The sequence below is a fragment of the Rhizobium sp. Leaf262 genome, from assembly GCF_001422245.1.
In the GTDB taxonomy this organism is placed as follows: Bacteria; Pseudomonadota; Alphaproteobacteria; order Rhizobiales; family Rhizobiaceae; genus Agrobacterium.
Genome location: NZ_LMMM01000017.1, coordinates 1 through 112,341, shown reverse-complemented (window position 1 = coordinate 112,341; position 112,341 = coordinate 1). Strand labels below are relative to the sequence as shown.

Sequence of the window (112,341 nt, the reverse complement as noted above, 5' to 3'; positions counted from 1 at the left end):
TATGCCGTCATCGATGCTTCTGGAACGTGGAACAAGATTGTCGAGGACGCCGCTATTGCACGTATGGTGCAAGTCGGCATCAAGCCAATCACCTGGGTCGCAGTAGGCGCAGAACTTCTCGGCGACTGGCGTTCGGAGCTCGGCCAGGAGCACGCGCAACTGATGGGCGATCATCTCCCATTCTCTGCCAACAACATCTCCGGCTACCTTGCAGCCAAAGGGCAGTGAGGGCGACGGCAGAGGGCGCTGTCTGGGGGCCATTTCATTGCCCGCAGACAGCGCCCTCTGCCGCATCACCATCCACGCATCCAGATATGAGCCCATGATTTTCAGTCTACTGCTTGGTCAGCAGTTGTTGAGCTAGGTTTACGGATTACAGAGGTCTTTGAAATGGAAGTTGGGATTTTCAGCATCGGTGAAGTCACTGCCGATCCTTCGACTGGAAAGGCGCAGACGGAGCACGAAAAACTCCAGGCTATGGTGAAGATCGCGGTCCATGCCGACAAGGCTGGGCTAGACGTCTTTGCGATCGGTGAACACCATAATCCACCCTTCGTCCCGAGTTCCCCTACCACCATCCTGGGCTATATTGCCGGTCAGACAAAGCAGATCACATTGTCAACGTCGACCACGCTGATTACGACCAATGATCCTGTAAAAATAGCAGAGGATTTTGCAACGCTTCAGCAGCTTTCGGCGGGCCGCGTCGATTTGATGCTCGGCCGCGGCAACACGACCGCCGTCTATTCTTGGTTCGGAAAAAACGTTGAAGACGCGGTAGCTCTGACCGTCGAGAATTACGGTCTCCTGCACAGGCTCTGGCGAGAGGATCGTGTTGATTGGGAAGGTAAGTTCCGTACCCCTTTGCGCGGATTCATGTCCACACCTCGGCCGTTTGGAGCGAAGCCGCCCCTTGTGTGGCATGGATCTGTATCCAATCCCGACGTTGCCGAAATCGCGGCGTATTACGGCGATGCATTTTTTACCAACAATCTCTTCGGCCCGGTCGAACATTTTGGTCAACTTGTGCAGCTGTATCGCGAGCGCTTCGCCCACTACGGGCACGGCACGGCTGAGGAGGCAATCGTCGGCGCTGGCGGACAGATCTTCATGCACCCAAACTCTCAGGACGCGTTGGCGCAATACCGGCCCTTTTTCGCCAACTCCAGGATTTATCGCGGTGCTGGGCTCGAGCAGGTCATGGAGAACACCTCCCTGGCTGTCGGAAGTCCCCAGCAAGTAATCGACAAAATCCTGACTTTTAGAGAACATTTCGGCCATTACCGCCGCCAGCTGTTCACGCTCGAAATGGGTGGGGTTCCGCTCAAGACCGTGCTTGAACAAATTGATCTGTTGGCCGAACGAGTTGCGCCAGTCCTTCGCCGCGAGATGTCCACGGCACAGCCTATTTGAGGCTATATCTAATTCAGGGCAATTACCAACATTCTCACAACTATCGTCATCAAAGATCAGTTCTCAACTTTGGCAGGCTCCAACGCCTCACCATGCCGATCCTGTAAACGGGCTGATTCCAAGGCTGGGCCAGAAGCTATTGCGCGGTCTCGGCTCTACGAGACCATCGCCCCCTACGGCGCTACACGCTGGCGTCCAAAATGCGGCGGTAGCTTACAATACCCTGAACCCCTCCACGTTTAATTATTGGCTGGCGAAGGCACGATGCTTGTAGGTCTCGGCAAACCGTGGCTCTACGATACCAGAGCGCCGAAGCACTTAGTCCGCGGCTTACTTTCGGCTGTGTGTTGTTGTCACACAGCTTTCGAATTCTGAAAAATGCGGCGCCGCAAGCGTCGCGCGAAATATCATGAACTGCAAGAACAGGCGTTTCTTGGCTGAGGTCGCCAAGAACGATCATCCAATGGCTGAAGCCAATGTGTCGCCGGATCTTGTGAGTACGCACCTTATAGCGAAGCCCGAACCCGCTGGACTGTTGCAGCGGGCGGAAGAAAGCATTTGCGATTTGCGAGCTTAATTAACGCTCCAGATACACTATTCTTATGGGTGACGCTCGGCGAAGAACTCGCTGTCACCCGTAAGAATTCAGCTTGACACTGGGTCTCAACGACGAGCGGAGAACATCACCATGAAGAACTAAAATCGGAGACCTCCAGTGACGAAGAATCCATTAACACCGATTATGCGTATACATATCCGACTGGCGACTGAAGCCAGGGGGGCATCTATCGATGAAAGTCTGCTCGCGGAGGCGAGCGAGCTTGGATTAACTGGCGCCGAAATTGACGCCGCGATGCGCGGAGCAAGTTTCAATGCTGTGACAGATGTCGCGGTCAAATATGCCCTTGCTGTCCGCGAGGGTAACGACGCCGCGGCCGACGCTGCAAAGAAGAAGCTGATTGCTTTCACCACAATGGATGTCAGCCGGCAGATCAACGAAATGCTGTCCGCACCGATGTAGCAGCCGGCATTACAGCTATATCAACACCATGTTTCGTGCCGATCCCGCGATGCTATTGCAAACCGAGGATGCAACGAAGTAGCGAAGTTATTCAAGGAGGGGAACGCATGGATCGCTGGCAAGCCATGAAAGTATTCGTAAAGGTCGCGGAAGCAGAGAGCTTTGCGGACGCTGGACGCCAACTCCACATGAGCCCTCCTGCCGTTACCCGCGTTGTTTCCTCGCTAGAGGATATCATTGGAACGCGTCTTCTGACGCGCACCACCCGATCCGTGAAATTGACCGAGTCCGGTAACAGGTATTTCACCGACTGCCAGAGGTTATTAGCGGATCTTGCAGACGCCGAAGCGGCAGCTGCGGGCGCATTCGCGAAACCCACCGGTACACTCTCTATCACGGCCTCTTCCATGTTCGGCACAATGTTTGTGCTACCCGTGGTCACGGAATACTTGGATGAATATCCAGACGTGATTGGACGGTGCTTATTTTTGGATCGCGTTGTAAACATTGTCGATGAGGGCATCGATGTGTCGATACGTATTGGCCACTTGCCGGACTCGGGTTTTTCTGCCATTCGAGTTGGCTCCGTGAAGCGGGTGATCTGCGGATCTCCTGACTATTTCGATCGGAATGGCGTTCCTCTCACCCCCTCGGATCTGTCTCGTCACCGAATTGTCGCTTCAACGAGCGCTTGGTCATCATTGGAGTGGCGTTTTGGTTCGGAGCAAAAGACGGTCGTGCATGTGAGCCCGCGTCTTTTCACAAGCACGAACGAAGCAGCGATTTCCACGGCGGTCAAGGGATGGGGCCTTACTCGGGTGCTTTCCTACCAGATCGCCCCGGAGCTCGAGCGCGGTCAACTTCAGACAGTTCTGGCTGATTATGAGGAAGAGCCGCTGCCTATACACGTCGTTCACCCCGATGGACGTCACGCCTCTGCAAAGGTGAGAAGTTTTGTGGATTTCGCCGTGGCAAAGCTCAGAGCGAACCGGCATTTTAGCTGATGCGTTTTCGACCGCGCGTTGTCGCGCGGTCACCGTGTTCCAGCAGCACGAGCACCCTCCGGATCTACTTTGCGGCTTCTTCGATGACCTTAACGACTTCGTCCGGGTGAGAAACCATAACGACATGGGACGCCCCGCTCACAACAACGGTTTCTTTAGAGGATGCTCGCTCGGCCATCCATCCCAATGCCCTCGCTGGAATGTTCTTATCCTTCTCACCATAGATGAAGTAGGAGGGAATTTCCTTCCATGCGGCACCTGGAGCGGCCTCAGTGAGGGCTGACAGCGTTACAGGGCGCTGTGTATCTGCCATGAGAGCGGCGACGGCTGCCGGGACATCGGCGGCAAATTGCCCATGGAATTTTTCTTTAGCAATATACATATCTTTGCCTCCGTCTGCTAAGATGACTGGTTCGTCGAGCGTCGGCTCCAGCGTGCTACCGGGATACTTGGCGCTAAGATCCGCAGCTGACTCGCCGATGTCAGGTGCGAACGCTCCGACAAAAACTAACGCCTTGACGTTCTTCGCGCCGACGGCGGACGCACTGATGACAGCTCCCCCATAGGAGTGGCCCACGAGAACCACCGGCATTTTGATGCTTGAAACGATCCTTGCAACGTAATCGCCGTCAGTTTTCACGCCTCGAAGGGGATTTGCAACGGCAACGACTTCGAAGCCGTCCGCGTGCAGTCGCGAAATCACCCCATTCCAACTCGAAGCGTCAGCGAATGCACCGTGAACTAACACGACGGTCGGCTTGGGCGATTGTGCGCCGGCCGGCGCTGTAATAGCGGCCGCGATAATTGCCGCGGACAGTACCTTCTTGATTGTCAGCATTTCGATCTCCTTCTTAAAGAGCTGGTATTTTCATTTCTGGTCGCTAGCCTTTCCCACTGACTAAACCGCAGTGCTCTATAGGTGGCAGCGGTCAGAGTGCGAGTTCTAGCGGGCCGTCATCTACAAGATCGGTCTGAGCGGGATATGCACTGCAAATGAGGACCTCCTCATCTCCCACGGCAGCCTGAGGCAGCGTTTTATAGGCTACCTTTCCCTTCACTATCCGAGTGGCGCAGGTCCCGCAGGTTCCACCTCGGCAGCTGTAATCCGGGGATAATCCTTCAGCCTCGGCAAGCTCCAACAAGGTGCCACTTTCTGGACGCCATAGTGCTTGCTTTCCAGATTCCGTGAAGACAACGGGGACGTCGTTTGCCGAGGGAAGAGCACCTTCAGCCGCCAATGAGCCGATATCTGGACGACGCAAGATCGAAGCCGGGCCGAAGCTTTCGGCGAAAATGCGCTTGTCTGCTACGCTTAGCGATCGCAGCCCGTCATAAGTATCTTGCATGAAAGCGGCTGGACCGCACAAATAGAAGTCGAAGTCCCCGAATGGCAGGACCTTTTTCAGAAGAGCGATATTTATGCGGCCGATTTCGTCGTAATCAATCTCTTTGACGGCCTCTTGTTGAGAAGACAGTACCCGGATCAATGATACGGCCCCATCACTTTGAGAGACCAGGTCTGCAAGTTCTTCAGAAAAGCCCTGTTCCGCCTTACTTCGCGCGGAGTATATCATCCACGTCTTACGCATCTTCTGCTTCCGCCGACCCTCATAGACAATGTGTCGTAGCATCGCCAACATGGGAGTAATCCCCACTCCGGCTGCTAGTAAAACGGCGGGACGCTCTTCTAGGGGGTCGATTGTGAATCCACCGGCTGGCGCGCGCACCTCAATGAGTGAACCGACATCCAATTGGTGCAAGTGCTGCGAGACGCGCCCCTCTTTTTTTACGCTAATCCGGTAACCAGCGTCTGACGGCGCAGTCGAGAGCGTGTAGGTTTTGATAACGGGATCCTCATCATCCGTAAGTAAGACACGGATTGGAAGATGTTGTCCTGCCTTATGAGGGATCAGGCCCGCTCCGTCGCTTGCCGAGAGGTAAATTGATCTGATGACTGAACTTTCATCGACAACCCGATCAACCTTGAATGGCCGCCATGCCTTAGCGAGTTCCGCGGCTTTCAAACGTTCACCGACTTGGCTCCAGTCTCCTGTCATCGTTGAAAACGGGCTCTCCCCTCCATCTCTCGTATTCCAGCGAATCGGTAGCGCTCCGCGGCGTCGTACGATACGCTCTGGGCGAAAGGTCCAGAGCCTCTCTGCGCCCTGGAACGCGGCAATTTCAGGTGATTCGAGGAGAACCTTTGCCCGTCCGGACAGCTGAAGAACATCACCTGAATAGGCGTCGAGAAACGTCAATCCAGCGCGGCCGTTCAGGGCAAAATTTCCAAGGGTGTTAAAGAAAAAATTGCCGTTGAAGTCAGGGATCGTGAAGACCCCGTCAGCGCCTACCCGGACAAAACCCGGCTTTCCTCCGCGATGAGACACGTCGACTTGGCGGTCTCTACCAACCTCCGCATAAGAGGCAACAAAAAATGTATCCGCCAAGCCTATGAGAGCTCGAGCCTCATCATCGAGACCATCTAGAGTCTCCACAACCGGTTCGAAAGCGACTGTTGGATCACGCTCAAAGTGGTGGTCACGATACTGGATGTACCTTGGGCAATTTCCATAGCTATGGATTACTTGCAGATCGAAGCCGGTTTCAGTGTGTCGACGGATATTTCCGTTGAGCCTGTTTCGTCTGCGCGTGTGAAGCTCGATGCCAAGAACGCCAATTGGCGCACCTTCGTGGGCACCTTCAAATGCGGGATCGGACTGATCAAATTTTGTCGAAATGCCAAGCGTATGCTCATCGCTCGCCTTGAGGAAGCCTGGATACCCGGTCAGAAAGGTTGCCCACGGATTGTCCTGACGGTCAACGGCACCAACGACCAGGAAGGGAAGTTGAGGATAAAACTTTTGATGCTGCTCTAATAGACGACTTCTGATGTAGCGGCGCCCTACATCGTACATCTTTTCCACGACCCCGACGGACGATTGGATCTCAATCTCGCCCCTGTGCCATGGCGCTTCCGGCAGTTCGTAAACAATCTTTGCATCAGCCGCCATGACAGTCTCCAAGGGTGCGTTACGCTGCTAGGCCAACCGGCGTCTTTCCGAATTCGACGAAGCCCGGAAGAGACTCGACACGTTCGAGCCAGGCGCGAACATTGGGATAGGCGGAAAGGTCTACGTTGCCCTCAGGAGCACGTGCCGTGTAGCTATAGATCGCGACATCAGCAATTGTGGGACGGTCAGATACAAGCCACTGACGGGTAGCAAGTTCCCGATCCAAAACAGAATAGAGCGCGTGAGCACGTGCAATGACTTCGTCTGCATTATACTTCGCACCGAAGACGGTGATCAAACGGGCGGCGGCGGGACCAAATGCAATCTGTCCTGCGGCAACTGAAAGCCAACGTTGAATGTGAGCAGCCCCGGTCGGATCCTCAGGCAACCAGTCGGACTTTCCAAGTTTCTTTGCGACGTAAGTGAGGATCGCGTTAGAGTCCGATATGGCAGTTTCACCGTCTATGAGCACCGGAACTTGGCCGAAAGGGTTGAGCTTAAGGAACTCCGGCTTTTTGTGGTCTCCTTTGGTTAGATCGACCTCGATCAACTCAAATGGCTGAGCAACAAGAGAAAGAAAGAGGCGGGCTCGGTGTGCGTGGCCGGACAAGGGATGAAAATACAACTTCATGACAATCTCTCCATTTCGAGTAACCCGTGTGAGCCACTCCTGAGAGCTAATTTGCGCAGGTCGGCTCAATCAATGAAGACGGTTTTCACGGAAGTCAGTATTCCACATATGACAGGCAATTGGCGTGATCGTCCCTGTCTCGCGCCGGCGCACACCAGTCTGCCGTAGAACGTGCGGGAAGCGGACGACGCCTTTGCGCTCGCACATCCATCAAAGCAACCGGATGCAGAAGTCTGAGCGATTGTTAAAACATAACTCTACTCTCGGCAGCCGTGCATGCTCGTCGGCCTTCGGTCAAATGGGCATTGGCGGTTTGCCACATGCTCCACAGCATGGATAGAAGGCCAATTCCTTCGATTTGCGGAATGCTGCCTTTCTTGTTTTCGGTCTTCAAGTGGAGCCCTTGCAGGCTCATTTTCAATTCGACGAAAGGAAGGTCTTTCGCAGTTTGAAAAGGAGAAAACAATGTCCCGCATTCCCACACCGGCTACAATCGCCGATGCACCAGAGGAATCCCAGCCGATCCTCGAGACTATTAAGAAGCAGATCGGCTCGGTGCCGAACATCTTTCGGCTGGTCTCAAATAGCCCTGCCGCGCTCACCGGACTGACGTCTCTTCAAGGTGCATTGGCAAAAGGGAAACTCGCTCCAGCCACGCGCGAACGTATCGCGCTGGCCATGGCTGAAGCGAACGGCTGCGACTACTGCCTTTCCGCTCATACGTTTACTGGCACCAAATTCGCCAAGCTCGACGCCGATGAAATCTTTGCGAATCGTCGGGGCACATCGAATGATCCGAAGGCCGCTGCTGCTGTAGAATTTGCGCGTGCGCTAACGACCACGAGAGGCGCTATCGGTCCAGAAGAAATCGCGAAGGTCCGATCAGCCGGCTACGCTGATGCCGAGATCGTAGAGATCATCGCTCACGTCGCTCTCAACACCTTCACAAATTACGTCAACGAGGCGTTAGAAACTGAGATCGACTTCCCGCGCATCGATAAGGCTGCGGCTTAATATAAAAGGGAACGACCCAAGTCGTTACCCTCCCGCTTTGTCCCAGACTGAGGAGCTACCAATGTCACGACCACCGCTTCCACCGTTCACCAAAGACACTGCTATCGAAAAAGTACGCCTCGCAGAGGACGGCTGGAATAGTCGCGACGCTGCAAAGGTGGCCTTGGCCTATACCTTGGATACGCGCTGGCGAAATCGCGCCGAATTCGCCAAGAATCGGGCTGAAGCCGAAGCATTCTTGACCCGTAAGTGGAATAAAGAGCTCGATTATCGACTCATAAAAGAGCTTTGGGCCTTTACTGATAATCGGATTGCCGTCCGTTACGCCTACGAATACCACGACGACAATGGCCAGTGGTTCCGCGCTTACGGAAACGAGAACTGGGAATTTGCTGAAGATGGGCTCATGCGAGAACGACATGCGAGCATCAACGAGCATCCCATCAGCGACGCTGACAGAAAGTTTCGTTGGCCCTTAGGTCGTAGACCTGATGATCACCCCGGCTTGAGTGACTTCGGTTTCTGAACCGGTTCTAACTCCGCACTGCCTTGAACGCGCCGATCCCGTAGATTGGAGCGTTCTGAGCGTTGTCGGAGCTGCAAAACGAGCATCAGCGCTCGCTATAATCCCGGTGCTTAAGGATCTCTTCGGTATTTTTCACTCGCATGTCTCAAGCTTCTCGCAAGGCCGGCATCTTTCGATTGCACCAACGACACTCTGTCAACGGCATAAACTGTTCCGATATGAGGAATTAACAGAGTGGCAAGGGGAGTATATGTTAAATTCAGCCGTCGACAAATTGCTGTCCCAGGCTAGTTCGTTTGCTTGTTGTGTGGCGAGAATTAGGCGTTCTCTGTTCGAGCCCAATGCAACTGACGAGTGATTTCGCCGTTCTACGTCGAAGGTGAAAGTCAACCGCCAATCAAGGGGCTACCATTGTCACTCGCAGTCAACAGAACAGAACCTGAGGCTCGCTACACGGGCCTCTTCACGTGGGATCTGAAGGCAGACGCCGTCTATGCCGACGAAGTCATGGCGGTTCTCTTCGGTATGGAGCCTGAAAAAGCAAAACAGGGACAGCCGATCATCGAATATCTTCACAAAATTGTTCCAGCGGAAAAATCGGGTCTCAAAGACGCGATTGACGACGCCATATTATCGGGCGATCGCTACTCACATAAGTATAAGGTCCTGACCCAAGAAGGAGATCAGGTTGAAGTGACAACGATTGGCCAGTGTTTCCGTGATGCCTCGGGCACGCCGTCGGTCTACGCTGGGGTCATGTATCTTGGTTGGCATGACGATCTTTCGGCAGGACCGGCATTCTGGCATTGCCTGCGGGCATTGAGCCTCGCCCAGGCTAACAGGCGCCTCGATATCGTAAAGAATATTGAAAAAGCTTTGAAGCTGCTTCGTAAGAAGCTGACGGGCACCCTCGATTTGACATCACGCAATCTGGTGTTAACCGGCAACCGGTGAAGTTCTCCGATACGAGCGCCTCGTCTGCACTGCCATACAGCTTCGTTCATTTAACGATCGCGCTCCACTGGCGCTTCGATTACCCTGTCACTCCACTATTCGGGGTCACGGATGCGATAGAAGCGGCCGGTAAAAAGCTTCCCCGGACCAGAAGCAAGATCGATCCAACGCAAATGGCGATAAGGCCCCCATTTGTTATAGCAAATAATGCGACGGATAAGCCTTCTAAGATGATGTCTGTGCTCGAGCTTGCGACCCTGATCGCGGCCGTCGAAATGGATGTCAGACCAAACGTAAAAGCCCAGTAAGACGCCGAGAACGGTTGCCTCAGGATCCACGGCAAGAGGCGCAGTATGATCGCGAGTTGCAGTATCGCGTAGCCCAAGAGTGCGTGAACGAAGACATCCGGTACGCTGCCGATGACGCTCAAATAGGCGACGCTGCCCACTGCTGGTGGTGCGAGTTGAATGCCGAGGGTTGGTCGCAATGCCGCGGCCATTTCGGGTAGAGTATAGAAACGATGCAAAAGAACGGATTCGATAGCGAGCCAGGAGAAAAAGCCCGCCCCAAAGGCCAGTTGCCCTGTTTCACGGGAACCCAGCGCGCCTAAAAGGATCGCAGTTACAAATGAGCCTGCGACGGTCGGCAAATACAAGACAGCGGTAGATGCGGAGGGGTCTCTGGCACCCTGCCATAGTCGACCGGTTCGCCACAACGCGAAGGAAAAGGTGAACACGAAACCGGCGGCAAACAGCGCCTTTGTGAAGAGCAGAGAATACGGAAGCAGGGCCAGGCCAGCGAGCATGGTCGCAACGCCTGCCAACCCCACATAGCAACATTGAACGGCATGATCCGCCTCGGCGAGCGCCGCCGCTGGTGCTAGAACCCATTTGAGACCATACAGCACAGTGATGACCAGCCACACCGCGGCGCCAGAAAGACTGAGGATCTCCCCTGGCAAAGAGGGCAAAGCCCATGCTTCCGCGGCTGTCCGCCATGAACTTCCGAACCCGATCAGGCCAAGCACGATGCCAAAAAATGACGCTGGCACCCTAGCAAGCCAGTTAGAAGCGGAATCGCGTCTATTGCTCTCAAACATATCCTGGCTCCAGAATTGCATACGACTGGGATTTGCATCAAATCCCTCGCCTGATTTTTGGGGGCCGAAGCTTCGACGAGGGACGGGCGAATTCAGCGGCGCGGTTATAGACCGCACCGCTGTACTTACTTCATTTTTTAGCGGACAATTTACGGTCCAGAAAGCTATGGATGAGCGGTGCCATCTCATCCAGCTTGTCCTCAAGGGCAAAGTGGCCAGTATCGAGAATGTGGATTTCAGCATTGGGTAAATCACGAAGATACGGGTGCGCACCCTCTTCCGGGAAAATTTTATCGTTTTTGCCCCATACGATCAGGGTCGGCGGTTTACGATCGCGAAAGAACTGCTGGAACTTCGGATAAAGGGGCACATTCGTTCCATAATCATGAAACAGATCTAGCTGGATGTCTTTATTTCCTGGGCGGTCAAGGAGAGCCTGGTCGTGGACCCAGTTGTCCGGGCTGATCCGAGTCAAGTCTTTTACACCATCCGTATACTGGAATTTGGTGGTTTCAAGCGTGACCAATCCAGAGAGTGCCTCGCGGCTTTCACTAGAACCATCGCCCCAGTACTTTTTAATCGGGTCCCAGAATTCTCGAAGACCTTCCTCGTAGGCGTTGCCATTTTGTACGATGAGGCCAGTGACGCGCTCGGGGTGCTTAAGTGCAAGCCGATATCCGACGGGTGCACCGTAATCCATGACATACATCGCATATTGCTTGGCATCGACCTTAGCCAGAAGCCCATCTACAAGGTTTGCGTAATGCTCAAACGTGTAGGCGAACTTTGTATGATCTGGAGCGTCGCTCTGGCCAAAGCCAGGGTAATCTGGAGCAATTACGCGATAGCGATCTGCGAGCTGCGGGATCAAATTGCGAAACATATGCGACGACGTGGGGAAGCCATGAAGGAGAAGGACTACCGGCCCGTCTTTAGGGCCTGCCTCACGGTAGAAGATATTTACTCCATCCACTTCCACCGTCCGGTAGTGGACCGTGACAGGAGCATGTTGCATAGCTGTGACAGCTTTTGCTGTTTGAGGTGACGCGGCATGAGAAAACGAGGCAAAGCTCACGCTTGCCAACATCATGACTGCCAATATGTGCTTCATTTCAGTTCTCCTCAGGTTGGATGGCAGCGATGTGCTGACCTGGAGAAGAACATAACGGGTGATGCCGCGGCGATAATCGGCAGAATGTGAAAGTATTTATTCCAAATTGCGAAACGGTGACGCCCTTTTGAGCTCAAGCCGGGCGGTCGCGACACTGTGTCAAGCAGAGCCGCGTTACTTGATAGTTTTCGCGATGTGTCGAAAAATTCACGCTCGCGCAAAGCTTTTCCCGAAAGCTAGCCGCTGCGCTTTCGGGATGGCTAACGGATACCGTCTCTCCAAGCCGCTGGAGACACTCCGAACTTCGCTTTGAACACACGTGAAAAATGGCCCTGATCCGCGAAGCTGCACTCCAGCGCTATCTGAGCGAGCGGAATTCCTCGACGCAACATGTCCTGAGCTTGCCGGACGCGATAATCGAGGAGCCATTGATAGGGTGTCAGCCCCGTAGAGCGTTTGAAAGCTCTAATAAAGTATCCGACCGAAAGGCCGCAAAGCGATGCGATTTCGTCTATCTCGACCACCTTGTCTACGCAGCTGACGAAATATTGCGTTGCAAGATCCAGATGTTTGGCAGACAATCCGCCCTTGCGTTCAGTGAGAGCAATGCCTCCGTAGCGATACGCGACGTGAGCTTTCACTGCTTCGGCAAGATGGTCTATCAACAGCTTCCTGTGTGGCGAATTATTGGTCACCAGCGGAACGAAGGTCTCCGTTAACCCTTTGAGGATAGGATCGACAGGCCCGTCTTCTATTCGCAACAGCGCAAATGGAACCCGACCTTGTTCAAGCGCAAAGTCCCTCAGCCCGGCGCTCGAGATGTTGAACCTGACATTGTCGAAAGCCGACTCCGGTCTACACGACCAGTTTTCCTCGAGGTCCATTATCGCCATGCTTCCCGACGCGTGACCTCCACTGAAGACCAGCCGACCCGAACGCCAAACACTATGCCTGATATAATCGGCTCTCTGGACGATCACGGTAAACCCATCGAAGTTCGGGACCGCTTTCGTTTCGTGGCTAGCGGCTTCCTGGTTGGAAACGACATGAACGATTTCAATGCCATCGGCTTTAAGTACGTTCCGCTTCATTGATCAGGATACCCTCAAGACGCTGTTTCGCACCACCAACTTGGTGAAGAAAATTGTAGGGACCTTGCGGCTGACAACGCAGTGACGAAGCCTCCACATCATGTACCGCCGCGAGGCCCAATCGATACCGTTTGCCTGCTCGACGATTGTCCACGTGTAACCTTAACAGCCGGTGACATACCCCCAGAAGAGGCTGTTTAAAAAAGTTCGTGGATACAACGCGTTCATTGAAAATTGAACGCGGCGGCATGTACAATAATCTTCAAAATCGGTCGTTTATCTTCAAGACGAAATTTCCCTCGCGTTTAAGGTCATGTTGCAAATTGTCCGAATGGCGGCAAAATCGGGGAAACCATGGATCAGCAAGATAACCCCGAAGAGGTACGCGAGCTCCTTGCTTCATCTAAATCGCCAATCGGCCAAGTAATCGGAAACGTCTTCGGCCTCGCAGCTCCACCGACCCGCCACACTCTCACGATCAAGTCGTCTGCCATTACGCTCACGCATCTTGAAGTGATCCACGCTCTCCGCGAACTGACGACACCGCTGCCCAGCGAGAAAGCGCTTCTTCTTTCGTTGTGGCTGACACCGATGACTGGGCACGAACAATGGAAATGGGGTCAGTTTGTCAACTCTGATGACTATCCTGCGGGTTCAATGAACTTGGTTCACCTTGAAGAGGAGACACAAGGGCTCTTCAGCAACCCATTTGCCTCCATCCAAGTTCACTTGCCAGAGATGGCGCTTCGTGAACTCTCGAACGACGACCGTGTCCCCGATTTCACAGTTCTTCTCCAAACAAACTCGCAGGCTGATCCATTCGTCGCACTTTTAGGCCAGGCTCTTTTGTCCGCTCTTGCCAATAATGATGGTGTTGAAAGCCTGTTGTTCGACCATCTGATTCTAGCCCTGCATAGTCACCTCATAGAGCGTTATTCCACTGCGCCACGACTTGACTTGAAATTCCGTCGCCTGAGCATGCGACAGGAGCGGCTCGCCAAAGATTTACTTACAGCAGATCTAACTGTTGAGCCTTCTTTGGTAGATATTGCGGCGAGTTTGGACATGCCAGTTTCTGTGTTTGGCAACGCGTTTAAAACGACAACCGGAAACCCGCCCTTCAGGTGGCTACGAGCCTACCGAGTCGAGGCGGCCAAGCGACTTTTGAAAGAAACTGCGCTTTCGCTTGCCGAAATAGCTTACTCATGCGGATTTGCAGATCAAAGCCATTTCACGCGCGTCTTTACTAAGTCAACAGGTTTCACCCCTGGCCATTGGCGTAAGAGCTCCTAAAAAGGGTCGCGTAATTGCGGCGACCAGTCTTCCTTTACCACCAATGAACATTGATGCGGACGCGTGGCGGCCCGAGGATAACACTGTTACGTAAAAGCGGAATAAAGCCTTGCACGCTTTGCTCATTATCGAATGGGCTCCCGAAGGTATGGTCTTAGGCATTGTCGCATCCAAAGGGGACCTCGCCGCCATGAACTCGATCGCCAATCATCCATCTGTTAATCGCCGCTCCTTACTCACGGGAGCTCTTGCGGCTTTTGCCGCCGCGCCGTTTCTGGCACGCCGTGCCTTCGCAAAACCTGACACCATCGTGGATTCGCTCAGGGAAGCGGCAGCCCATGCCGACATCACCACACATCCGACCCGTGGAAATATTTCAGTGCTGGAAGGCTCCGGCGGCAATATTGCCGTCTTGACCGGCAAGCAAGGTAAGGTTCTCGTAGACGCGGGTATCACCGCAACGCGTGCTCGGATCGAGCAGGCCCTTTCGAAGCTAGGCAATCAGCCTGTCACCCATCTCATCAACACGCATTGGCACTTCGACCATACCGACGGAAACGAGTGGCTGCACTCTGTAGGCGCCGCCATCACTGCTCATGAGAACACACGCCGGCACCTGCTTGAGGCGCAGCGGGTCGATGATTGGAACTTCGACTTTCCGCCTTCCCCCTCCGGTGCGATCCCTGCGACCCTGATAACAGGCGACAAGGCTCTGGAACTTGAAGGAGCAAAGATCGCGATCACAACCTATCAACCAGCCCACACGGACAGCGACATCTCCGTTTTCTTCGAGGAAGCCAACGTGATCCATGTCGGGGACATCTTCTGGAACGGACTTTACCCGTTCATCGACTATTCGACCGGCGGAAGCATAGACGGAACAATCGCAGCTTCAGCGAAAGTCATCGCTGCGGTGGATTCCGATACCGTCATCATTCCTGGTCATGGCAAGCCGCTCAGCACGCTCGACGATCTGAAGCATTATCACGAGATGCTGGCGACCATCAGGGACAATGTGGCGAGGCTGAAATCGGCGGGTCGCTCCGTCGAGGAGACGGTCGCAGCCAACCCGACTGATGCATTTGACGAGCAATGGGGCAAAGCGATCATCAGCCCAGCCTTCTTCACTCGTCTTGTCTACAAGGGCGTCTAAGCAAGCGCGACGGTATTCACGGCGCTATCCGATGAACCAAACCACAAGCGCAACCCCAGACAACGAGCGTCTACAATGACCGAAAGCCAACCATTCAACGTCTCGCGTCGAGACGTCCTGCTCGCAGGCTCAGCGCTGCTGCTGGCCTCCGGAGTTCCGGCATTTGCCACGACAACCAACGCATCAACCATTCAACAAGGAGAAACGACAATGACAGAGGCATTCATTACCTCCAAGGACGGCGTCAACCTTTTTTATAAGGATTGGGGGCCGAAGGACGCGCAGCCGATCGTATTCCATCACGGCTGGCCCCTGTCTTCCGACGACTGGGACAATCAGATGCTGTTTTTCCTGTCGAAGGGTTATCGCGTGATCGCTCATGACAGACGTGGGCACGGTCGCTCGCAACAGGTGAGCGACGGTCATGATATGGACCATTATGCCGCCGATGCTTCGGCAGTCTATGAGCACCTCGATATCAGAAATGCCGTTCACATCGGCCACTCGACAGGCGGCGGTGAGACCGCTCGTTATGTCGCCAACTTCGGCGAACCGCAGGGCCGTGTCGCTAAGGCTATCCTTGTCAGTGCGATCCCGCCCTTGATGCTGAAAACACCATCGAACCCTGACGGCACGCCGATCGAAGTGTTCGATGGCCTGCGCAAGGCATTGGCCGACAATCGCGCACAATTCTATCTCGACCTGCCTACAGGCCCCTTCTTCGGCTTTAATCGGCCAGGTGCAAAAATCTCGCAGGGTCTCATCCAGAATTGGTGGCGCCAAGGTATGATTGGGAGCGCCAAGGCACATTATGAGGGGATCAAGGTATTCTCGGAAACTGATCAGACCGAAGACCTGAAGAAAATTTCGGTGCCAACGCTCGTCCTCCATGGCGACGATGACCAGATCGTGCCCGTCAAGGCGTCTGCAGAACTTGCCGTTAAGCTCCTGAAGGACGGGACTTTGAAGGTCTACCCCGGTTACCCCCACGGTATGCTCGCTACCAATCCAGATGTCCTGAATGCGGACATGCTGGCATTCATCCAAGGATAAATCAGACACCAAGGAGTGGGGATTGCACAGGCGATCCTCACGTCCGCAAGCCTCGTCAAGACTTGATTGGATACCGCTTCCGAGCTCGGCGTACTTTTGCTCTGTGGCAAGCTTTAGACCTGCCGGCTTTGCCGAAGTTCGTGAATCAAGTCGACAAGCCGGCGGAGCTTTGCCGGAATGTTACGTCGTCCCGGATAGTACAGACATAGGCCGGGATAGGGTGGGGTCCAATCGGACAAAACCTGCTCCAGTCTTCCAGCAGCAAGATCGTCTCTGACCTGCCATTCGTTCAGATAGGCGAGACCTCCTCCGTCGCGGACAGCCCGCAGCATCAGATCGCTATCGTCGAGCACAAGTTTGCCTGGAACATCGAGCGTAAAGCTTTCACCTCGTCGCTCAAACTCCCATCGATAGATCGTTCCGCTCGCCATTCGAGCGCGAATGCAACAATGCTTCTGGAGGTCTGCTGGGACCTGCGGCCGCTCATAGCGACGGAAGTAATCTGGCGACGCGACGATAGCCGGGCGAATATTATCGCTGATCGGAACAACCACCATGTCCGCAGGAACGGCCTCCCTGATCCTAATACCGGCATCGAAGCCTTTAGCGTTAACGTCTACCAGCGCTCCCTCTGTCACGATCTCCACCGCCATCTGTGCATTCCTGCGCATGTACTCGAGAATTAGCGGTGTCAGGATCATCCGCGTAGCGCCGACAGATGTATTGATGCGTAACGTACCCGTAGCGTCTGCCCGATGCTCGTCGACATGCTCAACGGCGCCGCGGATCGCCTCCAGCGCCGGACCGACGCTGGCGACAAACTGCTCGCCAGCTGCCGAGAGAACGACACTGCGGGTCGAGCGGTTGAACAGTCTAACACCCATGCGGGCCTCCAACGTAGCGACCTGCTGGCTGAGGGACGATGACGATATCCCAAGCTCGCGAGCCGCCGCCCGAAACCCACCCTGAGACGAAACGGCAAGGACAGCCTCCAGTTCAGCAAGTGAGCCGCGCATCATTGTCCGTATTCTCCTATCAGCCTGACCGTTTTTGGCCACCTTATCAGGACAGGCCCGGAATGCCAGATATGGCTGGAAAGCAAAAGGAGTCTCAGATGCGAAACATCGACAAAATCTATATCGAGGGACAGTTCGTCACGCCGAAGGGCACCGAGATGGCGGATCTCCACAATCCATCTACGGAAGAGAAGATCGGCACGGTCCGGCTTGCCAGCGTCGAGGACGCACGGGACGCCGTCGCCGCTGCGAAGCGCGCCTTCCCCACATTCTCACGCACTTCAAAGGCCGAACGCATCGACATGCTGAAGCAGTTGAACGCGGCTGTTCTTGCGCGCGTGCCAGACTTGACGGAAGCAATGGCACTTGAGTATGGAGCGCCACAGATTTTCACACGATTTTCTGTCCCGCATGCTGCATCAAGCTTTGCTACCATGGCAACCGTTCTGGAAGCCTACGATTTCGAGCGCCAGATTGGCCGCGCGCGCGTCGTCATGCAACCCTCCGGCGTTGCAGCCGCCATCACGCCCTGGAACAGCAATATCGGTTTCATCACGTCGAAGCTTGCAACCGCCATCGCCGCTGGCTCGACCATCGTCATCAAGCCTAGCGAGATGAGCGCGATACAGACGCAGATCCTCACCGAGTGTCTTCATGAAGCAGGCTTGCCGACGGGCGTGTTCAACATAGTCAACGGCTATGGCAATATCGTCGGCGCGGAGCTCAGCCGGCATCCTGATGTGGCTAAAGTGACGTTCACCGGCTCTACTGCGGTCGGCAGGGAAATCCTGCGAAATGCAGCCGACACGTTCAAGCGCGTCACCCTGGAGCTTGGCGGCAAAGGACCGAACATCATCCTCGACGACGCCGATCTTGACGTGGTCATCCCAACCGTCCTGCGAATGGGCTTCATCAACAGCGGCCAGGCTTGCATCGCCGGCACGCGTATCTTGGTTCCAAAGCATCTGCTCGACGGCGTCCTTGCCAGGCTGAAGCAGGAGATCGAGACGTTCAAGGTTGGCGCCCCGAGCGACCCGGATGCCGTGGTTGGCCCGATGGTCAGCCAGAAGCAGTATGATCGGGTTCAGACCTATATCGAACTCGGACTGGAAGAAGGCGCGAGCGTCCTGACAGGCGGTCCCGGACGGCCCGCCGGATTGGACCGTGGTTGGTTCACGAAGCCAACCATATTCACTGGCGTCACTAACCAGATGCGCATCGCGCGCGAGGAAATTTTCGGACCAGTCCTGTCGGTGATCGCCTATCACGACGACGACGAGGCTGTGTCTATCGCCAACGACACTCCCTACGGACTGCAGGCCTATCTTCACGGCACTGACGCGTCGCGCATGCAGACGCTTGCGGGTAGGCTGGACAGCGGACGCGTCGTCATCAACGGGGCGCCCCATGAACCGCTTGCTCCTTTCGGAGGATTCAAGCAGTCGGGCATTGGCCGCGAATATGGCGTATTTGGCCTGGAAGCATTTCTGGAGCCAAAGGCAGTCATTGCGTGATACCAGCCAAGACGCGCGGAGCTTTAGCCCCGTGTGTCAACCAGTTCATAATCGTCACAATTATGCCGAGGGTCTCCCATTTAGCTTAAGTTCAATGCTTAGTTTAGCGAAGCGAATTTGTATGGCTGAAATCTCTATCCGCTCCTCCGCAGTTTCCGTTGTCATGCTCCGCAAGGTTCCCGCTGGGCATGAGGTCTTGCTTATGCGTCGGAACGGGACCCTCGTAGGAGAGTGGTGTCAAATCTCAGGAGGCATCAAAAAAGGTGAAAAAGCCTGGGAAGCCGCAATACGTGAGGTCCGCGAGGAGGCAGGTTTAACATGCCGCACGCTCTACACTGCAGACATATGTGAGCAGTTCTACGAGGCCGATCGCGACACTATAAGCATCTTCCCCGTCTTTGTCGGCTTCGTAGACGCTGACATGGAGGTCGTGATCAACGATGAACACAGCGAGTTCAAGTGGGTCCAGATAAGCGAAGCCCTCAGTATGGTTCCGTTTCCAGGGCAGCGACATGTTTTAAAGCATGTGGAAACGGAGTTTATAGCGCGGGAGCCAACTCGCCACCTGTTGATCCACGACGCCCATGCAGGCACGACAACGAAATAGCGGTCGAGCGGAATTCAACGCGCCATCGCTTCCAGAAACATTGGCCGTGACCGTCACAAAAACTCTAAACTAGCGGCTTCGATCCGCTAGTCGAACAAGAATCTTGCCAACAGCTTTCCCGCTTTCCTGCAATTCGTGTGCTTCTGTCACGGCTTCAAGAGAATAAGTCTTCGCAATTTTCGGCGTGTATGCCCCGGAGGCGGCGCAGGCCGAAACCTCATTGGCTGCCTGCCGCATAGCGGCTTCCGGCATGGTGTAGACATAGACGAAACGAAACGAGAAGCCGCCGAGCAACGCCGGAAAGAACGGGATGGCCAGCTTGGCCTGAGGCGATTCCGTCGAGTAGGCTGAGACGACGCCATCGCGAGCGAGGCAGGAGATTGCCGCGTCGATGTTGGCTGAGATATCGACGTCCACTATGCGGTCGACTCCGTGGCCGCTCGTTGCCAATCTGACGGCTTGAGCGACATCCTCAACGTGCCGGTTGAGGATGATATCTGCTCCAGCCTGCTGCGCGATCTCCGATTGTTCTTCTCTGCTTACTGTTGCCGCGACCCAAGCGCCCGCCCATTTGGCAAGCAGGATTGCCGCGTTGCCGACAGCGCCTGCTCCGCCCTGAATGAGCACCCGTTTGCCACGCAGGTCGCCGTCCGCGAACAGGCAGCGATGCGCGGTCATCGCAGGCACGCCGAGCGACGCCCCGATCTCAAAGGAGACGTTGTCGGCCAGACCAACGGCCTGCACTGATGGCACGACGACGAACTCTGCTGCGGTTCCGAATGCCCTGCCCCACTGCGCCATGTAGATCCAGACCCGCTCGCCAACACGCGTCTCAGGCACGCCTGGCCCGACGGCGTCGATGATCCCCGCACCGTCCTGATGCGGCACGATTAGGGGAAAGGGCATGGCCTTCCCGCCAAATCCGGTTCTCGTCTTGATATCAGAAGGATTGATGCCGGAGAACATCATCCTTACCCGGACCTCTCCGGTGCCGGGCTCCGGATCAGGGAGTTCACCCACAGTGAGGACCTCTTGAGCAGATCCCTGTCGCTCGTAATAAGCAGCTCGCATCACACACCTCTCGTATATTTGTTGTCAAATAGGTCCAAGATGGGCGTACTTGCAAGTAGGCAACAGTTCTGCCTATAGGGATACAAAGTACACTATCGGAGCGCATGATGACTGCTGGCGAGAAGTGCCCTGTCGAAACAACAGTCGACGTTACGGGTGGAAAATGGAAGCCGATGATCATTTACCGGCTGCTAGCCGGTCCGCGACGGTTCGGTGAACTGCGTCGCCTGGTCGGCGACCCTAGCCAGCGCTCGCTCACAATGCAGCTCCGCGAACTGGAAGTTGACGGCATTGTCGCGCGCGAAGTCTTTGTGGAAGTCCCGCCTCGTGTCGAATACTCGCTCACACCGTTCGGACAGACGCTCGCGCCAGTGCTGATAGCGATGCGCAACTGGGGCGTTACGTTTCAGGAGCGACGTTCGACGAAGTCGTCCTAGAGTTTCTTTGTACTAGCTGCCACCATTCGCAGAGAACCTCTCGACAAAGAAGTCGATGAGAACTCGGACCTTTCGAGACACGTGCGATCCCGGCGGCCGCACGATGTAAATTCCAACTTCAGGTAGGCTATATTGCTGCATGATCGGTACAAGCGTGCCCGCCTCCAGATAGCTTTGCGCGATCACGACAGGTAGGGCCGCGACGCCTAACCCGGCTGCGGTTCCCTCTGCGATACCTGCGGCGCTGTCGGCCTTGAATCGTCCTTGACTATTCACCACAACTGTTCGATTGCCCTCCGACACCTTCCAGCTCTCGGTACCCTGAAGAATCGCCTGATGCTCGAGTAGGTCCGAGGGTTTCTGCGGAACACCGTGAACTCGCAGATACTCGGGATTGGCGAATAGGCCGACTGGAAACACTCCTATTTTGCGCGCGGTCAAACTCGAGTCCTGGAGATAGCCGACGCGGATTCCGCAATCGAAGCCGTCTGCGACGAGGTCGACGTATCTGTCGCTGTAATGCGCGTGCAGCTGTAGCAGCGGATGCCGACGGGCGAGCTCAGCGAGCGCGGGCGCGAAGTGTCCAGGACCGAAAGATGACGGTACAGCTACACGTAAGCGGCCCCGCAGCTCTCCAGTTGGTAGCATCTCCTCGCGCGCCACGTCCATCTCCAGGCACATGCGGGCTGCGTGTTCACGGAAGGAGACGCCAGCTTCGGTCAAAGACGCACCTCTGGTCGTGCGCGCCAGAAGCTGGACGCCGAGCTCGCTTTCGAGGCGGACGAGCCGCCGGCTGACGATCGACTTCGGCAGACCCAGACGCTTAGCCGCGACTGTGATGCCACCGCCGTCCGCCACCTCCACGAAGGTCTGCATGTCCTCGAAGCTGATCATCTTAGCGTTCCATTTTTCGTTCTACAGAGTGGTCGATCATAGAGCTACCGCACCGAGGATTGCAACGCTAAATTCAAGTCATCGAGCGGATCGAAAAGAACTTCATCAACTGCCGCCGAGACAAAAAGGAACACTACAATGCATAAGGACGTATTCACCCCCGAGAATTCCGCTATGCTCCTGATCGACCATCAGATCGGCACTATGGCCTGGACGCACTCGCACGACATCAACCTCGTCAAGCAGAACGCGCTGAAACTCGCCCGCATCGCCAAGGCCGCCAATATTCCGACGATCCTGACCTCCAGCATGGAAGACCAGATCCAGGGCCCGCTGTTGCCGGAACTCGAAGCCATTCTGCCCGTAGCCTTCGAATCACGCGTCAAGCGTCCTGGTATCGTTAATGCCATGCACCACGACGGCTTCAACAAGGCTGTCAAGGCAACCGGCCGGAAGAAGCTGTTCGTTGCAGGCGTGACGACGGAAATCTGCGTCACCTTCCCGGTCCTGCAGATGCTCGACGAAGGCTACGAGGTCCAGGTCTCGGCTGATGCTTCCGCCTCCTACACCAAATTCGGCGACGATCTCGCTCTGCGCCGCATGGAAAAGGCCGGAGCAATCATCACCACCGTCGACCAGATCATCTCCGAACTGGCCGTCGACTGGACGAGCCCACTCGGTCAGAAGCTAGTTGGCATCCTGAATTATCACTGAACGCGCGATAGTCGCCTTCGGCGCGGGCCGTGAAGCCCGCGCCCGGATAAAAGGGACCTCTTCCATGACTATTACCAAGATTCCCGCAGGCCGGATGCGCGGCGACTTCGCCCAAGGCTTCGGCGTTGAGATCCTGTATCCGGGCCTGAGTGTCACTTCGGACGATAGCGGCATAGGCCCAATTGGCAGGATCGACCGCGCACAGGTTCAGCCCGGTCACCTCATCGGTATGCACCCGCACAAAGATGACGAAATTCTCACTTATATCCGCGACGGCGAGGTGCTTCATCGCGATACCGTTGGAAACGAAAAGAAGCTCGACAAGACCCACTTCATGATGATGAACGCCGGTCATACGTTCCAGCACGAGGAACTGATGCTTGGCGACCGCTCGGTGAAGGCGCTGCAGATATTCCTGCGGCCAAACATTTCCGATCTGGAGCCCAGGGTCCAGTTCCATGAGTTCCTAGAGCATGAGAGCGTCGATAGCTGGCGGCTCATCGCCGGACCAAGAACTGCGCCACTTATTGTAAGGTCCGATATTCAAGTGTTCGACGCGAGGGTCAGTGGGAACATCAAGCTACATTTGCCCGTCACCGAAAAGGAAAGGCACATGCTGCTCTATGTCTATAGCGGAAGTGTCGCCTATGCGGATCATATTGTGACAGAAGGTGAGAGCATTCTCATAACAGCTGTCGATCACCAAGTTGTTCCGTTGGCGGAGGCCGAAGTCGTCCTATTTTCCTTTGATCCCAAGGCAGAAGTTTACCGCGGCGGGATGTTTAGCGGAAATCAAAGGCGGGCCACTTAGTCATCCATGCCTCGGACGCCGACGTTGATGCTCATACATCCGCGGCCGCGGGATCATGCCCGCTTGGCTAGGAAAGCGACTTTCCAGATCAGCCGATCGTTCCGCTTCCTGCAACACTCAATGCCGCATTGTCAGGCTACTTGACCCGCCGTCTTGCGCGTAATTTCGAACAATCGAAACCGCGCAAGACCAGCAGCCCCGCGAAAGGTGAAAACAATGTCCCGCAGCACACCGACCGGTCCGGTCCTGGTCAATGAAAATCCTACACCGCTCGCCGACGTCAAGCCTGCGCGTGATTATACCAAGATTTTGGTGCCTGTTGCCGTCGTAGCCGCAGTGACGGCGATGGTGGCGCTAAGCTCCCAACAGTGGGATCACTGGGCGGCAGGTGCGGCCACTCAGGCGACCGATAATGCCTATGTGCGCGCAGAAATGAGCAGGTTAAGTGCGCGGGTAAGCGGCAATGTACGGTCGGTAAACGTGTCTGACTTCGCTTCCGTCAAAGCCGGTGATTTGATCCTCCAGATCGATCCCTCCGATTACGAGGCAAAGCGCAATCAGGCCAAAGCGGCCCTTGAGGCAGCGTCTGCGCAGCTGAAGAACCTTGCAAATCAGGAACAGCTTCAGCGTGCTGCGATCACGCAAGCAAACGCACAGTTAGCGGTGACACAAGCAAATGCCGATCTTGCTCAGACCGAGGCCAATCGACAGGTCGCACTCGCACAAAGTGGCGCTGGTGTTCAACAGAGAAAAGAACAGGCGCTGGCACAGGTACAGGTTTCGTCAGCTTCGGTGTCCGCGGCGACAGCTGCGGTCGCATCTGCACAGGCCCAGCTTTCGTTCATCGAGGGTCAAAAGGGGCAACTTACTGCAAATATCGATGCAGCCAAAGCGGCTCTACAATCTGCTGAACTTTTGCTGTCCTACACGAAGATCACTGCGCCCTTTGACGGCGTTGTCGGCGAGCGGCAGGTCCATGTCGGCGATTACGTAACCACAGGGTCGAACACCATATCTATCGTACCGCTACCATCGGTCTATCTGATCGCCAATTTCAAGGAAACACAGCTCGGATTGATGAAGGAAGGTCAGGTCGCGACGGTGAGTGTTGACACGCTGCCTGGCGAAACTTTTGCGGCAAAGGTCAGCCGCCTTTCGCCCGCGTCTGGCTCTCAGTTCGCGCTTCTTCCCGCAGACAATGCCACGGGCAACTTCACCAAGGTTGTCCAGCGCATTCCGGTCCGCATCGATTTCGAGCCATCGCCGGCACTCGCTAAACTGAGATCGGGCATGTCTGCGGTCGTCTCGGTAGCGGTCAAGCCTGAGTAGAGGTGGACAACCATGGCCAACATCGTATCAATGCCGGCTCATCCGACTTCCGTCGCCATGCATCGTCCGTTGCTGGCAGTGTTCGCGGTGCTGCTTGGGCCATTCATGGTTGGCTTTCACAGCCGCATGTTCGGGATAGGTCTCGTCGATCTGAAAGGCGCATTCAGTCTGGGTTACGACGAAGGCGCATGGCTGAGCACATTGGCCACAGCGCCTCAGATTATCCTGGCGCCTGCGGTCGCGTGGTTTGCCGCTGCATATGGAATACGCCGCGTCATTGTCGGACCTGCACTTGTCTACGCTCTGATATCGGCGATTATACCATTCACCCGGGACTATCATGTCCTTATCGGACTTCACATAGTACACGGTGCGTTGCTTGGCCTGTTTATCCCGGCAACGCTGATGATCATCTTTCAGACCCTGCCTTCAAAGTGGTGGATGTCAGCGATCGGTTTTTATGCGTTCCGCGCCGCGTTCACGACGAATGCGGGCACCGGCCTTCTTGATTTTTATGTCCAGCATCTCGGGTGGCAACTGCTGTACTGGCAAGATGTCGTGCTCGCCCCTCTCATGGCACTGCTCATCCTTAGGGGAACAGCACGCCAGGAGCCCAACCGTGAACTCATTCAGAAGGCGGACTGGGGAGGCATGATCCTGTTTGGCAGTGGATTGGCCATGCTGTTCGTTGCGATTGATCAGGGTAACCGGTTGGACTGGTTTGAGAACGGTATCATCGTTTCGACACTTCTCGGCGGCTCCGGTTTGATCGCGGCGTTCTTCGTGAACGAGATGCTGATTGCACACCCATGGGCAAGCATCAGTGCGATCAGCGCGCGCAATGTTGTCCTGATTTTGGTTGTATCGCTGTTCTACCTCATGAGCGCCAGTTCCAACACAGCGTTGGTCCCGAACTTCCTCATTAATGTCATGCAGCTTCGGCCTGAGCAGGTGGGCTCAACGCTGGTGATTTGGGCTTGTGTACCATTGATCGTGATGACCCCGGTGACTGTCTGGGCCATGCATCGCGTCGACGGCCGTTTGGTCCTGTTTGCCGGCTTGTGCTGCTTTGCGGGTGCAGCTTTGATCGGCACGGGTCTTACTTCCGACTGGAGCGGAGAAAACTTCAGAGCCATGTTGGTGCTACAGGGGGCAGGCCATATTCTCACATTTCTGCCCGTCATCGCTGTTGCCATCGCCAATGGCGATCCCAAACGTGCAGTTGCAGTGGCTGCCTATATCCAGGTCATCCGTGTGCTGGGAACACAAACTGCGCAGGCCCTGATGACGACGTTCATTCGCAAGGGCGAGCAGATCCATTCCTATGCCGTCGGCCTGAACTTGCAACGCGGATCGGAAATCTCGGCGGATGCGATCTCGGCCATCGGACGGGCTGTGGCAAGCTCGGGGCAAAGCCTCGCCGCGAGCCGGGCCACCGCAGTGGTTGCCCAACATGTTCAAAAGCAAGCGAACACTCTCGCCTATATCGATGCGTTCTGGCTGACATTCTACTGTGCGATGGCGGGGCTCATCCTTCTCGCATTCGTCACGAAAGCACCGAAAGGTCCCTTATCGGCATGACTAGAGAGCCTAATCCGTAGTCCGCGGTGATGAGTGCAGCTGGGAATGCAGATCCTTTAAAATGGGTAGAAAGCCGGCGCCCAGTCAGGGCCCGCGTCGCAGTCAGCAACTGCACTGAGATCAATGAAAGCAAAATGTGAACGTCAGCTCATTTTCACGAGCTGACAAAGACAGACAAAAGGAGAAATTGCAATGAAACCGATTAAAATCGAGTCCTCTGTAAAGCACGGCGACTGGAAACACGGGTTTGGTGTCGAGATCTTTTATCCTGGCACAGCGCTTGACGAAGGCGACAGCGGTATTGGAGCGATCGGCCGCATTGATCGCGCGCTGATCCAGCCGGGTCACGTTATCGCCATGCATCCCCATAAGGATGACGAGATATTCACCTACAAACGCGGCGGGCGAATGTTGCATCTGGATACTGTCGGGAATCGTGAGGAGGTGAACGCTCACCGCCTCATGATGATGAATGCGGGCCACACCTTCCAGCACGAAGAGCGGGTCATTGGTGACGAGCCGACCAAAGCCTTACAGATTTTCTTGCGTCCTCGCGAAGGCGACCTTGAGCCGAAGGTACAGTTTGAAAGTCTCGACAGCGCTTACAGTGAGAACGAGTGGCGACTGCTTGTAGCACCAGGTGGTGCAATCTTCGAAGTTCGTGCTCAAGCCTGGGTTCGAGATGCTCGTCTTCATGCCGGACGGCGCCTGCAAATCCCTAACCTGCCAACGCCGTCTTCCGTAGACCTGCTCTTCGTCTTTGAAGGTGAGGTACGTCTCGGCGAAATCACAATCAGTGCCGGCGAATTTTACTATGTGGGTACGAAGTCACAAGCCATCGAGGCGTTGACCGATTCAGACATCGTCCTCTTCACCACCGATCCCAAGGCGCCGGCGTTTAAAGGCGGCATGTTCAGCGGCAACGTCAGGTAACAGGTCGTTCACGGCAACTCTCAACCCGGTCGCGGAGCGGTCGCTCGCGAAACGTCCGTGCGGCAGGAAAAATTGATTGGTGCGCGTCGGCTCGCGGCGGCAGCCAAACATCGCGCAAAACGTGACGCCGGCTTCAGCGGCCGCTTCCCGGCAAATCCAAGAGGTAGACAGATATGATCAAACTCAAAACTCCACCAATGATCGACGAGATACTCGATTGGCAGGGCACGTGGCTCGCTGCCCGCCTCGCGTTAGTCTTGGTCTACCTCGTTTCAGGGTTCGGACACCTTTCCGACTTCCGTGCTGCAGTTGCGGAACAGGGAAGTTATGGGATGCCCGCTCCGGAATTTATGGCAGCCCTCACCGTGGCTGTTGAGATTGCAGGGTCACTTCTCATTCTCACTGGGCGGTTGGTTTGGCTTGGTGCCGGAATGCTGGGCGTATTTACAACGCTTGGTGCTGTGTTCGCTCACCCGTTCTGGGCGATACAAGGGCCTGCTCGCTTTGATGCTCTCGCTTCCTTCTTGGAGCACGTTGGACTGGTTGGCGGTCTGATACTCGTCGCTCTCGTTGCTCGCCGTCTCGAATATGAGGAGCAAAAGAATGTCTGATCAGACCTTGATGCGCTTGCAGCGCCTGGAAGATCATCTGGCCATTCAGCAACTCGCTGCACGCTTCTCCGACGCAGTGAACGAGCGAGACGTTGACGCCTTTATTTCGACCTGGGCGGAAGATGGAGCCGTTTGGGAGATTGGTCAACCGCTTCCTTTGCGCGGTGAAGGACGGGACGGCATACGAAAGATGCTGAATCAGTTGTTCACAATAGAGCACTACTTCATGCAGATGACCCATTCCGGTGTGCTCAGTCTCAACGGCGACCACGCAACCGCGCGCTTTGTGATACGCGAGCACGGTCGCGGAGCAAACACATTCTACGACAACCTCGCCATTTATAACGACGAAGTCATCAGGCAGGCCGACGGTTGGCGGTTCCTGCGCCGCACCTACACCTACAGATTCCTGGCTCAAGAGCCGTTTGGGGGCACCGCTTATCCAGTGTCGGTGCCATGACAATACTATCACCTTCCACGCGGCCGACATCTGGAAAAGCTCAGACGGCCTAACGCCCCGGCATGTCAGGTCAAAAATACTGCCTACAGATCGGGGCCGCACCACGCGGCCACATCACTTGCATCAACGTTAGAAAGGATCAAGAAATGTCTGAGATCGAACATTTTGAATACGTTTTCCTCGGTGGCGGAAAGGGTGGGAAGACTCTTGCGATGGAGCTTGCGACAGCAGGCAAGAGTGTCGCGCTCATCGAAAAAGGAATGATTGGCGGATCCTGCATTAATGTCGCCTGTATTCCTAGCAAGACTTTGATCCAGAGTGCGCGCACTGCCCACGCTGCGAAGTCGGCCGCACCGACTTCATTCAAACCTGATATGCGCGCGGCGCACGATCGCGTTCGCACCGTTGTGTCCGAAATGGTCAATATCAACATGAAGGGTTTTGTCGCCTCCGGTTTCCACCTCATTCTTGGGACAGGCCACTTTGTCGCTCCGAGAACAATCACAGTGGAGCTGAATGACGGCGGGACGCGGACTGTCGAGGGCACGCATGTCTTCATCAATACAGGGACCAAAGCGTCCATTCCGGATATTCCAGGGCTTCGCGCCATTGAACCCTTGACCCATGTCGAGGCCCTCGAGACGACAGAAGCGCCCGAAGAACTGATCGTGATCGGAGGTGGCTACATAGGCCTTGAGATGGCTCAGGCGTTTCACCGTCTCGGCAGCAGAGTGACCGTTCTTCAGGAGACGGCCCACGTTGCCAATCGTGAAGACGTAGATGTCTCCGAAGCAATCGAAACAGCCTTTCGAGAGGATGGCATCACGATCAAGACGGGCGTCAAGGCGATTGAAGTTCAGGGGCGTTCGGGTGATCGCGTGACCGTGTCGCTCAGCGACGGTGCCCACGTCACCGGGACCCACATTCTCGTCGCGGCAGGGAGGACACCTGTCACCTCGGACCTCAGACTGGATCTGGCGGGCGTAAATGTCGACGGACGCGGTATCATCGAAGTCGATGAGCGGCTAGCAACCTCGGCTCCCAATACCTGGGCGATTGGCGAAGTGGCGGGGACACCGATGTTTACACATGCGTCTTACGATGACTACCGGGTTTTGAAGTCTCAGTTATCAGGCGGCAACCGAACGACGCGTGATCGCGTCATTCCTTATGCCATGTTCATCGAACCGGAATTAGGACGCATTGGCCTGAATGAAAAAGAGGCAAGCGAGCGCGGCATAGCAGTCCGCGTGGCGAAGCTCCCAATGGCCGCAGTGCCACGCGCACGAACGAATGGCGCTATGCGCGGTTTTATGAAGGCTCTGATCGACGTTCATTCTGACCAGATCCTCGGGTTTACGATGGTCGGTACAAACGCGGGAGAAGTGGTAACGGCAGTGCAAATGGCGATGATTGCAGAGCTTCCTTACACTGCAATTCGCGATTCGATCATTGCGCACCCGTTGATCTCCGAAGGATTGAACCTGCTTCTTCTGAAAGTGCCGGGGAAGGCCGCGTAAATGAATAGGGCTCGCTCCAGTTCGTGCAGCGAAAAACGCGGAATGGAGCATTATCACTGAGAAAAATCTTTTGCTAGGAGATGGCACGGTTTGATAACGACGCCGCTCTTTGCGTCGCGGATTGCGAGCGGGAGTAGCAATGGAAGGCATGTTTATGAGCATGTGATCAGCCCATCCAACCAGCGTCAGAAAGTGATTGGGCCATGAAATGCAGCCCGGCTTGCAACTGTTCACGCTGAATTACGCCGCCAAGGCATACCCTAACATGCTCATCGGGCTTCCCCAGAACGGTGAAGGCATCTGAAGGCATCAAGCCAATATGGCGCCCTGCCATGCGCCCCATCAGTTCCGCCCTGCTCGCCCCCTTTGGCAGCTTCAGCCAAATGTTGAAGGCCTCCGGCTCACCTTCGATGTCCAGCCCCAAAAGAGTATCGATGGCGATCTTGTGACGAACAGCGCTTTCCGCACGGACAAACCGCCGGATCGCGTCGGCTGTCCCATCCTCGATCCACCGTGTCGCCAGCGCCATGCAAATTGGTGACGGCATGACGGCGCTGGCTCGTAATGCCTGGGCGAGAGAATAGGCAGCTCTGGCGTTGGGGGAAACTGTATAAGCGAGGCGCAGACCTGCGCCGAGGCATTTCGCGAGGCCGCCGATATGCCAGGTGAGGTCGGGAGCAAGCGTAGCAAAAGGTACGGGCGCCGCAGCGGGAATGAAGCCGTATGCATCATCCTCTATCAAGGGCAGTCTATGCCGAAGGATAACCTCGGCGATCTCCATGCGCCGTTCGAGCGGGATGGTCAGCGTCGTTGGATTATGGACCGTAGGATTGAGATACAACGCTTTCGGTTGATGTAAATGGATAGCCGCGTCAAGCGCATCGGGCAGAACGCCGGAAGCGTCCATCGCAATTCCGACGAGTTGCAATCCCATGCGGGCTGCGATCGCCCGCAAACCGGGATACGTCACCGCCTCGCACAGGATGACATCGCCCGGTCTGGTCATCGTCGAAAGAAGCGCTGTCATCGTCGCGTGCGCTCCCGGGGTGATCGCGATCCGCTCGAGACTTGGCACCATCCCCCTCTTCGACAGCCATGACGATGCGGCGGCCTTATCCTGCTCTCCGCCGGTCGTCGACTGGTAGCGGAGAAGGGAAATAAGGTTTGCTGAAACAGTCTGCAGCCCTTCCTGCATTCTCGCCACGAGATCCGGGTCCTGCGGCTCGGGAGGCATGTTCATCGAAAGATCTTCGTCCCCGGCGCGGCGTGGATCGATACGATGCTCCTCTTTCGGGCGTCCGAGTGCAAAGGTACCTCTTCCGACGTGGCTCTCGACGAGACGTCTGGAATGCGCCTCGGTGTAGGCGCGGCTGACGGTCGTAAAGTCAATCTTGAGACGCTCGGCGAGCCTGCGTTGTGGCGGCAATCGATCACCAGCGGCGATATCGCCTCGTTTTATCGCCAGTTCGATCGCGTCAGCGATCTGAAGATAACGAGGCTTTCCGTCAGCACGAAGTTCAGGGAGCCACTTCAACATTTTATCATACCTCAAACATTGATTGTTTCATATTGTATGGATAATACAAAGCAAATTCAAGTGTTGATCTGACGAGGAATCCTTGATCATATTTTGAGCAAAAACGCTGATTTTCTAGCTGTTATTTGAGCACATCGTATGTTCAGTATGCAGAATTGCGTTTCATCGAGAAATTATTGTATGCATAATGAACTGCCTATTGATTCATACAATTTCGTTCGTATCGTTTCTGCATCAACCCGCCCCATAAGGAGATGTAGACATGCCTGAAGTAACGCAGCCGCCGCACAAGGATGGTGACTTCTTTGTCGACTACGAGTCCAAGGTTTTCGAGGATGTTAAGGCCGATCCCGGTGAGAAGGCGCTCGTAACCTTCCACACGGTGGCGTTCGAAGGCTCCATCGGGCTTGTGAACATTCTCAATGCCATTCGCCTGCAGCGGAAAGGCTATGAGACTTCGATCCTTCTTTACGGTCCGGGCGTGACACTGGGGCTCCAACGCGGCTTCCCCAAGCTCGGAGATGAAGCCTTTCCCGGTCACCTGAACTTCAACAAGAACCTCGAGCGTTTCATGAAGGAAGGCGGAAAGGTCTACGCATGTCGCTTCGCATTGCAGGCCCTCTATGGGCACGGCGAACCGGCTCTGATCCCCGGCATCATCCCGATCCTGCCCCAAGACGTCCTGGATTGCGTGCTTCTGCACAAAAAGGCCAACGCCCTGATTATCGACACCTGGACCGTCTGATCGTCCGCGGCGCCCCTCGGACCCGAAGGGGCGCCTCCTTTACCTGGTACTACCAAGGAGGCAGTCATGTCCAAAATCGTCCGTGCGGCCGCCGTCCAGATCGCTCCCGACCTAACCTCACGCGCCGGCACTGTCGAGCGCGTCCTGAATGCTATCGCCGAAGCCGCAGACAAAGGCGCTGAGCTGATCGTATTCCCTGAGACATTCGTACCCTGGTATCCCTATTTCAGCTTCGTTCTGCCGCCCGTTCAGCAGGGCCCCGAGCACCTACGGCTCTATGAGGAAGCCGTCACGGTACCATCCGCGGAAACACGAGCTGTCGCTGACGCCGCGCGCAAGCGCAATGCAGTCATCGTCCTTGGTGTGAATGAACGCGACCACGGATCCCTCTACAACACCCAACTGATCTTCGACGCGGATGGCAGCCTGAAACTCAAGCGCCGCAAGATCACGCCGACCTATCACGAACGGATGATCTGGGGCCAAGGCGATGGCGCCGGTCTGAAGGTTGTCGACACTGCCGTCGGTCGCGTGGGCGCTCTGGCGTGCTGGGAGCACTACAATCCTCTGGCCCGCTATACGTTGATGGCGCAGCATGAGGAAATTCACGCCTCTCATTTTCCAGGCTCGCTGGTCGGCCCTATATTTGGCGAGCAAATCGAAGTCACGATGCGCCACCACGCGCTGGAATCCGGCTGTTTCGTGGTCAACGCCACCGGCTGGCTGAGCGAGGAGCAGATCGCCTCCATTCACCCGGATCCCGCCTTGCAAAAGGGGCTGCGCGATGGCTGCATGACCTGCATCATTACGCCTGAAGGCCGCCATGTCGTGCCGCCCCTGACATCGGGCGAAGGTATCCTCATCGGCGATCTGGACACGAGGCTCATTACCAAGCGCAAGCGGATGATGGATTCGGTCGGACACTATGCACGGCCCGAGTTGCTGCATCTTGTCCATGACACAAGGCCCGCACGCGCACTCGAGCGGATGGGCCTTTTAGGCGATTTTTCCGACGCAGAGCAAGACAAGCCATTTGAGGAGGCTCAGGATGCGTGACCTACCATCGATAAATCCGGAACTCATCAACGACCTCCAGACACGAGGAATGCGTCTCGTCGATCCGCGTGCCGGCCACGAGAGCAGGCGCGGTGGCGCAGGCCCGTCGGACCATAAGGCAGTCAATTTCGGCGACACGACCGTGATGGTGCCGGTCCATACCGCACCTGCATTCGACAGCCCCTATCTGGTGGAAGCGCCCGATGCCGACGGGCGTGCGCGCATCACCAAGGAAGGATCCGAGGTCGCGCGAATTCGATTCCCCAATCGTCCGCGATTCTACGATCTGACCACGGCAGATGGCATCCCCTATAACAAGATCGCGGTTCTTCACTCCCGTGACGTGCTCGCCACGACCATCCTGCAGACCTGCATTCGTTACGAAAGCCGCAAGAAGACCTGTCAGTTCTGTTCGATCGGCCAAAGCCTTGCCGCCGGCCGGACTGTCGCGCACAAAACTCCCGCGCAACTGGCAGAAGTCGCAAAGGCTGCCGTCGAACTCGACGGCGTCAAGCATATGGTCATGACCACCGGCACACCTGCGGGCAAGGACCGCGGTGCTGCCGTTTTGGCAGAGAGTGCGCGCGCGGTTAAGGCCGTCGTCGACCTGCCGATTCAGGTGCAATGCGAGCCTCCGGAAGACGATATCTGGCATGAGCGAATGAAGAACGCCGGTGCAGACGCATTGGGGATGCACCTTGAAGCGGTGACACCTGAAGTCCGCGACCGGATCATGCCGGGCAAGGCAAGCGTTCCGCTTGAAAAATACCTTTCCAGCTTTGAGGCCGCAGTCAAAGTGTTTGGGCGGGGTCAGGTCTCGACCTACATCCTGGCGGGTCTTGGCGATACGCGTGAAGCCATCCTGGATATGTCCACGCGATTGGTCGCAATGGGCGTCTACCCATTTGTCGTCCCGTTCGTGCCTATCTCAGGCACACCGCTAGAAAGTCACCCCGCACCGAAATCCGATTTCATGGCCTCCATCCTGGCTCCCCTGTCGCAGATCATCATCGACGGCGGACTTAAGGCCTCGGATATCAAGGCCGGTTGCGGAAAATGCGGTGCGTGCTCGGCGCTCTCAACTTACGAGAAACTGAGGATCCCGGCATGAGCCTCATGGATCACTCCACCTTCATCTGCCCTGAATTCATCATCCGGGCAGCAACTGAAACCTGGGAACTTCAAGGGGTATCTCGTCTCCGACACCAGGTGTTTGTAGAGGAACAGCGCATCTTCGTCGGCAGTGACCACGACGAAATCGACGCTCGTGCCATCCCCCTTGCGGCAATCGCCACGTTGGCGGCCGAGCCTGCGGAGGTCGTGGGAACGGTCCGCATCCACAAACCCGCGCCCGGCATCTGGTGGGGATCGCGGCTCGCGGTCGCCCCTGCATACCGTAGAGTTGGTCGGCTGGGTGCGGAGCTGATCAGGCTTGCGGTGAGCACCGCCAACGGCGTCGGATGCCTAGAATTTCACGCCCATGTCCAGCTTCAGAACGTACCTCTTTTTCGCCGGCTGCATTGGGAGCCGCAAGGAGAGATCGACCTGCATGGCGTGCGGCACATGCACATGCTGGCTTCACTCGACCATTATCCCCCGACATGCGACCCGGCCACCGGCTGGTCGACTAGAGCACGGAGGTCGTGATGGATGTCCATGCATTGGCGGCAGCACTCGCAGCTCACCCGTCTATTCGCAGCAAACTTGACATAGCAGGCACGACGCGGGCGCTCTCATTGTCTGCTGGAGCACCAGGAATGCCCGGCGACGATGCCGCAGCAATCCGAGCCATGGACGGCACCTGGGATCTGCTGGCGGGCGAAGGTTTTATGCCGCAGTTCGTGCAGGACGATCCGTGGTTTGCCGGCTGGTGCGGTGTAATGGTGAACCTTTCGGACATCGCAGCGATGGGAGGACGCCCGACCGCACTGCTCGACACCGTGTGGGCTCCGGATACAGTATCCGCCGAGCCCCTGCTTGCCGGCCTTCGCGACGCAGCGACGGCCTACGGCGTGCCGATCGTCGGCGGGCATACCAACCTCCGCAGCAAAGATCTCAATCTTGCCGTTTCCGTCACGGGACGTGCGAAGAGGCTGATTTCCAGCTTTGCGGCCGCCCCTGGAGATGTGCTTATCGCAGCCGTCGATCATCGCGGGCATTACCGGCCGAGCTTCGACAACTGGTGCGCGGCCCTTGATGCACCTCATGAACGACTGCGTGGCGACTACGAGATCCTGCCGGAGCTCGCCGAGGCTGGTCTGGTGGATGCCGGAAAAGACATCAGCCAGGGCGGCATTGTCGGCACCGCGCTTATGTTAGCTGAATCCTCCCGCTGCGGGTTTGACATCGAGCTTGCTGACATTTCGCTTCCGCGGGGTGTTGCAGTCGACCGCTGGCTGCGCACATTTCCGAGTTTTGGCTTCCTCCTTTCAGTTCGGCGGGAACGTGCAAACGAGGTCTGCTCAGTATTTGGTGCTCGGGACATCAGCGCAGCTGCCATCGGTCACGCAACGGACAGCTCCCGGATCGATCTGACGAGCGGTGGCGCCAGGGCAACGTTCTGGGACTACGCAGCAGCCCCCTATATCGCGCTTGCAAAGGAGATAGCCCATGCCTGAAGTACGATTTACAATCCGATGGCCTGATGGGACGGAGGAGAGCTGCTACTCGCCCTCTACCGCCATAACGCACCATCTCGAAGCCGGATGCACCTATCCGCTAACTGAATTTGTCGAACGTGCCCGCACCGGGCTGAACGAGGCATCAGACCGCGTCGCGGCGAAATTCGGCTTCGCCTGCTCATCCGCACTCGACCAACTGGCAAAGATCGAAACGACAGCTGCCGCTCAGCCGGCTGACGCCAAGGTCACCTGCCTCTCGATGTCATGAAAGGGTTCGTTATGACCGACAGCACTGTACCACACGTTCCAGTTCTCATCATCGGAGGCGGCCAGGCCGGCCTTTCGGTCAGTTGGTATCTCATGCAGGAAGGGGTCGAGCATGTCGTTCTTGAGCGCCGTCAACGGTTCGAGAGTTGGCGCAACAATCGCTGGGACAGCTTCTGTCTGGTCACGCCAAACTGGCAGTGCCGGTTGCCTGGCTGGCCCTACAAAGGCACGGATCCGGACGGCTTCATGCTGAAACACGAAATCGTCGATTACCTGGACGGTTTTGCCGAAAGCTTCAATCCGCCGCTGCGCGAGGGTGTGGACGTAACAAAGGTCTCACCTGGTGACGGTGGCGGGTATCTGATCGCGACCACCTCCGGCGACATGACCGCTGATCAGGTGGTCATCGCAACGGGCGGTTATGACAACCCCATCCTGCCCCCCTACGCTGGCGATCTGGATCCCTCCATTCTGCAGATACATTCGCGCGACTACCGGCGCCCCGCGCAATTGCCGGACGGCGGAACACTGATCGTCGGGACCGGACAGTCGGGCGTGCAGATCATGGATGATTTCCATCTGGAAGGTCGGCCCGTTCACCTCGCTGTCGGTCCGGCCCCGCGCAGTCCCCGCAAATACCGCGGTCGGGACGCAACCGACTGGCTTTACGATGCCGGCACCTACGCGGTCACGATCGATCGACATCCAGATCCGGTCAAGGCTCTTACCCAGACCAACCATTACATGTCGGGACGTGACGGTGGCAAGGAAATCGACCTGCGCAAATATGCGCTGGAGGGGGTTCACCTCTACGGTTCGCTCGCTGGAGCCGACGGCACGACCATGGCCTTTCTTCCCGACCTGGAGAAAAACCTTGACGATGCGGACCGCAGCTATCTGGGTATCCGCAAGCAGATCGACGCATGGATTTCGACCCAGAACATAGATGCACTGAAAGAGCCACCTTTCGAGAAAGTCTGGCGACCGGAACGGGAGATAACCAGCGTGGATCTTCGCGAGGCAGGTATCACCTCGATTATTTGGGCGATCGGATTCCGGCCCGATTATTCCTGGCTGAAGGTCGATTGTCTCGACGACCGCGGCAAACCGCTTTTCAATCGCGGCGTCACCGAAGTGCCCGGCCTGTACTTCATCGGTCTTGGGTGGCTGAACACCTGGGGATCTGGACGATTTCTCGGCATCGACGAGGACAGTCGCTATCTGTCCGAACAGATCATAGCTCGTCAAAAGGGCAAGCTGGCGGCATGACCACCCTTCCTATTGCGCGCTCTCAGGCGTCCGGTCTTGAAGAAAGACATGTCCTCGGAATGGCGGAAATGGGCTACCGTGGCTTGTCTGAGCAATGGCTGAAGCGACGGGCCGGCGATATGCACTGGCAGCTCATCGCACGAGCCATGGGGCAACGGGACGCAGTTTTTACCTGCTCAGATGGCGAGCCACTTTATGCAGCTTTCTGCGCAACCAGCGTCAAACTGGCAAGGCCCGAATTACCTCGTCTGGGCGGGCAGTTGACCCTGTCTGCAGACCTCTACCGCGTCGGTCATGGACGCTTATCGTCCCGTCTCACAATCACCGCAGATGGCGTCGAGGTGGGGCGGATGGTTTTAGTCTCGACGTTCGTAGGGCGCACCGAACCGGGCGTCAATCGTTCGGTCGTCCGCCGGAGCCCACGAGCGTTGGCGATGCCGCCAGAGGCCCCTCTCGCAATTCGCCGGGTCGCGGAGCATTTGTCAGTCGTCTCGCGCGACATCCGTAATCAGGTCTTCATGCGTGCCAGCATGCCGGAAAGGCAGCGTGTTCTCCCGTGCCCGGGGACGGATTTCAATGCTGCCGGCCTTCTCTATTTCCCAAGCTACAGCGCTTTGGCAGATCGAGCGTTGTTTCAAGCAGGCGAGACGCACATCGGAATGGTTTCATCCCGACATGTGATCTATCTTGGCAATGTGGAGCCGGGAGAGTGGACGGATATTAGCTTCCGAAGGCTGAAGTGGGGTCATGATGTCGCTCTATTCGGCGCGGACGAAAGGCCACTGGCTTTGATGCGGGTCCGTTTTCGTTACGACAGATAGATCGACCTTCCCCTCGAAGGCTGGATAGCAAGCGGGTATCTCGCCTTGAAAGGTTTCGAACAGACGGCCAGTCAATTTCATTCATCTATTCATAAAAACGAGGATCCGGCGGGCAGTTTCAGGCATTCATCTGTAAAAGCCTCGAGAAGGCCAAACTCTCCTGAAGTGAGGCTTAGGCTGTGGCTAGCATTTCCCTCATGGTCGCAATGACGCGGCCGTGATCGTACGGTTTGCTGAAAAATTTTCCCTCAGCCGGTAAAAGCTTGTCGCTCAATTGACGGTGGCCAGAAGCCACGATGATCTTGACCGGGGGCCACCTGTCGCGAACAGCAGCAGCCAGCTTCAGGCCGTCCATGCTGCCCGGCATGTCGATATCGGTGAACATCAATCGAATCTCGGAATGGGCGTTGAGAATGTCGATGGCGTCGTCGGCATTTGAGGCCTCGAGCACGATGAACCCTTCGTTCTCGAGCGACATGACGATATCCAGCCGGACGAGGGTCTCGTCCTCGACAACAATGACCGTGGTCCCCTTTTGCGTCATCCTTCACACTCTCCGAAATTGACGCTCGCGCATGTGTCTTTTTTTAATAAGCGAACCTGATGAACGCGCAGAAAGACAGATCGATCCAAAGAGAACTGTTTTATCTCTCAAGGTGTTACGTAAGGGCGATTTCAATCCATGATTGACGGATCTCGCAAACTGTTGTCGTGCTATAACGGAAGTCAGCGACCCGCTCGCCGACAAACGAAAGCCACCTGGCGCGAAGATAATTTCCGGAACCGTGCCGAATAGTGATCCCAGGGCGGAGCGCACATATCGCGTACCATAACCCTGCCGCGTCGGTTCTTGGACAGACGGTCCCCCGACTTCCGTCCAGCTCAGAGAGAACTCGGAATTGCAGTTTGTAGCAAAAGACCACAGAAGTGCAGCGTGCCCATCCGGGTGCGAAAGCGCGCCATACTATATGGCGTTCGTGATCAGCTCGTGCAGGTAAAGCGCGATCGTTGTGCCGGCGTCCCGGCTAGGCTGCCGTCGACAGTATCTACACCGGGCTGATGTTGCGGGGAACCGACGAGTGGGCCGAGGTTTTCGTCAAAGAGAAGGCGAGCAATTTCGTCACAAGCCTCATGACATCGTTCACATACGATCGGGTCTAAAGCGCTGTAGCGCCCGCGAATAACCTCCGCGGCCTGTTTTCTGTCTGACGAGAATATTGCGCGTGCCTGCGCCATTGTTTTCGGACCAGGAGTGTTGAGGGATGTGGTCCGCGAGCCGAGTGTCTCCATCCAACCCATGGCCTGAGCGTAATCCAATCCCCGATCCGTCACCCGGACGGTCTGTTGAGCTAACACCATGTAGCAAATGGGATTTACGCTCGAAACTGCCAAAAAAATTTGTCGTGAAATGCGTTGACTTGCTGATCGGAAGCTTTCAAATAAATAGCGGGCGAGAGGGCTTTCAATGCACAATCACGGTCCGGCCACCCCCAATCACGGCTCGATGGCTGACATTATTCGCAACCACGACTGGGCAAGCACCAGTCTCGGACCCATGTCGTCGTGGCCGCCCCAATTGAAGTGTGCGGTTGACATTGCCATTCCGTCGGGTGCCCAGATCGTTATGTTTTGCGGTCATGATTTCACTGCCATCTATAATGATGCCTACGCCCCGACCATCGGCGCCAAACACCCGAACGCGCTAGGGAGACCGGCGAAAGAAAACTGGGCCGAGCTTTGGGACGACTTGGAACCGCTTTTGCTGAAAGTTCGGGAAGGTGGCGAGACGATCGTTGCCAAGGATAGGCCCTTCTACATCGAACGACACGGCGTGCCGGAAACAGTTTACTTCGACATTTCCTATTCGCCCGTTTCCGACGAACACGGTCAGGTGCTCGCCGTGCTCTGCATCGTCAATGAAACCACGGAACGGGTTAGCTACGAGGCAAAACTCAAGCGCCTGGCGTCAATCATTGCCTCGTCGGAAGATGCGATCCTCGGTATTGACCTCGCCATGACGGTTACCGATTGGAACAGTGGCGCCGAAAAGCTCTATGGATTTTGCGCCGAGGAAATCGTGGGCAAGTCGGTGACGCTCCTCGTTCCAGATGACCGGATCGACGAGGAAGGCCACATCATCGCCCGCATTACAACAGGAGAGCGGGTGGAAACCCATGAGACTGTTAGGCGTCATCGCAGCGGACGGCTCCTGGACGTGTCTTTGACTGTCTCACCCATCTATGACGCAGACGGCAGGATCGTCGGGGCTTCAAAGATTGCCCGCGATATCACAGCCCGAAAAGAAGCTGAGCGCGTGCAGGATCTACTGATCGGAGAGCTGAACCATCGCGTCAAGAACGTCCTTGCGACGGTCGCCGCGATCGCTCGTCAAGCGTTTGCCGGCGTGCCGGACATCGAACCCGCGAGGGCAGCATTTGACGCCCGCTTGCAAAGCCTGGCCAGAGCGCACGACCTGCTGACGAGAGGAAGTTGGGAAGCCGCCAGCCTTCGCGCGGCGGTTACCGGGGCGCTGGCTCCCTATCCGCCCGAACAGTTCGAGATCAGCGGCCCGGATGTCGACGTATCGCCCAAGGCCGTGGTCGCCCTTACGCTGATATTGCACGAGCTTGCCACGAATGCCGCAAAATACGGTGCCTTGGGCGTGGATTCCGGAAAAGTGACAGTGTCATGGGACGTCTCGGCAACCGAGGAGCAACTTGCTCTGTCGTGGAAAGAAACCGGGGGGCCACAGGTCCAGCCTCCGAGCCGCAAAGGCGTTGGGTCCCGGTTGATCGAAGCCCTGTCAACTGGTCATCTTCGGGGTCACGCCGATCTCAACTACGATGTTTTAGGAGTACACTGCATGATCGCCGCACCGCTCGACACGGAATGGAGCGACCAAGACCATATTCATTAGCAGATTTGACGCTATGGCACTTGCCCCGTCAGGATCGTCGCAATCGCTTGATGCGCTCGACAAGCTGTTGGGGTGATAGGGATGATCCAGCGGACCGTCTTCGCAAAGGTCGCCCGCGATCTTGGCCGTTCTCTCGGCCGAGCGTGTCACCACCACCTTGAGATCTGGTCGAATTTCTCTGGCTTTGGCGGAAAGCTGAAACCCGGACTCATCCCGCAAGTCTATGTCTGTGACCAAAATCTCGATATCTTGATGGGACAGAGCAGTGATTGCCTCTGCGGCATGATGTCGGAAACTTTGTTCATTGCTTTTGAAGGAACCTGAAGCGGCGACCCTCCGTTCGAGGCGATTTCAAGGAGAATTCCACGCTCTCATCTTCGGCGCATCTTTTGTGCCAGAGCCATCGCGCGGGTAGAGACTCGGCTTCGGCGATTTTCGTACTCCGTCTTGGAAAAACGTATCGCCACGGCCCGCCGTCAAGCTGATCCCACATCGCGGTTAGTCAGCCTTGACCGGTCTGCCGTGAGGTCAAGCAGACGCCTCGGCCTTGCCCATCAATACATCCTCACCAACGGCATCGACCAGGAAATCCAGAACAGCACGGACACGCATCGGAAGATTGCGGCGTGAGGCGTAGACAATGGTGATCGGCAACCGCACGGGCGGAAAGGCCGGCATCACCTTGACCAAGCGTCCCGCAGCGATGTCATCGCCGCCAAGAATGTGAGACAGCACCGCCAGTCCACCGCCGGCGAGAACGGCGCGATGCACCGCTCCGGTATTGTTGAAGATCATCCTCGGGGCGACCTTGACCCTTTCGATGTTAGTGCCATTCAAAAAACTCCAGGACCGCTCCTCGCCGCCACGATTGTAGCAGATGCAATCATGGTCGGGGATCTCAAGCAGATGGCTGGGCATACCCCGCCTCTGGATGTAGCTGGACGCGGCAACAAGGAAGGCTGTCGTCCAGCCGATCCGGCGACAGATCAGACTGCTATCGGACACCTCGCCGAGGCGCACTTCGAGATCGATCCCCTCGCCGACCAGGTCCGAAGACTGTTCGCAAAAGACGATATCGACGGACAGACCGGGACGGCTCGCCAAGAAGGCGGGAAGCCGATCGCTGATGTAGAGACCGAGCGCCGCCGGCAGGCTAATCCTGACTTTTCCGAAAGCCATGCCATCAACCGACGCGGCTTCGCCCAGCGCATCCACCGCGTCGATAACTTTCTGCGCCATCGAAATCATCTGCTCGCCCTCGACGGTGAGGGAAAGGGCGTTGGTCGAGCGATGGAACAGCCGTGTGCTATAGTGTTCCTCAAGCGACGAGACCTGCCGCGACACCGCCGGCTGGGTCAGGCCGCGATCCAGCGCCGCCGCAGAGAATGACCCTGTCTCGGCCACGCGCAAGAATGTCCTCAGCGCTGAAACGACGTCCATCTTGCTCCCCCTCTCTGCCCATACCATTTGGAATAAGCGTTATGCCGAAAGCTTAGGCCGGTTTTGGTTGCCTGTCCAGTTATTAAGGATATTAGATGTCCATAAGGACATGTTGAGTCCTTAATAACGGAGAAAGCCATGACACAGCGCCTCAACTACGCAGCCCAGTCCCCCGAATTTTTCAAGAAGATATCTGAGCTCAGCATGTCGCTGAAAGACAGTGTCATCGAGCAGCCGATCCGCGATCTCGTCCATATCCGTGCCTCGCAGATCAATGGATGCGCCTTCTGCCTCGACATGCATGTGAAGGAAGCCAAGATCCACGGCGAGAGCGAACTTCGCCTCTATCATGTTTCGATCTGGCGAGAATCCAACCTGTTCGTTCCCCGTGAACGCGCAGCCCTTGCCTGGACGGAAGCCGTTACCGAACTGCCCGAAGGCGGCATTCCGGACGAGCTTTACGAGCGTGTCCGCGGCCAGCTCTCGGAGAAGGAAGTCTCCGACCTCACCTTCTCGATCATGACCATCAATGCCTGGAACCGTGTCAGCATCGCCTTCAAGTCCGTGCCCGGCTCGGCAGACAAACTCTACGGTCTCGACAAGGCCGGCCTCAACTAAGGTCCGAAAGACACCCGCATTTCACCGACAACCACACGATGTCAGCACGGCTGACGGAGGAACGAGCATGAAAATCGTCATCATCGGCGGAACCGGCCTGATCGGTTCGAAGACCACCGAACGCCTTCGGTCAAAAGGCATTGAAGTGATCGCCGCCTCTCCCAATACCGGCGTCAACACGATCACCGGCGAGGGGCTGGCCGAAGCGCTGGCGGGAACGGAAGTGGTTCTCGATCTCGCCAATTCCCCATCCTTTGAGGACAAGGCCGTTATGGAGTTCTTCGAGACCTCCGGTCGCAATCTGCTCGCCTCGGAAAAGGCGGCTGGCGTGAAGCACCACATCGCGCTCTCCGTCGTCGGAACGGACAAGCTCCAGGAAAGCGGATATTTCCGCGCCAAGCTGGCGCAGGAAAAGCTGATCCGCGAGGCCGGTATTCCCTACACGATCGTCCACTCAACTCAGTTCATGGAGTTCCTCGGCGGCATCGCGCAGTCCGCCCTGGTTGAGGACAAGGTTCATTTGTCGTCGGCCTTCGTGCAGCCCATCGCTTCCGACGATGTCGCGGATGCGATGGCCGACGTGGCGCTTGGCCCCCCGGTCAACGGTTTGATCGAGATCGCTGGACCAGAGCGTTTCCGGCTCAATGAACTGGTCGCCCGCTATCTGGAAGCAACGGGTGACAACCGACAGGTCGTTGCCGATCCCGAGGCCGAATACTTCGGCGCCCGACTGGAAGACCGCACGCTGGTTTCCGACAACAATCCGCGGCTCGGCAAGATCGGTTTCGAACAGTGGTTCGCCACCGCTCCTCGCAAGTAATTTACCTCTCCGCGGATATGAAAGACAACATCATGATCAGACACACAATTGCAGGAATGGTAATCGCAATCTTTGCCTCGGGAACCGCGACTGCGCATGACGCACCGGGTGGCGGTTCAGCATCGAAGGTCACCCTCGTCTATGAACACGAGCTGCCGAATGTGCCGGGCAAAAGCATCAAGGGCGTCCTGGTAGAATACGGCCCAGGTGGGTACTCCGACGCGCATACGCATCCTGACAGCGCCTTCATCTACGCCACCGTGCTGGAAGGATCGATCCTCAGCCAGGTCAATGACGATCCGGTCAAGGAATACAAGGCTGGAGAACACTTCTCCGAACTGCCGGGCGACCGCCACGGTGTCAGCAAGAATGGCAGCGACACGATACCCGCCAAGCTTCTCGCCGTCTTCGTGGTCGACACCGATCAAAAGGAACTGACCTACCCTATGAAGAAGTAGAGTTTCAGCCATGGACCGGATGCAGTCTGCGCATCCGGTCCCTTTGAGTTCTAAGTCTGGAGTGACCTGCCATGGCCCTTGACCTGTCCGCGTTGGCGTTCGCAATCGTCGATATTGTGGGGGTGCTCGGCATCCTTGTCTGGCATGTTCAGGGCAAGCATCGACCGACGGCGCGCCTTATCGTCCAGATCCTGTTCTTTGCGACAATGACCGCGACGTTTTTGTCGCAGGGGATCCTTCCGTTTCGCGTGACAACAGCTGAGATTGAAGGGCTAACCGCCTATCTCGGCAAATCCGCGCGCGTTCTCTGGTGGGTCCACCTCGCCTGGGCAACGATCGGCTTTGTACGCCTCTACATTGCGCTCGACCGCCGGCCGCAGGAGGCACGATTGATACAGGATCTGATTGTCGCCGGTGTTTATCTGGGCGTGGCGCTTTCCATTATCGGCTTCGTGTTCGGCGCACCGATCGGAACGCTCGTCGCCACCTCCGGCGTGGTTGCCATCATCCTCGGGCTTGCTCTCCAGAACACCTTGGGCGACCTGTTCTCCGGCGTGGCCCTCACATTGGGTCGCCCGTTTACGATCGGCGACTGGATCCAGCTAGGCGACGGCACAGAGGGACGCGTCATCCAGAACAACTGGCGCTCGACACAGATCCTGACGCCGGCACATAATGTTGTTGTTCTCCCCAACAGCGCACTCGCCAAACTCAGTCTCACCAACCTGACGCGACCGGATGAATCGCACCTCGTCGTATTGGCCATCCGCATTGCAGCCGACCGACAGCCATCCGCCATTGAAGCAATTTTGGTGTCTGCACTGGAGGATTGCCGGTTCATTGTTAAGGAGCCCAAGCCCGTCGTGGCGTTCAAGGGCATTGATGCGATCGCAATCGATGTCGAATTGCTGTTCCGCGTGACCAGCCCTGCCAACCGAGTGCCGGCGCGCAACGAGATCATCGACGTCGTCAGCCAACAATGCGCGACCCAGGGTCTTGGCTTTGCAATGCCGGCACAAGCCTATCTCGTCGTGCCCAGCCTTGGCGACAAGATGGAGAAATCTGGATCGGTCGGCGGCCTACCCTGAGCGCTTTAGCACCCAGTCGAAGGTTCCGGCCCAGATGCCCGGGTCGATCTCCTGCTCCAGCGTTTTCCCAAGGTCGGCAAACGTAGCCTTCCGGAGCGCCGTCCGCCACGCTTCGTCAGCTTCCCACATGATCCGTGCAATCGCACACGAACCGCTGTCACAGAAGCCCTTGGGTCGGCACGGGTTGTTGGCGCGGATGTTCTGACAGACGAAGGTCCGACCGCTCCCTTCCACTGCTTCGACGACATCAAGAAATGTCAGCTCTGCCGGTGCCCTTGCCAGGCGATAGCCGCCCGAAGGGCCAAGCGTCGTATGAACAAGGCCTGCCTGTGACAGGCTCTGAAGTGCCTTTGAAAGATATTCCTTCGGAAGCCCATGCAGCTCTGCCAGCGCCTTGGTCGACAGATATCGCCCGTCAGGCAGGCCCGCGAGAATCGCGCAACAGTGGAGTGCCCATTCGACTTGGCTTTTGAGTATCATGCGATGGGGACCTCGGATTGCAATTAAGGATACATGGTATCCCTATTTTGAATGCCTGTAAATGCGGCCCCGGTGCTGTATGGACGGCTATCCCGAGAGGAATCGCCGTCCATTGCCTGCGTGCTTTATAGGCTCAGTCCAAACGATCACCCAGTGACAGGCCGGTCAATTGCTCCGAAAGCAGCCAGAGCCGTTCAGCTGCCTGTGGGTCCATGGCCCAAGGCGCCACGCCTTTGCTGCCATCCGTTTCCGCCTGCGGCAGGGCGACCTCGCAATCTTCGCAATAGACACCACCGATACCGTTGAGTTCGGGCCGCGTCGCTGCCCAGACGCTCGTTGCTGCCCCTTGTTCCGGCGTCTTGAGGTCGCGCGAGGGATCGACCCGGCGATTGCCATTCTCGTCATAGACATCGAAAGAATTGATCTCGTCTTCGCTGAGATGGCGGGCGAGATCGGTCAGGATAACGCCCGGATGCAATGAAAATGCCCGCACACCAAGCCCTGCTCCACGTCGATCAAGCGCAAGCGCAAACAGCGCATTTGCCGTCTTCGCCTGGCCATAGGCCTGCCACTTGTCATAGGGGCGCGTCTTGAAATCGATATCGTCGAAATCAACCGGGCCGATTTGATGCCCGCGCGACGACACCGAAATCAACCGCGCGCCGTCTGCCTTGACCAGCACCGGCCACAGGCCTGCAACCAACCGGAAATGGCCCAGATGATTGGTGGCAAACTGGCTCTCGTGCCCAGCCTGGTCCCGGGCAAGCGGCGTCGCCATGATGCCAGCGCTGTTGACCAGGATTGAGATCGGCATGCCCTCCGCAACGATCCTGCCCGCAAAAGCGGCAACCGATGCGGGATCCGCAAGATCCATCGCTTCGATAACAACATTGTCGATACCGGCAAGCATGCGTTCGGCCTTTTCGCGATTGCGGGCCGGTACGATGACATGAGCGCCGGCGACAGCGAGCGCCCGCGTCGTCTCGACGCCGAGACCGGAATAGCCGCCGGTGACAATCGCCGTCTTGCCGGAGAGATCGATACCCTCGGTGACCTCGCGCGCCGTGCTGGATGCGTTGAACCGAGATCCAATAGGTTTCTGGTCGGACATGTCTTTACTCCTTCATTTATGGCTCTGGTGTCCGCTCCCTATATCGGATAGGCTCGCGGAGCCCCCAGCCTGCAGGATCCGGATTTCTGTCGTGATCGTCCAAAACATCCAGGATCCCCTGTCCGACGTGCTCAGTGCCATCGATGCGCGGGCGCTGTTCTCCGTGCGTTTTGCCGCCGGAGGCGCGTGGTCTGTTGCTTTTCCACCACCGGGCTACCTGAAATTCAATGCGATCCGCGAAGGCGGTGCCTGGCTGATCTCGGAGGGAGAGGCGCCGTTGCGCATTGAAGCGGGCGATTGTCTTGTGGTCAGCGGCAAGGCGTTTACGCTTTGCAGCAATCCCAACGTGAAGCCGATAGCGGCGGCAGAGGTATTCGCCGGGGGCAATCTGGATGTCTCAGTGGGCGATGGTCGGGATTTTGTGCTCCTCGGCGGGAGCGTCAACATCGACACCGTGGACGGATCACTCCTCACCGACGCGCTGCCGCCTGTGGTCGTGATCGACCGCGAAGAGGCCGGACCGATTGGCTGGTTGCTCGAACAGTTGGATCTGGAGTGGAACAGCACCGCGCCGGGTGCTCGCATCGCCTGCAACGACCTGCTGCGGCTGGTGTTTATCCATGTCCTGCGTGCCTATATGGCGGGCCAGACATCACAGCATCCAGGCTGGCTCGCCGGCCTTGCGGATGCCCGCCTGGCGCCGGCACTACGGGCCATCCACTTCGATCCGTCGCGCCGCTGGACGGTTGAGGCACTGGCGTCTCTTGCCGGCCAGTCCCGCTCGGGATTTGCCGAGAAATTTCGCGCCACCGTCGGAGCATCCCCGATAGACTATCTCGTGGGCTGGCGGATGCGGATTGCAGCCGCCCGGCTGCGGCGTGGCAACGAGCCGCTGCCCCGGATTGCGCGGTCGCTCGGCTATGCGTCTGACAGCGCTTTTGCTGCCAGTTTTGGCGATACTTCTCAGGCTCAGAAGAATCGGTCTAACGGTTCCCATCGAACACAGAAAAGCCCGTTTATTGAAGCTCGAGGCTTTTTGTTCACAGTTGGAGGATGGAGGAGGAAGATATGCCAGGACAGGCCCTCGCGGGATGCAAATACTTGGTTGTTGAAGACGAATACCTTGTTGCATCGGACCTGTTAATGGCTCTTGAGGATGAGGGTGCTCGGGTCTATGGGCCTGTATCTGATGTTGCGCGCGCCATTGAAGTTCTTTCAGACCCCAGCTTTCAGCTGGATGCCGCAATTCTAGACATAAACCTTGGAGGGGAAATGGTTTTCCCGGCGGCAGAGCTTTTGATCAAACAAAAGACTCCATTTGTTTTCGTATCCGGTTTTGACCGGATTGCGCTGCCAGAGACCTTTTGTGATGTGCCCTGGCTCTCTAAGCCCTACGAAAGTACCGATCTGATTACACTGCTTCAGTCTGTGAGATCTTCAAGCTGACGTTTATTCCCGTTATAAAGTGAACCATATTGAGCTGTCGGACATGCAATTGCCAGCGTTGCAGGACTTTATGCCCCTGTCCCCTGATTGGACGGATATCGGTTCACGTGTCGCACTTACGCTCGTGGCAGGGATCTGCATAGGCGTGAACCGAGAACGAGGCGGGCATTCCGCTGGGCTTCGCACTACTGTCCTCGTGGGCTTGGCAGCCTGCATTTCGATGATCCAGGCGAATATCCTGCTCTCTACGAGTCAAATTGCTGGTGGATCCATGGACGTGCTGCGACTGCCTCTCGGAATACTGACTGGAGTGGGCTTCATTGGTGGCGGTGCCATCCTACGGCGAGGCGATGTGACGACTGGCGTTACCACCGCTGCCACCCTGTGGCTCATGACAGCGATTGGTTTGTGTTTCGGCGGTGGACAGACCGCCGTCGGCTCGATTGCAGCGCTGGTAGCATTCGTTACACTTTCCCCGCTTAAAATTATCGGGACTTGGCTCGAAGTTGAGCAAAAGGCGTCTATCGGCATCAGGTCTGGTAGCGGAACCGACATTCCTGACATCTCAAAGTCGCTTCCGCTCGGGTGTGAGGCACAGTTCATTGCGTTGCGCGCGCTTGATCAAGGCGAACATGAGTGTGTTTTTGAGTTACGTTGGAAAACCGAACACCACAAGTTGGGTGCCGTAGACCTAGTAGAAGGCGTTCGCGCCAAGCATCACGTGACGAGTTTTGAGCACCGCACAACGCTGACCTAAGGCCAGGCACTCAATATACTGCCGACCTTATCGCGTCTTCATGTCATCTGTCAGAACATCGTAAAACCCTAATACAATCTTGAGCTGCACTTTAGTCCGTGATTAAATTATGCATCGTCAGCATTCGAAAAGTAGGCGCTGATGCCTGAGAAATGAACGCACTCCCGCCTACAAAACGGAGGGGGTGGCTATGCTCAGGACCCCAGAGCAAAGGACGCTTCGAGCGAAAACCCATCAATAAAGCAACTCTTGCTTCGTTACGCGTTACGCTACTATATTTCCGCTCCAAAACGCGAGGCGCTCGCAGAGCAGACCCTCGCTGCGCTCGCGCACGATCCCGACCTCGTTTTAGAAATTCCGATAGAGAAAGCCGTGGCGTCGACCATGCACCAGATATTTCTGTCGAGCACGGCGCATGATGCGATGCAAAGCACATCTCTTATGTCGGATATTAAGTTAGTTGACGTCAAACAGAAGCGGCCATCGCATCGATTTGGCAACTGAGGGCACCTCCCTCTCCACAACAAAGATCTAGCCACCTTGAGCAGTTCAATAGTCGATGCGACTGATAATAAATGCCGCCGAGACACTGCGGTTTCGGAAATCGGGAGGTGCAGTGTCACCCAACCCCTCACGGCCTCATAGATCGGCGGGGTTCCAATGGGCAGTTTTTCCGACATGATTTTCCGATGCAACAATAGCAACCGCCTTGCGCCAACCCAAGACCGCATTTGAAGAATATGCATTGCTAGATTGTACATTATCGATGGAACAATCCCTGGGTTTTGAAGTTTTTCGTGTTCAGGAGGAGAAAACCTATGATTACCAAAGCGACTCTCGTAGGGGCAGCCGCCTCTCTTTCCATATTTTTTTCTAATTCCGCACTGGCACAGACCGACTTGACGATGTGGTATCACGGCGCTGGCAACATTGAAGAACTCAAGATTTTGACTGGCATCATTGACGATTTCAACTCGTCGCAGTCGAACTGGCGGGTTGCCCTTCAGGAGTTTCCCCAGAGTGCCTATAACGAATCCGTCACAGCCGCTGCACTTTCCAATAAACTGCCGGACATCCTTGACGTCGACGGCCCCAATATGCCGAATTGGGCATGGTCGGGTTATTTACAACCCCTCCGAATAGATGAAGCGAAGCTTTCTAATTTCCTGCCCGGCGCGGTGGGGAAATGGGGAGAAAAGCTTTATTCGGTTGGCCTATGGGACGCAGCCGTAGCAGTATTCGCGCGTAAATCCATTCTCGATGAAAACGGCATTCGCATTCCAACGCTTGATAAGCCATGGACCGGTGAAGAGTTCAATGCCGCTCTCGAAAAACTCGCTGCCAGCGGAAAGTTCGAGTATGCCATTGACCTTGGGATGGCCGATAAGACTGAGTGGTACAGCTATGCTTTCAGCCCATTTTTGGAAAGCTTTGGCGGCAGCCTGATCGACAAGCAAACGTACCAAACGTCTGAGAACTTTCTCAACGGAGATGATGCCGTCAAGTTTGGCAATTGGTGGCAGTCTTTGTTCGAGAAAAAGTTGGTGCCGGGAACATCGCAATCGCCAGCCGACCATGAGACCGGCTTTTTGGAAGGGCGCCATGCCCTGCAATGGATGGGCAACTGGGTAGCAGTGAAGGCGTTAGAAAAATATGGAGAGGATCTGCTGTTCCTACCTGCTCCCGATTTCGGGCACGGTCCCAAGATCGGTGCAGGATCCTGGCAATTTGGCGTATCAGCCACCAGCAAGAATCCGGAAGGCGCATCCGCCTTCATCGAATTTGCAATACAAGACAAGTATCTCGCGCAGTTCTCGGATGCCATTGGCCTGATTCCGGCAACATCGTCCGCTGCCCAGATGACGAAAAATTACAAACAAGGTGGTCCGCTGGAAGTGTTCTTCGAACTGTCCCAGCGCCAGGGAACGTTGCGTCCTGTAACTCCGGCTTACGCCTTCATGTCGCCGGTCTTTTCCAAGGCGGTTTCCGATATTGCCAATGGAGCGGACGTTGCCGATACGCTCGACAACGCGACCGACGAAATAAATGACAATATAGAGCGTAATTCCGGCTACCAAGCCAAATAGGGGCCTGATCGATGGCGCGCCTGTCTTCACCCGGAAAACTAACCCGCGACAGCATCACGGGTTGGTTTATGGCTGCCCCGGCGATGGTGTTGATCGGGCTGTTCCTTATCGCACCCTTCCTTTTAGGCCTTGGGTTTTCCTTCACGAACCAGCGTTTGACATCTCCCAATCCCACCCAATTTGTCGGCATGGAAAACTACAGCAGGCTCCTGGGTGTAGGAGTTTTAACGCTTGAGCCAGAGAGGGAAACAGATGGGAGCATCAAGCAAGATACAAATGGTGCTATTTCCTACCCAAGAATTCGCAGTTTCACGCGCAACAATCCAGATTATCCGCATCTGGACGGAATGCGGGAATATACGAGTGTTACCTGGGGCGAGAACCAAATTGTCGTCTTAGCCAGCGACGTCGTTTTTTTGACAGCGGTCGTCAACACACTTTCGTTTGTGATCGTCGTTGCACCGGTTCAAGCCGCGCTCGCGCTGTTTCTCGCCTTGCTTGTGAACCAGAGAATTCCTGGCGTCACAATGTTCAGGGCTATCTACTTCATGCCGGTCGTGCTGTCAGTGGTGGTAGTGGCGCTTCTGTGGCGGTTTATTTATACAGCGGATAATGGGCTCCTCAACAACCTGCTGGGTTACATGAGCTTTGGTCTTTTCCAGCCCGTAGACTGGTTGGGCAGAACCGATACCGCCTTATGGGCCATCCTGGTCATGTCGGTTTGGCAAGGCGTCGGATTTCATATGGTCATCTGGCTTTCCGGTCTGCAAACCATCTCTCCAGATCTTTACGAAACAGCCGATGTCGAAGGCGCAAGTCGCTGGCAGAAGTTCAGCATGATTACTTGGCCGCTGCTGCGCAACACCACGGTACTCATCATCATTGTCATTACCATGCAGGCTTTCGCGCTTTTTGCACAGATCGACGTGATGACCAAAGGGGGACCTCGCGATTCTACCCAAAGTATCGTCTATCAAGCGGTTGAGCGGGGATATCGGCAGCAGGACATTGCGGCAGGGTCCGCGATTTCGGTTGTCCTGTTTCTATTTGTTCTCGGCATTTCGCTGACACAGCGATATCTGACAAGGGAGAAACGATGATGCAGGCAGGACAACGCAAAGGCCTCACCTTCCTCATCTGCAACTATGTGCTGATGATCGCCTTCGCGGCTGTCTTTATACTCCCCCTGTTGTTCATGGGGTTTTCCTCGCTGAAACCAAACGACCAGTTGCTGAGAGATGCCGCGTCGATAAGGGCATTTCTTCCGGTGGGCGATCTTTCGCTCCAAAATTACGCAGCGGCTTTCGCCAGGGCTCCGATAGCAACATTCATTTTCAATTCGGTTCTGGTAACGAGCGTCACTGTATTTCTCGCTTTGCTCCTGGGTTCGCTTGCCGCCTTCGCCTTTACCTTTTTGAACTGGCGGGGAAAAGATGTTCTCTTCTCGATTATCCTCGCCACGCTCATCATTCCCTTTGAGACGATTGCCGTGCCACTCCTTCTGGAAGTCAACAATCTTCCATGGATCAGTGTTGATGGTCTAACCTGGGGATGGCTCAACTCGTGGCATGTGCAGATCATTCCTTGGATCGCAGACGGACTGACGATTTTTCTCTTCGTGCAATATTTCAAGGACTTGCCGAAGGAGTTGCTCGAAGCGGCGCGCATCGATGGTGCCAGTTGGTTTCGGATTTATGCGCAGGTCGTGATGCCACTCAGCGGCCCCGTTATCGCAACCGCAGCGATCCTGAAATTTCTCGTCATGTACAGCCAGCAATATCTTTGGCCACTTCTTGTCACACAGTCCGAAGCGTACAGGCCGGTGATGGTGGGGCTGCAATACTTTTTCCAGCTCAACACACCGTGGGGCGAAGTCATGGCGTATCTAACCATCATCACGCTGCCCGTGCTGATCTTTTATCTGTGCCTGCAAAGGCTGTTTATCTCAAGCATCGCGGCAAGCGGGATAAAAGGGTAGGTCGTTAGGAGTATTGCAAAACGTCTTAAATGGGTGTCACCAAAAGCAATCTGGCACCGCCCGCCCGCCGATGTTCCCAGAATGACATGAGTTACGCGCGATGGATCGTGTCAGCGCCAGTATCTTCATCGCTACGTCCCGCAAACCAATTCGCCAACAACGCACCAGAGATGTTGTGCCAGACACTGAAGATGGCACTCGGGACAGCTGCAAGAGGGGAAAAGTACGCCGTCGCGAGAGCTGCACCAAGACCAGAGTTCTGCATTCCGACCTCGATGGCAATCGCCTTGCGCTTGGCAAGTGAGAGGCCTGTTGCCTTTGCAGCAAAATATCCCAGCAGGTAGCCAAGACCGTTGTGCAGGACCACGACCGCGAAAATCATCAGGCCAGACTGAACAATGGCACCCTTCGAAGCACCGACCACGGCCGAAACAATCAGCACGATACCGATTACGCTGACCAGAGGCAGTGCCGGAACCGCGGCCTTAACGACACCTGGAAGTAGCTTCTGCAAAGCGGCACCCAAAGCCAACGGCACAAGCACAACCTTGACGATGCTGAGAAACATGGCCCAGCCATCGACTGGAAGAAACTGGCTGGCAAACATCCAGACGAGAAATGGTGTTACAAGCGGCGCCGCAAGCGTTGTCACCGAGGTGCAAGCAACAGATAGAGCAACATCACCCTTGGACAGATAGGTCATGACATTGGAGGAAGTGCCACCGGGGCAGCAGCCTACAAGGATCACACCTGCCGCAACTTCCGGCGGCATGGGGATAAGCCAGGTCAGCAGCACCGCCAGCAACGGCATGATGAGAAACTGGCCAAGCACGCCGATGGCAACATCGAACGGACGCCTTACAACTTCGCGAAAATCATCCACTGACAAAGTCAGGCCCATGCCGAACATGATGATGGACAGGAGGGTTACGATCCAGGGTGCGATTTGTTTGAACGTATCTGGGAAGAAGAAACCGAGGACGGCGAAGAGAATGACCCATCCGGCAAAGGTTTTGCCCACGAAAGTCGAGATGGTTGCCAATGATTTCATGTTATCACTCCCCAAACCTAGAAATTGCCCAAACCTTAGAAATTGATTGTGACGTCTAATCGCGAGGACTGAGGTGTCAAGGCGTGTAACGCCTCACGTCGTCTCGCTCCACGGACTTAAGCGTTAAAAGACGCAGTATCCAATTCTGGATGGGCAAACTCCTGCCTAAAATGGCGATTTTTGTAGAAGTGTCATGCCAAATTGCATATTCTAACAGCGTTGGTGCGTGCTGCGTGCGCCACGGGTTCCTTCCCGAAATCAACGGAGACTTCGATCAACCTCTCACAAGGGAGCGAGAACCCATGTCTTCAGCAACAAGACCCGGTCGCATTCAATCTACTCTACGCCACTTCCTCGACAATGAGGCGTCTGGCGGCATCGTTCTCATGGTTGTCGCCGTTCTGGCGATCATCACCGCCAATTCACCGGCGGCAAAAACATATTTCGACCTCCTGCATGTCTATATCGGGCCGCTCAGCCTCCAACACTGGATCAACGACGCATTGATGGCCGTGTTCTTCCTGCTGGTCGGCCTGGAGATCAAACGTGAAATGCTGGATGGTCAGCTTTCGACCTGGAGCCGTCGTATTCTTCCAGGGGCGGCCGCGGCCGGCGGCATGCTGTTTCCCGCTCTGTTTTACGTGTATTTCAACTGGAACGATCCGGTAGCGTTGCGCGGGTGGGCAATACCGACCGCGACCGACATTGCTTTTGCGCTGGGTGTGCTCTCCCTCCTTGGAAGCCGGGTCCCCGCCTCGCTGAAGATATTTCTGGCTGCGCTAGCCATCATTGACGATCTCGGCGCGGTCATCGTGATCGCGATCTTCTACACGGCCGATCTCAATATGATGGCACTTGCTGGCGCTGGTGTCGTAGTTGGCAACCTGATCATTTTCAACCGCATGGGTGTGAGGACACTTTGGCCTTACCTCGTGCTTGGAGCGGTGCTTTGGGTATTGGTCTTTGCGTCCGGTGTTCATGCAACGTTGGCTGGTGTCATTCTTGCACTCACGATCCCCCTCAAGCAAACACCAGGCACGCCCGAGGCAGCGCACCACGAATCTCCGCTTCATAAGCTCGAGCACCTGATCCACAAACCGGTCGCATTTGTCATTGTCCCTATCTTCGGATTTGCCAATGCGGGCGTCTCCTTTGCCGGTATTTCCACGTCCGTTTTCTCTGAACATCTGACGATGGGTATCGCCGCTGGCCTATTGCTCGGCAAACTAGTTGGAGTACTTGGCACCGTGGCCCTATTGGTGAAACTCGGCGTCGCAGATCTTCCTGCCCAGGCAAGCTGGAGTCAGGTCGCAGGCACTGCCCTGCTCTGCGGAATAGGGTTTACGATGAGCCTGTTCATCGGTCTTCTTGCGTTTGACGATCCAGGTGTTCAGGACCGAGTAAAAATCGGTATTCTCGCGGGCTCGGTGATCTCGGGGGCGCTGGGTGCCCTCGTGTTGTCCGTGGCTGGTCGACGGCGCGCTGCCATGACATCCGAGCAACGCTGATCGTTCTCTTCAATTCCGGCGAGGCAAGTCAGATTGCCTCGCCAAAAACGGTTTGAGCAGCTTCTCTCACCCGTTGTTTGTCGCTTTCCAGGCTCAAGGCGAGCTCAGCCCGGGCTAGTGCCTCTGTCGAATGTCGGGCAGCATTGTCTCGAAAGCCAAGCGCATTGAACCGCGCCAAAATACCAAACGCCTTCTGGAGACGCAGACCGACTTCAACAATGGCTGCACCATCGCGGGCGATCGGTGTGAACAGGTCGTCGAAAATATCATTGAGCCGGATTGCCGGGACATAGACATTTGAAAGTGGGACGGCATCGTGGCGAGAGATCTCCACAGGTTCGTCCCAGACTGCCAGTATGCGGAGCGCGCGTGCGATGACATCGATCGCAGTACCGGGATCATTGATCGCAGGTGAAAGAGCACGGGATGCAATCTCGGCAAGGACTGAAGCACCAAACCTCGGATCCTGATCGAAAGATCGGGTGTCCTCGACGGAAAAACATGTTCTGATCGAGGCCAGAACGTCTCCTATATTGTTCTCTCCCACGCAATCGATGGATGCCACCGGACTTTTAGGATCGATCAACTGTCCTGGGATTAAGCGCACAAAAATGCGCGCCTTTACATCATTGGCAATTTTGGACAGTGCGCCGGTATCGATATGCTGAATGTAACCAATCCTGTCGATGAACACATCCATAGCAGAGACTGGAATATCCTTCTCGTCGACCAACCTGTTGCCACCAAGGTAGGGGCTCTGATGTCGTGCGCGCATCGCCTCGATGGTCACTGTCTCCACCCGCTCCGTCGTCTCTGTCACGCGGCCTAGTCGAGAAAGATGGTCGATCCAGCGCAGCAGTGTGACGACGATCAGCACGATAACTGCGATGGTCACGACAAATAGAACAACCCGCCCGCGATCACCGTAAGCGCCGGTGCTCAGCGCAATGATACCGACGAGGCTAAATAGAAAGGAGCCGACGAATGTTGCGAGAACATTTTGCGTCGTGCTGTCTTCCATGACCAGTTTAGTCGCGCGCGGCGTCACATTGCTGGTTGCGGCGGAATAAGCAGACACCATGGTGCTGAGGGAGAATGTCGTTACCGTCAGCATGCTGGAAGCAATGATGCCGAGGATGTTGTCAACGGCGTCAGCGCCGATTTTCGTCGGCAGATCGCTTGGAATATATGGGCTGATCACGATCGCGATGAGAGCTGTGGCAACGGCCAGTATCGAGAACAGTGTCGCCCGAAACCAGATGCGGCGCGCAACCTTTGCAAAAAACCAGGCCCATCGTGATGTCATTCGAATTCCATATTCCATAAGTAATGCGCCCGAACTGGCCTTTCCAACGTGGCGTTCGCTTCACTGACGAGAGCGCCAAACCCGCAATCGCTGCGCACCAGCCAACGAAAAACAAACGCAATGCTACGATCAATCGTTTTCGTTTGGAATGTTTAGCAAATGACCGCAAGCCTTGCAGTGAACCGCGTCAACTTCGTGCCTCTGAAGACCGCACGTCTCACAGGGGTAAAGAACTTTGTAGGGCCGAACGATCGATTGGGCGAGCCTGACGAAAAGCGAGATGCCAACGATCATCGTGACGACGGACGTTAATTTTCCCAAGGGACCAGGCAAGGTGATGTCGCCGAACCCCGTCGTGGTCATCGTCGCGACTGTAAAATAAAGCGCGTCTACAAAACCGACGAGACCGCTCTGGTGATAGAAAAAAGTGGTGTAGACGAACCCTGTTACCATGAACAGGAAAACGAAAAAGTTCAGCGATGCGCGCGCGACGTCTCTGTACTGATGGCAACCTAGCCGCTTGAGAACGAAAGCGAAGAGCGGGCTCTCGCCGACTGCCCACAATCGCATTGCCCGCAGAAATGCGAAGTTGAAAAGCGCACTGGGAAACAAAAGCGTCGCCAATATGACAAGGTCGATCCATGTCAACGGTCGCTTCAGGAATGCCATGATTGAGCCGGTTGCGAAGGCTCGGGCAAGCAGTTCAGTGAGAATCCAGACCGCGATGAGGTAATCGATAATCATATATGATGGCCCACTGCGCAGGACAGGGCCGAAAATAAAGAACGCAATGATGCTGACATCGATCACGGCGAGTACCGCCTGCCAGCGCAAAGCCCATGTGTCGCGTCCGCTTTCAATACGGCGCAGTTTGCTCTGCAGCAGCTCGATCCGGCCTGATAAGCGGCTTTTGGCTTCTACGTCTGGTATCATTCTTAACGGATAAAGGTCCGCCACCACCAGGTCAACTTTAAGCGCTGCTCTCTAATCGGCCTGATCTGAGTGATAGACGACCACCAATCTGACGCATGCCGGAGATCAGTGGTCGTCATTTATTTCAACCCCGTTTCAAGCTAGGGTGAAGATCAGTCCCGACAGACCAAAGCCGAGGAGACCCACCAGCGTCTGCATGACGGTCCAGGTCTTGAACGTGGTTTTGATGTCCATGCCGAAGAAACGGCCAACAAGCCAGAAACCGGAATCGTTGACATGGGATAGCATAACCGAGCCCGATGCGACTGCTATCACGATAGCCGCCAGCTCTACGCCTTGATAACCAGCCGCCTGGACAGCAGGCTGGATAAGTCCCGCAGCGGCGATGAGGGCAACGGTGGCAGACCCCTGCGCGACGCGTAGCGCCGTAGCGATCAGAAAGCCCGCGACGAAGACGGGCATACCAATGTCGGACAGAGCGCTAGACAGCGCGTTGCCAATCCCCGAGGCGCGAAGGACACCACCAAACATACCACCGGCCCCGGTGATCAAAATGACCGAGCAGACTGGACCCAGGGCGGAGTCAACAATGCGTTCGACCTTGAGGGGATCTCGACCGCGCATTGGGCCAAGCACGACGGCAGCGACCAAAACCGATATCAACAGTGCGATCGGCGTCGAACCTATGGCGCGAAGCAGCTGAAACCAGGAAGCGTCTTTGTTCACCCATTCTTGGGCGCGGGCAAAATCCAACCCCGTATTCATGAAGATCAACAGCAAAGGCAGAAGCAAAAGTGCGACCACCAAGCCAGAGCTGGGTAAGGACACGTCGTCATCCACGGATTTTTCCTCAGAGACATTTTCTGGGATAGGTAGAAAGATACGCTTCCCGATCCATTGACCGAAAAAATGGCCCGCAAAGATCCATGTTGGGATGGCAACGATCAAGCCGACGATGATCAGCAAGCCGACATCAGCACCCAGCAACTCTGATGCTGCAACTGGACCTGGATGCGGCGGCACAAAAACGTGCATGCAGGAAAACGCAGTTGCGACCGGTATGCCGTAGAGCAGCAGGCTGCCACCGAGACGGCGACCCACCGTGAACATCACTGGAAGCATGACGACGAGGCCTGCGTCAAAAAAGATCGGAAATCCAAAGAACAGGGATGCGATTCCTAGAGCCATAGGCGCACGCTGCTCGCCAAAACGCTCAATCAAGTCGTCTGCCAGTGCCTGTGCACCCCCAGATACCTCCAACAAACGGCCCAGCATCGCACCAAGCCCGACAAGAAGTGCAACGCCGCCAAGGGTAGAGCCGAATGCGGTGGTGAGCGTGTTCATGATGTTTGCAGCGGGAATGCCCGTCACGAGCGCCGTCAGAAAACTGACGAGTATGAGCGCCACAAAGGCGTGAACACGAAATTTGATGATAAGCAGCAACAGAAGTGCCACTGCGCCCACTGCTATGGAAATCAGGGTACCTGCGGATAATGTCTGTTCGAATTCGGGCAAATGATCACTCCTTCAATACGGGATCTGACTTTCGCCACCTGTTCCAAACGGCCGTTCGTGGCTTAACTGTTTGGGCTCGCCGAAAGTCAAATCGAGCCTCTTATGAAGAAGTCATCGCTCGGCTTCAACGCGAGACTATCATTTAGCAGTAACATTACCGAGCGTGCGCTGCTTTTAGCGTATCTCGCCTTGAAAGGATCAGAACCGCCGACGCGTTATCCAAGCGGGCGCGGAAAGGTGTCCACTCAACACGAAAAGAATGCGGCTGGATCTCGCTTAATCACGTCACACCGCCCGATGGCTTGGACACCAGCAAGCTAACGAACCCCGTTGCAGCAATCATTGCCACAAACATCGCAAACCCTACGCCGGCGAGAGCCAGACCATAAGCACTTGCGGCGACGCCTACGCCCATAACAGGTATGGACTGTGCTATATACAGGACGAGGAAGAAGGTAGAGGTGATCTCGCCACGAAGGTGCGAAGGGCTCTGTTCGGCCAGTGTACTGAGGGAAGCGCGAAAGCTCATGCCCTGGCCCACTCCGGCGAACGCTGCGCCCGTCAACAGTATTGGCAGGGACGATACAGCAATACTCATGCCAATGAGCAATATACCCGCCGTGAGTGCAGCGGTGCCAATCAGCATTGCCTTTCGGTCCGCCATTCTGGTGCTGCCAACCTGCCCCAGCGCCGAAAATCCGAGTTGCGCAAAGACAACAAGCCCGCATACCAGGTGATTGGCTATGCCAAGGACGTGCAGCAACAAGGCTGGAGCGACAGAAGCAAACAGACCTAATACGGAGAACCCTGCAAAGCCGGCCGTGGCGGCACGGATAAATGTTCCGCGAACCTCGGGTGGGAGTCTCAGCCGCTGGAACTCCCATTTAAAGGATCTGCCTTGACGGTCGAGCGGCTCGGCGATCATGCTGACCCCTGCGAACGTCAAGATGACCAGCACAATGTGAACGACGTATGGAAGCGTAAGAGGAAAAGCGGTGAATTCAGCAAGCGCACCCGCGAGGACAGGCCCAAGGCCCAGGCCAAGCATGTTCACTAACGCCGCCGTCAGGCTGTAGAATCGCTTCCTCCCTGCCGGAGCCAGGTCGGTTAAGGCTGCGGTGGCAGTCCCGGTGATTATGCCCACTGAAAGACCTGAAAGAAGACGGCCGAAGAACAGGGTCGCCACAGTGTCGGAGAAGTAGAAAACAGAACTGCTCAACGCCGCCAACACGAGGCCGGGCAACAGCAGTGCTCGACGTCCTATCTGGTCGGAAAGGCGTCCAAAGAGAAGCAAGGCGGCGGCGATCCCCACCACGTAGGTCGTAAAAATTGAGGCGACCATAAGTCCCCCGAAACCAAATTTATCCTGATATATTGGATAGAGCGGCGTCGGCAGGGTCGGACCAAGCATCGTCACGAAGAAGGCCGTCGCGATCACGACGGCAGCCTGACGGCCGCGCAGTTTGCGCGGCCACCGGCCCTGGTTTAGGGTCGAGTTACTATGCGTCGACATTTCAGTGACCAGCATTCAAGAAGAAGGGAACAGTCGCGTCTTTGCGTCCCGGCTTGGCGAGCCCTGCACGCTGATAGATCCGGTCTCGCGATGCCCCAGCCAATTCAGCAATAGAATGGGTCTGATGGAGGACACCGTTGGATTTCATCACCTTCCCAGCGACCATGACGTAGGTCACATTGCCGGAATGGGCTGCGGTGACAATAGTGGCGGCCACATCAGTAGCGGGCAGAAGGTTGGTATCGGTCAGCCGGATCATGATAAGATCGGCCTCCTTGCCAACTGTGATACTGCCGGTTCGATCATCGATCCCACATGCGCGCGCGCCGTTGATGGTTGAGAAAGCAAGCAGGTCGCGGGAGTCGAATGTCGGCAGGGTCTGAAGATCCCGCTCCATCATTCCTCCTGCTCCCGCACGTGTCAGCTGCTGATAGACGAGCGCTGCGCGCATTGCGCCGAACAGATCACCAGCGGCAGACGTTTCGACGTCAAGGCTGAGGCTCGGTCGCAAGCCTGCGGCAATCATGCGGTTGGTGGCAGGCTGGCCGAGCCCCGGCATGAAGGCTTCGATCGATGATGCCACAGAAACCTGGGCATCGTGATCCGCCAACATCCGCAATTCATCGTCAGTGGACGTGCAGGCGTGAATGAAGAGCATATCCGAACCCAGCAATTTGCTGTCGTTCAGGTTACGGATTGCGGCCTGTTGGACGCCCCATTCACCCAGGCCGACATGCATGCTCATCTGCAGGCCAAGATCGCGGGCAAGACTGATATCATTTGCGGCGATGTCTATTGTCGATAGTTCGGGTCCACGGATCATTGCGGCGAGGGTGACGCGTGCGGTGTCGTCCGACAGAACAGTTTCCCGCACGCGGCGGATGTCTGCAGGGTGAGCCCTTTCGCTACCGAACTGCCAGGATTCCGCTTCCGTGGACGGCCAGCCATAGGCGAAGACCGCCCTGATTCCAGATTCCCAATGCGCCGCAATTGCAGCGTCCGCATGATCTGGACTGTTCATAATATGCGCCTCGTCGCGAACGGTGGTCACGCCAGCGTCGAGAGACATAATGCCAGCCGCAAGGTTCCCGATCCTGACGTCTTCAGGTTCGAGGTGCGGGCCGAGGCCAATTTGTACGTGGTTGCGGTACTGGGCATAGGTCCATGATGGATCCAGACCGCGCAAAGCACCCTGCCATGCGTGCCTGTGGGTATCGATGAAGCCCGGTAAAAGCGCATGACCTGCGCCATCAACGATTTCGGCTGTATCATCCGCAAGATCGGGACCGACATCAACGATTTTGCCGTCGACGACCAGGACGTCACCAACGAATTCGCCGTGTTCATCGTCCTGTGAAAGAATATACGCGCCTTTGATCAAAACACGTGTGTTGGAAGAACCATTCATTTTAATTTCCACTCATAAAGTTATCGTGTGAAGTTCGTTGTCTCTGCGAGATGCTCGATGATCGAAAGCTGTGCTGGCCTCCATCCGAGTTGTTCAGCACCCGTGCTGACAATCTTCTGGTCCAGAAGCAGAGCCTCCCCAAGCGCACCCAGACGCTTGACAGTTGCGGCCACGCCCTCTGGCTCGACGCGTCCGTGCAACCCAATCGCCGTGCTGGCAGCACTCGCGATTTCTAGCGCTGTCGGAGCATGTGGGTTTGCTCCGATCAGGTAGGTCCCGGCAGGGGCCTTCTCGAGAGCGAGTACGTATAGTTTGGCGAGGTCATCGAGGTGCACGTTGCCCCAGTGTTGTTGTCCACCGCCGACAACCAACAGAGATTGTTCTTCTTCACCAACTCGGGGAGCATTGGCGACGAGTTGCAACAAGCTGTCTCCCCGTCCATAAACGAGAGCAGGCGAGATCACACTGCTGCGAACACCATCGGCCCCCAGGACGCGCCGGGTTAGTGCCGGTCGCCACGCGGTGATCTGCGGCGCGCGAAATCCCGTGGTTTCGCTGATGGCATCACCACTACCGTGATCCCATAGACCAGCTGTCGACACGAAGGGCTTATTGGCTTTGCCAAGACCCTCGAGGATAGCGGCTACGACAATTTCTTCAGTTCGAGCGCTAGTTTCGTCGCCGGGCGACGCGAGATGGATCGCTCCGTCGACGGTCGCGGCACTCGCCGTCAAAAATGCATTGTCCCTTACGTCGCCGACCCTTGCGACTGCCCCTCGCTGCCGGATACTTTCCGCTTTCGCTTCAGAGCGTGTAATGCCGACCACATCGTGGCCAGCTGCGACGAGTGCTTCTAGCGTCGCAGCGCCAACATAGCCGCTAGCCCCTGTCAGTAAGACCTTCATGGTATGCCTCATCTGGTTGTTGATGATGAGGTTATAATGATGCGTGGAAATGATCGCGTCTAACGATAAAATACGATATAGTGATCGAAGAATTCACTAACTGGGTTCCCAAATGGATCAACGAAGACTCGAAGCGTTCGTACAACTGGCGCAGGAATTAAATTTCACACGCGCAGCACATCATCTTCACATGACGCAGTCGACGCTCTCCGCGACAATACGATCGCTGGAATTGGAGCTCGATGCCACGCTCTTTGATCGCTCGACCAGATCGGTAGCGCTGACAGAGAGTGGAAGGATTTTCCTCCCCCATGCCAGAAATGCAATCAGCGCCATGGACGCTGCAAAAACTGCCGTGCATCCATCAGGTGGTTTGAAGGGGACCCTCACCATAGGAATGCTAAGCGGCCTCAAGCTGATAGATGTGCCCGCCCTTTTTGGAGACTTTCACCGCCGATATCCTGACGTTCAGATGCGGCTCCAGACGTCGCGGCGGGGAACGGACGAGCTTATAGAACGATTGAAGGAAGGTAGCATCAACGTTGCGTTTGTCGGCACAAACCTCAACGATCGAACACTCCGGACAATACCAATTCGATCCTATCGGTTGCAACTCGCTACCTCCGTTCATCACCCTTTGTCCAAGCACAGCGACATTACGCTTGCTCAAATCGAAAGAGAGCCTTTCGTTGATATGCCGCCAGGCTTCGGACAACGTGCTGTCATTGATGAGGCCTTTGCTCAGCGGGCGTTGTCGCGCTCGGTGCTAATTGAAGTGGCCGAGTTGACGACAATACCGGATTTCGTTGCGCAAGGTCTTGGCATCGCCCTGCTGCCGCCAGAACTTGTCGGCAATCGGTCAGACGTTGTGATCGTGCCAATCCGCGACGCCCAGGTTTCATGGACACTCAGCGTTGTCGTCAAAGCTGTCGAGGTGACCAGCCAGACGGTCAGTGCATTTCTTGACCTCATTCCGCGGCATACATTGAGTGAGCATCCATTTTGATCGCGGTGATAGAACACATGGGCGAATAGAGTAGAGCATTGAACGCCATGTCGGATATTACCGCTTTTGATTTTGCCAAGCGAAGGTCGGTTGACACCGTTAACACGGCGGTCGGAATGGGTGCTTCAACGACCCGGTCAATTGCTTGAGCTTTCCCATGCAAAAAACTGAACTCCTTCGTGCGTGTACAACGGCAGGCAGTTCGGCCACGTCTCCACAGCACCTTCTCGGTGCATCACTCTTCGATCCTTTCCATGCAGGCCTGAACCGGCATAACTAGTTTGGCAATCGCCCCGTTGATTGCCACCGAACACTAACCGGGCGGGATGCCGACTTGCTGTCTACACCCATTTTCACAGTTCTTTTATACAACTGACGGCCTAACTCACTTCAGCGCCCATTCATGAGCCAAGTCACGTTCAGTGACGCGAGATCCTCCACCGCATGTTCCAGCTGAATATGTCCGGCCGCTATTTCGTTCGATACTGCCTCCATGGCCCCGATCAGGCCAACGCATCGCCGCCGCACGGTTGCCGGATCGAGTTCGGACAGCGGCTGGATGGCTTCGGCGTAGAAGGTCGCATGTTCTTCTCTCATCTCGCGATGGTAGGCATCCATCATTGCGTCACCGCGCAGGGCAGCTCCGATCGCATGCCATTCAGGTCCGATCGTCGTCGCGCACTCCAAATAGGCCATCGCCAGTACCCGCGCGATCCTTTCGGGTTCGCGAGGTGTGCCTTGAAGTGCTACCGCCAAAGCCTCGACCTGCCGGTTCATCGCCTCTCTATAGAGCGCCATCATCAGACCAGACCGGGTTTCGAAATGGTCATAAGCAATGGGCTTGCTCACGCCCGCCCGCTCGGCAAGCCATCCGAGCGTTAAGGCATCGGTTCCCTGCTCACGTACAATGTCGGACGCGATCTCCAAAAGCTGGGCACGGCGATCGGCTCTAGGCAGTTTCTTGGACATTCACCACAATCCTAGCTTGACACAAACATAAACTACCATTAGTAACTTACATATAGTAACAAAATGCGAAGCGTTGCGAAAGCTCTTGCAGCACGAATTTCACGGAAATCCCGCATGCCTTTCTCTCGTCGAACCCTGCTGGCTGGCCTCACGGCTTTGGCCCTTGGATTTACCACCCCAGTATGGGCGGAGGCACCGCCGATGCCGCCCTCGTCCATTGTGTTCACCAACGGAATAAAGCTGAACGTATACGAGGCGGGATCGGGGCCGGCCGTCGTCCTCCTGCACGGCTTTCCGGGCCTAGCCTACACGTGGCGGCACCAAATCTCTGCGCTGGTGGCAGCAGGCTACCGAGTCATCGTCCCCGACCTCCGCGGCTACGGGGCAAGCGACGCTCCAGCCGATGTCGATGCCTACGATATAACAAGCCTGACGGGTGACCTCGTCGGTTTGCTTGACCATCTCAAAGTGCGTGAGGCCGTGTTTATGGGACATGACTGGGGTGGTCTGCTCGCCTGGCAAATGGCGCTCCTCCATCGCGAGCGGGTGGCGGGCGTTGTCTCGCTGAACACGCCGCATGTTCCTCATTGGGGGCTTTGGCTCCATCCCGACATCGTTCGCCCCGCCCTGGCCAAGGGCAAAACCTTTGTTGCGGACCCGAAGGTCGATCCAATCGACCAGATGCGCAAGGTTTACAGTCGGGACATGTACGTCCTGATGTTCCAGGATGGAGACAGGGCCGATGAGGCCATGAACGCAGCCCCTCGCGCGACCATAAGATCTGCGTACCGCAAAGACCTGATGCGGTCCTCTGCGTGGGGCAAACTGCCTGAATTCGTCGTCAACATGGAGTACTACGGCAAGCCGATCCCCGCTGAGCTGCCGGGCAAGGACGTACTCAGTGCCGACGAGCTCGACGTCTACGAGCATAACTTTAGCCGGACAGGGTTCACTCCCGCTATTAATTGGTACCGAAACATTTCCAGGGCTTGGAAAGCGGGCCTTGGGGTCGATCAGAACGTCCGCGTCCCTGCCTTGATGATTACTGCGGAGCATGACGTCGTGTTGCGTCCCAGCATGACCGAGGGTATGCGCGACCATGTTCCCGACCTTGAGACACACGTCATTCCAGAGGCGTGGCATTGGACGCCTGAAGAGAAGCCTGATGAAGTCAATCGGTTGGCGATCGACTGGCTGCAACGCCGCTATCCGGCGCGCTAAATTCCGAAATTGAAGGCCACTATTCCGTCGATGCAAGTCGCTGCGCTGCATGCGCGGCTCCCTGCGGGACACATAAACGAAATAAGGAGATTGTTATGGAAGCTCCCATTCTGTTTGCCGGGGGAACCGGCGTCATCGGCCGCGAGGGGGTCAAGGCATTTCGCAAGCGCCATCCCAGGGTGCCGATCCTTATCGGTGCGCGCGACATGACACGCGCGCACTCTCTAGCCGAAGAGGTCGGTAAGGCTGCTGCCGTCCAGATTGATATCAACAGGCCCCGTCTTGGATTGGAGAAAGACGATCAGCTGGGCGGGGTCGTGATGATGGCTCCGGACGATGGGCTGACCGGCCTCTCGCATGCCCAGGACCTTCGCGTCCCCTATCTCAGCATGGGCAACTGGCTGGTCGAGGTCGGCGCCGAGATGGCGCACGTCATCCGTCGCCCGGATGCCAGCCCCGTTGTGCTCGCCAGCCATTGGCACGGTGGACCGGCTGTGTTCTTGACGCAGGCTGCGACGAGAAGCATGGACGCCGTGCACTCTGTATCTGTTGGAGCGATCGTTGACGAGCAGGACCCTACAGGTCCCGCCGCGATCGCCGATATGGAGCGCGGTTCCGAAGGCGGATCCGGCGTCTGGGCCTTCGACGACGGGCGCCGCGTCTGGCTGAACGGGACAGCAGCATCCCGCGAGATCCGGGCCCTCGACGGCCGACGTTTGAACGGAAGTGCCCTCACGCCGTACGACATCGTCAGCTTGCATTCGATGACGCAGGCCCGGTCGGTAAGGTTCGATCTGGCGATGGCTGAGTCGTCCAGCCGGCGCAGGGGAGAGGGCATTGCAACCGAACTGGTAGTCGAAATCGAGGGCGAATTGCGCGACAGCCCATGCCATCGACGCCTCACGCTGGAGTTCGGCAAAGGTCAGGCAGCGCTAACGGGACTGAGCGGTGCGCTGGCTCTCTCAATGGTTCTGGGCCTAGAGGGAAAGCCCGCGTTCCCGTCAGGCCTCTACTTCCCGGAGCTACTCATGGACGCCGACTGGTACCTTAACGAGTTGCGGGCCGAGGGCGCCGTCATAGAGCTTTGAGAGCATCGACCTCGACCACCCCAACCAGAGTAGGGCAAATATGCACATCCTGATCGTCACGGCCCATCCGGACCCTGCTGCGTCCTATACGCATGCCGCAGTCGCTCGGCTGGTCGATGGGCTCGAGAGCCTTCCCGGCACCACGCACGAGGTCCTGAACCTGGCGTCGAGCGGGTTCGACCCGCGGTTCGCAGGCCCCGACAATGATCTCTTCCATGGCCGCGGGCAAATGCCGGTCGACATCCGGGAAGAGCAGCGACGCATCGATCGGGCCGACGCCCTGGTGCTCGTGTTTCCGGTCTACTGGTGGTCCATGCCGGCCGTCATGAAGGGCTGGATCGACCGGGTGTTTATCCAGGGTTGGGCCTTCATTGATGATGGCGAAAAAGAAATGAAGCGGCTGCTCGTGCACCTGAAAGGACAGGTCGTCGCGATCGGCGGTGCTGATTACGACACCTATCAGCGTCGCGGCTACTTCGATGCTCTGAACGCGCAGATTGTCCAAGGCATCTTCGGCTACTGTGGCATGCCGGTCATCGGTCTGGACCTGCTGCTGCCCGTTGACCGAACAGGTGTGGAAGAGGGCCTTCAACGTGCCTTTGACATCGGCCGACGCGTAGCGGGCGCATGAACAGCTGCCTGCTATCTTAGTGCTCTAGGAAGAAACAGCGACGTTTCCGCAACCGCCGCCTTCGATGTGAGCGTAACATCTGACAGAAGTTGTCGCGTTAAGCCAATTCAGTTACGATTAGCCGATAGCGCTTGGAGTGTCATTTTTCCCCAGATCCCACCCACAGAGCGAGACAGAACAGCTGGGAAGCGTCGATTCACGTGCTATACGGCATCATGATGATCAAGGTCCATGCCAAAGCGATCCGTTATTGGGACGGGAACGACGATGGGCAGATTACAGTATAAGCCCTTGGTCCGCGGTCGTGGAACTCGACCGCGGATTTACTGTGCAGCGGAGCACGCACATTTGACGCGACAATACCTGATTGGTCGGGATGGGATGCGAGCCAACGCACGCACGTATGCGGGGATATTTCGCCCATTCTTTTCCACCTACGCCTTGAGGGGTTACGAACCGACGACCCTGCAACTACGAATGCGGTCAGTATGAAAGAACGCGGTAGCTAACGCCGCTGTTTCTCGTACCGGATGTCGTTTTGTGAATCGCTGCCTAACACGTGCGCGCAAATTGCCCGGTCAACTGCCTGGACGACATATATCCGTTGTCGGTATATTGCCCTTATGAATCCTCAGTCCCTTCCCGTTCCGAAGACGCCAAACATATCGAACGCCACCGGACGCCGTCGATCAAGTGCCAAACCGTCCTGTATTTCTGTGATGTGTTCGCGCATCAACGAAACCGCTTTCTCGACATTGCCGGAGGCACAATGCTGAACGAGGTCGTCGTGATGGTCATGCCATCCTGCCAGCCCCACCTGATTGTCGAAGAGATGCACGATGAGGCTTGTGCGAGCAACCAGCAGGCGAACCTGATCGGCCAGAATGCGATTGCCTGATAGTTCGGCCATGAGCACATGGAAACCACCGGAGAGGTGGATTGCCTCGCGTATATAGCCCTGCTGTCTCAGTTTGTGCTCCTGGTCGATATTGTCGCGCAGTTTTGCGATGGCGGCCGGGTCAGCGGCCCGTGCCACGGCTTCGGTAGTCCCAGCCTCGATCGCCACACGGGCGGCGAATACCTCGACGGCCTCAACTGCATCCGGCGCAGCCACGAACGCTCCGCGCTTGGGAAAGAATATGACAAGCTTCTCCCAGGTCAGCCGCTGCAGAGCCGTTCCAATCGTCCGCCTTCCAACCCCAAACGCTTCCATCAACGCGAGTTCGGTGAGCTTTGTCCCGGGGGGAAGCCTTTGATCGACAATGGCGGCGAACAGGTGCGCATACGCCTCGTCAGCGTCATCGACCTGCGGTCTGTTTCGGTCATTCATCACGCCAACCAACCGTTTGTTCTGCTTCATTGTTGTTCTCTTTGGCGATGTTTGTTGCGGCGGATTGTGCGCAATTTTGTGCGCTTCGTTGTTTTCGTTAACGTTCGCAGACTGGCACGTGCCTTGCAATACCATCAGTAGGCAATATCAAACAGGGGAATGACATGCACAATTTTACCACCACGCGTCGGACCATCCTTCAACTCGGCCTCGCGGCACCATTTGTCCTTAAAGCTGGGAGGGGTTTCGCAGCAACGCCGGTCAAATTCTCGTTCTCTGCTCCTTTCGATGGCTCAAACTCTCCATTCCTTCTGGCTGAGAAAAATGGCTGGTATAAAGAAGCCGGGCTGGAATGCCAGTTTGATGCCGGTGGCGGGTCTGGTGAAGCTGCTTCTCGCACGGGATCGGGTGTGTATGACGGGGGAACCGTCGATATCAACAACGTCGCAGAGTTCAACTCCAAGAATCCGGCTGCAGAGATCAGGGCTGTCTACATGCTCTATTTCAAGAGCCCTCTTTGCGTCGCTACGCTATCCAAATCTGGCATCACCAAGCCTTCTGAACTCGTCGGCAAGACGGTTGGTGCGGCTGCGCCGGATGGTGCTTACCGCCTCTTTTCAACCTACGCGAAAACGACGTCGATCGATCCTTCGGCCATCAAGTGGAACATGGTGGGCCTCCAGTTGCGTGAGGCGGTGCTTGCCGGTGGCAGCGCGGACGCTATCCTGGGATTTGATTCCACCATGTATTTCGGGCTGGTCAAAGCTGGGATTTCACCCGCCGACATCAAGTTCCTCTACTACGCCGATGCGGGCCTTGACCTCTATGGCAACGCAATTGTCCTGTCGAAGAAGTTTCGCACCACCAATCCTGAAGCTGCGAAGGCTTTCGTCGCAGCCAGTGCGCGCGGTTATCAGGCCGCTGCGGCTGATCCGAAAGCCGCTATCGCCGCTCTCAAGGATCACTCGCCTCTGATCAATGCAGCGTTGGAGGAAGAAAAGCTGCGCTGGCTGGTGAAAAACCAGTTCACGACCGAGGAAACCAAGACGAATGGTCTCGGTGGCATTGACGCCTCGCGCCTTTCAAAGTCGATGATTGCGGTTGCTGAAGGTTTCGGACTGCCCTCAGTGCCCAAGGCGGAAGACCTGTTCGACGCCTCGCTCCTACCCTCCGCCGACATCCGGAAGCTGCCGGCATGAGCTTTGACCTGGTGATCCGCGGCGGGACGATCGTCACAGCGTCCGACGTGACGAAAGCCGATCTCGGCATCCGGGATGGCCGCGTCGTAACAATTGCGGATCATATTTCCGGCGGCGAATGCGTCATTGATGCCAGCGGGCTGCTGGTCATGCCTGGCGGTATTGATGCCCATTGCCATCTCGACCAGCCTCAGGCACCAGGACTGGCATCCAAGGGCGCGACGATGGCAGACGGTTTCCGATCCGGAAGCATCAGTGCCGCCTTTGGCGGCACGACAACCATCGTGCCCTTTTGCGTGCAGCACCGTGGTGAGTCACTAACCGCAGCCGTCGCCGACTATCACAACCGGGCCAAGGGCCAGTCAGTGATCGACTACGCGTTCCATCTGATCGTTAGCGATCCGACGCCTGCCGTTCTTGGACAGGAACTGCCGGCTCTTATCCGCCGAGGCCATACCAGTATCAAGGTCTACATGACCTACGATGCGATGGTACTGAGCGATCGTCAAATCCTCGATGTTTTCGAAACCGCGCGCCGGGAAAAAGCCGTGATGCTGATTCACGCCGAAAACCATGAGATTATCGGTTGGCTGGCCGAGCGGCTGGAACAAAATGGCCATACAAGGCCGCTTGGTCATGCACAATCCAGGCCACTCCCCGTCGAGCGTGAGGCGACGCATCGCGCAATGACACTTGCGGAGATTGCAGGCGTGCCGCTGGTCATTGTCCATGTGTCCGGTGGCGATCCGCTCGACGAAATCCGCCGCGCCCGCGCCCGCGGCTATGTGGTGATCGCCGAGACCTGCCCGCAATATCTCCTGTTGACGGAAGACGACCTCGACATGCCCGATATGCTGGGTGCCAAGGCGATGTGCAGCCCGCCTCCCCGCGATACACAAGCACAAGCCGCTTTATGGCGGGGGATTGAAGATGGCACCGTCGATATCTTCAACTCCGATCATGCGCCGTACCGTTTCGACTCGGACGGGAAGTTGAAGGCTGGCCCTACCCCTACGTTTCGTGCCGTAGCAAACGGTATTCCCGGCCTTGAGACGAGGCTGCCCATTCTGTTTAGCGAAGGCGTCGTCAAAGGTCGGATCGACTTGCAACGCTTTGTCGCGCTCACATCGACGAACAATGCCAAGCTCTACGGCCTGCATCCACGCAAGGGGACTATTGCTGTCGGTGCCGACGCCGACCTTGCGCTTTGGAACCCTGAACGGCGCGTAACCATCACCAACAGCATGCTGCATCACAATGTCGATTACACCCCGTTCGAAGGGCTGGAGGTGCAGGGTTGGCCGGAAACAGTGATCAGTCGCGGTGAAATCATCATTGAGAAAAACGACCTCAAGGCAGAGCCCGGGCGTGGCCGGTTCCTGATGCAGGAAACATCATCCGCCTGGAAGACGAGGGAGATCAAATCGTGGATCTAAAGATTGCAGGAAAACGCGCGCTGGTTCTGGGCGGCAATCGCGGGATGGGGCTTGCGATCGCCAAATCGCTTGCCGCCGAGGGAGTTGCCCTAACGATTGCAGCTCGCGACGAAAAGGCACTTGCCCATGCGGCAAAAGAGATAGGCACAGCCGATACGATCACGGTCGACCTTTCCGATACGGCGGCCCTCGGAGCGTTTGCGGGAAGGGTCGGCGACATCGACATCCTCGTCAACAATACCGGCGGTCCGCCTTATGGCAGCGCGCTTGGCCGTGATCTCATGGATTGGGAGGAAAGCTTCCAGAGTATGTCCCTTTCGGTCATAGGGCTGACAGATCTGTTCGTTCCCGCGATGCGCGCTAAAGGCTGGGGCCGCGTCGTGACCGTCGTCAGCACCGGCGCGATACAGCCGATCCCCGTGCTCGGCATATCCAATACGTTACGGGCGGGTCTGATTGCATGGTCGAAATCGCTTGCGCCGGAAGTGGCGAAGGATGGCGTGACCGTCAATATCCTGATGCCGGGCCGGGTCGCAACCGAGCGCGTCGCGTTGACCGACGACGCCACGGCCAAGCGGGAAAACATCGCCGTGGAGACAGTGCGCCAGCGATCCTTCGAACAGATTCCAGTGGGTCGATACGCCGAACCAGAGGAAATTGGGGCGGCGGCCGCATTCCTGTGTAGTGGTGTCGCGTCCTACATCACAGGATCCGTTATCAGGGTCGACGGAGGTTATGTCCGTCATGTCTAACAAGAGCGCGGTCGAGACCGGATCAGACGTACGTTTGTCGGCCCGCTCCGGCTATACGGGTTTTACTGTCGGATGTGCTCCCGGTTACGTGCAGGCCAATGTCTACATCGTGCCCGACCCCTTTGCCGCAGACTTTCTGGCGTTCTGTCACGCCAACCCCGTGGCGTGCCCAATGCTCGGCAGAGGCGAGACAGGCTCGTACTCTTTGCCTGCTCTCGGCAGAGACATCGATATTCGAACGGATTTGCCGTCCTTTCTCATACATGAGCAAGGCCTTGAGAGATCGGCAGGAGACATTGTCGATCTGTGGCAGGACGATTTCGTCGTTTTTGCCGTGGGATGTTGGCTAGGCGCAGAGGGTGCGCTCGCAAAAGCTGGCATCCGCATGCGCCACCGCGAACTTGGACTTCAGGGCGGGCTTTACCGCACGCGCCTCGCCGCCACCGCTGCGGGACCATTTCACGGACCGCTGATCGTTTCAATGCGTCCCTTTCACAAAGACGACATCGATCGCGTGATCGCCACGACGGCAAGAACACCGCTCAGCCATGGAGCTCCTCTCCACATTGGTGATCCAGCCGAACTTGGGATCGAGGCTCTCGATCAAGCCACTTGGGGAGATGTCGTTCTTCCCAACGAGGATGAGACTGCAGTTTTCTGGCCCTGCGGTCTGACTGCTCTGCAGGCGCTCAAGAACGCGGAGATGCCGATTTTTATCAGCCATGCGCCGGGCGCCATGCTCGTGACCGATCTCAAGGAGGTTTTTGCATGACCCTTGTTCGCCCAACACTCAAACTGACGCATCGTGGTGCCATGCTCGTCCTCAATGCAGGTATCGAGGCTGCGCAGGCAATGGGGGTCCCGCAATGCATCGCGATTGTTGATGAGGGCTGCAACCTTTTGTCGTTCATCCGGATGGATGGCTCGCGCGTCCTGTCCATCGAGAGCGCGACCCGCAAGGCGATGACCGCTGCCACAACAGGGCAGCCCACCGGTGGCATTGCCGCCGACAAAGCGCTTCTTCTTGCAGAAGCGACGTCTGGCCGGATGACCAACCTGCTTGGAGGCCTGCCACTGATTGCCAATGGTCATATTGTCGGCGGAATCGGAGTGGGTTCCGGCACGGGTGAACAGGACCTCCAGATCGCCGAGGTCGCAGTCGATGCCTTCAACCGTCATACGAACGGAGGCACGCCGGCATGACCGCCACGAAAGATCTCGCGACACACCAGACAAAAAGAATTGCACAGCTTGAAAACGTGCAGGTCCGGTTCGGCCAGGGAGACGATGCTTTCCTCGCACTGGATCGCACCAATCTTGTTGTTCATCCCGGCGACTTCGTAGCGATGGTCGGTCCGTCTGGCTGCGGCAAGTCGACTATCCTGAAGCTCGTCGCCGGCCTGCTCCGTCCGACCGAAGGGGTGGTGTTCGTGGCAGGACGAGAGGTGGGCGCCGAGCAGGTTGGCATCGGCATGGCGTTCCAGAACCCGACAATGCTGCCCTGGCTGACGATCCGGCAGAATATCATGCTGCCACTCAAGATCGTTAAGCCCTACGCCGCTACTTTCCGGCGCGACAAGCACACAGCTTTCCGCGATCGTGCCGACGCACTTCTCGCCAAGGTCGGCCTCACCGGCTTTGGCGATCGCCGCCCCTGGGAACTATCTGGAGGAATGCTGCAGCGTGCCAATCTTTGTCGGGCGCTCATTCACTCTCCTCAGCTATTGATGCTGGATGAACCATTCGGTGCACTCGACCAGTTTACGCGTGAGGAACTTTGGTCCGTGCTGCAGGATCTCTGGATCGAGACCAAACCCACCGTCTTCCTCGTAACCCATGACCTGAGAGAGGCGGCCTTTCTTGCGAGCCGGATTCTGGTCATGAGCGCCCGCCCCGGCCGCGTGACCGAAGACCGACAGGTGACATTCCCCCGGCCACGCACACTCGAAACGACTTTCGAAGCTGAATTCACCGACCTGACGAATGATCTGCGGCGCATGATCTTTGCAGCCCGTCAGAGCAAGGAGATAACGGCATGAGGATCTCGAGGAAATCAAAGGAAAATCTGAAAGCGGCCGGTTTCATCGTCACACTGTTTGCGATCTGGGAGGTTGCCTGTGTTGTCTTTGAGATTAGTCCGATCGTGTTGCCTCGACCGAGCGCAATCTTTTCGACGCTTTTCGTACAGATGCCTGCCCTGTGGCCCCACATCGTCCAGACGCTCGTCACAACGATGATAGGTTTCCTGCTGGGTACCGTCATTGGTCTGGCGCTCGGTGCCTTCGTCGGGATTTCGCGAACAGCCTACAACGTTGCCTATCCGTTGCTGGTCGGATTTTCGTCGATCCCCAAGGTGGCTGTGGTCCCTATCTTTGTCCTCTGGTTTGGATCAGGGACGGTTCCAGCCGTTCTGACGGCACTGACGACCTGCATTTTCCCGATCGTCGTCAATGTGGCAACCGGCCTTGCCACCACTGAGCCAGAGATGGAGGACGTCTTGAAAGCACTCGGCGCAAGCCGCCTCCAGGTGCTGTGGAATGTCGGCCTTCCCCGAGCGATGCCTTACTTCTTCGCGTCTCTGAAGGTTGCCATCACGCTTGCCTTTGTCGGGACGGTTCTGTCTGAAACAGTTGCCGCGAACCGGGGCATAGGGACCGTGATGATGATGGCAACATCCAGCTTCGATGTTCCACTTGCCTTTGCAGGGCTGTTCGCGCTCGCGATCCTTGGGATCGCGCTTTACGCCGTGTTCGCCGTCATCGAACAGCGGGTCTGTGGCTGGGCCAATCGAAAACAAGAATTCGCTCTGAACTGAGTTTCAGACCGGATCACATCTTTGCTCACGCGGGCGCGACAGTTTCCGTGAACCAAAGGGTGTGCCTTCAACTCTGACATATGAGGTATGAAATGGCATTGGATCCATCACAGGGCTACCCGGAGACATCCAGGAAGTACGCCAGTTTCGCGGGCAATCTGGAGCAGCAGTCGTTTCAGTTCATCAAGGATTTGGACGCCGCCATGCGTTCCAGCTACGCGACGAACATCGTCAATATCGGCCAGAGCATCTATCCGCTTCTTTATGTCGAATCCACTTTCGATGGCGGTCGATACACCTTGCTCACCGACAAGAACACCCGGTACGTCCATCAAAACGTAGGGCAGATATATGACGTGATGAAGGCAATTTCTCACATTCCGCTTGGCATATTTTCAATCATATCGGGTTACGAGAAAGACCCAAAACAAGGCCCGTGGGTTCCTGCACTGCAGACATACCGGGCGTACATCGTCAGCGTTCAGAATACCAAAAGCAATATCTCTGGTTTAGGGCGAGAGGAAAACATCCTCACGGATCGAATGTTAGCTTCGTCTCTGGATTTCATTGACGCCGTTACCACATCGGTGAATTTTACCTATGACGAGTTCGCCGCTTATGCCCGCGGGATCGGTAACGAAATATTCTACTGCCAGAAAAAAGCGGCTAAAAATCAGGTCGATGTCATGAAGGGCGTCCTTGAGGGTTGGAAGGAAATGATGGGCGAGGATGAATGGGGAAAGTTATATGTAATTGTCGGCGCCGTATGGACTCTAACGCAAGAGAACGCACACGAACTGATCATTAAGTCGCTCATGAATGAAGACGTGCGGGAAACGCATGTGGTGGTCAGCGAGGCTGTGCCTGATCTCGAAACCGCTCAGGCCTTAATGGGGCGCATCGTCGGGGACAGAGTGATGGCCGAACTCGTATTTGATTGGAAAGCAAACCCGGCATTTGCTCAAGACATCTATTCTCTCTCGACGCGACGAGATCTTCTATCTCAGGCTGTAGAGGCAGTTCTCAAAGGGAGAACGCCAGAACAACCTTCTGGCGGTTCGGCCATAGGATGTCCACATCTCCGGAGTTGACGCCCGCCAACTCTACTGCCTGTGTCTCCCGCACGATCGCGGGAGACATACCGTTTGCACATTATCGCCTCTTAGCGTCCAAATATTCTTCTATTGTACAATGTGTTGATTATCGCTCCAACTTCACCAATGGATGAAACCCATATGAAAAGAACAGATCGGAACGTTCAATTACCCCTGCGGGCCTGGGATGGAGTGACGCCAAACGCTTTTTTGAAACTTTGTGTAAAGGCACTATGCGATGCAAATCCCCATTTCTCAGCAATTGCCTTCGCGGAGAGATTGCTACTTTGATCGAGGTCGTCGCGAGCTTTTTGCAGGCGCAAAGCGCGCTGATACTCGCTGATCGTCTGTCCTACCGAAAGCAAGAAAGAATACTGCAGAGAGCGGACGCTAACAGCGCTCAGGCTAGCTAAGAATTCGGGAGAGCTTCTGTCCGCTGGATGCGCGTGGATATAATCGATCGCCCGCCGCACCTGTCTTGGTGCAACTAAGGGCACAGGCGCCGTCAGCGTCTGAGTATAGTTGTTCGGATAGTTTAAAAGGAAACTATCAATGACCAAATTTCCAACAGCCGACGAACGTGCATTGAGCGATCCCGCGAGTCGCTGGACCGATGAATTGTACAAAAACTCGACAAGAGCTGGAAGTCCTTTGAGATTTCGCTGATCCAAGGCACCCTTGCTAAATTCAACCGTGTGAACCACCGGCTTATCAAGCAATATGGACATCCGCTTGCAGAGAAGGTCATCAGAAATGACAACTGTTGAATGTTCACTTCCGTCCAGAACATCAACGTTGTCTGCGTGCCGGTAACCAATCACCTGACCGGCGGCGATCGTTAATTTATTGTCCTTGAAATGGTAATCCGTTGTCCCTTCGCTGACGAAATTGAAGAGAACAGAATCGAACATTTCGATGGGAGTAACGCGATAACTTCCAATTGTTTTCGACCATTCGAAGAAAACGTCATCGAGCACGGCGAGATGTCCGTTGACCCCGTACTTGTGGTGCGAGCCGAGTGGAGTTGCAGACACCGGGGCATAAGCGTCACTCAAATACTCCTCAACTTCTCCGATATCCCTGGACGAAATTTTGAGTTCTTTGTACGGACCGTTCGACATTCCTAACACATCCAAACACGTGTTAACTTCGCTAAAAAACGCATGAAACACGATTCAACCATACTCGAATCTTCTTATGCGTGGCAATGAAGCTCAGATTTTGTTTGAAATCGGTCGTTCAATGGACAGATACAAATTAAGCTACATAAATCGGTCACATGAAGTTCCTGCTTCAATCCGAGCCTCTGACAACCAGTTCTGCATTCCCAAAGGACGGTTCCAAATTTCGGCGGACCACTTTTTAATAGGCAAATCAGTTAACCTCCGTCAAACCGCGCAATAAACCTGCACCTCAGTGACATCACTGCACCTTAGAGGCACTCATCGGCGTTGTTCGCATTGAAGATTGACGGATACCGACTAATCTAAATTAGCAAAGATTGGCTTACTTTCTCCCCCAGGTGCCATTTGGTGGTCGGCGGAGGTAAGGAACAAGAGATCCGTATCCTGTCAATCTTTGCCTAAATGAGAATAGCTTTGGAGACAAACGTAGTGAGCAGACGCCTTGATGAGCAATCAATTAATTCGGCAGTGACGCTCTTATCCGCGCTGGAGAACCCAAAGAGACTCACGATACTTCGGATCCTCGTTGAGGGAGAAATGCCGGTGGGTCAGCTAGCAGAAAAGGTTGGCCTCAGCCAATCAGCGTTATCTCAACATCTTTCCAAACTGCGCAATGCAAATGTGGTGCAAACCCGCCGCGATGCCCAGACGATTTATTATTTCAGCCGCTCCGAGCCGGTACGGCAAATTTTAGCGGCTTTAGAAGAAATTTTCAGCGAGGAAGCACCCAGGCTCTCGGTTCCGGCCTGAAATAGGCCCACGCTTGTAGGCAATTCAGCTTTCTTCATACCGTCCCGGGTTTACATGACCGGCTGTTGACGCCGCGTCGCTCCCCGCAGACTGTTGGGACGTGGCCAACTGGATGGTCGTGCAAGACAAGCTCACATTTGCCAAAGAACTAGCCCCCGCCGTACAACAAGCGTATACTTCTCGATCAAGCAAGCTCGTTTACGCGTTGCTCGCGGTTTGGATGAGAAATGTACCGCTCGATTGCAGAGAAATAACCATAAATTTTAGTAGTAGTGGCGGAATTGCAGTAAAATTTTGCACCTCGACTAGGAAGTTCTGGCGAACAATCCAAAAAGTAGAACCCATAATATCTTTACGTCAATAATCAGAGCATTCGAATCATCTGAAAAGGCATATGTTTTAAATCGTGCTGTCTGGGGGCGGATGGAATGCAAAGTTACTCATTTGAAATATGGGACTGCGAAACTTGCGTTCGACGTGAAGTGGTGTGCGAAACGGACGTTGAGGCAGCTAATCGCGCTGCAATAGTCGCGCTTGCAATTTTCCTATTGAGGCGTCCGGATTTACGGGGGAGACTCAAAATTGTCGTTCGCAATGCGGATGGCTCTCGGCTCGGGGAGTTCTTAGCGTCCAAGCTCAGAGGCGGACGCGGTGCATATACACTGGCACCGTAGGAGCGTGCCTTTTTGGGCGTCTGGTTGCTCGCCGCCCCTATCGCAACCGCGCGCGCTCTATGAACTTGTTACCGTTATTGAATGGACTCACACCTGTGGATGCCAGCAATGGAGTGCCATCGCCTTGAAAGGAATCGAACCAGCGTTCCATCTCCCCGAATTGTACACGGCTGAAAACACTGGAATATCCGGACGGAGCGACTTCCATCGTAGCTGCGTCGCGTTCCGCTAAATGTCATTCATTCCCGGCATTTAGAGATTGCCAACCGGAACGTTCACCGCGACGTATCATACAGGTGGATGGCGACGACGTTGGCTTTCCTGATCAGCAATCGCATTGACGATCTCGAAGTCCATTGCGGCACGCAGCTCGAACGCTTCGCAGAACGGACGATCGAAACCGGCATTGTGGAGTTGCGAGGTCATTCCAGTCCAAGTCTGATTGCAGCGTCGTCCAGCGCACAATACGCATTGGCACCGGGGCAAGCAACGACCACCCCGGCCCGTCCGTTTCGCCCTGAGGAGCTGCAAATTTCGCTTATTAGAACAAGGAAGTGCTTGGGAGCCTGACATCGAAATCGTAGGATGCTGAATATTGATTTCATCCCTTTGAGAGCGTCCATGGACAATCAGGCACAACAGTCAGACCGGGAACATCACTTTTACGTTTCGACCGCCAAGTTCCTTTTCCACCATCCTCAGCACGGGATTGTGGCTGTTCGCGATCCCATAAAACTGACGGATGCGGAGCGATATGGTTTGAGTCCTATTCTACTCTACGGCCTCACAGTGGCCGGCCTGCCGATCCGCTGGCTAACATTTTCCACCATGAAGCAGCGCAGATCTTTGCGCGATGCGCTGCTGACGGCGTGGAAAAGCGCGGAGGGTTTGCGCGGCCTGCCAGATATTCTCCGCGTGAATCGCTACGTCGCACAGACAGATCCGTTGCTGGTGGCAGATCTTGCAAGGATCGGCGTGCGACTTGAGGTGGCCGACGCCAAGGATAAGACAGTGCCTGCCTCGCTACGCTCAGCTCAGGACGCTTCTGGATGGCTATTGAAGAAACACGATCCGGTTGATCTGTCTCTGATAGCTTCTGTCGAAGGCCTCTGTCTCGATGCACATGACGACCACGATTGGAGAGCGAGCCGCGGACCTCTAGGGCTCAGCAACCGAAAACTCGAGGAGAAGATCGAGCGGTGGCTCGAATTGCCAACGCGACAACCGCCGTCCGTGCCACTTGCAGACCTCGAATGGGAAGCAGGACCATGGCTGTCATCCTGGGAGGCCTCTCTACCACCCGATCAACCACGTTATTTCCACCATGACGGTATCAGCGGAAGAATCTGGCTGCTTCAAGGAGACGACCCATCAGGGGACATCGAGGATGATGACGAGATCTCGGTCTACGAAGAGCACGACAATACGGCGGAAGTCGCCAAGAACTTGGTAGCCTGCTGGCCGAATCCAGCGAAAGAGGTCGCGGCTGCGGCCAGGATTACTCTGCGGCAACTCCAATGGTTTACCTCGGAACGCGCCAGCCTCGACAGGTCGGCCCGCAACGACCTGCGGTGCCTGCTAGGTATCGAGTACGACGAGCGGATGGGCAGCTACACGCCTGCGGGGCCTTACGTTCTGATTGCCAGGAAAGCGCAGGCGATTGAAGCGATCTATCAGGAGATTTCCGGAGGCGGTGATGCTTGCCCCTGCGAACTCGTTCCGGCTCAGGGACAGGCCGACCCGAGCTGGAGGTACGTGTTGATCAACGCGCATAGCACCCCCCCTACTCTTGTCATGGCCCCTCGTGGAGAAACAATCACGGAACGGCTTCCCGATCTGATGATGAACTACGAAGGCATCCGACCGGTGTCGCCGACCCTTTACCGCGATGTGGTCACCACCTGCGCCCGGGCTTGCCAGACGCCCATGGCCAACGTTCGGGAGATGACGGAATTCGCGAAGCGGTATGAACGACACTGGAGCGATTGCGCATGGCTACCGGACTGAGCTTTCTGGTAGCACGTGAGCTCTGATGTCTGATCGCAATCGAACATATCGACTTGGATGCTTTGCGTGCCTCCTTCCCCAGTTGAAACCGAAGGCGGTGCTGCGCTCGTCGTTGCCGGCGACGGTACAAATTGATCTGAACGGTGACAACAATCTTGCTTGCCTGGACATTGTAGCCATTTCCGTCGGCAAGGCTTTGCTTTGGAATTCAGTCGAAGTCTTGTCTCGCAATCTGAGCCAGAACGCCATCAAAAGAGAGCGGGATCGGTTTGCTCAAGACTAGCCACGACATGCGCGACAGATTAGTTAAGATATCGGATAAAAATTCAGCGTCTATCCCGCCCGTCGGGGGTGGTCAAGAGATTGGTTTGGGAGGTTACCTTGAGCAGTTTTGCCGGACTGGCCTTGTCAGATGCTTGGCTCAGCCAATTTGCGAAAGAAGATCGCGAAGTGGCACAAATGCTACTGGACGAGGTTCACACTATTTCAACAGACGCGTTTTCCGATGGCATCATTAAACTTATAGATGAAATTGCCTCGGAGCGGCCTGATCTAGATCGCAAGATCGCGCTCTATTGTGAGCGCCCCATCAAACGTGTGTTCGGGAACATACCGGTCTTCTTCCCCGGGTCTCGGAAAGGACGAGCCGAGGGCCCAAGCGTGGCACCCGTCGTTGCAAACCCTCTTGACCAAGAAGTTGGAAGCGAAGGCATCGTCGCTCAGTTGATCACCAGCTACTGCCGAGCAAATCCCAAAGTAGCGTTGTCTCACCCTGGCCCTTCGAAGCTCAGGAAGGACCGAGTGAGCCACATTGTCATCGTGACAGACCTGATTGGATCAGGTGACCGAATATCAGCAATGCTGGAGTCTCTGAGTGTCGTGGCTACTCTCAGGAGCTGGGAATCCTACAAGCTGATCAAGTTTGTCGTTGTTGCATATGCAGCGACTGACCACGGCTTGGCACGGCTAAAGTGGGCGCCGTTGAAGAATGAAATCCGGTCTGTCATTAGTTGTCCGACTATTAACACGGCGTTCCGTGGCACGCGATTGAAGTTGATCAACAGTATTTGCCAGCGCTATCCGGCAAAACGGCGTGGCAATCCATTTGGTTGGGAGGGAGGAGGAGCTTTGATAGCCTTCTCCCATGGCTGCCCGAACAACGCACCAGCAATCTTTTGGACCACCGCAAACGAATGGCAGCCGATTTTCAAAGGTCGTACCACGATAGCCGCGGCAGGCGCCTTTCGCATCGATGAGGCGGATCTCCTAAGAAGACGAACTGAACGCTTGTTGAAAACGAATGAAATTAGGGCGCGTTTGGACGCACCGGATGGAAAACTATGGCTTTCCGCAATGGCGGTCCTCGCGGCCTCAGAGGACGGTGCGCGCGGACCGCGCAATGTCTCCGCACGTCTCGGTCTACCCTTCGGCGAGGTTCGCATGAACATCAACCTTTGCAAGGAAGCCGGATGGATTTCTGATAGCGGCGTGCTGACTATGCTGGGGAAAATGGAACTTCGTCGACTGAGACGAAGATTGCGGCCAAAACCAATCTTCCCATCTGACGCAAATCCGTTCTACTATCCGAGTCAGCTGAGGGTTCCATGAGGGTGATTAGGAATGCGCCGCGAAAGCGGCGATGGGCATCACGGATGTCCAGAGTGTCGGATTCTCGATACTCGTCTCGCGTAGCGACATTTTCATGCTGCGCAATGGCACGAGCCTTTCCCGGCGGCGTCTTGGGGGCGCCTCGTGCCATTACCCACCGAATGGGGTCAAAGTAATGCAATCGTGGAGCCCTCAGCAGTACCGATACGATGGCGTTCAACACGGCGTATCCGACGAGACAATCGAAAGCGTGATTGCCCGAGTGGAACTCATCGCTGCTGTGAATCCAAGCATCACTCCGGTACTAACCCTGCGTCACCTCAGCGAATTATGCGGGGTTGAATACGGCTTTTTGCGCCGGATTGTATCTCGCTCAACGGTCCCTTACCGTGTATTCAGCTTGAGAAAAAGGATCCCGGGCCGAACCCGCCATCGCCTCATCTGTGTTCCGCGCAAAGAGCTCAAGGCTGCCCAAGACTGGATTGTCAGGAACATCCTCCGCCATACGAAAGCACATGCAGCGAGCTTCGCCTATCATCCGAAGTCACGTCCCGAGTTTGGTGCTCAGAGACATTGTGGTTGTGACTATTTACTGAAAATCGACATAACGGACTTTTTTCACAGCGTTAGCGAAGGCCGGATTTTTCGAGTTTTTGCTGAGCTCGGCTTCTCGGAGCTTTTAGCATTCGAGTTGGCGCGATTGACTACAATCATCGCGCAAGGGACTGAGCGTCCAGATTGGATTGCCGCCGCTCGGTGGCCAGCTATCCCAGCCTACCAAACATCTTACGAGGGCTTTCTTCCTCAAGGGGCCTCAACAAGTCCGATGCTTTCGAACCTAGCGATGTTGGCCTTGGATGCGAGAATTGCGGGAATGGCCTCTGATGCCGGTCTTGTCTACACTAGATACGCCGATGATCTCACGTTTTCGGGCCGGAAACCTCACGATCTAAAATCGATGAAGCGCTTCAAGCGCAAGGTCTTTGACGTGCTGAACGAAGCTGGGTTCAGACCAAACCTTCGGAAAACGTCGATCCGGGGACCCGGTGCACGGAGGATTGTGCTTGGAATGCTGGTTGATGGACCTAGGCCCAGATTGGCAAAGGAGTTCAAGGACGACTTGCGTAAACATCTTCATTACCTGAGGTCGAAGGATTATGGGCCGGCAAAGCATGCGGCAGCAAACAAGACATCCATCAGCGCAATGTTTCACATGGTACGCGGCCTGATCGGTTGGGCCACGCGAGTGGAGCCGCGGTATGGACGATCGTGCCTGGTTGAATTCCGAAAAGTCGTGTGGCCTCCTTTAATTCCATAATCTGGAGGCAGCGGTCAGCGGTCGCCAAGTTCGACCGAGAGATCGCTGTTGCCGAGAAGGCAGATAAGGGAGAAGAAACTGCCTTTCGTGAGCGTGCACGGCGGTTGAGAGTGCAGATCTAAGCAGGAGCAACATGGAAAAGATCGAATATCGCTATGATGATGTCGGCGCGTCGAAAGCTTTCGTCCTCTCGCTCAAACTGAAGGTAATCCGTGAACGCTTCTCCTCGCTGCAGGACTGGAATCCTGACAATTGCGCGCTGGTATTGCTAGGGGGGAAACCAGTCGCCCTTGCTGATTGCAATCGTTCCGAAGACGGCCTTGCAGCCATTTGCGGTTTGATTGCCCGCCCAGGCTTCGGGGGATACGCGGTCAACGCTCTATCCGCATTGAAGCGTCATACGCAGCTGCGACACTGGGCTGCTGCAGTTCGAGCACCCAATCCTGCGGTGTTTGGTATAGCTCGTCGATATCTCGACGAGCTATACGACCAGGGTGCTTGGGAAATATCCAATGAACTGATGCTGAAACACGGAGCACTTGGCCACCTTCGTCCTACACCTTTGGTTATTTCCACTTTTCATCTGACACATTTGCAACTTCCGCCGCTCAAAGATTGGAGCTCCGCGACCAAACGACAACTTCTGGTTGCTGCCCGATCTCCTGGGACAGTCAATCTCGTTGCACCGTCCGGCGATAATCTCGGTCCATTGATGATGACGTTGGCATTCGAACTAGCCAACACCGTGGGGTTGGTGCGTCAGAATATGACCCGTACTCTTATGTTCATGATGATGGCGATGAACGGGATACCGGTTCCGGATAAAATGGCACGAAAGTTCATCTCGCCGTCGGCGCCAGGTGACTTTCAGCAGAGCATTGATGTCGCGCTTGCGTCGTTGGATGGGTCCGGAACGCTGCTCTTTTCGCCACAGAAAATGGGAGGAAGGCTGCCTTGGAACAACTGACGTCGATCACGGTTGGCAGGAAAAAGCGCCGCATGGATAGCTCGGCCTTCCAACCAGTCAACTCTTGACAGACCTGAAGCGCATCTTTCAATCATTTCAATGTTCTCTTTTTGTTCTACGCGTGCTATTCTCTCTGGATTAGACCAGTTCAGGCTTTTTCAGATGTCGCGAAAGATAATTCATATAGACATGGACGCTTTTTATGCGTCAGTGGAGCAACGAGATAATCCGACCTTGCGCGGTCTTCCAATCGCTGTAGGTGGCTCGGGCGCGCGCGGTGTCCTAACGACCGCGAGTTATGAAGCGCGCAAGTTTGGTGTCCACTCGGCAATGCCTTCGGTCACCGCGGCTCGCAAGTGCCCGGGCCTTATATTCGTAAAACCCCGGTTCGAAGTCTATCGCGCCGTCTCACAGCAAATCAGAGACATTTTCTGCGACTATACGCCGCTTGTTGAACCCCTTTCGCTCGACGAGGCTTATCTGGATGTCACCGAGAACCTCAAGAGAATAGAGATTGCGACCGAAATCGCCACGGAGATTCGAGCGAGGATCCTGGCTGTGACCGGACTGACGGCTTCGGCGGGCATTTCGTATAACAAGTTTCTGGCGAAAATCGCGAGTGACCTCAACAAACCGAATGGGCAGGCCGTCATCGCGCCAAAGAACGGGCCTTCATTCATTGAGCGGCTCCCCGTCAAGAAATTCCATGGTGTCGGCCCCGCAACGGCAGAGAAGATGCATCGGCTGGGGATAGAGACCGGCGCGGATCTGAAAGAGCGATCAGTCGAGTTCCTCACTCAACACTTCGGCAAGGCAGGCGCGTACTTCTATGGCATCGCGCGCGGGCTCGACACCCGGGAAGTGCAGCCTGATCGAGAGAGAAAATCGATCGGTGCCGAGGACACATTCCCTGAAGACGTTTTTGCACTCGAGACTGCACGCGAGCAATTGCTGCCACTCGTATCCAAGGTGTGCCGGTTCTGCGACAACAATGACACCGGAGGAAAGACGGTGACGCTGAAGGTCAAATATTCCGACTTTCAGACGATCACCCGCAGCCGAACGTCGCCAATGGCCAATCGCACCGAAGCATCTGTCTGGATCGTACTGGAGCCTTTGCTCCAATCCGTATTTCCGACAAGAAAGGGTATCCGTCTGCTCGGGATCAGCCTTGGAAGTTTGGAGGGAGCAGATCAGAACACACAGCTTGATCTTGCCCTCTAATCACAGCGAGAGGGCTTAAGGCTTGCCACCCAGGTCGTATCCACCAAGATCTTCGCTGAGTGCGGTCAGACGATCGAGCGCCGCCAGGCGTTTAGCATCACGCGCGGTCTTGAACGCTTCAACATCATTGGCACGAAGCCGGCGATGCGTTCCAACCTTCTCTGCACTAACCTCACCCCGATCGATCAAGCGAACGAGATATTGCCGAGATACGCCCAAAATCTCTGCTGCATCTTGGGTCGACAAGAGTTCTTCATCGGCAAGCACCGTGACCTGTCGTCCCTCCGCCACCAACTCGGCGGCGCGGAACATCACGTCGGCAAGCACACTCGGCAGTTCCACCGACTCGCCATTGACGAGGACGATCTGTACGGACCCTGCCTGCTTGGTGGACCGGGAGACGAGCAAATTCGCGAGGCGCGCAGCAGCGGTCCTCTCCATGGGGAGAACTGTGCTAGACGACTGTTCCGATCTTCCTGAGGAAGGATTGCGATGTGATGTAGCCATGGGCGCAATATGGTCCATAAACGCTATAAACGCAACCTTTCCGTTTCATAGCGAACACGGCGGCTGGGGGCCTACGCATGCTCGACTTGATGTGCGCCGCTGGCCGATCTAACTTCCGGCCTTTCCATAGTATGCGACGTCGCGCTCGAAGATCGAAGGCGTCAAACAGAGCGGCGACAGTGAAATGATAACCGTAGTCCTGGACGCAAATGTCCTTTACCCAATGCTTTTGCGCGACACCCTCCTGCGATGCGCTGCCGCCGGACTCTTTCAAATCCGTTGGTCCTCCAAGATTCTCGAAGAGATGACAAGCAATCTGGTGAGAGACTACGGCATGCCTGCGGAGGCAGCCGACGCATTACGCCAAATTATGGATGAAGCGTTCCCCGAGGCAATGGTCGAAGGGTGGGAGGAGCTTGAACCAGCGATGCGCAACGACAGCAAAGACCGGCACGTGGCGGCGGCGGCAGCCGCGTCGGGCGCGGTTGCGATCGTCACCGCGAACACTCGGGACTTCTATGATCTCCCGGCCGGTATCGACGCGGCGCATCCCGATGAGTTTCTATGCGCATTGTTCGATGCAACGCCTTCGAAGGTGAGCGACGTGCTGCATAGGCAAGCTAGCGGCTATCGGAGGCCGACACTGACCACGGCCGAGTTGCTTGCAAGACTTGCCGTCACCATGCCAAATTTTGCGCGGACTGCCCTTGAGCACCTGAACGAACAGGGCTAGTAGAGCGCTCTTGCAGACCGGGCCCGACGACAGACGGCCGCCGCTCACTCGATGTCGGCAACCTGTCGCAACGAGGCAGGAAGACTTCGGCACGCGGTAAGTCGTGGCCCGAGTATCTCGGCAACGAAACCATGATGGCGCTCGGGAATGCCCATCCTGGCTCCTGTAAGGCCGTTGAAAACAAGGTCAGCGACTTGGTCACGCCCAAAGGCAGACAGAATCAGATCCGAACACAGGATATCGGCGGTCGCGATCACTTGCATCGCAGCAAAACGATCCGCCGCAATCCTGAGCGCCTTGCGTTCATCGATGACGACCGTTCGACCGTGCACCAATCCAAGTGCGAGGGTTGCAGCCTCACCATCGTCCAACGTCTGATCAGCGGACCCGGTAACAAGGCTGGCGAAGATGAGCTCTCCGTCATCATCAAACGGAATGAATTCGAGAAGTCGTTCGTCAGCCAGTGCGCGCGCCAAGCCCGCGTCGTCCCGCCCATTGAAACGGTCGATAAAAAGCTCATCTCGAACAACTGTGCTCGCGCAGAGCGTCACTCCAAATGCGCGAACGATATCGGAGGCCCGGCCTGTTGCGTTTAAGTTGATAATCACACTCGAATCCACGACAAGAGGAGCCGAGATTTTACCGGAGAATAGAGGTTGCCGCATTGGCCCCACTTTCTTCGGCATCGATATCCATCAGAATGTCGCGCACTTTGACCCGGTCGAGGCGCAACATCCTCGAAATCTGCCCCTCGCTCAGAAGTCCCCGTTTGGCTGCTTGGTAGGCCATGAGGCCGGTCTTAATAGGGACTGGTAACGCCGCGTCATCCTTCATTCGATCATTTTGGGCCACGTCCCCTAAGACCTGCCTGACATGATCATCGGTGATGTTTCCATTTGCTTGAAACCAGTCCCAGGTCCCACGTTTGGTGAGCTGCAGCTCTTCGAGCCTTCGCACCATCGCCTCGCGCGAAACGTGGAAGAAATGCGCGAGAACAATTACGTGGCGGCGAGTCAGGCTGGAAGCGCCAGCGGTTACCTCTTCGAATTTCTGCCGGACAGCCTGAGCTGGAGTAAGAAATCCACGCGCAAAGGCATTGGCATATTTTTCCTCCCGCGAGCTTTCCAATTCGTCGATCTCGCTGACTTCAGCCTGCATCCGCGTCGACACCAGGTGGCCAAGTTCGTGGGCTGCCGTCTGCGTTCGACGATCCAGAGGATGGCTCGCGTTCAGGAGGATGCAAGCGCCAACCGACTCTTCGAATGCAAACAATCCGGAAATTTTTCCGGGCAAGCGACGGACATAGAGCCGAACACCCATCTGCATTTCCAGAACGGCGCCGATGTCAGATACGGGCGCCAGTCCGAGCCCCAGCCAATGACGCAGTTCCAGCGCATGCTGCTCCGCCTGCTGGCGGACATCCCCCGCAAGGATTGCGCGCTCAGGCGGAAGGTTTCGGACATGGGCGATACCGAGCAGCGTTTCTAGCTCGACATCCGCACGGACGAGCTGGGCCATCAGTTCCGCAGCCGTACTGACGGCCGGTTCGTCATGATCGGCGAGCTTGCGGAACTTGGGCGTGAGCTCCACGTGAACCGCTTCTATGCGCAGCAGCGCGTTGACGCTCGTACCGTAGAATTGGGCGAGCTGTTGGAGTTCGCCAATTTTGACCCGGCGTGCGCCCTTCTCCATTGCAACGAGGGTTGTACGCGCCGCCCCGATTACCGCTGCCGCATCCGCCTGCGTCTTCGCCGCGTTTTCGCGGGCGATACGCAGGCGTTCGCCGATTTGCTCCGGGTTGAGCTGTTCGTGACTCTCGCTCATGAGGTCACGCCAACCATTGGGCAACAAATGATTTCGGCCCGAGATCCTTCATAAATGCCTTCCATTCTCTGTCATGCTGTCCGAGTAGGCCAAAAAGTCTCTCCTCGGCTTCAGTTGTCGTCATATGCAGCCGCTCCCCCAGCTGCCAGGCGTGCCGCTTCAAGCGAACGCGGTGTAGGGGGGAAGAGCGCATTTCGGCGAGATGATCAAGATGCAGTGCTCCGGCGATCCCGTATCGCTGCATTGCCCGCGTGACCTTCGTGAAGCCCCGGACAACTCCGTCCTCAAATCTTCCCGAGCGCAGGTCTTCCCAAACATAGTTTTCTTTTGGCTCGCTAATACCGGCAGAATGGAAACTAAGTCTCCGCAGCATGCAGGCTGCGCATATACCGCAATGCCGGCGCGCTCTATCGAACGACGAATTTCTGCTCTGCTGCCAGCAGGAGCGAGTTTTGTTCCACTCTTCGGGATCTGATTCGATCGCGGCAAACTCTGCCAAGGTCTGCCCCTTCGTTTTCCAAAGCTGCGGCAGTCGAAAGTGGATCGAGTAACCGAATATCGCTTCGAAAACCTCCTCCATTTTGCATAGGAAGCGGGGATGGTTGCGATAGTCTTCATAGCCGTGGCTGGTTGGAACAAGCGTCGGTCCCAATGCACCTTGTCCACTTTCTGGCATGGCCACGTCATGGGTTCCGACGAGATATGCGGCCAGCGCACTTAATAGCGTAAATTTGAATCCACGGCTTCGCACCGACGACTCTTTGATCCCGATCGGCTTCATGTTGACGGAGAATGGAATATTCAGAAACGGTACCTTCTTGCGATCGCGGATGGGCCGATCGTCTGCTTTCGAGCCGACACGAACCCTGATCAGCCTGTCGATGCGGCCCTGCGCACCGAGGATTGCCGAGACAGCACGCGAGTCTAAGCCATCGCTAAAGGGCGTAATCGTGCGACCAGGATCGCCCCATTCGAACAAGCTTTGTTGTCCGAAATCGCTGTCGGCGCTGAGCTTGGCAGCGGTGAAAGTCAGTTTCCACTCATCTCCGGTCAAAAACTTCAATGCGGCGGCAATGCATTCCATCACGCGTGGGTTTTGCCAGCGCGCCACGTCATGGACGGGCAGCTGCAGCTCAATCCGGCGTGCCCAGCCGTAGCCTGGGCGCTTCAGGGCCTTGTCGCAATACTCGACCGCGGCGATGAGGACCATCGCGTCATAAACGCGGCTATCCCAGTTTTTCGATCTGTAGTCGTTCAAGTCTTCCGTCTTAAAGACGACAGCCTTTCCGATTTCAGCCGTGCGCCAACCTTCTGCTCCTTTAGCGCCGGGCTCCACAACCGCAACTCGGATCAAAGGTATTTCCAACGGGGAATCGCTCATAGTGGAGGCCCCTGATCGACGCCGTCGTACACCGTTGGTGATCTAGTCACGTTGACGGTGCGATCGCCAAGTATTGATCTCGCCATGCGGTCGAACGTTCCGCCGGCAGTCATCTCCCCGATGGTTTCTCCCAGTCGTCGACGCATTTGCTGGCAGGCGCCTGGACCCGCTTTCACAAGGTAATGCTCTTCAATTGCGCGAGCGCCGGCAGCCAGGCGCTCGCCGAGCGATGCGGCCAAGCCCTTCTCTACAGCAGCCAGTCCAGCGTATCCTTCCGAGATAGCCATTTGCGTCGCCTCGATGGCGCTTGCTGCCAAAGGCTGTACCGAGGGATCGACGCGGAGACGGTCGAGTTGTTCATTCGCGGAAGAAGCCAGCGTGAGAAGATCCCAACCATCAGCTATCGTGACAAGCTGCTTCAAAGCCGGAACAACCTCAAGTCTGACGTCGCGCATGAGTGCAGCTTCAGCCGCCTCGCTGACCTGTTGAATGCCAAATGCTGGTCTGTACGCCCATGCTGCGACACGTTGGTATCCGTGGCGTAGAGGCAAGCTTTTATGCGGGCCGTCGCTCATTGGAATCTCCTAATGTCAGTTATCTTGAATTTTTTCATCTGACATGTCAACATTCCCGCGTCGATTGATTTTTACCATACGCTTGGAGGGGAAAAGGATGCATTCCGATCGCTACAAGAATTTTGACGAACTGGCCGGGTCTGAAGATGCAAACGCCTTCCGTATCGAGGCAGAAAAACGGAATTCCAGTATCTGCGTGCTTGCTCCCCATGGCGGAAAGATTGAGGTGGGAACGTCTGAGTTGGCCCGAGCAGTGGCTGGCAATCGTCTCAGCTACTACCTGTTTGAGGGCCGAAAACCGAAGGGCAATCGGGACCTCCACGTGACATCTGCGAACTTCAATGAGCCGCAGGCGGTAGCTGTCGTCGAAAGCAGTGATGTTGCCCTAGCAATGCATGGTTGCGAAGGCGATGATGAGGTGATCTATCTCGGGGGAAGACACGAGAAACTGGCAGCAAGCATCGCAAAAGCACTTTCGAACCGAGGCTTCTCGGTAGGGACTCACAAGAACCCTGCATTGCAAGGGATCGATCGATCAAACATCTGTAACCGCGCAAAACTCGGAATGGGTGTGCAATTCGAAATCACCCGCGCCCTTCGCGTTCGGTTGACTGATAAAAAGGGCCACTTAACGGGGCCCTCGCTCAAGGACTTTGTCGATGCGATCAACGAAGGAATGAGCCAATGAAGGCGCGTGATCCATGACCCTCGTCGTTGAACACCTACCTCGTATCTTTCAAGCGAACCTCGACCGGCTATTTGTGCGCGTCATCCAACCGACCATGGACGCGCTGGTGCTTCATCCTGTCCTCGAACAGGGCGAAGCCGCATCGATGAATGAGTTTCTGGATCGCGCCGCCGCCCAGGTCGACAATTACACGGCAAACGAGGCCGCCAAATCGTTTGTGCTAACGTTGGCTGCGGTCTTCGAACGGCAGCTTAGCATCTGGGCAACGTCGACGGGGACGAAGGCACTCGGGAAGCTGCGCGGTTTCCAAGAGCACCTGCAGGCCTGCGCTCAGCACGCGAGCGTCAATTTGGCGACCGACGATCTTGGCGCCGAGCTCGACGAAATGTTCACGGTGGCCAATGTCATACGCCATGGCGAGGGACCGTCATGCGAGCGCCTTCTTACCATAGCGCCCGCACTTTGGGACCGCACCATCGCAGAATATCGTGACCTTGTGCCAGGGCTCCCGCGGCCGAGCGAAATGCTCAGGATCAGAAGGAACGACCTCGTCCGCTATATCAGGGCGACGACGAGGTTCTGGGGCCGGGCGGACCCTTTACCGATGGCGGTAACCGATCCGCCATACTGGTCGAGCTGATTGTGCGGAGGACAAACGATTGGGCGACGACGACTACATGAATGAAGAATATCACGACCGGCCGTGCTATCGCCCGGTCGCCGAAATCGGCCCGGGAGAGCTTGCCGACGCTTTGAAGACCCTTGCCGGCTTTTCCGAGAACACCGTTCTCGTGATGCAGGCGCACCAGCTCGGGATGGTCGACAATCTTTTGAACGCGCTGGAAGACGAGGTCATGCGCCACCAGGCCGATGACGATCCGCCACGCGAACAGATGGCTTTGCTCGGCGCCATGTCGCCGATGTGGATCTATGCGGCCTATGAGCTGCAAAGGACTTGGCGCCAACGCTGCGAGGAGGTGATCAGGCTGGCCGACAATGGCGGGCTTGACTACAAGGCGAGCCATCTCGAGCGCGATCTCGGCTATCGGCATTATGACCGCGAACTGAGGGCGCAGCAGCTCCGCGATGCGCAGCAGCGGCCGGAGCTGGTCGAGCAGATGCGCGCCGACCTGCGGCGCACGGAAATCGCCTTCACCATGCTGGAATTCATCCGGGTTTGCCAGATACCGGTGCTCAGGACGCGAATAGTGTCTTCGATCGCCTGTAGGAAGGCTGGAAGGTTGCTTTCCTGCTGAAATGGTGTTCGGAAAGCCGGCCTATTGAACGCCCGCGCACTCGATTATCTACTCGGTGATCCGGGTGCAGATCCATTCGAGGGGGATGAGGACGGAAGTCTCGCTATCAAATATGATGCGGCCTCCGCACAGATGCGCATCGGCGATGAGACCTTCTGGATCTCCAGGCGGTGGCGAGAGCCTGGCGGCAAGGGAAAGATTTATGTTGATCAGGAGCCGATGCTCGCGCGCGAGTTTCAGCATTGGCTCCTCGGCAAGCTTGGAATCCCGCTCCTAAATTTTCCCAAGGGCAACCCAATGTCCGGCCAGACATGGCCCGAGCTTAGCTTCCGGATGTTGTTGCGCCACATATATCGTCGTCAAGGCTTCTGGACCGATCTTGCCGATCGGCAGCCTGAAGGAGAGCAACTGGCCTGCGTCTTGCAATTCTTAGGGCTTGCCGAGCACGTCTTCAGTCCGGACTACGGTAAGCTCGTTGAACATGAGTTGAAGGTCGAGAAGCTGACGGCGCAGCGTGAAAACTACGCGACCACGCTAAACCAATTGTCGCGCGAACTTCTCTCAGAGAGTGACATCAAGCTTGATGTCAGCGTCGTTACAATTGCGGCCGCGAAGGAAAGATTAGAAACTCGTCGACAGCAACTTCTTAAAGAACGGGATGAACTCCTGTCGAACACTGCGGACGTCGTCGTGCCGACCGGGGAACGAGGTCGGGTCGCGGAACTCGGCGTCTTGCGCGCCACAGCAGCTGTAAAGATCGAAGAGATTAGTCGCCGACAAATTGGAGCTAAGGAGCGTCTAGACGAGATCAAACGCTATCGCGCGGACCTTGCCGAGGAGATCGAGCGGATGGATCGCGCAGCGGATGCCGGCGTGATCCTCGCTGATCTGCGGATAACGCATTGCCCCGCCTGTGATCAGACCGTTGGGGCAATGGCACGACACAGCCATGATTGCTTCTTGTGCCATCAGCATCTGCCCGATGACCCGATGATCTAGGGAATGGGCACAGCAAGGCTGCGCTTCGAACGCGACCGCCTAGCCGGCGAACTGACGGAAGCGGACGAACTATTGGTGATGTTAGGCCGCGAAGAGGGTAAGCTGATGGCGGATAGCGAAGTCGCGGAGACCACGCTGCGTTCAATCGATCGCGAGTTGGCTCCAGCACGCTCTGCTGTTGGGGCGCTGGCACAGGATGAGATCAGCAAAATCGATATGACGTTGGGCCAACTCGATGAGCGGGACCAGCAACTTGACCGAGTAACTGATGCGCTCGGCGTTGGCCTAGAACTTACGCGACAGATCAGCGAACTCGAAAAGCTGATCGAGCCACTAGAGGTAAGCGTTGCGGAGTCCACCCGTGCCATTGATTTCGATGATGCGGCCGAACAGCTTGAGGTGGGCATGAATGCCTATCTAGAAGCCTTGAATCAACTGCAGCCTCAAACATGGCGACACAGTCCTGTGCGCGTCGAACTCTCAGGCCGATCTTTTCGCCTGCTCGTTGGCCGGCGCCTGTGGTCCAAGGCACTCGGCGGGACAGACTCCCTCTATTTCCTTATGTCCTATCACTACGGGCTTCTCACGCTCTCCACGATCGAGGGGCGCCACTATCCCGGCTTCGCGATCATAGATGTGCCCGGTGATTTCTTGGGGGAGAAGATCGGCGACAAAGAAAACTTCATCGTCCAGCCCTTTATCGACCTACTTGGGAGGGAGGAATATGCCGGGGCGCAGCTAATAATCACCGGCGCATCTTTCGATGGCCTCGCCCGCGCTCATTTCCAGCGCCTGAACCAAGTTCATGTCGCATGAACCCAGTTGGAGAAGGGTGAACGCGATTTGTCTAACAAGTTGCTGAGCAAGAAGACTGCTGCCAAACGGGTCTCCTATAAATTCTGGCAACTTAATGGCTCGGAAATTCTGAACTAAGCCATCACAAAGAATAGAAGGAAGGATTTAAAGCACCCCCCAAGCTCGAAACCTCCCCCTCCCCGTCATCTCCCGCAAGCCCAGCTCCTCGACAATCCGCAGCGCTGCCCGTGGCGTGACGGCAAGTTCGTTGGCGATCATGCCGGCAGACACCAGCGGCCGGGAAATCACCAGTTCGATCAGCTCCGGCAGTTTTGACGATGTGCGCTTCCCGACCAACCGCCGCTCCATCATTGTTCGCGCAAGTAGCAACCGGTCATGTTCCTTGAGGCCGAGCTCTGCCGCGGCGATGATGCCCGCGAGAATGGCCAGCAGCCGGGTTTCGCGGTCGCGATGCCGGCGGCGATCGACGGCAATGGTTTTCAGGCCGAGATTGACGGCGGGCAGATGCGCACCGGTGGTGATGCCGGCTTGGCGCAGGAGGGAGGCGGACAGCAGCCGGCCGAGCCAGGGCGCATGCTGCAGCACCGACAATTCATTCCAGGCATCGAGGGCGACAATCGTCTGCAGCACCGCCGGCAGATGTTCGGCCTGCTGCAACACCCCGCGCCATTCGTCCAGTCGTTCGTCCTCGTCCCAGTCGAGATCATAGACCAAGGGATCTTTTTCCCGCCCGCCGGCGCGGCCGGGCCGCTTCGCCTGTTCGATGGCTGCCTCCGATCGGGCGAGAACCGCATCGATAGCGGCGAACTCGGCGTCGAGCGGGTTGGCGTTATCGTCACCGTCCTCTTCCTCCCCTGCTCCGGCTGCATCGACAACCTGCTCGCCGGTGTCAATCGCCACAGTGCCGTCGGCGCCATGTGACGCTGCAGGCGTGCCGGCGACGAAGTCGTGTCCGCGCAGGCTGCGGAGACCGTCAGGGCTGAGCGCCCAGCCAGATGACTGAGAGGCGATGCGCCGGCGGGTGCGCAAAACATCGCGGGCGATGGTCAGTTCGTGGGTCGGCGTGCGAATATCTTTTGCGGCGTCATGGAGGACGAGGTCTTCGAGATGCACGAGTTCACCGTCGATCCACAGCGAAGCGCAGGCGTCCGCGAAATTTCGGCGTTCGATCCAGCCCTGACCGACCGGTGAGCGGGCGATGCGCTCGTCGAGACGCGTCAGTGCGACGCCGACATTGAAAGCCGGCCATCAGGTTGTCATGCTGATTTTCGAACAATCGTAAGACATTGAAATCATAGTTAACAGTCATTTAAATGAAAGCTATCTCGGCGTTACGATTCAGCACGTGGTATGATTGCCGGTTGGCGCTCTAACCATCGATAAGTACCTCTTATCGATGGTGATCAGACTCTCTGGTTGACCACATCGGTTAAGAACCGTATTTTGTGCGAAACGCGTTCATTGGAGAGACCATGAGCACCACCGTCAAAGTATCTGAAGCCAAGGCCCATCTGTCCGAACTGCTGGTGCGGGTCGAAGCCGGCGAGGATGTGATTATTTCGCGTGGCAACGACCCGATCGTTCGCATGTCGAGGATCCGTAAGGAGAGCGATCTGCAACTGCTGATGAACGAAGTTCGAGCTGCACGATCACGGGCGATGCCATCGACGCATGACGAAATCTTGTCCTGGCGCGACGAGGGCCGTCGCTGATGACTTTTATTATCGATGCATCGATGGCAGCCGCGTGGCTTCTGCCGGAAGAGTTTTCGACGGAAGCTGAAGATGTCATTGGCTCGATAGCAGCACCTTGCCCTATTCCATCCCTGTTCTGGTTCGAAATCAGAAACATTCTGGCAATGTCAGAGCGGCGCGGTCGGATCGGGGCGGGCGATGCACTTGTTGGAATGGAGCGGGTCAGACGTCTGCCTTTGGATGATGCCGGTATAGGCAGCGATGGATTGGTCCTTCTGCTAGCGAGCAAACACACTCTCAGTGCTTACGACGCCGCCTATCTTGCACTTGCCATGAACAGGAGCTTGCCAATTGCCACGCTGGACCGCAAGCTTGCCGCAGCGGCCCGAAAGCAAGATGTCCGGATTTTGGGTCCACTCGCTCATGGCGACTAATAATAGGACGATTTCTGCGCGGGCGGAAGAACTTGATACCATAGCGGCCGTGTTGCCGATTGAGCGGCGTGATGAACTTGCGGAGCTTTTGACCGATCAAGATATCGAGACGCTTCGACACCTGGTCAATGAGGGCATGGGTGCCAACACGCTGCGGGCACTGACGTCTGACCTTGCCTATCTACAGGCTTGGTCGCTAGCGGCAACCGGAGCCTCACTACCCTGGCCTGCACCCGAAGCTCTTCTGCTCAAATTCGTCGCCCATCATCTGTGGGATCCCGAAAAGCGTATCAGTGATCTGGGTCACGGAATGCCGCAGAACGTCGATCATCTCCTGCGGGGGCAAGGGTTTCTGAAATCTGTTGGGCCTCACGCACCCGATACGGTCCGCAGGCGGCTGGCAAGTTGGTCGACGTTAACAAAATGGCGCGGCCACCAAGGGGTATTCTCCTCCCCTGCCCTCAAGCAGGCGATACGCTTGGCCGTCCGTGCCACCCCGCGTCCGCGAAAACGCAAAAGCGCCAAGGCCGTGACCGGCGACGTGCTGGCGAAATTGCTGGCGACCTGCAGCACCGATAGCCTGCGCGATGTCCGTGACCGGGCAATTTTGATGGTGGCGTTTGCCTCCGGCGGTCGTCGGCGCAGCGAAATCGCTGGGCTGCGTAAAGAGCAGTTGACCGTCGAGGCCCCGATTGCGGTCGACAACGCCCCTCCCCTCCCCTCGCTTTCGATTCATCTCGGCCGGACAAAAACGTCTGGAAGTGAAAACGACGACGTTGTTTATCTAACGGGGCGGCCGGTCGATGCATTGAATGCATGGATGACGGCCGCGCGCATCGATAGCGGAACCATTTTCCGCAAGATCGATCGCTGGGGAAACCTGTCCAAACATGCGCTGGAACCGGGCGCCATCAACGCGATCCTGAAACAGCGTGTGGTTATGGCCGGGCTGGAGCCGGGGGAGTTTTCCGCTCACGGCCTGCGATCCGGATATCTGACGGAGGCCGCGAACCGGGGCATTCCCCTCCCCGAGGCTATGGAGCAATCACGCCATCGCTCCGTTCAGCAGGCATCCAGCTACTACAACAACGCCACACGGCGCAGCGGTCGAGCCGCGAGAATGCTGTAATGATAAGGCTCGGAACTTAGTCCATGACAATCTTGTTCAAAACGACGATCACTGAAGATAAGGCATTTGCAAAGATCGAGGCAGCGCTGAACACCGGCCGCGAATACGACGGCTACTTCAGTGTCGCGGACGATGACGGCGAGACACCTCTGTCTTGGGGACCCTCGATGAGCGCTGAAGAGTTTCTCGCGAAAGTCAGAGAAATGCTGGAAGTAACGTGGAATGCAGCCCGGTTTTGGGTTGTCTATGACCGTCAAGAGGATCGTGGAGATCCTGATGCCATCGCGATGCGCAATGCAGCGTTTCGTATCACGCGCGGCTACAACGGCGTCATCATAGCTTCGTTAAGTCTCCTGGGACGGAAAGACGCTCTCCAAGATCTCGAGCTGATTTTCGTCTGTTTCAGAGAAGATTTCCAACGTCGCAACTTTAGAATTCGCTTTGAGAACAAACCCATTACACCCCAGTGATGCGGAGCCAGCTTTGCACCGATTTTGTTGAAAAAGTTGTTGGATTGGCTGCTCATCCTCCCCTTTTGTTTTGGGGTGGATCACCATGATGATCTAATCTGTCGAGCGACAGCTGGTGCCCGGTTTCAGCGGGGTCGATTGGATCGTGACATTTTGGCCGCCTCCACAAATACCAGCACGTTAAAGCCCTCCCCTGCATCGAAGCGGTTGTCATCCAGAAGGTCGTTGCCCTGCGCTTCCATAAACCACTTTGCCGTATCCGCATCGTAAAGCTCCGCAATAGTCGCCTCTATCCTCGTTTTGACCTCGCTCAAAGCCTCAAGGTTTCCCGGCTTTCGTGTATTAGGGGGTCGGTTCCGGCTGGGGGCGGAATGACACTCTAAGCCGACGTTTCCTTGGGCCAGAGGCCAGGCTTCGGATTGCTACCTTGTCAAGATGGACGCCTAGGGTCGAAGCTGGTCACATGAAATATCTCATTCGTTTCGTGTTCTGGCTCCTTGTCATTCCGTCCGCCTTGATTGTTCTTGCCTCAGTCGTTTTCCTGGTCTTCTCGGTCTGGCCCCGTTACGACCCGGCAGATGAGGCGCCAAAGCCAATCCAGGTCACGATCGGAATGACAGTTCGCGAGTTCATCGCTGTGAACGGCGTGAGGATCGGGCCGCAGGAACCGAACGGTTATACGATTGATGCCGACAAGCTTGTCGATTGGATGCCGATCATGTTTACCGACAACTGGATCATACCCAAATTTACGGATGGCGCGCAAAGCTTCACGATGCCTCCTGGCCGAACCCTGCACATCTCTCAGCTGGCAGGGCGGATCACAGGCGTCGCCTTCCGACCGTTCGACTTTCCCAAGCCCTTGTCCGAGGTGACGGCCTATGCCGATCAGCTGATCGGCGAGCTTCGGGCCAGCGGATGGCGTGCCTCAGGAAAGGCACAAGTGCCGCGCTCGGTCGAAGATTTGGATTTCGCTGGCAAGGCGTTATTTGGCGAACATATCTCGGCCAACGGCTCCATTCTTCAGATCAATATCCGCGACTATGGCCTTGCGCCGATAAGCGAGAGCTGGATCATCGACCCGTTCGCAGCGCCGCTCGAGGAGACGCGAACCTATCTGCTGCAGGTCACGCTCGACGAAGAGGCCAGGGAAAGCTACAGCGAGCGCATCTATCCCCGCCGCATTTTCCTGAACGGCAACCAGAAAGACGAGCTTCCGATGCGTGCCTGGATTGATGATCCGGACTGGACGCCCCAGAGCGTAGGCATGGTACCGGTCCCGCCTGAAAAGCGTGCGCCGATCGATGCTACCGATTGTGTGATGCCGGAAAAGGGAGCCCTCCCAGCGCCGCGCTAGACTAGGTCGCGCACTCATAAACCGGGTTTGTAAATTGGTGATCTCACCGATTTCGAATGGACTGTTATTGCGCCCTTGTTGCCGAATAAGCCGCGCGGCGTGCCACGGGTTGACGACAGGCGGGTGATCAACGGCATCTTGTGGCCCTTCCAGACTGGCTTGTGATTAGGCGTGCGGAAATGGCCCCGTCAGCGTGAGAAATAACAAGGCGTTATCATGCGTATCGGCGTCGGGACCCCCTGCTGATTTACACCTTTCCAAAGCGGACTCAAAAAAACGGATATCGCGGCCGATCTTGTTGCCGAAGGACGGTTCCCGATGAAGACCGTCTCAGACACGGTGGGCATCTCCCGCTCGAACCTTGTCGAGCGGTTGAGAGGCAGATCAAAGCCACGCGGAGCCTACTGCAAGGCCGAGGATGCAGAGCTTCTGCCCGCCATTCGCAGGCTGGTGGATCAAAGGCCGACCTATGGCGGATCGCCGCGCTCCTCAATCGCGAAAGGCGAGCCGCCGATCAGCCTGTCGTCAACGCCAAACGGGTTCATCGCATCTAGGCAACCATGCCATGCTGCTGGAGAAACATACGGCCGTTCGCAAAGGTCGCATCCATGATGGCAAGGTCATGGTCATGCGCTCTAACCTGCGCTGGTGCTCCGACGGACTGGAGTTCACCTACTGGAATGGCGAGGTCATTCGTCTCGCCTTCATCATCGACGCTTTCGACCGCGAGATCATCGCTTGGACGGCAGTCGCAATTGCAGGCATCTCCGGCTCTGACGTGCGCGACATGATGCTGGAGGCAGTCGAGAAACGCTTCCGCGCAACCCGAGCCCCGCAAACCATCGAGCATCTCTCTGACAATGGCGACCGGGCCAATGTGCCTCAGTCCAACACTGATTCTCTTCATCTTGGAAACTGTCGGATGAAAAGCGGCTATTTACCAGCAACTGGTTGTCAGCTGACAATTCGGCTAACCGCATGAAATGTATTATGAAATTATCTGGCCGAAAATCGTTAATTTCGGTTAACCAAAAACAGCTTGACGGTTATGCGGTCTATGAGATCATTTGCGCAAATCGCAGAGAATTGTCAGGTTTACCGTGAATGGCGAATAAGAGCGCAAAAAGCACCCCAGTCGACAAAATCGAGCGCGTCTCGATTGATAAGACTATAGCCGATGATGCCGCGAAACTCAGCAGCAATCTTCAGGAGCTTTCGGCCCGGTTGTTTTCACCTGACGCGCAAAAGGCGCTTCGCCGCTTTAGCAGCACGGAAGCCGCAAAACTGCTCGGGGTAACCGACAGCTACGTGCGGCATCTGGCGGCTCAGGAAGATTCCGTTACCTCCGAGAAGACGTCGGGTGGTCGGCGGACCTTCTCCTTGTCCGAGATCAACACCATCCGCCAGATTCTGGGTAAGACAAAACCAGCCTATCTGGCGGGACGCCGCGAGACCGAACATCTGCAGGTCATTGCGGTCACCAACTTCAAAGGCGGATCGGGTAAGACAACGACCTCGACGCATCTCGCTCAGTACCTGGCTCTGCGCGGTTACCGCGTCCTCGCCGTCGATCTCGATCCGCAAGCCTCTATGTCCGCGATGTTGGGCTACCAGCCGGAATTCGACGTTGGTGAAAACGAGACGTTGTTCGGGGCTATCCGATACGATGAGCTTCGTCGTCCGGTAGGGGAGGTGGTTCGCGAAACCTATTTCCCGGGTCTGGATCTCATCCCCGGAAATCTCGAACTTCACGAATTCGAGCACGACACGCCACGAGCCCTTGCTGAGCGCAATGGAACCGAAACTGACATGTTTTTCATGCGGGTCGGCAACGCGCTGGCGGATTTATCGGACCGTTACGACGTCGTCGTTATCGACTGCCCCCCGACCCTTGGCTTCTTGACGCTCTCGGCGCTCTGCGCTGCGACGGCCGTCCTGATAACGGTCCATCCCCAGATGCTCGACGTGGCGTCCATGAACCAGTTTCTGGCGATGACGTCTGATCTTCTTTCAGTGGTCAAGGACGCCGGCGGTAACCTGGAATATGATTGGATGCGGTATCTAGTCACGCGGTACGAGCCAAACGATGGTCCGCAAGCGCAGATCGTTGCATTCTTGCGCAGCTTGTTCGGCGATCGTGTGCTCACGTCCATGATGGTGAAGTCGACAGCAATTTCTGATGCTGGCCTCTCCAAGCAGACGATCTACGAGGCGGCGCGGGAATCTATGAATCGGCAGACCTACGATCGCGCGGTGGAAGCAATGGATGGGGTCAACCTCGAAGTGGAAGCTCTTCTCAAGAGCTCATGGGGGCGTGCATGAAGGGCCGTGACATTCTCAAGAATATGGTCAGTTCCGCAGGCGACGAAGCAGCGAAGGCACCCATTCAATCGCAGCCACAGCATAAGCCCGCTGGCGCAGTGCGAGCCATGAACCTGTCCCTTGGCCGTCTCGGTGATGAAGCCGCTGCGGCGAAGGAGCTGCGCTCCGCGCTTGCCGCCGGGGACAAGGTTGTCGAGTTAAGTCCGGCCCAGATCGAGGCCTCGTTCATTCAGGATCGTATCCCGACTGAAAAGGATGCCGCGCTGGATGAACTGATCGCATCCATGCGCGAAAGTGGCCAGCAGGTTCCTATCTTGGTCCGTCCGCATCCGACGAAAGACAACCAATACCAGGCGGCCTACGGTCACCGCAGACTGCGTGCGGCCATTGTTCTGGAACGGCCGGTCAAGGCGATTGTGCGCCAGCTTTCCGACGAAGAGCTTATTGTCGCGCAAGGCCAGGAAAATGGACCACGCGTCGATCTCAGTTTTATCGAGCGAGCCTTGTTCGCAAAAAGGCTCGAGCAGCATGGCTTCGATCGTGACCGGATTTCGCAAGCTCTCTCGGTCGATAAGCCTGAAACGTCGCGGCTTCTGCAGGTCTCGGATGTCATCCCGACAGAGGTCATTCTTGCGATTGGCCCGGCCTCGAAAATCGGTCGCCCACGCTGGTTGGCCTTTGCCGAGTTGCTAAGGGACAGAGCGGCCTCAAAGCGCGTGGCTGATGCTATCGCCGATGATCAGTTTACGGCAAGCGATACGAACGAACGGTTTACGCGTCTCTGGAATCAGGCTCAGGGCCCGAAAGCCTCGAAGAAGGACGCCACGGGAAAGATTCGCACGCGCAAGGGGATCGTCCTCGCATCCATCGAGCGAACGAACAAAGGCGCGAAAGTCACCATCACATCAGAAGCCTTCGCACAGTTTCTGGACGCCCAAATGGGCGATCTGGTTGAACGGTTCGAAAGAGAAAATGCTTCTGAAACAGATCATTAGGTTGATTGTCAGCTGACAATTGATCGCAAACAGGAGATTTAAACCGCAAAAGAAAAAGGCCCCCAAACGTTACCGTCGTGGAAGCCCTTCTCAATGTGTCGCAACGAGAGAATCGCATTTCCCCGAATCCCAGTCAAGAGTCTTTGGCGCTGTTTTGGCGAGCAAATTTCTTTTGCCTTTTAGAGGGTGAGAGAATGGAGACAGGAAGTGTGACGACGCCTTTTGGGCGGCGGCCAATGACGCTTGCCTTGGTGAAGCGCCAGGTGGCAACAAACGAGATTAAGGCTGGCAAGACAGCCGAAAAATGGAAAGTCTTCCGTGACGCCTCGGAAGCGAGAGAAGAGCTCGGCTTGCAGTCAAACAGCCTGGCTGTGCTCGACGCGCTTCTGAGCTTCTATCCGGAAAACGAATTGCGCCAGGACGCGCAGCTCATCGTGTTTCCGTCAAACGCGCAATTGATCCTCCGAGCCCACGGCATGGCAGGCGCTACGCTGCGCCGACATCTGGCGCTTCTGGTTGATGCTGGTCTGATCATTCGCAAGGATAGTGCCAACGGCAAGCGCTACGCGCGGAAGAATGGCGCCGGCGAGATCGAAAACGCTTTCGGCTTCGACCTTTCTCCAATCCTTGCCCGATCTGAGGAACTCGCTGTCATCGCACAGAATGTTGTTGCTGCTCGTTCCGCTTTCCGTAAGGCGAAAGAGAACCTGACAATCTGCCGCCGGGATGTCCGCAAGCTCATCACTGCAGCGATAGAGGAGGGGGCTGACGGCGACTGGATGGCGATCGAGGCTATGTACATCGATCTCGTCTCCCGCATTCCACGCTCTCCAACGATCGCTGATGTCGCCAGTATCCTCGATGAACTCGAGCTTCTGCGCGAGGAAATCCTTAATCTGTTGGATACACAGTCAAATTCGGAATTTAATAGCACCAATGCCGCTCATATTGAGCAGCACATACAGAATTCAAAATCCGAATCCTTCAATGAACTTGAACCTAGCTCTGAAAAAGAGCAGGGCGAAAAGCCGAGCAAGAACCGTGGGCCTAGCAATGAGACGCTGAAGGCCTTTCCTCTGGGTGTTGTGCTGAAGGCCTGCCCACAGATTATCGACTATGGTCCGGCTGGCACTGTGGGTGGTTGGCGCGATCTCATGTCGGCCGCCGTCGTGGTGAGATCGATGCTGGGTGTAAGCCCGTCCGCCTATCAGGAGGCGTGCGAAACCATGGGGCCGGAAAATGCAGCGGTTGCGATTGCCTGTATCCTGGAGAGGGCAGGGCACATCAATTCGGCTGGTGGCTATCTGCGTGATCTCACCAACCGGGCGGCGCGTGGCGAGTTTTCGCTCGGGCCGATGGTGATGGCACTGCTGAGGTTGAACGGGGAAGCTGGAAAGCGGTCGGCGTGATGACCATTGACAGAAACGCGTACGATCCCCCATAACTACCCCAATGGGTTATAATCACGATACAAAGAATTGGTGAAACATCGCTTTTCGCCAAACAGGCAACGGCTCTGTTCACGGACGACGAGCGCAAGTATCTGATTGATTTTCTGGCGACCCATCCACAGGCCGGTGATGAAATACCGGGTGCGGGTGGTGTCCGAAAGCTGAGATTTGGGGCCAAGGGTAAAGGCAAACGGGGCGGCGCACGCGTTATTTATTACTGGTACAGCGACGACGCGCCCATCTATGCGCTTCTCGTCTACGGCAAGAGCGAAAAGACGGATTTGAAGCCGGAAGAGGCCAAGGCGGTTGCTGCATTCGCAAAGGCGATCAAAGCGACGTACAGGAGCAAACCATGAGCGAGACGACAAAATTCGGCGAGGATTTGATTCAGGCTATGACCGAAACTCTTGGTCATGTGCAGGGCAGGGACCCTGCGGGAATGCGTGTCACTGCCGTTGATCTGGAAACTGTTGACGCGAAGGCGATCCGCCAAAAGCTGCATCTGACGCAGGATGAAATGGCTGCTTTCCTTGGGACGAGCGCTTCGGGGTACAAAAAGTGGGAGCAAGGGGCTCGACAGCCATCAGGTGCTGCTCGAACGCTTCTGCGTGTGATGGAGAAGGAGCCTGAGGCGGTGCTGCGAGCGCTGTCCGGTTGATGATGCGCACAGTGCGCTCGCAGTCAGCGTAGTGTATCGTGACCCCATAAGGCAGAACAAGAGATCCTCTATCCTCTTGGATATTCCTCCGGCTGATCAACTCGTTCGTTAACGTATCGAAACACTGTTAACCGCGATAAACGTTTCAGACCCCAGCTGATCTTTCCTCATGTCTCAATATACGCCAGAGTTGGGCAGCAGCCAGTGCCCTGGCACCTTTCATAACACAGATGTATGATCACGATTGTAGGGAGATTTTGATGGCGTTTTTCAAGAAGTTCATGGCCGCTACGGCGCTTGTTTTCGTTTTGCAAAATCCGCTCGCAGTCGGGTTCGTGTCTCGTCCGGCATTTTCACAGACTGTTTCGGAAGCGGCGGTATCTGAAGAGGTCACGGCCAAGCTGAACACCTATGTTGGATTTTTGAACCGGACGCTCAGAGCATTAGAGTCGCTGGAGAGGTACGACAGTTGGGTGGATATGAAAAAGGGACCCACTGGCAAAGAAAGGATCATCTACGGCCTGTACTCGCTTTACGACGTCCGAGATGAAGCTTCTGCCGCGATCGCCGCTACGCAGGCAGCCCCCAAGATGCCAGAGCTTGATGCTGCAATGGCCGCCTATGTCGAGACGTACCAGCAGCTTGCGCCCGTCATTGAGCGCGCCAACAAATATTACGAGAGACAGGACTACAAGAGCGATAAGATGGAGGCNGGCCGCCTATGTCGAGACGTACCAGCAGCTTGCGCCCGTCATTGAGCGCGCCAACAAATATTACGAGAGACAGGACTACAAGAGCGATAAGATGGAGGCTGGCAAGGGCTTCCATAAAGAGATAGCTGCGCTTGCTCCCGCATTTGAGGAGCGTCGCAAGACGGTAGATGCCGCGCTCCGCACGGAGAAGGTGAAAGCGGATCTGGCATCACTGGCCGCGCTGGAACAAAGCGAGGGTAAGAAGTCTCGCTGGCATGTCCGCAACGTGATGTTTCGTGCAGAAGCGGTGATGGATATGATGCCGACAAATGAGCGTCCAGTCGTGAAGATGACCAATTTCAAACAAGCACTGGATGACTATTCTGGCGCAGTGCGGGAGTTCGATGATTATTCGCTGGAGCATCCCGATTCGTTCCACGTTTTTGAATCGCAGCCGGCGTCGCTCTTATCGAAGTTGCGTGATTTCGACGAAAAGCTGGAGAAGGCAAAAGGCGACGCTCGCAAAGGGGCTGGTGAGGATATGCAGTGGCTGGTGTCTGACTACAATACAATGGTAAGCACGGCCCAGACAGCCACGACGTTTGCCAAGGATTAGGTTAGAAGAAAGCAGTCCTGTCCATTTGAGTGCCACTTGTCGAGTGGAGAAAAGCTGAAAGCGGTTAGTGCAATGCGTGAAACTCGGTCGATGGCCCTATAGGCCGGTTGATATACCTTAGAGATGAACCAATAAATCCTTGTGGGATTGGGAAATCAGAGCCTTTGGCTGTTATGGTTCGAGCGCTTTGATCACCAACTGGTTTCGTTTGTACCGCAGACGCATTCGAGATTCATCCTCCTCAAGGCTATTGCAGCGCAGTTGTTGCACCGCTACCTCGATTTCTCTGGCACGCGGACCATCATATGGTTCTTCTCCGGCCCAGTGTTCACATTGAGCACGACGGTCCAGAAATGCTTCGACATCGTGAGGCAGTTGGACCGTCGCAGACGCCAGAACTGCCGTCACCCAGTACGCAACTATCATCATTTCCTACCCGGCGTTCTCACTCGTCAATAATCCTGTCATCAGCGGGTGAGGTTGACTATGCTGTCTAACAAACGGCGCACCATTTCTGAGACAATATATTCCAAGAGGGATTTTTACCGAAGGTGATCAGCCACCTCAAGATATTAGCGCGGTACAGTTCCATGATCGCCGCCCTATTCTGCATTCTTTATACAGCCCAATTTGCAGGAGCCGAAATGCCATCTGAAGATTATGCCGATATCATCGCCTTCGCCTCCGATTTCTCGGGAGGTGACCCCACCATAGTAAAGCGGGTTCAGGAGATGGCGGTCAACCCACCCACAGCTATGGAGACCGTCGGATTTTACGGGGTGGAGGATTACCCTGCGCGTCATCGGTTGTTTCTTGCCACCGTCAATCTGTTGGACAATGGAGGCAAGCTCCACTCGGTGGAAGATAAGTACACCAGCGACATTTTCTCGATCTGGCAGGAAGCTGGCATTCTAAACCAGACCGCGCTCGGCCCTGTCGCGAATGCCGTTTTCGGTCCTCTGATCATTGGAGAACAACCGACGGGACCGATAAGCGCTTATCGTGACCTCGTCTGGGCTCAATATGCCGAGGCCACAAACGAGTTGGAGCAGAGCATCCAAGAAAGCGGTAAGGTTCTGCTGTCGATTGATGCGACGGACGGCGATACAATGTTCTTCGCGCTCGTACCTCCCGAGATCGCTGACCGTTGGCGCGACAAGGCTTTAAGCGAACACGAAGGATATCGCTCAGGTGTCCGTTCTGCGATGTGGGACCGCCTCTGGGTCAACCTGTGTTACTCTACCCGAGGAATGATGGCTGCCGATGACCAAAAAGGCCTTCCACCCGGCACTCGCGAACGAGACGACGCGATTCCGTTCGCGAAATGAACATGTGTTATTCGGCAGCTCTGAATCCCTAAGCTCAAAAGATCGCGTGGCGGTGTTTTACCAAGTCCGGTGACAGGCCGCGCGCAAGCAGATCGTATCAATATTTCGAATCGGTATCGACAAACCGATTCAAAACTGTCGTTGGACATCCGCCGTCAGTTTTTCGATTCTGTTGGGATGAGCACACAGCCCAACCGTGTCTATATCGAACGAATTGACGACCACCGAAACATGGCGCGGTACTACGTGCTCGACATAACATCCACTCTGTTTGGAGACGTGTGTCTCACGCGGACCTGGGGCAGGATCGGCTGCCGGGGCCAAAGCAAGACACAGCTCTTCGCGCGAAGGGAGGACGCGCTGATCGTGTTCCTTGACATTCTGCGACAAAAGACGATCCGCGGCTACCTGGCGCCCGCGGTTTTAGATGGCTCAGTTCGGTAGGGGAGGGGAGAGCGGGCGGCCCATTTTCGGACTTGGAGGGATGGGAGATCGTCCAGGCGTCACCATATCCTGGCGCAAAAGCCGTCAGGCTCGAACGCCTTCAAATCGACAGCGTACGCATTAAACGCTGATCAACTTGCCTGACACTTGAAGCAAATTGCGTTCATTCGATTCAAAGCTTGATAAATGCGATTCTCTTTTCTGGAAAAGCGTTGATGGCATCGTTGGATGTCTGTGCTTCAGACGCTGCGGAAATTTAAGCAATGTTCCGGTGTCAGACGTCGGCGATGACTAAGCCGCGGTGAACGAGATCGCGGCCGACGGTTCGGCATCGAAACGGCAGTCTGTTGGCAACGTGCCGGCACTTGTCCCGGACGTCGAACTTGCCGATCTCGATGATGCATCGCTCGCTTTGCCGATGTTGGTGTGATCGTCATCAGGAAGAGCGGCCGGATTCCGGCCGTCTCGGAACACCAAAAGGGCCGCTTGTCGGCCCTTTTTATTGTTTGGTTTTTTGCAGACCTTCGGCGGCCTTGACCTTCCGATCAACACCCCGGCTCGGTTCGCTGGCTNCCAAAAGGGCCGCTTGTCGGCCCTTTTTATTGTTTGGTTTTTTGCAGACCTTCGGCGGCCTTGACCTTCCGATCAACACCCCGGCTCGGTTCGCTGGCTCAGCGGCGTGAGATCGGGGTTTGGTGGCTAACCGGCCCTTGTTGAACTGGTGCGCTTGCCGCTCACGTGTCTCGCCCCGCCAAGGTTGGGGTCCGCCACTCGGTTGGATCTCAGTCGGTGCTCAGCAAGATGTCCATCACGGCCTTGCCGTCGAGTGCCTGGGCGTCAAAGAGCGCGCGCGCCAACCTGTCAAAGGCAGCACGGTTCTCAAAGATCACCTCGGTCGCGCGTGCCTGGGCGAACTCGAGCCTTTGATGGATCCGGTTTGCCAGATCCGCGTCAAGGCTGAGGATTGCGGTCGGATCCTTGTGCTCGAGATAGAGAAGCGGATAGCGACGTCCAAAGCCCAGCGTCTGCTCCATGTCGAGGCCCATGCGTGTGGCACGGGCAAGATCGCTCTGTTCGGCGCCGCCCGATCCTGCAGACGCCGTCTTGAGAACGATAAGTTCTGCGGCTCTGCCAGCCATGAGCAATGCCAGCACTCGATCATACCAGGCGCAAGTGTCTGGACCGCTACTGGCAAAGGACAGATCGTTGCGGCCGCCATCTATGCTGTCGATCGTCAGGCCCTTGATCGATCCGAGGCGCAGCGCGTGATGGACGACGGCGTGGCCGGTCTCATGGATTGCAAGTCGCCATCGTACATCGTGTGGAAGGGGCGGCCGATGACCTCTTACACCCTCCTCGAGATCGGCATAGGTGAGGGGTCGCTTGCCACGCCGCGCTGTCAGTTTTGCTTCGCGCACGATGCGTTCGACGTCAGCACCGGTCAGACCCATGGCGCGCGTCGCAAGGCGTTGAAGTGTCGCCAGTGCCGCGTCGGTCTTTCCCTGCAGGTTTCCCCCTTCGACGTCTTTGCTTCCTGATGCTTCGGTGTCACTCTCGAGGCGGATGTTCAGTTCCGTCGTCTCCATCATTGTCATTGGACCTCATCTGCGCTGGGGCGCACATAATTCGCGATGGTGTCGAGATCATCGCCCAGATGATGCGCGAGGATCCCTACGAGCGAGGGGATGTCCGGCTTTGGAATCGTGATATGGGTTTCCAAGCGACCTGATCGGCGCAGTGCCTCATCGATGGCGTCAGGTCGGTTGGTGGCGCCGACGATGACAACGCCCTCACTTTTGACCGTACCGTCGAGCAGTTCGAGCATCTTGTTGACGCAGGCATTCCAGTAGTCACCGTATTCCCTCGACGTCGAAACCCGTGATCCAATACCGTCGATCTCGTCGATGAAGAGGATGCACGGCGCCTGGGATCTGGCTTGCGCAAAGGTATCCGCCATCCGGTTCAGCACATCATGGAGATRTTCCCCCTGAAGCCAGGTCGAGACGGAGGTTACCACCAGGGGAACCTGCAGCGTGTTGCACAGTGCCCTTGCAAAGATGGTCTTACCGGTTCCCGGTGGTCCGGACAGAAGAAGCTTGGTGCTCATCTGCGACCACGCCAGTGTTTTGGCGTGGTAGTCCGCAAGATCTTGTCTGAGACCGAGCGCCCAATCCTGGGCTGGACCATAACCGGTCAGGGTCTCGACCCGCAACGACGGTTGTGCAGCGTTTGCTGTCTCACCGACGCACTCCGGGTGAATGACCTCAACCTCGGTCGGGCGCCTGTCTGCTCCCTGCTTTCTCCTGCCTTGCGATGACGAGGCGTCTTCGCCCGCCTTGCCATCCAACTTATCGCGCAACTGGCTGCTGCTCTGGCTGGCGATACGTCGCTTCGGCGCGCCATCGCCTTTTCGGTTGCCATCCTCATCGCTCTCCTGTTCACGGTTTAACGTCGCSAGCCCGACCAGCGCATCGAGACACGCTTGAAACGATCGGCCCGGCCGGATCGCGATGGCGAGGTCGTCAAGTGTCAAGGCGCCAGCATCGATCTCGGCAGTAGCGCTATTGTCGCGCGTCRCCACCTCACGGCCAAAGAYCGCTTCRAGGATRYCGGTRATCAATCTGCYATCSAGCTCCGATCCSGTAATACGGACGTCGCAGGTCAAATTGATCTGTTCCGGAACGCCTGAGGCGGTCTCGGTCAGCCCGAGAACCGGGATTGCGTGCGCGAGCGCCCACAGGATTTGCTCACGCATCGATGAGCGGCTCGGACGTTCGGCAGGGACCTGAAGAAAGACGCGCTTGGTCTCGCCGCCGACCCAACACCAGAGGTCATCGACGAAGGCAAAATTGGCAGCCATACCGACATAGGGTCCGAACGGCATAAAGTCTGTTTCCTCGATGAGGCGCGTGAAGGAGCGCTCAAAGCCCTCGACTGGAACCCCTACCGAGAAGACGGATGCCGGTTGCCGAAGGTGCATGACCAGATCACGCACCGAAACGTGCGACCCTTGCAGTGCGACGGCCAGCAATAACACGGTTGCCATGTGCTTGAGGTTTGGCACGTCACCAGCCTTGGCCACCATGCGGACGGCGTAGGCGGCGGTGCTTGCTTCAACAGCGACAGCCGTACCACCTCGCCTGATCTGCACGGGCCAGTCTGGTGTGACGTC

Annotated in this window: 110 protein-coding genes and 5 pseudogenes (1 of these 115 only partly in view); 81 read left to right on the top strand and 34 right to left on the bottom strand. The window is 56.2% G+C overall.

Translation table 11 applies throughout. The annotated features are described in order from the left end of the window. The 4 genes from ASF29_RS16800 to ASF29_RS16785 form a co-directional block, all read left to right on the top strand. Positions 1–228, top strand: the 3' end of a protein-coding gene (locus tag ASF29_RS16800) for an isochorismatase family protein (RefSeq protein ID WP_062451814.1). 393 nt of this gene lie to the left of the window's left edge; the window shows 228 of its 621 coding nt (coding positions 394–621); its start codon lies beyond the left edge, outside the window; its stop codon occupies positions 226–228. A 162-nt stretch (positions 229–390) separates the two neighbouring features. Next, positions 391–1,413, top strand: coding sequence for a CE1758 family FMN-dependent luciferase-like monooxygenase (locus tag ASF29_RS16795; RefSeq protein ID WP_062451813.1), 1,023 nt, complete (start codon positions 391–393; stop codon positions 1,411–1,413). A gap of 715 nt (positions 1,414–2,128) precedes the next feature. Next, a complete protein-coding gene (locus tag ASF29_RS16790) occupies positions 2,129–2,434 on the top strand; it encodes a hypothetical protein (RefSeq protein WP_139104397.1) in 306 nt (101 codons plus the stop codon). 107 nt (positions 2,435–2,541) lie between these two features. Next, positions 2,542–3,438, top strand: a complete 897-nt coding sequence (locus ASF29_RS16785) for a LysR family transcriptional regulator (protein WP_062451811.1) — start codon at positions 2,542–2,544, stop codon at positions 3,436–3,438. Positions 3,439–3,502: 64 nt separating this feature from the next. On the opposite strand, the gene ASF29_RS16780 is transcribed toward ASF29_RS16785, so the two are convergent. The 3 genes from ASF29_RS16780 to ASF29_RS16770 all read right to left on the bottom strand — a co-directional run bounded on the left by ASF29_RS16780 (position 3,503) and on the right by ASF29_RS16770 (position 7,080). Then, positions 3,503–4,276: an alpha/beta hydrolase gene (locus ASF29_RS16780; RefSeq protein ID WP_062451810.1), complete on the bottom strand. Its 774-nt coding sequence runs from the start codon at positions 4,274–4,276 to the stop codon at positions 3,503–3,505. A gap of 91 nt (positions 4,277–4,367) precedes the next feature. Next, positions 4,368–6,449, bottom strand: coding sequence for a pyridoxamine 5'-phosphate oxidase family protein (locus tag ASF29_RS16775; protein WP_062451809.1), 2,082 nt, complete (start codon positions 6,447–6,449; stop codon positions 4,368–4,370). Between the two features lie 19 nt (positions 6,450–6,468). Beyond that, positions 6,469–7,080, bottom strand: coding sequence for a glutathione S-transferase (locus tag ASF29_RS16770; RefSeq protein WP_062451808.1), 612 nt, complete (start codon positions 7,078–7,080; stop codon positions 6,469–6,471). A gap of 465 nt (positions 7,081–7,545) precedes the next feature. Between ASF29_RS16770 and ASF29_RS16760 the strand changes: the two genes are divergently transcribed. The 3 genes from ASF29_RS16760 (at position 7,546) to ASF29_RS16750 (ending at position 9,574) form a co-directional block, all read left to right on the top strand. Next, complete coding sequence (locus tag ASF29_RS16760) at positions 7,546–8,094, top strand: peroxidase-related enzyme (protein ID WP_062451806.1); 549 nt, start codon at positions 7,546–7,548, stop codon at positions 8,092–8,094. 61 nt (positions 8,095–8,155) lie between these two features. Then, positions 8,156–8,620: a DUF1348 family protein gene (locus ASF29_RS16755; protein WP_062451805.1), complete on the top strand. Its 465-nt coding sequence runs from the start codon at positions 8,156–8,158 to the stop codon at positions 8,618–8,620. A gap of 411 nt (positions 8,621–9,031) precedes the next feature. Continuing rightward, entirely contained in the window at positions 9,032–9,574 is a 543-nt protein-coding gene (locus ASF29_RS16750; RefSeq protein ID WP_062451804.1) for a PAS domain-containing protein, read from the top strand. 79 nt (positions 9,575–9,653) lie between these two features. On the opposite strand, the gene tehA is transcribed toward ASF29_RS16750, so the two are convergent. The 3 genes from tehA to ASF29_RS16735 form a co-directional block, all read right to left on the bottom strand. Next, positions 9,654–10,673 (bottom strand): dicarboxylate transporter/tellurite-resistance protein TehA, encoded by a 1,020-nt coding sequence (tehA, locus tag ASF29_RS16745; protein ID WP_062451934.1) that lies wholly within the window; start codon positions 10,671–10,673, stop codon positions 9,654–9,656. Positions 10,674–10,803: 130 nt separating this feature from the next. Then, a complete protein-coding gene (locus tag ASF29_RS16740) occupies positions 10,804–11,784 on the bottom strand; it encodes an alpha/beta hydrolase (protein WP_062451803.1) in 981 nt (326 codons plus the stop codon). Positions 11,785–12,044: 260 nt separating this feature from the next. Beyond that, positions 12,045–12,875 (bottom strand): AraC family transcriptional regulator, encoded by an 831-nt coding sequence (locus ASF29_RS16735; RefSeq protein ID WP_062451802.1) that lies wholly within the window; start codon positions 12,873–12,875, stop codon positions 12,045–12,047. Positions 12,876–13,229: 354 nt separating this feature from the next. Between ASF29_RS16735 and ASF29_RS16730 the strand changes: the two genes are divergently transcribed. The 3 genes from ASF29_RS16730 to ASF29_RS16720 all read left to right on the top strand — a co-directional run bounded on the left by ASF29_RS16730 (position 13,230) and on the right by ASF29_RS16720 (position 16,374). Further along, positions 13,230–14,168, top strand: coding sequence for an AraC family transcriptional regulator (locus ASF29_RS16730; protein WP_062451801.1), 939 nt, complete (start codon positions 13,230–13,232; stop codon positions 14,166–14,168). Positions 14,169–14,358: 190 nt separating this feature from the next. Next, positions 14,359–15,321 carry an MBL fold metallo-hydrolase gene (locus ASF29_RS16725; protein ID WP_062451933.1) on the top strand — a complete coding sequence of 321 codons (963 nt, stop codon included), beginning with the start codon at positions 14,359–14,361 and terminating at the stop codon, positions 15,319–15,321. A 75-nt stretch (positions 15,322–15,396) separates the two neighbouring features. Then, positions 15,397–16,374: an alpha/beta hydrolase gene (locus ASF29_RS16720; protein WP_062451800.1), complete on the top strand. Its 978-nt coding sequence runs from the start codon at positions 15,397–15,399 to the stop codon at positions 16,372–16,374. Positions 16,375–16,487: 113 nt separating this feature from the next. Here ASF29_RS16720 and ASF29_RS16715 read toward each other — a convergent pair whose 3' ends face one another. Continuing rightward, entirely contained in the window at positions 16,488–17,390 is a 903-nt protein-coding gene (locus tag ASF29_RS16715; RefSeq protein WP_200925549.1) for a LysR family transcriptional regulator, read from the bottom strand. A gap of 98 nt (positions 17,391–17,488) precedes the next feature. On the opposite strand from ASF29_RS16715, the gene ASF29_RS16710 reads away from it, so the two are divergent. Then, a complete protein-coding gene (locus ASF29_RS16710; RefSeq protein WP_062451932.1) occupies positions 17,489–18,904 on the top strand; it encodes an aldehyde dehydrogenase family protein in 1,416 nt (471 codons plus the stop codon). Positions 18,905–19,025: 121 nt separating this feature from the next. Then, positions 19,026–19,511 carry an NUDIX domain-containing protein gene (locus ASF29_RS16705; RefSeq protein WP_062451798.1) on the top strand — a complete coding sequence of 162 codons (486 nt, stop codon included), beginning with the start codon at positions 19,026–19,028 and terminating at the stop codon, positions 19,509–19,511. A gap of 69 nt (positions 19,512–19,580) precedes the next feature. On the opposite strand, the gene ASF29_RS16700 is transcribed toward ASF29_RS16705, so the two are convergent. Beyond that, positions 19,581–20,582, bottom strand: coding sequence for an NADPH:quinone reductase (locus ASF29_RS16700; protein ID WP_062451797.1), 1,002 nt, complete (start codon positions 20,580–20,582; stop codon positions 19,581–19,583). Between the two features lie 107 nt (positions 20,583–20,689). On the opposite strand from ASF29_RS16700, the gene ASF29_RS16695 reads away from it, so the two are divergent. After that, a complete protein-coding gene (locus tag ASF29_RS16695) occupies positions 20,690–21,019 on the top strand; it encodes a helix-turn-helix domain-containing protein (protein WP_062451796.1) in 330 nt (109 codons plus the stop codon). A gap of 12 nt (positions 21,020–21,031) precedes the next feature. Here ASF29_RS16695 and ASF29_RS16690 read toward each other — a convergent pair whose 3' ends face one another. After that, the gene (locus ASF29_RS16690) at positions 21,032–21,913 is read right to left on the bottom strand and encodes a LysR family transcriptional regulator (protein WP_062451795.1); all 882 of its coding nucleotides are present in this window, start codon (positions 21,911–21,913) and stop codon (positions 21,032–21,034) included. A gap of 138 nt (positions 21,914–22,051) precedes the next feature. On the opposite strand from ASF29_RS16690, the gene ASF29_RS16685 reads away from it, so the two are divergent. The 8 genes from ASF29_RS16685 to ASF29_RS16650 all read left to right on the top strand — a co-directional run bounded on the left by ASF29_RS16685 (position 22,052) and on the right by ASF29_RS16650 (position 29,872). After that, entirely contained in the window at positions 22,052–22,627 is a 576-nt protein-coding gene (locus tag ASF29_RS16685; RefSeq protein ID WP_062451794.1) for an isochorismatase family protein, read from the top strand. Between the two features lie 64 nt (positions 22,628–22,691). Then, complete coding sequence (locus ASF29_RS16680) at positions 22,692–23,438, top strand: pirin family protein (RefSeq protein WP_062451793.1); 747 nt, start codon at positions 22,692–22,694, stop codon at positions 23,436–23,438. 216 nt (positions 23,439–23,654) lie between these two features. Continuing rightward, positions 23,655–24,767, top strand: a complete 1,113-nt coding sequence (locus ASF29_RS16675; RefSeq protein WP_062451792.1) for an HlyD family secretion protein — start codon at positions 23,655–23,657, stop codon at positions 24,765–24,767. A gap of 12 nt (positions 24,768–24,779) precedes the next feature. Next, the gene (locus ASF29_RS16670; protein WP_062451791.1) at positions 24,780–26,348 is read left to right on the top strand and encodes an MFS transporter; all 1,569 of its coding nucleotides are present in this window, start codon (positions 24,780–24,782) and stop codon (positions 26,346–26,348) included. 192 nt (positions 26,349–26,540) lie between these two features. Next, positions 26,541–27,281 (top strand): pirin family protein, encoded by a 741-nt coding sequence (locus ASF29_RS16665; RefSeq protein WP_062451790.1) that lies wholly within the window; start codon positions 26,541–26,543, stop codon positions 27,279–27,281. A 173-nt stretch (positions 27,282–27,454) separates the two neighbouring features. Continuing rightward, complete coding sequence (locus tag ASF29_RS16660; RefSeq protein WP_062451789.1) at positions 27,455–27,892, top strand: DoxX family protein; 438 nt, start codon at positions 27,455–27,457, stop codon at positions 27,890–27,892. Continuing rightward, a complete protein-coding gene (locus ASF29_RS16655; protein WP_062451788.1) occupies positions 27,885–28,352 on the top strand; it encodes a nuclear transport factor 2 family protein in 468 nt (155 codons plus the stop codon). Before ASF29_RS16660 ends, ASF29_RS16655 begins: the two co-directional genes overlap by 8 nt. A 146-nt stretch (positions 28,353–28,498) precedes the next feature. Beyond that, positions 28,499–29,872: an FAD-dependent oxidoreductase gene (locus tag ASF29_RS16650; RefSeq protein WP_062451787.1), complete on the top strand. Its 1,374-nt coding sequence runs from the start codon at positions 28,499–28,501 to the stop codon at positions 29,870–29,872. A 166-nt stretch (positions 29,873–30,038) separates the two neighbouring features. On the opposite strand, the gene ASF29_RS16645 is transcribed toward ASF29_RS16650, so the two are convergent. Next, on the bottom strand, positions 30,039–31,409 hold the full coding sequence (locus ASF29_RS16645; RefSeq protein WP_062451786.1) for a PLP-dependent aminotransferase family protein: 1,371 nt from the start codon (positions 31,407–31,409) through the stop codon (positions 30,039–30,041). A 262-nt stretch (positions 31,410–31,671) separates the two neighbouring features. Here ASF29_RS16645 and ASF29_RS16640 point away from each other — a divergent pair, with 262 nt between their 5' ends. The 8 genes from ASF29_RS16640 (at position 31,672) to ASF29_RS16605 (ending at position 38,188) form a co-directional block, all read left to right on the top strand. Continuing rightward, positions 31,672–32,154 carry an MSMEG_0572/Sll0783 family nitrogen starvation response protein gene (locus ASF29_RS16640; protein ID WP_062451785.1) on the top strand — a complete coding sequence of 161 codons (483 nt, stop codon included), beginning with the start codon at positions 31,672–31,674 and terminating at the stop codon, positions 32,152–32,154. Positions 32,155–32,220: 66 nt separating this feature from the next. Beyond that, complete coding sequence (locus ASF29_RS16635) at positions 32,221–33,210, top strand: Nit6803 family nitrilase (protein ID WP_062451784.1); 990 nt, start codon at positions 32,221–32,223, stop codon at positions 33,208–33,210. Next, on the top strand, positions 33,203–34,321 hold the full coding sequence (locus ASF29_RS16630; protein ID WP_062451783.1) for an MSMEG_0568 family radical SAM protein: 1,119 nt from the start codon (positions 33,203–33,205) through the stop codon (positions 34,319–34,321). Before ASF29_RS16635 ends, ASF29_RS16630 begins: the two co-directional genes overlap by 8 nt. Continuing rightward, the gene (locus ASF29_RS16625; RefSeq protein WP_062451782.1) at positions 34,318–34,857 is read left to right on the top strand and encodes an MSMEG_0567/Sll0786 family nitrogen starvation N-acetyltransferase; all 540 of its coding nucleotides are present in this window, start codon (positions 34,318–34,320) and stop codon (positions 34,855–34,857) included. Before ASF29_RS16630 ends, ASF29_RS16625 begins: the two co-directional genes overlap by 4 nt. Further along, positions 34,857–35,828 carry a sll0787 family AIR synthase-like protein gene (locus ASF29_RS16620; protein WP_062451781.1) on the top strand — a complete coding sequence of 324 codons (972 nt, stop codon included), beginning with the start codon at positions 34,857–34,859 and terminating at the stop codon, positions 35,826–35,828. Before ASF29_RS16625 ends, ASF29_RS16620 begins: the two co-directional genes overlap by 1 nt. Then, positions 35,821–36,099 carry an MSMEG_0570 family nitrogen starvation response protein gene (locus tag ASF29_RS16615; protein ID WP_013637307.1) on the top strand — a complete coding sequence of 93 codons (279 nt, stop codon included), beginning with the start codon at positions 35,821–35,823 and terminating at the stop codon, positions 36,097–36,099. The genes ASF29_RS16620 and ASF29_RS16615 overlap by 8 nt, the downstream gene beginning before the upstream one ends. 11 nt (positions 36,100–36,110) lie before the next feature. Next, the gene (locus ASF29_RS16610; protein WP_062451780.1) at positions 36,111–37,367 is read left to right on the top strand and encodes an MSMEG_0569 family flavin-dependent oxidoreductase; all 1,257 of its coding nucleotides are present in this window, start codon (positions 36,111–36,113) and stop codon (positions 37,365–37,367) included. Then, a complete protein-coding gene (locus ASF29_RS16605) occupies positions 37,364–38,188 on the top strand; it encodes a Pnap_2097 family protein (protein WP_244473579.1) in 825 nt (274 codons plus the stop codon). The genes ASF29_RS16610 and ASF29_RS16605 overlap by 4 nt, the downstream gene beginning before the upstream one ends. A 172-nt stretch (positions 38,189–38,360) precedes the next feature. Here ASF29_RS16605 and ASF29_RS16600 read toward each other — a convergent pair whose 3' ends face one another. Beyond that, positions 38,361–38,732: a response regulator gene (locus tag ASF29_RS16600; RefSeq protein WP_062451779.1), complete on the bottom strand. Its 372-nt coding sequence runs from the start codon at positions 38,730–38,732 to the stop codon at positions 38,361–38,363. Positions 38,733–39,653: 921 nt separating this feature from the next. Between ASF29_RS16600 and ASF29_RS16595 the strand changes: the two genes are divergently transcribed. Continuing rightward, positions 39,654–41,105: a PAS domain S-box protein gene (locus tag ASF29_RS16595; protein ID WP_062451778.1), complete on the top strand. Its 1,452-nt coding sequence runs from the start codon at positions 39,654–39,656 to the stop codon at positions 41,103–41,105. Between the two features lie 528 nt (positions 41,106–41,633). On the opposite strand, the gene ASF29_RS16585 is transcribed toward ASF29_RS16595, so the two are convergent. Further along, positions 41,634–42,545, bottom strand: a complete 912-nt coding sequence (locus ASF29_RS16585) for a LysR family transcriptional regulator (protein WP_062451776.1) — start codon at positions 42,543–42,545, stop codon at positions 41,634–41,636. Positions 42,546–42,683: 138 nt separating this feature from the next. Here ASF29_RS16585 and ASF29_RS16580 point away from each other — a divergent pair, with 138 nt between their 5' ends. From ASF29_RS16580 to ASF29_RS16565, 4 genes are all read left to right on the top strand, one after another. Continuing rightward, positions 42,684–43,163 (top strand): carboxymuconolactone decarboxylase family protein, encoded by a 480-nt coding sequence (locus ASF29_RS16580; protein ID WP_062451775.1) that lies wholly within the window; start codon positions 42,684–42,686, stop codon positions 43,161–43,163. Positions 43,164–43,230: 67 nt separating this feature from the next. Continuing rightward, positions 43,231–43,983, top strand: a complete 753-nt coding sequence (locus ASF29_RS16575; protein WP_062451774.1) for an SDR family oxidoreductase — start codon at positions 43,231–43,233, stop codon at positions 43,981–43,983. A 56-nt stretch (positions 43,984–44,039) separates the two neighbouring features. Then, positions 44,040–44,441 carry a cupin domain-containing protein gene (locus tag ASF29_RS16570; RefSeq protein ID WP_244473588.1) on the top strand — a complete coding sequence of 134 codons (402 nt, stop codon included), beginning with the start codon at positions 44,040–44,042 and terminating at the stop codon, positions 44,439–44,441. 71 nt (positions 44,442–44,512) lie between these two features. Continuing rightward, complete coding sequence (locus ASF29_RS16565; RefSeq protein ID WP_062451773.1) at positions 44,513–45,529, top strand: mechanosensitive ion channel family protein; 1,017 nt, start codon at positions 44,513–44,515, stop codon at positions 45,527–45,529. On the opposite strand, the gene ASF29_RS16560 is transcribed toward ASF29_RS16565, so the two are convergent. Beyond that, complete coding sequence (locus ASF29_RS16560; protein ID WP_062451772.1) at positions 45,521–46,009, bottom strand: Rrf2 family transcriptional regulator; 489 nt, start codon at positions 46,007–46,009, stop codon at positions 45,521–45,523. The genes ASF29_RS16565 and ASF29_RS16560 overlap by 9 nt on opposite strands. Positions 46,010–46,142: 133 nt before the next feature. Next, complete coding sequence (locus ASF29_RS16555; protein ID WP_062451771.1) at positions 46,143–47,120, bottom strand: oxidoreductase; 978 nt, start codon at positions 47,118–47,120, stop codon at positions 46,143–46,145. A 91-nt stretch (positions 47,121–47,211) separates the two neighbouring features. Between ASF29_RS16555 and ASF29_RS16550 the strand changes: the two genes are divergently transcribed. From ASF29_RS16550 to ASF29_RS16520, 6 genes and pseudogenes are all read left to right on the top strand, one after another. Beyond that, on the top strand, positions 47,212–48,264 hold the full coding sequence (locus ASF29_RS16550) for an AraC family transcriptional regulator (protein WP_244473578.1): 1,053 nt from the start codon (positions 47,212–47,214) through the stop codon (positions 48,262–48,264). Then, positions 48,222–48,566 (top strand): response regulator, encoded by a 345-nt coding sequence (locus ASF29_RS16545; protein ID WP_244473577.1) that lies wholly within the window; start codon positions 48,222–48,224, stop codon positions 48,564–48,566. The genes ASF29_RS16550 and ASF29_RS16545 overlap by 43 nt, the downstream gene beginning before the upstream one ends. Positions 48,567–48,615: 49 nt before the next feature. After that, a pseudogene (locus ASF29_RS16540) lies at positions 48,616–49,176 on the top strand (MgtC/SapB family protein); the annotation flags it as partial. A 965-nt stretch (positions 49,177–50,141) separates the two neighbouring features. After that, complete coding sequence (locus ASF29_RS16530) at positions 50,142–51,410, top strand: extracellular solute-binding protein (RefSeq protein WP_062451768.1); 1,269 nt, start codon at positions 50,142–50,144, stop codon at positions 51,408–51,410. Between the two features lie 11 nt (positions 51,411–51,421). Next, on the top strand, positions 51,422–52,510 hold the full coding sequence (locus tag ASF29_RS16525) for a sugar ABC transporter permease (protein WP_062451767.1): 1,089 nt from the start codon (positions 51,422–51,424) through the stop codon (positions 52,508–52,510). Then, positions 52,507–53,388: a carbohydrate ABC transporter permease gene (locus tag ASF29_RS16520; RefSeq protein ID WP_156462708.1), complete on the top strand. Its 882-nt coding sequence runs from the start codon at positions 52,507–52,509 to the stop codon at positions 53,386–53,388. Before ASF29_RS16525 ends, ASF29_RS16520 begins: the two co-directional genes overlap by 4 nt. A gap of 91 nt (positions 53,389–53,479) precedes the next feature. Here the strand turns inward: ASF29_RS16520 and ASF29_RS16515 are convergent, their stop codons facing one another. Further along, positions 53,480–54,439 (bottom strand): bile acid:sodium symporter family protein, encoded by a 960-nt coding sequence (locus ASF29_RS16515; protein WP_062451766.1) that lies wholly within the window; start codon positions 54,437–54,439, stop codon positions 53,480–53,482. A gap of 302 nt (positions 54,440–54,741) precedes the next feature. Between ASF29_RS16515 and nhaA the strand changes: the two genes are divergently transcribed. Then, complete coding sequence (gene nhaA / locus ASF29_RS16510; RefSeq protein ID WP_062451765.1) at positions 54,742–55,947, top strand: Na+/H+ antiporter NhaA; 1,206 nt, start codon at positions 54,742–54,744, stop codon at positions 55,945–55,947. A gap of 28 nt (positions 55,948–55,975) precedes the next feature. Here the strand turns inward: nhaA and ASF29_RS16505 are convergent, their stop codons facing one another. From ASF29_RS16505 to ASF29_RS16480, 6 genes are all read right to left on the bottom strand, one after another. After that, the gene (locus tag ASF29_RS16505; protein ID WP_062451927.1) at positions 55,976–57,253 is read right to left on the bottom strand and encodes a DUF2254 domain-containing protein; all 1,278 of its coding nucleotides are present in this window, start codon (positions 57,251–57,253) and stop codon (positions 55,976–55,978) included. Positions 57,254–57,382: 129 nt separating this feature from the next. After that, positions 57,383–58,186, bottom strand: coding sequence for a potassium channel family protein (locus tag ASF29_RS16500; RefSeq protein WP_062451764.1), 804 nt, complete (start codon positions 58,184–58,186; stop codon positions 57,383–57,385). Between the two features lie 135 nt (positions 58,187–58,321). Then, positions 58,322–59,701, bottom strand: coding sequence for a gluconate:H+ symporter (locus ASF29_RS16495; RefSeq protein WP_062451763.1), 1,380 nt, complete (start codon positions 59,699–59,701; stop codon positions 58,322–58,324). A 280-nt stretch (positions 59,702–59,981) separates the two neighbouring features. Continuing rightward, complete coding sequence (locus ASF29_RS16490; protein ID WP_082453549.1) at positions 59,982–61,214, bottom strand: MFS transporter; 1,233 nt, start codon at positions 61,212–61,214, stop codon at positions 59,982–59,984. 1 nt (position 61,215) lies between these two features. Continuing rightward, positions 61,216–62,622: an amidohydrolase family protein gene (locus ASF29_RS16485; RefSeq protein ID WP_062451762.1), complete on the bottom strand. Its 1,407-nt coding sequence runs from the start codon at positions 62,620–62,622 to the stop codon at positions 61,216–61,218. Positions 62,623–62,642: 20 nt separating this feature from the next. Next, positions 62,643–63,527: an NAD-dependent epimerase/dehydratase family protein gene (locus ASF29_RS16480; RefSeq protein WP_082453540.1), complete on the bottom strand. Its 885-nt coding sequence runs from the start codon at positions 63,525–63,527 to the stop codon at positions 62,643–62,645. A 112-nt stretch (positions 63,528–63,639) separates the two neighbouring features. Between ASF29_RS16480 and ASF29_RS16475 the strand changes: the two genes are divergently transcribed. Next, the gene (locus ASF29_RS16475; protein ID WP_062451760.1) at positions 63,640–64,533 is read left to right on the top strand and encodes a LysR family transcriptional regulator; all 894 of its coding nucleotides are present in this window, start codon (positions 63,640–63,642) and stop codon (positions 64,531–64,533) included. Between the two features lie 390 nt (positions 64,534–64,923). Here the strand turns inward: ASF29_RS16475 and ASF29_RS16470 are convergent, their stop codons facing one another. Beyond that, entirely contained in the window at positions 64,924–65,502 is a 579-nt protein-coding gene (locus tag ASF29_RS16470) for a TetR/AcrR family transcriptional regulator (RefSeq protein ID WP_062451759.1), read from the bottom strand. A gap of 114 nt (positions 65,503–65,616) precedes the next feature. Here ASF29_RS16470 and ASF29_RS16465 point away from each other — a divergent pair, with 114 nt between their 5' ends. The 3 genes from ASF29_RS16465 to ASF29_RS16455 all read left to right on the top strand — a co-directional run bounded on the left by ASF29_RS16465 (position 65,617) and on the right by ASF29_RS16455 (position 68,442). Further along, complete coding sequence (locus ASF29_RS16465; RefSeq protein ID WP_062451758.1) at positions 65,617–66,723, top strand: alpha/beta hydrolase; 1,107 nt, start codon at positions 65,617–65,619, stop codon at positions 66,721–66,723. 95 nt (positions 66,724–66,818) lie between these two features. Then, complete coding sequence (locus ASF29_RS16460; protein ID WP_062451757.1) at positions 66,819–67,811, top strand: hypothetical protein; 993 nt, start codon at positions 66,819–66,821, stop codon at positions 67,809–67,811. 40 nt (positions 67,812–67,851) lie between these two features. Then, on the top strand, positions 67,852–68,442 hold the full coding sequence (locus tag ASF29_RS16455; protein ID WP_062451756.1) for an NAD(P)H-dependent oxidoreductase: 591 nt from the start codon (positions 67,852–67,854) through the stop codon (positions 68,440–68,442). A 631-nt stretch (positions 68,443–69,073) separates the two neighbouring features. Here ASF29_RS16455 and ASF29_RS16450 read toward each other — a convergent pair. Next, positions 69,074–69,802: a GntR family transcriptional regulator gene (locus ASF29_RS16450; RefSeq protein WP_062451755.1), complete on the bottom strand. Its 729-nt coding sequence runs from the start codon at positions 69,800–69,802 to the stop codon at positions 69,074–69,076. 134 nt (positions 69,803–69,936) lie between these two features. Between ASF29_RS16450 and ASF29_RS16445 the strand changes: the two genes are divergently transcribed. The 8 genes from ASF29_RS16445 (at position 69,937) to ASF29_RS16410 (ending at position 77,065) form a co-directional block, all read left to right on the top strand. Next, positions 69,937–70,971 carry an ABC transporter substrate-binding protein gene (locus ASF29_RS16445; RefSeq protein WP_062451754.1) on the top strand — a complete coding sequence of 345 codons (1,035 nt, stop codon included), beginning with the start codon at positions 69,937–69,939 and terminating at the stop codon, positions 70,969–70,971. Continuing rightward, complete coding sequence (gene hydA, locus ASF29_RS16440; protein WP_062451753.1) at positions 70,968–72,407, top strand: dihydropyrimidinase; 1,440 nt, start codon at positions 70,968–70,970, stop codon at positions 72,405–72,407. Before ASF29_RS16445 ends, hydA begins: the two co-directional genes overlap by 4 nt. Beyond that, entirely contained in the window at positions 72,398–73,159 is a 762-nt protein-coding gene (locus ASF29_RS16435; RefSeq protein ID WP_062451752.1) for an SDR family oxidoreductase, read from the top strand. The genes hydA and ASF29_RS16435 overlap by 10 nt, the downstream gene beginning before the upstream one ends. Then, positions 73,152–73,931, top strand: coding sequence for a DUF1445 domain-containing protein (locus ASF29_RS16430; protein WP_162237910.1), 780 nt, complete (start codon positions 73,152–73,154; stop codon positions 73,929–73,931). Before ASF29_RS16435 ends, ASF29_RS16430 begins: the two co-directional genes overlap by 8 nt. After that, complete coding sequence (locus ASF29_RS16425) at positions 73,928–74,362, top strand: heme-binding protein (protein ID WP_062451750.1); 435 nt, start codon at positions 73,928–73,930, stop codon at positions 74,360–74,362. The genes ASF29_RS16430 and ASF29_RS16425 overlap by 4 nt, the downstream gene beginning before the upstream one ends. After that, entirely contained in the window at positions 74,359–75,198 is an 840-nt protein-coding gene (locus tag ASF29_RS16420; protein ID WP_062451749.1) for an ABC transporter ATP-binding protein, read from the top strand. Before ASF29_RS16425 ends, ASF29_RS16420 begins: the two co-directional genes overlap by 4 nt. Beyond that, a complete protein-coding gene (locus tag ASF29_RS16415) occupies positions 75,195–75,974 on the top strand; it encodes an ABC transporter permease (RefSeq protein ID WP_062451748.1) in 780 nt (259 codons plus the stop codon). The genes ASF29_RS16420 and ASF29_RS16415 overlap by 4 nt, the downstream gene beginning before the upstream one ends. 92 nt (positions 75,975–76,066) lie before the next feature. Continuing rightward, positions 76,067–77,065, top strand: a complete 999-nt coding sequence (locus ASF29_RS16410; RefSeq protein WP_062451747.1) for a hypothetical protein — start codon at positions 76,067–76,069, stop codon at positions 77,063–77,065. 167 nt (positions 77,066–77,232) lie between these two features. Here the strand turns inward: ASF29_RS16410 and ASF29_RS16405 are convergent, their stop codons facing one another. Continuing rightward, positions 77,233–78,189, bottom strand: a complete 957-nt coding sequence (locus ASF29_RS16405; protein WP_062451746.1) for an AraC family transcriptional regulator — start codon at positions 78,187–78,189, stop codon at positions 77,233–77,235. Positions 78,190–78,654: 465 nt separating this feature from the next. Here ASF29_RS16405 and ASF29_RS16400 point away from each other — a divergent pair, with 465 nt between their 5' ends. Then, complete coding sequence (locus tag ASF29_RS16400; protein ID WP_062451745.1) at positions 78,655–79,002, top strand: metalloregulator ArsR/SmtB family transcription factor; 348 nt, start codon at positions 78,655–78,657, stop codon at positions 79,000–79,002. Positions 79,003–79,964: 962 nt separating this feature from the next. Here ASF29_RS16400 and ASF29_RS24460 read toward each other — a convergent pair. Further along, positions 79,965–80,102, bottom strand: a complete 138-nt coding sequence (locus ASF29_RS24460) for a hypothetical protein (RefSeq protein ID WP_156462707.1) — start codon at positions 80,100–80,102, stop codon at positions 79,965–79,967. A gap of 195 nt (positions 80,103–80,297) precedes the next feature. Between ASF29_RS24460 and ASF29_RS24955 the strand changes: the two genes are divergently transcribed. The 6 genes from ASF29_RS24955 (at position 80,298) to dinB (ending at position 86,800) form a co-directional block, all read left to right on the top strand. After that, positions 80,298–81,683 carry a hypothetical protein gene (locus ASF29_RS24955; RefSeq protein WP_062451925.1) on the top strand — a complete coding sequence of 462 codons (1,386 nt, stop codon included), beginning with the start codon at positions 80,298–80,300 and terminating at the stop codon, positions 81,681–81,683. A gap of 25 nt (positions 81,684–81,708) precedes the next feature. Beyond that, positions 81,709–81,966 (top strand): hypothetical protein, encoded by a 258-nt coding sequence (locus ASF29_RS16390; RefSeq protein ID WP_156462706.1) that lies wholly within the window; start codon positions 81,709–81,711, stop codon positions 81,964–81,966. A 98-nt stretch (positions 81,967–82,064) separates the two neighbouring features. Then, positions 82,065–83,291, top strand: a complete 1,227-nt coding sequence (locus tag ASF29_RS16385; protein ID WP_156462705.1) for a hypothetical protein — start codon at positions 82,065–82,067, stop codon at positions 83,289–83,291. Positions 83,292–83,322: 31 nt separating this feature from the next. Beyond that, positions 83,323–84,609 carry a reverse transcriptase family protein gene (locus ASF29_RS16380; RefSeq protein ID WP_062451742.1) on the top strand — a complete coding sequence of 429 codons (1,287 nt, stop codon included), beginning with the start codon at positions 83,323–83,325 and terminating at the stop codon, positions 84,607–84,609. A 133-nt stretch (positions 84,610–84,742) separates the two neighbouring features. Further along, the gene (locus tag ASF29_RS16375; protein ID WP_062451741.1) at positions 84,743–85,576 is read left to right on the top strand and encodes a hypothetical protein; all 834 of its coding nucleotides are present in this window, start codon (positions 84,743–84,745) and stop codon (positions 85,574–85,576) included. A gap of 162 nt (positions 85,577–85,738) precedes the next feature. Further along, positions 85,739–86,800, top strand: coding sequence for a DNA polymerase IV (dinB, locus tag ASF29_RS16370; RefSeq protein ID WP_062451924.1), 1,062 nt, complete (start codon positions 85,739–85,741; stop codon positions 86,798–86,800). Between the two features lie 15 nt (positions 86,801–86,815). On the opposite strand, the gene ASF29_RS16365 is transcribed toward dinB, so the two are convergent. Beyond that, a complete protein-coding gene (locus tag ASF29_RS16365; protein WP_244473576.1) occupies positions 86,816–87,241 on the bottom strand; it encodes a helix-turn-helix domain-containing protein in 426 nt (141 codons plus the stop codon). Between the two features lie 250 nt (positions 87,242–87,491). On the opposite strand from ASF29_RS16365, the gene ASF29_RS16360 reads away from it, so the two are divergent. Beyond that, positions 87,492–88,040, top strand: a complete 549-nt coding sequence (locus tag ASF29_RS16360; protein ID WP_062451739.1) for a PIN domain-containing protein — start codon at positions 87,492–87,494, stop codon at positions 88,038–88,040. A gap of 44 nt (positions 88,041–88,084) precedes the next feature. On the opposite strand, the gene ASF29_RS24070 is transcribed toward ASF29_RS16360, so the two are convergent. The 4 genes from ASF29_RS24070 to ASF29_RS16340 are packed head-to-tail and all read right to left on the bottom strand — an operon-like array spanning position 88,085 to position 91,820. After that, positions 88,085–88,726: a hypothetical protein gene (locus ASF29_RS24070; protein ID WP_082453538.1), complete on the bottom strand. Its 642-nt coding sequence runs from the start codon at positions 88,724–88,726 to the stop codon at positions 88,085–88,087. Next, positions 88,680–89,864 (bottom strand): ImmA/IrrE family metallo-endopeptidase, encoded by a 1,185-nt coding sequence (locus ASF29_RS16350; RefSeq protein WP_062451737.1) that lies wholly within the window; start codon positions 89,862–89,864, stop codon positions 88,680–88,682. The genes ASF29_RS24070 and ASF29_RS16350 overlap by 47 nt, the downstream gene beginning before the upstream one ends. Before the next feature lie 4 nt (positions 89,865–89,868). Continuing rightward, the gene (locus tag ASF29_RS16345) at positions 89,869–91,245 is read right to left on the bottom strand and encodes a 7-cyano-7-deazaguanine synthase (RefSeq protein WP_062451736.1); all 1,377 of its coding nucleotides are present in this window, start codon (positions 91,243–91,245) and stop codon (positions 89,869–89,871) included. Next, positions 91,242–91,820 (bottom strand): hypothetical protein, encoded by a 579-nt coding sequence (locus ASF29_RS16340; RefSeq protein ID WP_062451735.1) that lies wholly within the window; start codon positions 91,818–91,820, stop codon positions 91,242–91,244. Before ASF29_RS16340 ends, ASF29_RS16345 begins: the two co-directional genes overlap by 4 nt. Positions 91,821–91,917: 97 nt before the next feature. Here ASF29_RS16340 and ASF29_RS16335 point away from each other — a divergent pair, with 97 nt between their 5' ends. Genes ASF29_RS16335 through ASF29_RS16315 form a run of 5 tightly spaced genes read left to right on the top strand, consistent with a single transcriptional unit; the run spans position 91,918 to position 95,579 of the window. Beyond that, on the top strand, positions 91,918–92,508 hold the full coding sequence (locus tag ASF29_RS16335) for a poly-gamma-glutamate hydrolase family protein (protein ID WP_062451734.1): 591 nt from the start codon (positions 91,918–91,920) through the stop codon (positions 92,506–92,508). A gap of 13 nt (positions 92,509–92,521) precedes the next feature. Beyond that, positions 92,522–93,148: a hypothetical protein gene (locus ASF29_RS16330; RefSeq protein ID WP_062451733.1), complete on the top strand. Its 627-nt coding sequence runs from the start codon at positions 92,522–92,524 to the stop codon at positions 93,146–93,148. 19 nt (positions 93,149–93,167) lie between these two features. Beyond that, complete coding sequence (locus ASF29_RS16325; protein WP_062451732.1) at positions 93,168–93,764, top strand: hypothetical protein; 597 nt, start codon at positions 93,168–93,170, stop codon at positions 93,762–93,764. Positions 93,765–93,788: 24 nt separating this feature from the next. Beyond that, the gene (locus ASF29_RS16320) at positions 93,789–94,763 is read left to right on the top strand and encodes a hypothetical protein (RefSeq protein ID WP_062451731.1); all 975 of its coding nucleotides are present in this window, start codon (positions 93,789–93,791) and stop codon (positions 94,761–94,763) included. A gap of 3 nt (positions 94,764–94,766) precedes the next feature. Then, the gene (locus ASF29_RS16315) at positions 94,767–95,579 is read left to right on the top strand and encodes a hypothetical protein (protein ID WP_062451730.1); all 813 of its coding nucleotides are present in this window, start codon (positions 94,767–94,769) and stop codon (positions 95,577–95,579) included. Positions 95,580–95,723: 144 nt separating this feature from the next. Here the strand turns inward: ASF29_RS16315 and ASF29_RS16310 are convergent. Further along, positions 95,724–96,875, bottom strand: a pseudogene (locus tag ASF29_RS16310) (RHE_PE00001 family protein). Positions 96,876–97,051: 176 nt separating this feature from the next. Between ASF29_RS16310 and ASF29_RS16305 the strand changes: the two are divergent. From ASF29_RS16305 to ASF29_RS16290, 4 genes are read left to right on the top strand one after another with little or no spacing between them, the layout of a single operon-like run. Continuing rightward, complete coding sequence (locus ASF29_RS16305) at positions 97,052–97,291, top strand: type II toxin-antitoxin system prevent-host-death family antitoxin (protein ID WP_062451728.1); 240 nt, start codon at positions 97,052–97,054, stop codon at positions 97,289–97,291. After that, positions 97,291–97,707: a type II toxin-antitoxin system VapC family toxin gene (locus ASF29_RS16300; RefSeq protein ID WP_062451727.1), complete on the top strand. Its 417-nt coding sequence runs from the start codon at positions 97,291–97,293 to the stop codon at positions 97,705–97,707. Before ASF29_RS16305 ends, ASF29_RS16300 begins: the two co-directional genes overlap by 1 nt. Continuing rightward, on the top strand, positions 97,697–98,836 hold the full coding sequence (locus tag ASF29_RS16295; protein WP_062451726.1) for a tyrosine-type recombinase/integrase: 1,140 nt from the start codon (positions 97,697–97,699) through the stop codon (positions 98,834–98,836). Before ASF29_RS16300 ends, ASF29_RS16295 begins: the two co-directional genes overlap by 11 nt. A gap of 23 nt (positions 98,837–98,859) precedes the next feature. Further along, a complete protein-coding gene (locus ASF29_RS16290; protein ID WP_062451725.1) occupies positions 98,860–99,306 on the top strand; it encodes a hypothetical protein in 447 nt (148 codons plus the stop codon). A 125-nt stretch (positions 99,307–99,431) separates the two neighbouring features. Here the strand turns inward: ASF29_RS16290 and ASF29_RS16285 are convergent, their stop codons facing one another. Then, positions 99,432–99,620, bottom strand: coding sequence for a hypothetical protein (locus ASF29_RS16285; protein WP_062451724.1), 189 nt, complete (start codon positions 99,618–99,620; stop codon positions 99,432–99,434). Positions 99,621–99,769: 149 nt separating this feature from the next. Between ASF29_RS16285 and ASF29_RS16280 the strand changes: the two genes are divergently transcribed. The 11 genes and pseudogenes from ASF29_RS16280 (at position 99,770) to ASF29_RS16230 (ending at position 109,169) form a co-directional block, all read left to right on the top strand. Beyond that, on the top strand, positions 99,770–100,663 hold the full coding sequence (locus ASF29_RS16280; protein ID WP_062451723.1) for a hypothetical protein: 894 nt from the start codon (positions 99,770–99,772) through the stop codon (positions 100,661–100,663). Between the two features lie 33 nt (positions 100,664–100,696). Next, positions 100,697–100,822: pseudogene (locus tag ASF29_RS24065) on the top strand (transposase); the annotation flags it as partial. Positions 100,823–100,921: 99 nt separating this feature from the next. Then, positions 100,922–101,528, top strand: a pseudogene (locus ASF29_RS24455) (DDE-type integrase/transposase/recombinase); the annotation flags it as partial. Between the two features lie 239 nt (positions 101,529–101,767). Further along, the gene (gene repA / locus ASF29_RS16270) at positions 101,768–102,985 is read left to right on the top strand and encodes a plasmid partitioning protein RepA (protein WP_062451722.1); all 1,218 of its coding nucleotides are present in this window, start codon (positions 101,768–101,770) and stop codon (positions 102,983–102,985) included. After that, entirely contained in the window at positions 102,982–103,980 is a 999-nt protein-coding gene (gene repB / locus ASF29_RS16265) for a plasmid partitioning protein RepB (RefSeq protein ID WP_062451721.1), read from the top strand. The genes repA and repB overlap by 4 nt, the downstream gene beginning before the upstream one ends. Positions 103,981–104,174: 194 nt before the next feature. Beyond that, positions 104,175–105,389, top strand: coding sequence for a plasmid replication protein RepC (repC, locus tag ASF29_RS16260; protein ID WP_062451720.1), 1,215 nt, complete (start codon positions 104,175–104,177; stop codon positions 105,387–105,389). Positions 105,390–105,439: 50 nt separating this feature from the next. After that, positions 105,440–105,787, top strand: coding sequence for a type II toxin-antitoxin system RelE/ParE family toxin (locus ASF29_RS25120; RefSeq protein ID WP_348271312.1), 348 nt, complete (start codon positions 105,440–105,442; stop codon positions 105,785–105,787). Further along, entirely contained in the window at positions 105,784–106,089 is a 306-nt protein-coding gene (locus ASF29_RS16255) for a type II toxin-antitoxin system MqsA family antitoxin (RefSeq protein WP_062451719.1), read from the top strand. The genes ASF29_RS25120 and ASF29_RS16255 overlap by 4 nt, the downstream gene beginning before the upstream one ends. 230 nt (positions 106,090–106,319) lie before the next feature. Beyond that, a pseudogene (locus ASF29_RS24450) lies at positions 106,320–106,801 on the top strand (DUF3829 domain-containing protein); the annotation flags it as partial. 1,186 nt (positions 106,802–107,987) lie between these two features. Beyond that, the gene (locus ASF29_RS16235; RefSeq protein ID WP_062451715.1) at positions 107,988–108,725 is read left to right on the top strand and encodes a hypothetical protein; all 738 of its coding nucleotides are present in this window, start codon (positions 107,988–107,990) and stop codon (positions 108,723–108,725) included. Positions 108,726–108,902: 177 nt separating this feature from the next. Continuing rightward, positions 108,903–109,169, top strand: a complete 267-nt coding sequence (locus tag ASF29_RS16230) for a WGR domain-containing protein (protein ID WP_062451923.1) — start codon at positions 108,903–108,905, stop codon at positions 109,167–109,169. 782 nt (positions 109,170–109,951) lie between these two features. Here ASF29_RS16230 and ASF29_RS16225 read toward each other — a convergent pair. Together ASF29_RS16225 and ASF29_RS16220 are read right to left on the bottom strand one after the other, a co-directional pair. Further along, the gene (locus tag ASF29_RS16225) at positions 109,952–110,764 is read right to left on the bottom strand and encodes an ATP-dependent Zn protease (protein WP_234900431.1); all 813 of its coding nucleotides are present in this window, start codon (positions 110,762–110,764) and stop codon (positions 109,952–109,954) included. Beyond that, a partial coding sequence (locus ASF29_RS16220; protein ID WP_062451714.1) for an ATP-binding protein occupies positions 110,761–112,341 on the bottom strand: 1,581 nt, incomplete at its 5' end. The genes ASF29_RS16225 and ASF29_RS16220, both read right to left, overlap by 4 nt.

What these genes read in the sequence shown, in the direction of transcription:
- ASF29_RS16615 (WP_013637307.1), top strand. Translation starts at nt 35,821, where the DNA reads ATGCCTGAAGTACGATTTACAATCCGATGGCCTGATGGGACGGAGGAG.
- ASF29_RS16760 (WP_062451806.1), top strand. Translation starts at nt 7,546, where the DNA reads ATGTCCCGCATTCCCACACCGGCTACAATCGCCGATGCACCAGAGGAA.
- ASF29_RS16575 (WP_062451774.1), top strand. Translation starts at nt 43,231, where the DNA reads ATGAAAATCGTCATCATCGGCGGAACCGGCCTGATCGGTTCGAAGACC.
- ASF29_RS16330 (WP_062451733.1), top strand. Translation starts at nt 92,522, where the DNA reads ATGACCCTCGTCGTTGAACACCTACCTCGTATCTTTCAAGCGAACCTC.
- ASF29_RS16625 (WP_062451782.1), top strand. Translation starts at nt 34,318, where the DNA reads ATGAGCCTCATGGATCACTCCACCTTCATCTGCCCTGAATTCATCATC.
- ASF29_RS16350 (WP_062451737.1), bottom strand. Translation starts at nt 89,864, where the DNA reads ATGAGCGAGAGTCACGAACAGCTCAACCCGGAGCAAATCGGCGAACGC.
- ASF29_RS16405 (WP_062451746.1), bottom strand. Translation starts at nt 78,189, where the DNA reads ATGTCGAACGGTCCGTACAAAGAACTCAAAATTTCGTCCAGGGATATC.
- ASF29_RS16595 (WP_062451778.1), top strand. Translation starts at nt 39,654, where the DNA reads ATGCACAATCACGGTCCGGCCACCCCCAATCACGGCTCGATGGCTGAC.
- ASF29_RS16380 (WP_062451742.1), top strand. Translation starts at nt 83,323, where the DNA reads ATGGGCATCACGGATGTCCAGAGTGTCGGATTCTCGATACTCGTCTCG.
- ASF29_RS16425 (WP_062451750.1), top strand. Translation starts at nt 73,928, where the DNA reads ATGACCCTTGTTCGCCCAACACTCAAACTGACGCATCGTGGTGCCATG.
- ASF29_RS16665 (WP_062451790.1), top strand. Translation starts at nt 26,541, where the DNA reads ATGAAACCGATTAAAATCGAGTCCTCTGTAAAGCACGGCGACTGGAAA.
- ASF29_RS16505 (WP_062451927.1), bottom strand. Translation starts at nt 57,253, where the DNA reads ATGACATCACGATGGGCCTGGTTTTTTGCAAAGGTTGCGCGCCGCATC.
- ASF29_RS16715 (WP_200925549.1), bottom strand. Translation starts at nt 17,390, where the DNA reads ATGCGCGGCTCACTTGCTGAACTGGAGGCTGTCCTTGCCGTTTCGTCT.
- ASF29_RS16410 (WP_062451747.1), top strand. Translation starts at nt 76,067, where the DNA reads ATGGCATTGGATCCATCACAGGGCTACCCGGAGACATCCAGGAAGTAC.
- ASF29_RS16305 (WP_062451728.1), top strand. Translation starts at nt 97,052, where the DNA reads ATGAGCACCACCGTCAAAGTATCTGAAGCCAAGGCCCATCTGTCCGAA.
- ASF29_RS16400 (WP_062451745.1), top strand. Translation starts at nt 78,655, where the DNA reads ATGAGAATAGCTTTGGAGACAAACGTAGTGAGCAGACGCCTTGATGAG.
- ASF29_RS16470 (WP_062451759.1), bottom strand. Translation starts at nt 65,502, where the DNA reads ATGTCCAAGAAACTGCCTAGAGCCGATCGCCGTGCCCAGCTTTTGGAG.
- ASF29_RS16655 (WP_062451788.1), top strand. Translation starts at nt 27,885, where the DNA reads ATGTCTGATCAGACCTTGATGCGCTTGCAGCGCCTGGAAGATCATCTG.
- ASF29_RS16585 (WP_062451776.1), bottom strand. Translation starts at nt 42,545, where the DNA reads ATGGACGTCGTTTCAGCGCTGAGGACATTCTTGCGCGTGGCCGAGACA.
- repC (WP_062451720.1), top strand. Translation starts at nt 104,175, where the DNA reads ATGGAGACAGGAAGTGTGACGACGCCTTTTGGGCGGCGGCCAATGACG.
- ASF29_RS24070 (WP_082453538.1), bottom strand. Translation starts at nt 88,726, where the DNA reads ATGCCGAAGAAAGTGGGGCCAATGCGGCAACCTCTATTCTCCGGTAAA.
- ASF29_RS16525 (WP_062451767.1), top strand. Translation starts at nt 51,422, where the DNA reads ATGGCGCGCCTGTCTTCACCCGGAAAACTAACCCGCGACAGCATCACG.
- ASF29_RS16360 (WP_062451739.1), top strand. Translation starts at nt 87,492, where the DNA reads ATGATAACCGTAGTCCTGGACGCAAATGTCCTTTACCCAATGCTTTTG.
- ASF29_RS16390 (WP_156462706.1), top strand. Translation starts at nt 81,709, where the DNA reads ATGTCTGATCGCAATCGAACATATCGACTTGGATGCTTTGCGTGCCTC.
- ASF29_RS24460 (WP_156462707.1), bottom strand. Translation starts at nt 80,102, where the DNA reads ATGACCTCGCAACTCCACAATGCCGGTTTCGATCGTCCGTTCTGCGAA.
- ASF29_RS16610 (WP_062451780.1), top strand. Translation starts at nt 36,111, where the DNA reads ATGACCGACAGCACTGTACCACACGTTCCAGTTCTCATCATCGGAGGC.
- ASF29_RS16295 (WP_062451726.1), top strand. Translation starts at nt 97,697, where the DNA reads ATGGCGACTAATAATAGGACGATTTCTGCGCGGGCGGAAGAACTTGAT.
- hydA (WP_062451753.1), top strand. Translation starts at nt 70,968, where the DNA reads ATGAGCTTTGACCTGGTGATCCGCGGCGGGACGATCGTCACAGCGTCC.
- ASF29_RS16755 (WP_062451805.1), top strand. Translation starts at nt 8,156, where the DNA reads ATGTCACGACCACCGCTTCCACCGTTCACCAAAGACACTGCTATCGAA.
- ASF29_RS16565 (WP_062451773.1), top strand. Translation starts at nt 44,513, where the DNA reads ATGGCCCTTGACCTGTCCGCGTTGGCGTTCGCAATCGTCGATATTGTG.
- ASF29_RS16650 (WP_062451787.1), top strand. Translation starts at nt 28,499, where the DNA reads ATGTCTGAGATCGAACATTTTGAATACGTTTTCCTCGGTGGCGGAAAG.
- ASF29_RS16690 (WP_062451795.1), bottom strand. Translation starts at nt 21,913, where the DNA reads ATGATCAGCTTCGAGGACATGCAGACCTTCGTGGAGGTGGCGGACGGC.
- ASF29_RS16490 (WP_082453549.1), bottom strand. Translation starts at nt 61,214, where the DNA reads ATGTCGACGCATAGTAACTCGACCCTAAACCAGGGCCGGTGGCCGCGC.
- ASF29_RS16785 (WP_062451811.1), top strand. Translation starts at nt 2,542, where the DNA reads ATGGATCGCTGGCAAGCCATGAAAGTATTCGTAAAGGTCGCGGAAGCA.
- ASF29_RS16770 (WP_062451808.1), bottom strand. Translation starts at nt 7,080, where the DNA reads ATGAAGTTGTATTTTCATCCCTTGTCCGGCCACGCACACCGAGCCCGC.
- ASF29_RS16730 (WP_062451801.1), top strand. Translation starts at nt 13,230, where the DNA reads ATGGATCAGCAAGATAACCCCGAAGAGGTACGCGAGCTCCTTGCTTCA.
- ASF29_RS16365 (WP_244473576.1), bottom strand. Translation starts at nt 87,241, where the DNA reads ATGGAGAGGACCGCTGCTGCGCGCCTCGCGAATTTGCTCGTCTCCCGG.
- ASF29_RS16725 (WP_062451933.1), top strand. Translation starts at nt 14,359, where the DNA reads ATGAACTCGATCGCCAATCATCCATCTGTTAATCGCCGCTCCTTACTC.
- tehA (WP_062451934.1), bottom strand. Translation starts at nt 10,673, where the DNA reads ATGTTTGAGAGCAATAGACGCGATTCCGCTTCTAACTGGCTTGCTAGG.
- ASF29_RS16230 (WP_062451923.1), top strand. Translation starts at nt 108,903, where the DNA reads ATGAGCACACAGCCCAACCGTGTCTATATCGAACGAATTGACGACCAC.
- ASF29_RS16560 (WP_062451772.1), bottom strand. Translation starts at nt 46,009, where the DNA reads ATGATACTCAAAAGCCAAGTCGAATGGGCACTCCACTGTTGCGCGATT.
- repB (WP_062451721.1), top strand. Translation starts at nt 102,982, where the DNA reads ATGAAGGGCCGTGACATTCTCAAGAATATGGTCAGTTCCGCAGGCGAC.
- ASF29_RS16445 (WP_062451754.1), top strand. Translation starts at nt 69,937, where the DNA reads ATGCACAATTTTACCACCACGCGTCGGACCATCCTTCAACTCGGCCTC.
- ASF29_RS16775 (WP_062451809.1), bottom strand. Translation starts at nt 6,449, where the DNA reads ATGGCGGCTGATGCAAAGATTGTTTACGAACTGCCGGAAGCGCCATGG.
- ASF29_RS16675 (WP_062451792.1), top strand. Translation starts at nt 23,655, where the DNA reads ATGTCCCGCAGCACACCGACCGGTCCGGTCCTGGTCAATGAAAATCCT.
- ASF29_RS16680 (WP_062451793.1), top strand. Translation starts at nt 22,692, where the DNA reads ATGACTATTACCAAGATTCCCGCAGGCCGGATGCGCGGCGACTTCGCC.
- nhaA (WP_062451765.1), top strand. Translation starts at nt 54,742, where the DNA reads ATGTCTTCAGCAACAAGACCCGGTCGCATTCAATCTACTCTACGCCAC.
- ASF29_RS16685 (WP_062451794.1), top strand. Translation starts at nt 22,052, where the DNA reads ATGCATAAGGACGTATTCACCCCCGAGAATTCCGCTATGCTCCTGATC.
- ASF29_RS16605 (WP_244473579.1), top strand. Translation starts at nt 37,364, where the DNA reads ATGACCACCCTTCCTATTGCGCGCTCTCAGGCGTCCGGTCTTGAAGAA.
- ASF29_RS16460 (WP_062451757.1), top strand. Translation starts at nt 66,819, where the DNA reads ATGGAAGCTCCCATTCTGTTTGCCGGGGGAACCGGCGTCATCGGCCGC.
- ASF29_RS16530 (WP_062451768.1), top strand. Translation starts at nt 50,142, where the DNA reads ATGATTACCAAAGCGACTCTCGTAGGGGCAGCCGCCTCTCTTTCCATA.
- ASF29_RS16475 (WP_062451760.1), top strand. Translation starts at nt 63,640, where the DNA reads ATGGATCAACGAAGACTCGAAGCGTTCGTACAACTGGCGCAGGAATTA.
- ASF29_RS16635 (WP_062451784.1), top strand. Translation starts at nt 32,221, where the DNA reads ATGTCCAAAATCGTCCGTGCGGCCGCCGTCCAGATCGCTCCCGACCTA.
- ASF29_RS16315 (WP_062451730.1), top strand. Translation starts at nt 94,767, where the DNA reads ATGGGCACAGCAAGGCTGCGCTTCGAACGCGACCGCCTAGCCGGCGAA.
- ASF29_RS16255 (WP_062451719.1), top strand. Translation starts at nt 105,784, where the DNA reads ATGAGCGAGACGACAAAATTCGGCGAGGATTTGATTCAGGCTATGACC.
- ASF29_RS16555 (WP_062451771.1), bottom strand. Translation starts at nt 47,120, where the DNA reads ATGTCCGACCAGAAACCTATTGGATCTCGGTTCAACGCATCCAGCACG.
- dinB (WP_062451924.1), top strand. Translation starts at nt 85,739, where the DNA reads ATGTCGCGAAAGATAATTCATATAGACATGGACGCTTTTTATGCGTCA.
- ASF29_RS16420 (WP_062451749.1), top strand. Translation starts at nt 74,359, where the DNA reads ATGACCGCCACGAAAGATCTCGCGACACACCAGACAAAAAGAATTGCA.
- ASF29_RS16280 (WP_062451723.1), top strand. Translation starts at nt 99,770, where the DNA reads ATGAAATATCTCATTCGTTTCGTGTTCTGGCTCCTTGTCATTCCGTCC.
- ASF29_RS16570 (WP_244473588.1), top strand. Translation starts at nt 44,040, where the DNA reads ATGGTAATCGCAATCTTTGCCTCGGGAACCGCGACTGCGCATGACGCA.
- ASF29_RS16720 (WP_062451800.1), top strand. Translation starts at nt 15,397, where the DNA reads ATGACCGAAAGCCAACCATTCAACGTCTCGCGTCGAGACGTCCTGCTC.
- ASF29_RS16300 (WP_062451727.1), top strand. Translation starts at nt 97,291, where the DNA reads ATGACTTTTATTATCGATGCATCGATGGCAGCCGCGTGGCTTCTGCCG.
- ASF29_RS16695 (WP_062451796.1), top strand. Translation starts at nt 20,690, where the DNA reads ATGACTGCTGGCGAGAAGTGCCCTGTCGAAACAACAGTCGACGTTACG.
- ASF29_RS16290 (WP_062451725.1), top strand. Translation starts at nt 98,860, where the DNA reads ATGACAATCTTGTTCAAAACGACGATCACTGAAGATAAGGCATTTGCA.
- ASF29_RS16480 (WP_082453540.1), bottom strand. Translation starts at nt 63,527, where the DNA reads ATGAAGGTCTTACTGACAGGGGCTAGCGGCTATGTTGGCGCTGCGACG.
- ASF29_RS16235 (WP_062451715.1), top strand. Translation starts at nt 107,988, where the DNA reads ATGATCGCCGCCCTATTCTGCATTCTTTATACAGCCCAATTTGCAGGA.
- ASF29_RS16640 (WP_062451785.1), top strand. Translation starts at nt 31,672, where the DNA reads ATGCCTGAAGTAACGCAGCCGCCGCACAAGGATGGTGACTTCTTTGTC.
- ASF29_RS16735 (WP_062451802.1), bottom strand. Translation starts at nt 12,875, where the DNA reads ATGAAGCGGAACGTACTTAAAGCCGATGGCATTGAAATCGTTCATGTC.
- ASF29_RS16630 (WP_062451783.1), top strand. Translation starts at nt 33,203, where the DNA reads ATGCGTGACCTACCATCGATAAATCCGGAACTCATCAACGACCTCCAG.
- repA (WP_062451722.1), top strand. Translation starts at nt 101,768, where the DNA reads ATGGCGAATAAGAGCGCAAAAAGCACCCCAGTCGACAAAATCGAGCGC.
- ASF29_RS16580 (WP_062451775.1), top strand. Translation starts at nt 42,684, where the DNA reads ATGACACAGCGCCTCAACTACGCAGCCCAGTCCCCCGAATTTTTCAAG.
- ASF29_RS16795 (WP_062451813.1), top strand. Translation starts at nt 391, where the DNA reads ATGGAAGTTGGGATTTTCAGCATCGGTGAAGTCACTGCCGATCCTTCG.
- ASF29_RS16620 (WP_062451781.1), top strand. Translation starts at nt 34,857, where the DNA reads ATGGATGTCCATGCATTGGCGGCAGCACTCGCAGCTCACCCGTCTATT.
- ASF29_RS16670 (WP_062451791.1), top strand. Translation starts at nt 24,780, where the DNA reads ATGGCCAACATCGTATCAATGCCGGCTCATCCGACTTCCGTCGCCATG.
- ASF29_RS16710 (WP_062451932.1), top strand. Translation starts at nt 17,489, where the DNA reads ATGCGAAACATCGACAAAATCTATATCGAGGGACAGTTCGTCACGCCG.
- ASF29_RS16455 (WP_062451756.1), top strand. Translation starts at nt 67,852, where the DNA reads ATGCACATCCTGATCGTCACGGCCCATCCGGACCCTGCTGCGTCCTAT.
- ASF29_RS16520 (WP_156462708.1), top strand. Translation starts at nt 52,507, where the DNA reads ATGATGCAGGCAGGACAACGCAAAGGCCTCACCTTCCTCATCTGCAAC.
- ASF29_RS16450 (WP_062451755.1), bottom strand. Translation starts at nt 69,802, where the DNA reads ATGAAGCAGAACAAACGGTTGGTTGGCGTGATGAATGACCGAAACAGA.
- ASF29_RS16375 (WP_062451741.1), top strand. Translation starts at nt 84,743, where the DNA reads ATGGAAAAGATCGAATATCGCTATGATGATGTCGGCGCGTCGAAAGCT.
- ASF29_RS16345 (WP_062451736.1), bottom strand. Translation starts at nt 91,245, where the DNA reads ATGAGCGATTCCCCGTTGGAAATACCTTTGATCCGAGTTGCGGTTGTG.
- ASF29_RS16335 (WP_062451734.1), top strand. Translation starts at nt 91,918, where the DNA reads ATGCATTCCGATCGCTACAAGAATTTTGACGAACTGGCCGGGTCTGAA.
- ASF29_RS16740 (WP_062451803.1), bottom strand. Translation starts at nt 11,784, where the DNA reads ATGAAGCACATATTGGCAGTCATGATGTTGGCAAGCGTGAGCTTTGCC.
- ASF29_RS16340 (WP_062451735.1), bottom strand. Translation starts at nt 91,820, where the DNA reads ATGAGCGACGGCCCGCATAAAAGCTTGCCTCTACGCCACGGATACCAA.
- ASF29_RS16225 (WP_234900431.1), bottom strand. Translation starts at nt 110,764, where the DNA reads ATGACAATGATGGAGACGACGGAACTGAACATCCGCCTCGAGAGTGAC.
- ASF29_RS16465 (WP_062451758.1), top strand. Translation starts at nt 65,617, where the DNA reads ATGCCTTTCTCTCGTCGAACCCTGCTGGCTGGCCTCACGGCTTTGGCC.
- ASF29_RS16430 (WP_162237910.1), top strand. Translation starts at nt 73,152, where the DNA reads ATGTCTAACAAGAGCGCGGTCGAGACCGGATCAGACGTACGTTTGTCG.
- ASF29_RS16415 (WP_062451748.1), top strand. Translation starts at nt 75,195, where the DNA reads ATGAGGATCTCGAGGAAATCAAAGGAAAATCTGAAAGCGGCCGGTTTC.
- ASF29_RS16660 (WP_062451789.1), top strand. Translation starts at nt 27,455, where the DNA reads ATGATCAAACTCAAAACTCCACCAATGATCGACGAGATACTCGATTGG.
- ASF29_RS16600 (WP_062451779.1), bottom strand. Translation starts at nt 38,732, where the DNA reads ATGACGCAAAAGGGGACCACGGTCATTGTTGTCGAGGACGAGACCCTC.
- ASF29_RS16645 (WP_062451786.1), bottom strand. Translation starts at nt 31,409, where the DNA reads ATGTTGAAGTGGCTCCCTGAACTTCGTGCTGACGGAAAGCCTCGTTAT.
- ASF29_RS16780 (WP_062451810.1), bottom strand. Translation starts at nt 4,276, where the DNA reads ATGCTGACAATCAAGAAGGTACTGTCCGCGGCAATTATCGCGGCCGCT.
- ASF29_RS16705 (WP_062451798.1), top strand. Translation starts at nt 19,026, where the DNA reads ATGGCTGAAATCTCTATCCGCTCCTCCGCAGTTTCCGTTGTCATGCTC.
- ASF29_RS16700 (WP_062451797.1), bottom strand. Translation starts at nt 20,582, where the DNA reads ATGCGAGCTGCTTATTACGAGCGACAGGGATCTGCTCAAGAGGTCCTC.
- ASF29_RS24955 (WP_062451925.1), top strand. Translation starts at nt 80,298, where the DNA reads ATGGACAATCAGGCACAACAGTCAGACCGGGAACATCACTTTTACGTT.
- ASF29_RS16515 (WP_062451766.1), bottom strand. Translation starts at nt 54,439, where the DNA reads ATGAAATCATTGGCAACCATCTCGACTTTCGTGGGCAAAACCTTTGCC.
- ASF29_RS16500 (WP_062451764.1), bottom strand. Translation starts at nt 58,186, where the DNA reads ATGATACCAGACGTAGAAGCCAAAAGCCGCTTATCAGGCCGGATCGAG.
- ASF29_RS16485 (WP_062451762.1), bottom strand. Translation starts at nt 62,622, where the DNA reads ATGAATGGTTCTTCCAACACACGTGTTTTGATCAAAGGCGCGTATATT.